Here is a 113965-nt window from a genome sequence, read left to right on the forward strand (position 1 = left end):
GTCTCCGCCGCGTCCGCACCGGGCGGCGGCCCGGCGGACGGGGATGGGGAGATCGTGACATCGGCGGCCGGCGCACCGGCGGCCGTGGATACGGCGCTCATCGGGCACCCGCTCGGACGCCGGCACGGGCAGCGCCGAAGCGGCGGAAGCGCCGTCGGCGTCGTTGGACGAGGGTCACCGTCGGCACGTCCAGCAGCGGCAGCAGGTTCGCCAGCAGCGCCTGGCGGACGGTTCGGGCCGTCGCCTCGGGGTCGTCGGCGGCCGAACCGTCCGGCTCGGGTACGACCTCGTCGACGACCCCGAGCCGGCACAGATCCGGCGCGGTCAACCGCAGCGCCCGGGCCGCCTGCGGGGCGGCGGTCCGACCGGGCCAGAGGATCGCGGCGCAGCCTTCCGGACTGATCACCGAGTAGACCGCGTGCTGGAGCATCAACACCCGGTCGGCCACCGCCAGGGCGAGGGCACCACCGCTGCCGCCCTCCCCGATCACCACGGTCACCACCGGTGTGGGCAGCACGCTCAAGGTCAGGATGTTCTCCGCGATGGCCGCCGCCTGGCCGTGTTCCTCCGCCTCGACGCCCGGATCGGCGCCCGGGGTGTCGACCAGGGTCACCACGGGCAGCCCGAGTCGAGCCGCCAGTCGCATCAGCCGCAACGCCTTGCGGTGGCCCGCCGGGGTGGCCATGCCGAAGTTGCGGGCGGCCAGTTCGGCAGTGGTGTGTCCCTTCTGGTGGCCGATCACCATCAGGTGCCGGCCGTCGAGCCGCGCCAGCCCACCGACCACCGCCGGGCAGTCGCCGCCGAGCCGGTCGCCGTGCAGCTCGGTGAAGCCGTCGAAGGTGGTCTCCAGGTAGTCCAGGGTGGTGGGGCGGCCGGGGTGCCGAGCCAGGCGTACCGTCTCCCAGGCGTCGCGGACCGGCGTCCGGGACGTGGGCATCGGGCGGGACGCCTCGGGCGGCGGGGCGGTTGCGCCGGGTCGGTTCGTGGCCCGGCGGCGGGTGGCGGCGAGCAGGGTGGCCAGTCGGGCGCGCAGCGCGTGCCGGGGTACCACCATGTCGACCTGGCCGTGTCGCAGCAGGAACTCGGCGGTCTGGAACCCCTCCGGGAGGTTGCGTCCGGTCACCTGGCGGATCACCCGGGGACCGGCGAAGCCCATCCGGGTTCCACTCTCGGCGAGTACCAGGTCGGCGCTGGTGGCGAAGGAGGCTGCCACCCCGCCGTAGGTGGGATCGGTCAGCACGCTGACGGTGAGCAGCCCGACCTCGCGCAGCGCGGCCATCGCCTGGCTGACCGTGGCCATCTGCATCAGCGAGAGCGCACCCTCCTGCATCCGGGCGCCGCCGGAGGCGGTGACCAGGACCAGTGCGATGTCGAGTTCCAACGCCTGCTCGGCGGTACGGGTGATCAGCTCGCCGACGGCGCAGCCGAGACTGCCGCCGAGGAACCGGAAGTCCATCACCGCGAGCGCACAGCGCGACCCGCCGATCGTGGCGGTGCCGCAGAGCACCGCCTCCGCCAGGCCGGTGTCGGCGCGGGCGGCGGCGAGCCGGTGCGAATACGGCAGGACGTCGACGAAGCCGATCGGGTCCACCTCGACGGCATGCTCCGGCAACGGCCGGAACGATCCGGGATCGGCCAGTTGGCTCACCCGCTCGGGTGCGGCGAGTCGGGCGTGCAGGCCGCACTCCGGGCAGACGTCGAGATTACGGCGCAGCCGCTTGCGGTAGAGCAGGGCGGCGCAGCCGCCGCACCGGGACCACAGCGACTCGCCCGAGGGCGCGGTGGCGGTCACGGCCGGCGCCCGTCGAAACGGTAGAAGCAGCGCGCCATGGCGTCCCGGGGCGCGCGCCAGTCCGGCCGGTACGGCGAGATGTAGGCACTCAGCCGGCTGCTGACCCGGACGAACTCCGGGTGCTCCCGAACGGCCTCGACGGCGCCGTCGCCGGCCGACTCGGTCTCGATGAGATGCACGTACAGGTCGTGCAGGCGGTACAGCGAGCGATGCCGGACCCCCACCAGGCGGGGCAGTTCGGTCGTGTCGGACTCGGCGAAGATCTCGGCGACCGCCGATTCGGCGGTCGGGACCACCTTCGCGACGATCAGCGTTCGGTCCATGCTGGTCCTCCCCCCAGGGGGTCGGTCGGACGCCACCGGGTGTGCCCGGACGGCTGCCGCCACGATGCGCAGCACCGCGTCACCCGGGCGTCACAGACGCCCCCGGAAAGAACGGGAGCCGGTGACGCTGTGTTGACGCAAGCTGTGGTTCAGCTGAGCGGCCATGGTTGCCATGATCGGCGCGATTGACCAGTTCAGAGGCAGTCTCACAGAAGCTGACGAGTTACATTACCGACAACATCGTTGACTCAGAGTAATTGCGATTGATAATCTTCGCGACGGTCGGACCCGGCACCGCACCCCACGTGCGACGGCCCGACGAGTCGACAGTGGCGTCCCGGCGGCCACGCCGGGCCCGGCCGAGACCCGCAACCGACGCGTTTCGCAGGGGGTGCCGCCGTGGCCGCTGTTTCGCCCACGCCCACCACCGGCCAGCCCCACGACGCCGACATCCGGCTGCATCTGCTCGGCGGCTTCCGCCTGACCCACGGCGACACCCCGGTGGTGGTGCCCCGCGGCCTGCAACGGATCATCGCGTTGATCGGGCTGCGACCCGGGGCCACCCGTACCCACCTCGCCGGTCTGCTCTGGCCGGAGGCAACCGAGGAACGGGCGCTGTCGTCACTGCGGACCGCGCTGTGGCGACTGCGTCAGGATCCGTACTGCCCGCTGAGCACCGCCGCCGACACCGTCCGCCTCGACCCGCTGGTCCGAGTCGACGTCGACCTGCTCATCGACACCGCCGGTCGGGTTCGCGACGGCCACGCGCCGGGCGATGCCCCGAAGGCCCTGGCCGCCGGCCGGCACGACCTGCTGCCCGGCTGGTACGAGGACTGGGTGCTGGCCGACCGGGAACGGTTGCGCCAGCTCCGACTGCACATGCTGGAGCAGGTCGCCGGCCAGCACCTGGCCACCGGGCGGCACGGCGAGGCGTTGGAGGCGGCGCTGGAGGCGATGGCCGCCGAGCCGTTGCGCGAGACGCCACACCGGCTGGTCGTGCGCATCCACCTCGCCGAGGGAAACGCCTTCGAGGCGGTGCACGCCTATTACGTCTACCGGGATCTGCTGCTGCGGGAACTGCGCCTGGAGCCGTCGCCGGCGATGAGCGCGCTGCTCGCGGAGACCCTCGATCCCATCCGGCGCGCCAGCCGGCCGGCCAGCGGACCCCGCCGGCACGTGGTCACCCGCAACGCCGCTCCAGGCCCGTTGACGATGCGTCACCGCACCGATCCCGGACATTGACGGGCAGGTGACTGTGCGGGCGACAGGGTGGGGTCACAGCGGCCCGACACCCGGTGTCCGTCCGGGCCGAACCACCGGTGAGAGGGGATCCGATGAGCCGTCTAGTGATCGTCAACAGAATCATCCCGGGCGCGGAGGGTCGCGTGGCGCAGATCTTCGCCGAGTCCGACGAGACCGAACTGCCCAGCCTGACCGGGGTTCGCCACCGGTCCCTGTACTGCCTGCACGATCTGTGCGTACACCTCATGGAGACCGACGACGTCGGCGCGGACGCCCTCGCGGCGGCCCGCAACCATCCGTTGTTCCAGCAGGTCAACGAGCGGTTGTCCGCGCACACCTCGCCGTACCTGCCCACCTGGCGCTCGCCGCGTGACGCGATCGCCAACTGCTTCTACCGCTGGGATGCGGCGGACGTTCCGGCACCGCGTGTGGCCGGCTGACCGGGCGAGAACATGACGACCCGAGCACCGCACGTCCTGGTCATCGGCGCCGGCACCGGCGGCCTCTGCCTGGCCCACGGGCTGCGCCGGGCCGGGATCGGCGTCGAGGTCTACGAACGACACCGGGCCAGGGGCGAAGGACTGCTCGGCTACCGGGTGGGCATCGGCCCCACCGGCAGTCGGGCCCTGCGTGACTGCCTACCGCCCGAGCTGTTCGAGATCTACCTGGCCACCTGCGCCCGCTCGCCCCGCTATTTCAACGTGCTCAGCGAGAAGATGCGCCACACTGCGTCCTTTCCGTTGCGACCGGACACCCATCCGGTCGACACGGAACGGTCCGTGGCCCGGATGACGCTGCGCCAGGTGCTGCTGACCGGACTGGAGGACGTGGTGCACTTCGACCGCACCTTCACCCGGTACGAGCAGCACGACGACGGCACGGTCACCGCCCACTTCGCCGACGGTGGCACCGCCACCGGTGACCTCCTCGTGGCGGCGGACGGCACGCACTCCGCGGTCCGCCGCCAGTACCTGCCGCACGCCGTCATCCGGGACGCCGGCACGGTCAACATCGCCACCCGGGTACCACTCACGGCGCACACCCGGTCCCTGCTGCCGGAGAGCGTGCAGCGGGGCATCTCACTGATCTTCGGCAGCGGCGGGGTGATGGGCGTACTGCACGTGATGGAGTTCAAGTGGGACCGCGACGGCCGGCTGAAACCGGAAACCAGCTCGGCGGACGCGAAACTGCTCGCCGACTGGCCGGGACTGCGGCACGACCCCACCCGCGACAACATCAACCTGGTGGTGTGGAGCACGGCCCGCCGGTTCCCGTCCGACGTGATGAGTCGCCGGGGCACGGAGTTGATCGGGGTGGCCCTGGAACTGACCGCCAACTGGCACCCTCACCTGCGGGAACTGCTCAGCCTGGCGGACCCGGAGAGCGCCCTGCCGATCCGGGTGTCCACCTCGGAGCCGGTGCCGCCCTGGAAGAGCAGCACCGTCACCCTGCTCGGTGACGCGATCCACACCATGACGCCGGGGCGCGGAGTGGGGGCCAACACCGCGCTGCGCGACGCGAACCTGCTGCGGCGGCAGCTGATCCTCGCCACCGCCGGTGAGAAGAGCCTGGTGCAGGCGGTGGCCGACTACGAGGCGGCGATGGTTCCGTACGGCTTCGCCCGGGTCGCCGACTCGCTGGGGCGCAGCGGCACCAACGGTGACGATCGCATGTACCAGCCGGTGTTCGGACGGCTCGCGCTGCTCGGTGCCCGGGGCTACTTCCGGGTCACCAGCCGGGTTCCCCGGTTGCGGCGCAAGTTCATCGACGACTTCTACACCTACCGAGGTGAGCAGGACTGATTCCCATCGCGGCCCCGGCACCCGACCCGGTGCCGGGGCCGCCTTGTGTCCACACCCGCACGGTGACACCACACCGTCCGTCCCGTACCGGACACCTGCCGTAGCCTCCGCGCGTCCGGTACGGACTGTTACCTGGCCTGCCTGTCGTCCCGGCCGCGCGTGTGCAAAGCTGCGGCGAGTTTTTCTCGCGACGATCCGGACGTGAACCTCAGGGAGGGTTACCGTGGGCGAGTCCTTCGGGAGCTGGCTGATACTGCTCGTGGCGCTGCTGGCGGGGCTGGCGGTGGGCTGGGTACTGCTGCGTGGTCGGCGGTCGGAACCGCCCGCGCCGACGGCCGGTACGGCGAGCGACGCGACCACCGAGGCGAGCGAGCCGGCCCCGGTCGCCGCCGGGACCGCGCAGTCGACCGCCGCGACCGAACCAACGACCGAGCCCGCTTCCGTCGCGCCGACGGGCACCGAAACCGCTACTGCGACGCGGGCCGAGCCAACCGAGGCCGAGCCGGCCCCGACCGCCGCCGCGGAGCCGGCCGGCAGCACCACCGAGGAGCCGGTGACCGGTACGCCCGCCGATGCGACGCGGGCCAGCGAACCGCTCGCGGGCGACGTCGACCCGACGTCCATCCACGAGGGACCGACGGCGGACACCACGGCGGAACCGCGACCGGCGGTCGCCACTCCGCCGGTCCGACCCAAGGACACCACCGAACCCGCGACGGCAGCCAGCGCAGTCGACCCGCTCGCGACCGAGCCGGCCGTCGCCGCCCATCCGGTGGTGACCGAGCCGGCCACGGCAGCCGATCCGGTCGCGGCGGAACCGGTGGCCGCTCAGGCCGACGACTTCCGGCGCATCCAGGGGGTCGGCCCGAAGATGGCGGCGGCGCTGCACGGCGCGGGCATCCGGACCTACCGGCAGCTGGCCGAGCTGGACGAGACCGCGCTGCGGGAGACCGTCAAGAACGCCGGGCTGCGCGCCACCGCCAGCCTGGCCACCTGGCCTCAGCAGGCGAAGGTGCTGGCCGCCCAGGCCGACAGCGAGTCCTGACGACCCCGGGCCGCCGGTCACGGAGACGCCCTCGTGGGGCCCCGTGACCGGCGGCTCGGTGTACGCCATTCCGGTGACCGACCTCGACCAGGGCACGCTCCGGCCGGAACGCCGTTACGGTCGGTACGCCGGCCAAGCCGGCACGCCGCACTGTCGCCGGCTGCCGGGGGTCATCCGTGCCGTTCGCCCAGCAACAGCCCGACAACCCACGGCGACCTCCCACCCGCAGCTCCACCACGACCCGCCGGGTCACCCTCCTGGAACTGTTCTTCGACCTGGTCTACGTCGTCGCGTTGGCGCTCATCTCGCGCGGGCTGGCCGAGGAGATCAACTGGCACCAGGCCGGCCAGGCGTTGATCCTGCTGGCCGCGGTGTGGTGGACCTGGACGATCACCAGCCTGGTCACCGACCTGTACGACCCGGAGCGCACCGAGATCAAGGCCCTGGTGCTCGCGGTGATGTTCGGAGTGCTGCTGATGGCCAGCGCGATCCCCAAGGCGTTCGGCGATCGGGGGCTCACCTTCGCCGGTGCGTACGTCGCCATCCACCTCGGACGCGGGTTGTTCATCATTCCAGCGGTTCGCAACGACCCGCAGGTCCAACGACGGGCGGCCAGGATCTTCTGCTGGTTCACGCTGTCGGCGGTGCCGTGGATCGGCGGCGCGTTCGTCTCCGAGGATGCGCGAATGGTGCTGTGGCTGCTCGCCCTCGGCCTCGACTACCTCGGGCTCCGGCTGTCCTATCCGGTACCCGGGCTGGGCAGCGTCCCCGCTTCCCTGTTCAGGTTGACCGCCGAACATCTCGCCGAGCGGTATCAGCAGTTCTACACCATCGCGCTGGGCGACGCGATCCTCGTCACCGGCATCGCCTACACCACCAATCACTCGGAGCTCGAGGACGCCGGGGCACTGCTGCTGGCCTTCGCCACCACCCTGCTGCTCTGGCGGATCTACGTGCACAAGGCCGGGGAACTGCTACCCGTCGCCATCAAGGTCATGAAGAAGCCGACCCATTTCCTGGGCACCTCCCCCTACACCCACCTGGTGATGGTCGCCGGGGTGGTCACCACGGCGGCCGGCTTCGAGGTGATGCTGCACACCCCCACCCTGCCCGCGCCTACCCCGCCGGAGTGGACGGCGATCATGCTCGGCGGCCCTGCGCTGTTCCTGGTCGGCCGGGCCCTCTTCGAACATGAGGTGTTCAACCGGGTGTCGTGGTCCCGGCCCGGCGGCGTGGTGGCACTGATGGCGGTGGCACCCGCGACACTGTTTCTTCCATCGCTGACCGCTGGGTTGGCCGCGCTGTTGGTGCTCGCCGGGGTGGCGCTGGCCGACCTCCGCCACACCCGCAACCGTCCGCCTGAGGCACCCATGCCGCCGTAGGTCACGCCGGCCTCCGTTAGCCACTCGGCGCGTCTGGGTACAAGGCCCACACCTTGCAACTCAACCCCCGAATCTGTGGAGGAAGCCATGCGTGGCACGTCGATATTCGGAGTCCTCGTGGTGATCTGGCTCGTCATCGGCGCCATCGCCGCCGGTCAGCGCGGCTACTACAGCGACGAGGAAGCAAACTGCGCCGAGGTCGGCACGATCCTGGTGACCATCGCCGCCGGGCCGTTGAACTACGTCGGCGCCAACCCGAAGGTCGACTGCGAACTGCCCCAGCCCTCTCAGTGAGCTCGGGGAACACGAACAAGGCCCGTGCCGGATTCGGACACGGGCCTTGTTCGTCGGCGGTATGCGGCTGCCGACCGTCACGGCTCAGCGGAAGCAGTGCGCCACCGGCACCTTGCTACCCGCACAGTTGGTCGGATTGTTCTCGATGACGACGCTGTCGTCATCGATCTTGACCTGGGCCCGCTCGGCCTGGATCCCGCCCGCCTTGACGGTGGACTGGTTGCCGATCACGTGGCTGCGGTAGAACGAGGTCGAGCCCGCGGTCACGAACAGCCCCGCCCCCTGCGACCGCTTGCCGACCGCGGCGTTGCCCTTGACGTCGCTGCCCCGCACGAGCAGGTTCGACCTCTCGGCGTAGATGCCGCCGCCGTTGCCGCGGGTGGTGTTGTCGCTGACCACGCTGTCGTCCACGGGCAGCAGGCCCTGGAAGGTGGAGATGCCGCCGCCCTTGACGGTGGCGACGTTGTCGCGGACCGTCAGCTGCCGCAGCACCAGCACCGCGTCGGAGTTGGCCAGGCCACCGCCGATCTCGGCGCTGTTCTGCGCCACCAGCGTGTCGAAGACCTTGGTACGGGCGGAGAAGCTGGCCACTCCGCCGCCCTGACCGGCGTTGTTCTGCACGAAGGTGGAGGAGTACACGTCCCCCGCAGCCCGGAAGTTGGCCAGGCCACCGCCGTAGCTGACCGCGCTGTTGTGCCGGAACTCGGTGCCGTGCATGATCATGACGCCGCCGTTGAGCAGGCCCCCGCCCTTGCCCTGGGCGCCGGCGGCCCGGTTGCCGATCAGTTTACTGTCGCTGATCCGGAGGTTGCCGTCGTTGAAGATGGCGCCGCCACCGCCCTCCGCCGACAGCGAGGTGCTGCCGACGACGGTGACCCCTTCGACGACCGCCGTGGCGCCGTGCACGATGTGGATGCTGCCGCCTTCCGCCGCCGAGCGGCCGTTGCGCAGGGTGACGTCACGGAGGGTCAGTTCGCCGCCGTCGCGGACGGTGAAGAAGCGGAAGTCAGGGGTGTTGACCCCCCGGGCGATGGTCGCGCCGGAGCCTTCAATGGTGATCCCGTGGTAGATCACCGGCAGGCCGGCCTTGTCATCGGCGGGGTTACGCGGTGGCGCCTCGGCGTCGCCGGGGTTCTCGGCAGCATCGGCGGCCTCCCGCGCGTCGCGGATGCCGCCGTCGTACTCGTCGGGCTGCTGGAACGCGTGGGTCAACGTGTAGGTGCACTTCTCCGCCAGCCGCAGCGTGGCACCGCCCTCGGCGTTCGCCCGCACCAGCGCCGCGATGAGCCGGGCGGAGTCGCAGGGCACCGGCACCACCGTGCCGTCCGGTGCGCGCCCGTGGTGACCGCTCGACCGGCCGGTCGCGCTCGCCTGGCCGTCCGGGCTCGCGCCGGAGTCGTGCCGCCACTCCGGCCGTTGCCGGTCCTGCGCCCGGCGGTGCGGTGTCTCGTCGACCCCGGGTACGTCGTCCTGAAACATCGCGGCGGGTTGGCCCGGGTTCGGTGCCGCCGGGTCACGGTCGGCGGCCGAGGCGGTGACGGCGGTCAGGCCCGCCGCCCCGACCACCAGGCTGCCCGCCACCAGGCCACCGGCCAGCAACCACCGGGACCGCCGACCGGGTCGGGTGGACCCACGGCTCCCTTGGTACGTGGACATCAGCGTTCCTGCCTCTCGTGCATGCGAAAACACGGCCGCACCGAATCGGGCGCGGGGTGGCTGACGTCGCCTCAGCCACCAGAGGCCACCGTACGGCGACACACGACGCAAATCAGGCATAAGTGAATGAGTAAGCCATTCGGCTTCACATCTACCCAGAGTCGGTACGGAGGGCATGGGTAGCCCCCCGCTCAACCCCCGACGTGGATGCCGGGGCGGCGGGCGGGATCCGGCTCGGACTTGCGCAGAATCTCCCGTACCACAGGTGGGGTGTCCCCCCGCCCGAGAATGAGATAGCGCAACAGGTGGGCGATCGGGTTCCCCTCCGACCACTCGAAGTGGGCGTGCGGGCGTACGCCGGTGGCGTCCCGCAGCGCCAGCAGGATCGCCGCGATGGCGTTCGGTACCGCGGGGCTGCTGGCCCGCAGCACCCGGTAGCCCCCCACCTCGACGCCGCACACCCGCAGCACGTGACGGAACCCGGAGGGATCCGCCACGTCGATCTCCAGGAACAGCACGTCGGTCGCCCCCGGAACCGGGTTCAGGCCCCGCTGCGCGCGCTCCTTGATGGTGTACTCCTTGACCGCCCCGCTGCGCCGCTTGTGGGCGATCACGTGCAGCCGCCCGTCATGGGCCACCGAGTCGGCGATGAACCGCCGCGCCGCCTCGTCGAATTCGACCCGCTCCGCCCGCAGCTCGGTGGTGCGGGTCACCCGGGACACCAGCGACACGGCGATGATGCCGAGGATGAACAGTCCGGAGATGGCGATTCCGTCCGGCTTCTCGATCACGTTCTCGACCAGCGCGTACAGCAGCACCAGGGTGAGCACCGTGAAGCCGGCGGCGACGCCGCGTTGCCGACGGCCGGCGGCGGCGATGGCCACCGCGACGGCCGCCGACACCATCATCGCCAGGATCCCGGTGGCGTACGCCCCCGCCTGCGCGTCGACGTCGGCGCGGAACACGATGGTCAGCACGATGCAGACCAGCGTGTAGACGATCACCACCGGGCGCACCGCGCGCGCCCACTCCGGGGCCATGCCGTAGGAGGGCAGGTAGCGCGGCACGATGTTGATCAGCCCGGCCATCGCCGAGGCACCGGCGAACCAGAGGATCAGCACGCTGCTCACGTCGTAGGCCGTACCGAACGCCTCACCCACCTGCTCGTGGGCGAGGTAGGCCAGCGCCCGCCCGTTGGCGGCCCCGCCCGGCGCGAACGCCTCGGGCGGGATGAGCACCGCGGTGACGAAAGTGGTCGAGAGCAGGTAGACCGACATGATCAACGCGGCGGCGGTGAGCAGCCGCCGGGTGTTGCGGATCCGGGCGGCCAGGCGGGTCGGCGCGTCAGGCCCCTTTCCCGCCACCAGCGGCATCATGCTGACCCCGGTCTCGAACCCGGACAGGCCCAGCACCAGCAGCGGGAACGCCAGCGCCGCGGTCAGCGCCACCTGGCCCGGACCGCCGCCCGTGGTGAGCGCCGCCGTCCAGTCCGTCAGCGGACGGGGATCACCTGCCAGCTCGACGAGCGACACCCCCAAGATCACCGCGTTCAACCCGAGGAAGGCGGCCACCAGTGGGACGGCCACCGCCACGGCTTCCCGAAAGCCGAGCAGGAACACCCCGCCGAGGATCAGCAGCAGACCCACGGTCACCCCGACGGCGACGCCGGTGCCGCCGAACCACTCCGGCAGGTACGGGTTCTGCAGCACGTGCACGGTGGCGTCGGCCGAGGAGAGCGTGATCGTGACGATCCACGAGGTGGCGACGAAACCGAGCAGCACCAGCACGAATATCTTTCCGCGCCAGAACGGCAACAGTCGTTCCAGCATCGCCACCGACCCCTGGCCGTGCGGGCTGTCCCCGGCCACCCGCCGGTACATCGGCAGCATTCCGAACAGGGTCAGTGCCACGATCAGCAGGGTCGCCACCGGCGACAGCGCGCCGGCGGCCAGGGCGGCGATGCCCGGCAGGTAGGACAGGGTGGAGAAGTAGTCCACGCCGGTCAGGCACATCACCCGCCACCAGGCGTGCGATCGGGTCTGTCCCTCGGCGGTCTCCGGTCCGACCGGCTGCACCCGGTGGACGAACAACCACCGACGCAGCCGACTCTCCGGTGTCACCGGGCCGGTCGGGACTGCCACCCGCTCGGGCACGGTGACCCTCCGACCCGCCCGTTCCCCCTTGCGCGTCGGATCCCGCGCGGCACGCAACCCCGGTTCTGGCGCACCGGTCGCCGGGCGGCGGCGTTCCCGGCCCCGTCGCGCTCTCGTCCCGTCCCCCATGTCCCCGCCTCACCGTTGTCGAACAGACCGTAGGTGGTGGTTCGGTCCGCTACCGGTCAGCCGCCGTCGGGTGCGGCCAGCGCCCGAGCCAGGTCGGCGGGGTCGGTCACGGTGACCGTCATCCCGGGATGGCGGGGCCACCGGCCGGGCAGCAGGGCGGGCACCGGTCGCACGAATCGGACACAGAGCCCGGCACCGGTGGTGGTGCCGAAGGTGACGCCGGTGTCGGCGCCGGACAGGTGCGGACCGATCACCCGCCACCAGCGGTAGGGGCCGCCGCTCTCCACACCCGCGATGTTCTCCCGTCCGGTACGTAGCTGCCAGGGGCCGAACCGGACCAGTAGCTGGGCGGAGTCGACCCGCACCCAGGCGGTGCCGGGCCGGACGCCGATCAGCGCCAGCAGCCAACGGAACCGCGAGTCGAAGCGGAACTGGAAAACCTGAACGGTCATCCCCGGGCTCCGCGGCCGGCGCGGTCTCCCGGCCGCGCTGGGCGGGGTGGGGCGGCGGGGCGCGGTCGCGGCCGGGCGGCAGGACGGCGCCGGGACACAGCGGTCATGGTCGCGGCGTACCCCGCAGGGGCCGGCCGACACCCCCCGGGCCGGCCGGCCCCTGTTTCCCCGTGGTCCCCCCGTGCTCCCCGTGGTCCCCCCGTGCTCCCCCCGTGGCCACCGCCGGGCGTTACCGCCCGGTCTCGGGTCGGATGCCCCCGCGCCCCTCAGGTGGACGGAGCGCGGGGACCCCCCGTCCCGGCTACTGCAGGAACGCCCCGAGGGGCGACAGCAGCAACCGACCGAGCGCGGCGGCCGTGTCGTCGAGCCGCCTGCGCTCGCGCTCGTGCTGGTGCGGGTCGTGCCGGCACCGCCAGATCCGCTGCGCGTTGCGCCAGGCGACATCACGCGTGTAATGGATCAGCTCGCCCTGATACCAGTCGTCGATCTCGCCGTTGAGCATGTCGATCAGTAGTTGCCACTGCTCAAGGTAGCCCCGGCGCAGGCCGGGGATCTTGTCGGCGAAGATCTTGTTGATCTCCAGATAGTCATGGTGCTGGTCGCTGCCGTCGACCGGCTCGGACTCCAGGTGGTCGAAGGTGGTGACCAGTGCGAACGGCAGGTCGAAGTTGATGTGCGCGTTGACGCCGGCCGCCGCCGAGGGCAACGGTCGGGCGTCCGGCCCGCGCATCCGTTCGAACAGGCACGCCCAGGCCCGGGGCGTGCTCGGGCTGGCGTCGCTCCACATCCGTAGCGCGTCGAAGTAGCGAGCCGCGAACTCGACGTCCAGCCGGGACAGGAAGACCGGGTCGACGAACCGGTCGGCGTACAGCCCGTCCAGCACGCTGGAGGTGATGGTGAGGTACAGCTTGTTGAAGTCCGCCAGCGGGCAGCTGTCCAGCAGTGGAGGCAGCCGAACCAGCATGTCCTGCAGCTTGGTCAGATGGTCGACGACGGCGGGCACGTCGGTCGGATGATCGGCCAGCAGGTCGACGATGTCCCGGTGCACCGGCCCCCACGCCGGCTCACCACACCCACCGCGCTCGCTCATGTCCCCTCCAGGCTGCTCGCCGGCGTCGTCGTGCCCGTTGCGACGCCGGGCCCCAGCCTTTCAGGCGTCCGCTGCGCGGACATCAGTAGAACGACGTATCCGACACCTACGCCCGACTACGCAGGAAGATGGCGCTCGCCTGGACCCGGGTACGTACCTGGAGTTTGTCGAAGATGTGTGACACGTGGACGCCGATGGTCCGCTCGCTGATGAACAACCGCTGACCGATCTCCTTGTTGGTCAGCCCTTCGGCCACCGCGGCCAGCACCTCACGCTCCCGCGCGGTCAGGGCGGCCAACTCCTCACCGACCGACCCGCCGGACGTCGCGGACTCGACCGCGCCGCGCTCCTCCAGCGCGACCCGGGCCCGCCCGGCCAGCGTACGGATCTCGTCGGTCAACGGCACCGCTCCCAGCGCCTGCGCCATCTGGTACGCCTGGCGCAGCAGCTTCCCGGCGGTGGCGGCCTTGCGGCGGCTGGCCAGCAGCGCCTCGGCCTGACGTAGGCGCGAGTAGGCCGCCGGGTACGGGTGGTTGCGGTGATCCCACTCGGCCGCCGCCCGCGCCCACAGCTCCGGATCGGCCCCGTCGAGCCGGCTCACCTCAGCGGCGCACAGCGCCAGGTAACCGTCGATCACATAGCGCACCGGCCGGGCCGCCCGCTCGCTGCGTGAGGCCACCCGGTCGGCGATGCCACGGAGCCGGCGCACCGCGTTGTCGTCCACGGCGACGGTGCGGCTGGCGTGTGCCTCCGCCTCGGCGCGCAGCCCGTGCCAGACCAGCACCGCGAGAATGACCAGGTCGTCGGAGCGGGTCTCGGTCAGACCTCGCTGCACCGCGTGCCGGGCCACGTCGTGCCGCCCCTGCCACATGGCCAGCCCAGCCCGCAGGGTGAGCAGCGGGATGACGTGCCGGGCGCCCCCGCCGGCCAGGATGGTCGCCACCGCGTCCAGGTCCCGGTCGGCCGCCTCGACGTCGCCGTAGCCGACCGACAACCGGCAGCGGGCCAGCAGCAGCTCGACGGCGTCCGCGCCGGAGGGACGGTGCCGCAGGGCCGAGGCGACCACCTTCTCCGCTTCGGCCCACTGTCCCACCCGGAACAGTCCATTGGTGGCGATGGCCAGCAACCGGGTCTCGTAGGACCGACCCAGCCCCAGCTCGGCGACCCGCTCGGCACCCCGGCGGGCGACCACCACGCCCTCCTCGAGGATGTTCAGCGGCCCGGTCAGCAGCTCGGCCAGGTGCAGATAGGCCAACGCGACGTCCTCCGGACGACCGGCCCGCTCGGCGGTGGCCAGTGCCCGTCGCAACACCGCCAGGCCCGCCTCCGGATCCTGCCGGTACGCCTCGGAGAAGCCCAGCGCGGCGCTGGCCAGCACCACCTCGGTGGTCGCCCCGTCCACCTGCTCGGCCAGGGCGAGCGCCTCCCGCGCCCGCTCGCCCGCCTCGGCGTACCGGCCGAGTTGCAGCAGCAGCTCCGCTCGTCGGGCGGCGGCGGTGGCCCGCTGCCCGGGGGTGCAGTCGGCGACGGCGAGCGCCTGCTCGTACTCCGCCTCGGCCAACGCGGAACGGCCGGCGGCGGCCAGGTAACGGGCCCGTCGGATGTGCAGCTCGCAGGCCGGGAGGTCGGTGGCGGCACCGGCCAGTTCCTCGAGCAGGGCCAACGCGCGGGCGTACTCACCACAGTGGTGGGCCGCCTCGGCCGCCCGCCCGAGCAGCGTGGCCCGGTCGACGCCGGGCACTCCCTCGGCCGACTGCACCGCCACCGACCAGTGTCGATGCGCCTCGGCGTAGCCGTACAGCCGCTCCGCCTCCTCGGCGGCGGCCACCGCCGCCGGCAGCGCCCGCTCCGGCTCACCGGCCAGCCGCCAGTGATGGGCCAGCCGGGCCTGGTGCAACTCGGCCGGTGCCGACGTCAGCGCCTCGGCGTAGCGGCGGTGCAGCAGCGCCCGCTCGGCGGGTAGCAGCTCATCCTCCAACACCTCGGCGACGAGCCGGTGGCGGAGCCGGTAGCCATCGGCCGAGCCGACCAGCAGCCGGTGGGACACCGCTGCCCGGACCGCGTCGAGCAATTCGTGCTCCGGCAGCCCGACCACCCGGGCGAGCAGCCAGTGCTCCACCGGTTCGACTCCGGCGGCGACGGCGTGCACGGCCTGGTGGGCCGGTCGGGGCAGCGCGTCCACCCGGGCCAGGAAGACCTCGCGGAGGGTGTCGGAAAGCCCGTCGCGACCGTCACGCAGTTCCCGGGAGAGTTCCTCGACGACGAAAGGGTTGCCGCCACTGCGCTGCCACAGTTGCTCGGCCGCCTCCGGCGTCAGTGGCCGCCGCATCACGGCGGTGGCCAGTTCCTCGGTGCCGGCCCGATCGAGCGGGGCCAGATCGAGTACCCGCACCGAACGCAGTCGGCGCAGCTCGGTGAGCACCCGACGCAACGGATGCGCCCCCTGCAACGACTCCGACCGCACCGCCGCCAGCACCGACAGTTGCAGGTCACCGAGGCCGGCGAGCAGGTAGAGCAGAAGTTGGCGGGTCGTCCGGTCGACCCATTGGAGGTCGTCGAGCACCAGCACCAACGGGCGGTCACCGGCGATCACATTCAGCCCGCGGGACACCCGTTCCAGCAACGCACCCGCGCCGTCCGGGCCGGCCCGGTCCTCGGCGAACACTCCGAGCAGCGCGCGGACGGACGCTGCGGCCGGCGGGGCGAGGTCGGCGTCGAGGCGGCGCAGCGCCTGGCGCAGCGGATGCAGCGGCGAGGCGTCGCCGATGTCCAGACAGGACCCGGTCAGCACCAGGGCGCCACCGTGGCCCAACTGGTCGCCGACTTCGCGCAGCAGGCGGGTCTTGCCCACGCCACTCTCACCGGTCAGGAACACCGCCGCCGTGTTTCCCGGCGTGACGTCGTCGAGCAGCGCGGATCGTACCGTCGCCATCAGGTCGTCGCGACCCACGAGCGGTGTGGTGTCCACGTCGCTGGCCATGGCTCGCAGCCTAGTCACAGGTTCCGTCCCCGTTCTACAGGTGCCTCGCGTCAGTCCTCCTCATCGCGTCGACATTGCGACCAATGGTTGCGTTCGGCCGACATACGTCGTTCTGCCGATCCGCCGTCAGACCAGCGGTGACAGGCTCCGGACATCGTCGGCGCGTACGGGGGGAGAGGCAGGTGCGATCTCCATGCCCAGTTCTGTTGTCGCTGGTCAGTCAGCCGTCGAGCGGGTGCGTTGGCCCGTGACGGAGGAGCGGCGGACCATCACGGTCCTCTTCGTGGACATCGTCGGGTCGACCCGGTTGGTCGACCGGCTCGACCCGGAGGACGTCCGTGCCCTGCAACGGGCCTACTTCGGCACCGTCGCCCGGGTGCTGCGGCGGTGGAACGGCGCGGTGGAGAAGTACGTCGGCGACGCCGTGATGGCACTGTTCGGCGCGCGCCGCGCCGACGGGTGGGACGCGTACCGGGCGGTGCGGGCCGGGCTGGAGATCCAGCGGGCGCTGGACGGTCGACCGTTGGCCTCGGCACCTGGCCTGCGGATCCGGGTCGGCGTCGCCACCGGTGAGGCCGTGGTCGACCTGGCCGCCGACCACGACGGCGGGCACGGCGTGGCCAGCGGTGCGGTCATCACCCTCGCCGCCCGGTTGCAGGAGCACGCCCCACCCGGCGGGGTGGCGCTCTGCCCGGCCACGCATCGGGCCGTCGTCGGGCTGATCGCGCAGCGCCCGGTCCCGGCGGTGACCGTCACCGGCAAGGCACTGCCGGTCGACGTCTGGCACGCCATCGGCACCGAGCGTCCCCGACCGCCACGGCACGACGTTCCGCTGCTCGGCCGGCGACGGGAGTTGGCCGTCGCCCGGGAACACCTCGCCGAGGCGGTGCGCGGGCGCGGTGACCGCCGGGTGCTGCTGCTCGGTGCTCCCGGCAGCGGGCGCAGCCGCCTCCTGCGCGAGTTGGTGCGGACCACCCGCACGCTGGGCGGCGTCCCGGTGCGTTGGTGCTCTACGACCTGCCCGCCCTACCCGGAGGGGCCGCTGGATCCCGTCGCGGACCTGGTCCGCGAGCTGGCCCAGGCCGGCATCGGCGACGACCCGGAGACGGTACGCCGCCGGCTCGCCGCCGCCCTGACGGATCTGGTGCCGGCCGACCTGCTGACGCCCGCCCTGAACACAGTGGACGATCTGCTCGGGATGACGGTCGCGCAGACCGGCACGGTGACGTGCTGGCGGGAGGTGCTGCTGAGCCTGGCGCGGCGGCAACCGGTCGTGGTCGCCGTCGACGATCTCGACCGTGCCGCACCGGCGCTGCGTCGCCAACTGGCCGTGCTCGTGGAACTGGCCGACCAGCGTGACCTCCCACTGGTGCTGGTGGCGACCGGCACTCAGGACCTGGAGCAGGGCGCTGTCGGTCCAGGGGTGGCCAGGGTGCGCCTGTCCCCGCTCGACACCATCACCACCGGCCGACTGCTGCGCCGACTGCTGCGACGTGCCGGCCAACCGGCCTGGTTGGCGGCCCGGCTGATCCCCGTGACCGGTGGTCTACCTGGGCGGGCGGTGGCCTACGTCCGTACGTTCATCGGAGGCGACAGTGAGCGCCTGCCCGTACCGGAGGGTGTCCGTCGGGTCGTCGAGGCCCGGCTGGATCGTCTCGACGCCGATGCGCGGGCGGTCCTGACGGCCGCCGCGCTCGCGCCGGGCCGCACCGGGACGGAGCTGGCCGAGGTTCTCGACTGGCCGCGGATCCGGGCGGCGGCGGGGCTGGCCACCCTGACCCGTGACGGCCTGCTGGTGCCCCTGCCGACCGGTGGTCACGACGTCGCCGATCCGGTCCTGCGGCAGGTCGCCGGCGCCCGGCTGCCCCGAGCGGTGCGCGCCGTGCTCGCCCGGCGGATCGGCCAGATCACCTCGGCAGCCGGGAGGCCACCGAACGGGGTGATCGCGGCCGGCCGGGTCACCTCGACGAGCGGGACGAGCGCGAGCCGGGTGGCGCGGCTGGCCTGCGCCGCAGTCCCCCGGTCGACGGCCCGGTCAGCGGTGCTCCAGGAAGGCCAGCACCCGATCCCAGGTCAGCCCGGCAGCGACCGGGTCGTGGTCGGCAACGGTCGGGTCGGTGAAGAGGTGTCCCGCCCCGGGATAACGGTGCACCGCGAGAGCCGCTCCGGCCGCGCTCATCTCCCGCTGCCACTGGTCGACCTCGTCGGGCGGGTCGTAGGCGTCCGGGTCGGCCAGGTGCAGGTGCACCCGGAGGCCGGGACGGACCGCCGCCGGGGATCCTCCGGTGCCGTGCAACAGCAGCAGGCCGGCGGTTTCGGGGCGTTCGCCGAGCAGCGCGCCGGCCACCCCGGCACCCATCGAGAACCCGGCGAGCACGGTGTCGGGTGGCAGCCCGTCGAGCGCCGCGCGGGCCCGGTCGAGAACTGTCTGCTGGCCGATCCGCTCCAGCAGGGCGAAGCCCGCCGCCACGGAGTCGACGGCGGGCACGCCGTACAGGTCGGGCGCGTGTACCTGATGGCCGGCGGCGCGCAGCCGGTCGGCGGCCGCCAGCACCGCCGGCCGCAGCCCGTACACGGAGTGGAAGAGCACGACGTGTCCCATCGGGACATCGTGCCGGACGCCCGGGAGCACCATGGAGCGGCGCGCACGGGATCCGTCCCGGGCGGATCGTGGACGCGGGTCGGCCGGAGCGGCGGTAACCGATCCCGGGTCAGGGTCCCTGGCCGGCTGTTGGTGCCTGGCCCCGCTCCCCCGGTTCCGGTCCGCCACCGTCTGGGGGAGCTGCCGCGCGCAGGGTCCGGCTCTGGCCACGGAACTCCGCGACCACCTCCCCGCCCTCCCGGCTCACGGTGACGTCGTAGATGCCGCTGCGGCCGTACCGGGTGCGCTCGCTGGCCCGAGCGACCAGCACGTCCCCCTGGCGGGCCGGGCGGATGAAGGTGATGTCGGCTCCGGCGGCGACGGTGGCCGGACCGTGGCTGTTGCAGGCCAGGGCGAACGCGGTGTCGGCCAGTAGGAACACGAAACCGCCGTGCGCGATGTGGTGTCCGTTGACCATGCCGTCGGTGATCCGCATTCGGGCCACCGCGCTGCCGTCGGCGGCGCTGACCAGCTCGATGCCGAGCCGGTTCGAGGCCACGTCGGCGTCGAACATCTCGTGCGCGGCGGTGCGCTGGGGGTCCACCTTGCTTCCAGTCCGTTCCGGCCGGGCACCTCGCCCTCGCCACGGGACATCATGGCACCGCCGGCCGGCGGGCGTTCGCGGAGGCCGGCCGCGGGCGAGCGGGCGAAGGTGCCTGCGGAGACGCGATCGGGCCGGCCCGGGATCCCGGTCCGACCCGATCCGATCATCGCCATGCCATCCTCTCCTAGTTGCAAAGGATTGGCAACAAGCCTGGACAGGCGAGCCGTCTAGTAACTAGCGTGCACGCTATGAGTCCTTACATCAGCAATGTCGCCGCCTGGCAGGAAAGTTGGGACCGCCAGCAAGAGGCGTACATGCCGGACCGCGAGCACCGGTTCACCGTCATGCTCGACGCGGTCGACGCCGTCCACGAGGCCACCCCGCCCCGGCTGCTCGACCTGGCCGGCGGCACCGGCACCATCTCCCTGCGGGCCCTGCGACGTTTCCCCGACGCCGAGATCACCCTGGTCGACCTCGATCCGGCGCTGCTCGCCCTCGCCACCGCCTCGCTCGGCGAACGGGCCACCATCGTCACGGCCGATCTGGGTCGGCCGGACTGGGCCACGACGCTGCCGCACCGGCGCTACGACGCCGTGCTCACCGCCACCGCGCTGCACTGGTTGCCCGCCGAACGGTTGCGCATCCTCTACACGGAGATCCGCGACCTGCTCCGGCCGGGCGGTCTTTTCGTCAACGCCGACCACATGCCCGACGGCGACCTACCCGAGTTGACCAAGCGGCTGCTCGCCCGGGGCGAGGAGCACCGGGCGGCCCGGTACGCCGCCGGTGCCGTGCTGTCGTGGTCGCAGTGGTGGCAGCAGGCCGAGCAGGACCCGACGCTGGCGCCGCTCGTGCGGCAACGCCACGCCATCTACCCGTCCGGACACAGCCCGGAATGGCTGCCTCCGGCCTCCTGGCACCTCACCGCCCTCAAAGACGCCGGATTCACCGAGGTCGGCACCCTCTGGCGCGGCGCCGCCGACGCCGCCGTCGTCGCCCTCCACTGACCCAGACCCCTCGCGATCATGCAGTTGTGGTCGTTACTTGCTCCGCATTCGCCCCAATCATCCAGTGCCACAACTGCATGATCGCCGGGGCCGGGCGGGGGCCGGGGCGGGGCGGGAGGCAGCGGGGAGGTGGGGGTTAGGGTGCGGTGGTGGTGGCGTTCGAGCATCTTGCGGGGCGGGTGTGGCTGTGTGCTGGTGATTCCGACCCGGAGTTCGTGCAGGCGGGCGTCGCGGTGATCGCCGACGAGCGGGGCAGCGTACTGGTCGACGCGGGACAGAGCCCGTCGCACGCCCGTGAGATCCAGGTCGCGTTGCGCGCCGCCGGTCTACCGGCACCCCGCTGGCTGGTCTACACCCACCACCACTGGGACCACGTCTGGGGCGCCTGCGCCTGGCCGGAGGTGGAGATCATCGGACATGTCAGCGGCGCGGAGCTGCTGCGCGCGGAGGCGACCCGGCCGTGGAGCGTCCGGTACCTGCGCGAGGAGGTGCTCCGCAACCGCCGGCTCGGGCCGAGCTACCGGGCTCGCGCGCTGGCCGTCGACTCCTGGGACGAGCTGCGGGTGCTACCGCCCAGCCGCGTCTTCACCGACGAGGTGGAGTTGCCCACCGGCGTGCTGGCGCGCCACGTCGGCGGCCGGCACGCACCGGACTCCACCGTCGTGGTGGTACCCGACTCGGGGGTCATGCTGCTCGGAGACAGCTGGTATCCACCGCCGGCGCACCTGCGGACACCGGCGGACGAACCGGACCTCGCGCTGGTCGGACGGCTGCTCGACGACGACATCGGCTGGTACGTCTCCAGCCACAGCCCGCCACTGACCCTCGACGGGGCCCGGGCGGCGATCAGCCAGTGAGCGGGGCGACCCGGTCGGCTCAGCGGGCGCGACGCTCTGGATGGGCCCGGTTCCAGGCGCGCATCCGATCCGGGTACCCGACCTTGGCGGCCTCGTAGAGCGGGATGGCGTGTCTGCGGGCCAGGGCGCCAGCGGCGCGTGGCGTGCCGGTGCGGCGGCGGATCCACTCGCCGTCGTGGGCGATGGCCATCACGGTGGTGTCGGTGGCGGTTGTCTCCGGCTCCAGGTAGAACTCCACCCCCTGCCGGCTGGTGGCGAACCGCTCCAGCGCGGCGAGGTCCTCGGGAGTGCCCTCGCGGTCGAGTTTCGTCGGGGTGCCCTGCGCGGCTCGTGACCGCCGGCTGAACCAGCCCATGCCCGGCTCCTCTCCTCGGCGTGGCTCCCAGTGCAGCACCGTCACCTGGCAGATCCCTGTGAGCCGGGTGAGAATCCCCCGTCGGTAGAGCCGGCCGACGGCGGCACGGCCATCGGCCCGCTACGCGTCCGACTGCGCCGAGCCCGCCCGCGCCGGCGCCCCCGTGCCGCCGGCGACGGGCGGGCGAGCCGCCGGGACCAGCAGGAGGGTCGGCAGCAGCAGCAGCGGTACGACGAGCAGCGCCCGCAACGTGCCGACCTGGTCACCGAGCAGGCCCAGCAGCGGCGGCCCGGCCAGGAACGCCGTGTAACCGATCACCGCGACCACGCTGACCCGTACGTGCGCGTGCTCCTCCTCGTCGGCGGCGGCGCTCATCCCCACCGGGAAACCGAGCGAGGCACCGATCCCCCACAGCGCGACGCCGACCACCGCGACCGGACCGGACCCGGCGAGCACCGCCAGCCCCGCGCCGACGATGGCGAGCAGGATCGTCGTGGTCAGCACCGGACCCCGTCCCCAGCGGTCCAGCGCCACCGTCCCGACGGTGCGGCCCAGCGTCATACCGACCACGAAGACACCGAAGACCGCCGCGCCGGCCGCCTCACTGAAGCCGTAGCCGTCGATGAAGGCGACCGCGAGCCAGTCGTTGGCGCTGCCCTCGGCGAACGCCGCCGCCAGCACCAGCAGGCCGATGAGCAGGGTGCGCGGCTCCCGCCAGGCGGCCAGCAGTCGACTGCGACGCCCGGCCGAGGTGCCGGCCGCCGCCGGCTCGGCCGGCAGGAACGCGCGCACCCCGAGCAGCGTGCCGCCGAACACCACCGCGGCCAGCACACCGAGATGCACGGCGACCGGGACGCCCAGTCGGGCGGCCCCCGCGCCGATGCCCGCGCCGGCCACCGAGCCGAGGCTCCAGGCGGCGTGGAAGCGCGGCATCACCGTCCAACCGAGCCGCCGTTCGACCGCCGCGCCCTCGATGTTCATCGCGACGTCGCAGGTGCCCGAGCCGTAGCCGAGCGCGAAGAGGCCGACGGCCACCCCGGGCAGCCACCCGGCGACACCGGCCGAGATTCCGGTGATGGTCAGCCCGAGCGCGACGAGCAGGGTGGACGCCGCCACCGCCCGGGCGGCACCGAGACGCTGGGTGACCAGGCCGGCGGTGGGCATGGCGAGGATCGCCCCGAGCGACAGGGCGAGCAGCAGCAGGCCGAGACGACCTGGGCTGAGGCCGAGTCCGTCGCGGACCGCCGGCACCCGGGCGAACCAGGTGGCGACGGCCAGTCCGTTGAGCGCGAACACGACCGCCACACCGTTCCGGGCGGCCAGGACGGCACGGGACGGGCCAGCTCCGGTCGGCGGGGTGGCAGGGGTGGTGACGGGGTCCATCCGGTCCTCTCCTCGGGGCGGTACGACGATCACACACCTGGGAGCGCTACCACCACAATCCACCTCCGGTCCTTACCAGCGAACGTCGGGCACGGCATGATGCTGATGGGCGCCCAGGTGGGCGGGAGCAACAACGGGGAGAAGTTCATGACGACGGCAGCGCGCCGCCCGGCCACCCTCGACGACGTGGCCCGGGCCGCCGGGGTGTCCCGTTCCACGGCGTCCCGGGTCCTCGCCGGCAACGGTTTCGCGTCACCGACCGCCCGCGAGCGGGTACGCACCGCCGTGAACCTGCTCGGCTACGTGCCGAATCCGGCGGCCCGGGCTCTGGTGCACGGTTCCGGCGTACGGCTGCTGATCGCGGTGGCGGGCACCGGCCCGGCTGTCCTCGACGACCCCTACGTCGACCAGGCGGTCGCCGCGGTGGCCCGGGCCTGCACGCCGCACGGTCTGGGCGTGGCGGTGCAGTGGGTGCCGTTGGGTGCGCCCGAGCGGCTGACCCAGTTGACCGAGGACCGGGGCGTCGCCGGCCTGGTCCTGCTCAACACGATCCCGGCGCTGCTGGATCTGGTGCCGCGCCGGCTGCGCGGCCGGGCCGTGTCGATCGGGATCGGTTCGGCCACGGTGCCGTCGGTGGACATCGACAACGGCGGGGGCACCGCGGCGATCGTCCGTCACCTGTACGACGCCGGACGGCGACGGATCGCCATGGTCACCGGTCCCCGCTGGCTGGCCTGCGCCAACCGCTCCGTGGGGGCGTACCGCAGGCTGCTGCACGACGCCGGCCTGCCGGCCCGGGAGGTGGTCGGCGACTTCAGTGCGGCCCGAGGCTACGCCGCCGCTCGGGAGGTGCTGCGGCGCTGGCCGGACACCGACGCGATCGTCGGGATCAGCGACGCGACCGCGCTCGGGGTGATCGGACGGCTGCGGGCCGACGGCATCCGGGTGCCCGAGGACGTCGCGGTGACCGGATTCGACGACATCCCGCTGGCCGCGACGGTGGCGCTGACCACGGCCAGTCACCCGGTACGGCAGATCATCACCGCGGCCGCCACCATGGTGTTGGAGCATCGCGAGGCGCCGGAGACGACGGTCTTCCCCTCGGCGTTGGTCGTCCGCGGCAGCGGCTGAGCCGTCAGCCGGTCTCCTTCCGGTCGACGAGGGCTCGCAGCAGGTCGCGTACCGCGTCGGCGAGATCGGCGCGGCTGGCCGGGGTGCCGGGCGGTGGCGCGCTGAGCGCGCCGGCACCGACGAGTCGGTCGAACAGCAGGCCGTCAACGAAGGCGACGAACCGGTGGCCCCGACGGCGGGGGTCCGGGGCACCGGCCCGGGCGAGCAGGTCCTCGGCTTGGGCGCGCAGCACGGCACCGTGTGCCAGGATTCCCCGTAGCTGCGGTCGATGCACCGCCTCCAGCAGGCAGGCGTACCGGGCCAGGGTGCGCTGCCGGGCGGCGGAGAGCCAGTGGTCGAGCACCCCGGCGATACCGGCGGCGAGCCGGTCGAGGTCCGCCGGCGACAGCGCCGGCCCCGCCGGCACCGACGGTGTCCCGCTGGGTAGTTCGTGGCCGGCGAGATCGGCGCGGTCCAGGTCCGCGAGACGCTGCACCACCGCCTCGATCAGCGCCTGTCGGGTGCGCAGGTACGCCGATGTGGTGCCGGCGGGCATCCCGGCGCGGGCGTCCACCGCCCGGTGGGTCAGGCCCCGCATGCCGCTCTCGGCGAGCAGCGCGATGGCGGCGTCGGCCAGTGCCGCCACCCGCTTCGCCCGCCCACTCAACCGACTCGCCACCCTTCTTTCTACGGATGTAGTATGCACTTCTACAGGCGTAGAAAGGGGTCACCGTGACGGAGCGGCATGCGGTCGTGGCCGGGGCGGGCATCGGCGGGCTGGCCGCCGCCCTCGCCCTGCACCGACGGGGCTGGCGGGTCACCGTGCTGGAGCAGGCCCCCGAGCCGCGTGAGGTCGGCGCGGGAATCACGCTGATGGCGAACGCGGTACGCGGGCTGGACGCCCTCGGCCTCGGCACCGAGGTACGCCGGCTGGGGCGTGACGGCGCCACCGGCGGGCTACGCACCTGGGACGGGCACTGGCTGTCCCGGGTGGACGCGGCCGAACTGGAGCGCGTGCTCGGCACCACCGCGCTCGGCGTACACCGGGGCGCGCTGCACCGGGCGCTGCGCGAGACGCTGCCGGCCGACGCGCTGTGGACCGGCTGCGCGGTGCGGGACGCCGACCCGGCCAGCGGCACCGTGCGCTACCAGCGCGACGGCGAGGCGGCCGAGATCTCCGCCGACCTGGTGGTCGGCGCCGACGGGCTGCGCAGCACGTTGCGTACCCGGCTCTGGCCGGACGGTCCGCCACCGGCGTACTCCGGCTCCACCGCCTGGCGGGCGGCGATCGCCTTCGACGAGCCGGTCCCCGCAGCGGTCAGCTGGGGACCGGGCAGCGAGTTCGGCACCGTCCCGCTCGGCGACGGGCAGGTCTACTGGTACGCCGCGATCGCCGCCGCGCCCGGCCGGCAGGCCGTTGACGAGCTGACCGAGGTACGCGAACGGTTCGGCCACTGGCACGACCCGGTACCGGCACTGCTCGCCGCCACCCGACCCGACGACGTGCTGCGCAACGACCTGTACCACCTGGCCACGCCGCTCCCCCGCTACGTGCGCGGCCGGGTGGCCCTGCTCGGTGACGCCGCGCACGCCATGCTCCCGCATCTGGGGCAGGGCGCCTGCCAGGCGATCGAGGACGCGGTCACGCTGGGCGCGCTCGCCGGTCCGGAGGTCGACGTTCCGGCGGCGCTGCGCGCGTACGACCGGCTGCGCCGACCCCGCAGCCAGGCCATCGCCCGCGCGGCCTCCCGCACCGCCCGGTTCGGCCAGGGACTGCGCCACCCGGCGGCCATCGCGGTACGCAACGCGATGCTGCGTCTCACGCCGAGCCGGACCGCGCTGCGGGGCATGGCCAAACACGCCGACTGGCATCCGCCGAGGCCGGACTGACGCCATGCGCCGAAGCCGGACTGACGCCAGACCCGACGCAATCCGATCAAGAAATTGCGGTCAACCTTTCAGAATATCGATTTTCCCGGTTCGCGACCTCGGCCGAATGTGACGGGGTGCCGGTAAGATCGGCGACTGGCATGTGACTGATCGCTGACTGATGACTCGGACGGCGAGAGCACACACTGAGCCCATGAATACGAGGCTCGGGCGCTTCAGCACACTCCGCGGCGCGGCGTGCCTCGTACTGGTGGCAGCCCTTTCCGGCTGCATGCAACTCAATGCCGGGCTGACCGTCAACCCGGACGACACGGTCAGCGGCCAACTCCTGCTCACGGCCGAGCGTAACGTCCTGACCTTGAACAACAGGCCGGTCGAGGCGGGCTTCGCCGAGTTGCGGCAGAACATCCCGGCGCTACCCACCGGGCCGGAGACCCGATACGAGGACGCCACCCACTTCGGATCTCTGATCAACTATCGAAACGTGCCGCTGGCCGAATTCGACAGCGAAAGTCTGAGCATCGTCCGTACCGACGACCGGTATGTGTTCACCCTTCCGCTGGACCCGAAGAAGTACGGCGGAAAAGTGGCCGAGCAGGACCCCAAAAATCAAGAGCGATTCATGTTGTTGATGTCGTTCGAGATCGCGGTGACCTTTCCCGGCCGCGTCCTGGACGCCAGCACCGGCGGTCAGGTCAACGACCGGACGGTCACCTGGCGGGTCAATCGCAACGAGCCGAAGCCCGTCGAACTGCGCGCCGTCGCCGAGGCGCCGCCGCGCCCGTCTCCGGCGGCCGACGCGGAATCCGGCGGCGGGTTTCCCTGGCTGCTGATCGTCGCCGGCACCGTGGTACTGCTGCTCGTCGCGGTGCTGGTCGCGTTCCTGCTCCGCCGCTCCCGCACCGGCGGAACACCGCCCGAGAACGCCACATCCCCGGCCGGCGGACCCACACCGGTGACGCCGGCCGCCACGAATCCCGGCCCGCCGGACGCCGGCTGACAGCCGGCCGACCGCCCGCCCACCGCGGGCGGCCGCTCACCCACACCCCACCCCGCAGTACGCAACACCGAAGGGGGATCGGCGATGAACGATCTCTTCACCTGGGCGGCCCTCGGCAGTCTCACCGGCGCCAGCGCCGCGACGCTGCTCGCCACGAACGTCATCGGCGGACTCATCGGCCCGAGCGCCGACAAGGCCCGCAAGTGGATCGCGCTGGGCATCGCCCTCGCGCTGTCGTACCTCACCGCGGCCTTCGCCACCGAGGCCGGCGCCGAGAAATGGATCATCGCCTTCTTCAACGGGCTGGTCATCTTCTCCGCCGCGCTGGGCGTCAACCAGCTGCCCCCCGGCAACCGGCAGGCGACACCGACCCAGCTGGCGCAGGGCAATGAGCCCCGGTTCATCCGCTCGTGGGCCTGAGCGGAGCCGGACATGATCTTCGGAATCTTCAGCGCCGCCGCTCACGTCGCCGCGGGCGCCGTGCTCGGCCAACTCGTCGGGGGCAGCATCGGGCTGCTCATCGGCGCGGGCATCGGCCTGCTCGTCGGCGCGGTCTTCGGCTGGGCGGTCGCCGCAGCCGAGGTCTACGCGGTCAGCCCGCGCGGTGTCCTCCTCTTCGTCGTCGATCACACCTGGAGCCTGCTGAACACCCTCGTCGGTGCGATCTACCTGGCCCTGCACCTGGTGTTCGGCCACGCGCTGGACCGGGCCACCTCCCGGCACAGCTGCCGGGTGAACGTGGTCGAGGGGGTCTCCCCCCGCTACGCCACCACGCTCGGCACGGTCTGCGCCGGCTCCGGCCCCGGCATCCAGCGACACGAGGACGTGCACATCTTCCAGGCCCGACTGCTCGGCCCGCTGTACATCCCGCTGGTCGTGGCCAACTACGTGCTGTTCACCATCGCGCCGATCTGGCTGCTGTACCACGACCACACCGGCGCACCGATCAACCGCTTCACCCGGTACTTCGAGATCGGCGTCTACCCGCACGTGTGGAACGAGGCCATCGCGTACCGGATCCAGGGAACGCCGCCACGATGAACGACGGTCCGATCTGTGCGGCCACCACCGAGTTGGTGGCGTGGCTGGCCGGGGCGGTGGGAGACACCGTCCCGGTCGGCCCGCCCGGACCCGACGCCGATCCGAGCCGGTTGACCCTGTGGCCGCTTGACGTCCGGCCGGCCCGGCAGACCCGGGGCAGCGGCAGCGGCCCCGAGCCGTACCGGTTCACGGTGCGCTACCTGCTGGCCGCCGGTGGCCCGGAGGCGCTCACCGCGCTGGACCGGGCGCTCGTCGCGGCCACCGGAACAGACGGCCGCACGCTGGTGCTGGAGGCCGGCGACCCGGCCCTGTGGGCGGCCTTTGGTGCGCCGCCCCGGCCGGCGTTGCTCATCGACGTGCCGGTGCAGGTCACCCATCCGACCCGGCCGGCCGCACCGGTCCTGCGACCGCTGCGACTGCGACAGCTGGAGATGCTCTCCTTCGACGGGCGCGTCGTCGGCCCGGCCGAACAGCCCCTCGCGGCGATGCGGGTCGAGGTCGTCGGTCAGCCGTACGCGACTCAGACCGACCCGGCGGGCCGCTTCCGGGTCGTCGGCGTGCCCCACGACCCGGACCGGCCGGCACCGGTCCGGCTCCGGCTCACCGGCCGGGGGCAGGCGCTCACCGCCGAGGTCGATCCGACCGAACCCGACATCGTCATCGTCTGCCCGCCGCCGACCCCCTGATCCGCCGACCCGACCTGCACGGGAGGACCGATGCCCACCTACTTCTCGCCCGGCATCTACGTCGAGGAGGTGCCCAGCGGTGCCCGGCCGATCGGACCGGTCGGCACCAGCACGGCGGCCTTCGTCGGGGTCGCGCCGGACCGTACCGCCCATCTCGGTGAGGCCCTCGCGGTGAACAACTGGACCGACTTCCTCCGTCTGTACGCCGACGGTGACGAGTTGGAGAGCACGCCGCTGGCGCGGGCCGTCTTCGGTTTCCTGGACAACGGTGGCACCCGCTGCTGGGTGGTGAACGTCGGCGAAGGCGGTGCCGTCTCCGGCACCGGCCGCAAGCGCGCCGGTCTTGACCTGCTGGAGGCGGTCGACGAGATCTCCATCCTGGCCGCGCCCGGCTTCCACGACCCGGTCTCCCACGAGGCGCTGCTGAGCATGGCCGAGCGCACCCGCACCATGGTCGCCATCTGCGACCCGGCACCTGACATCGACGACATCTCCACCCTCACCCGGGTGGCCACGCCCGGTTCGGGCCGGCCGGCGAAGCCGAGCGACACCAGCGAGTCGGACACCCCCGCCGGATCCGGCGGCTCCGGCAGCGGGAGCAGCGGGGGTGGTCCGGTGGCACACCGCCCCCGGCAGTCCGACTTCGGCGCCCTCTACTACCCGTGGCTGCGGGTCCGCGACCCGCTCAGCGGCGAGTTGGTGCTCACCCCGCCGAGCGGGCACGTCGCCGGCATCTGGGCCCGCACCGACGCCCTGCGCGGGGTGCACAAGGCACCGGCGAACGAGCCGGTACGCGGCGCGGTCGACCTGGGCCACCTGGTCACCCGGGCCGAACACGACGTGCTCAACCCCCGGGGCGTCAACGTCATCCGGTACTTCCCCGGCGAGGGCATCCGGGTCTGGGGCGCCCGCACCCTCGCCGCCGAGGCCAGCGAGTGGCGGTATCTCAACGTCCGGCGGCTCTCCATCGCCATCGAGCAGGCCATCGCCAACGGCACCCGGTGGATGGTGTTCGAGCCGAACGACTACACGCTGTGGCGGTCCATCCGGCGGGACATCGGCGCCTTCCTCACCCGGGTGTGGCGTGACGGGGCGCTGCTGGGACGCACCCCCGAGGAGGCGTTCTTCGTCAAGTGCGACGAGGAGACCAACCCGGCCGACGTCCGCGACGCCGGCATGGTGGTCGCCCACATCGGCATCGCCGTGGTCAAGCCCGCCGAGTTCGTGGTGTTCAAGCTGAGCCAGTGGGCCGGTGGCACCGAGACCGAGACGATTGGAGGCTGACATGCCGACCACGGCCACGCCGCAGCCGGGCACCCCGGTCGACCCGTACCGGGCCTACAACTTCAAGCTGCTGGTCAACGGGGTGAACAACGGCCACTTCACCGAGGTCAGCGGGCTGGAGGTGAACATCCCGGCGGTGCCGTACCGGGAGCAGGGCAACGACCGGATCCGGATGGTCCCGGGTCAGGTCGAGTACGGGCCGGTCACCCTGCACTTCGGCCTCACCGCGTCGCGGGAGCTGTGGGACTGGGTGCACGCCGTCGCCCGGGGCACGGTCAGCCGCCGCAACGTCTCGGTGGTGCTGCTCGACGCCGCCGGGACAGCGGAGGTGCTGCGCTGGAACCTGATCAACGCATGGCCGACCAACTGGCGCGGCGCCCACCTGAACACGCTCGGTCAGGAGATCGCCATCGCGGCGCTGACGCTGCGCTACGAGAGCCTGGAACTGGAGGCCGGTGGTGCCGCGCCGACGACCGCGTAGCTGGCTGGCCGATCGGCTCCGGTCCGCGGCGGCTGCCGTGGACCGGCTCGCCGGTGCCGTCGACTGCCCCGCCCCGGGGCCGCCGGCCGGCCCACCCGCGAGGTCGGGCGGGGAACCGGACACCATCGATCGTGCCGTCGCAGCCACCCTTGCCGAGCCCCACGGTCGACCCCGGCGACCGGGGCAGCCACCCGAGCACTGGCTGCGGGTGGTCACCGCCCACGCCCCCGGCCTGCTCCGGGATCTGGCCCTCGACCCGCCGCCGGCCGGCGCGTACCACCATGGGCCGGGTTTCCGAGGAGCGGACGGCGACGGCCGGTCGGAGGCATGTTTCGCCGACCCGGCGGGCGAGCATGGTGCGGACGGTCCGGGGCATCGACCCGCGACGACGGTCGAAGAAGCCGGTCGGCATGCCCAGCGACCCGGCGCGGCGACCCGCCCGGACCCGACCGCCGACGCGGCGCCGCGGCCGACGGAGCACTCCCCGACCTCCGGGCCGGCACCGGCCACCCAGTCCCCCACGTCCTTTGCTCTGCTTCACCCCACGCACCACGTGACGTCCGGTATCCGGACATCAACCGGTGCGCCGATTGAAGCAGAGCAAAGGGGCCGCAGTGGAATGTCCCGGCCCGCTCCGGCGACGGCCGCGCAGCACGGGCCAGCCGGGCCCGGCGGGCCGGTCGGGTCGAGCGGGTCCGGTGGTGTCCACCGGCGATCGACCCGAGGGGCGGTCCGGGCAGCCGGGGCGGCGGCAGCCACGACGGATGCCCACGACGGGGCTCCAGGGTCGACGCCAGGTTCCCGCCCGGCCGAGCCGGTCCGGACGGAACCGGGCACGGCTCAGGCCCGGTTTCGCACCGACGCGGAGCGGCCCGCGGCGGAGTCGCCGCTGACACCCGCCCCGGCCCCCCGGCACACCGATCCCACGAGCCCATGCACCGGCCCGGTGAGCCCGCCCACCGACGCAGCGGCCCGCCCGCCTGTCGACGCGGCGGGACGGCTCGCCGGCTCCCCAGGCCGGCTCCCCGACCTGGCCGGACCCCGGCCGGCAGGGCCGCCGGGTAACTCCGAGCCGCGCCCGGCAGGGGCCACCCCGGGACACCGGGCGGTGCTCCGGTTGGTGACCGGGCACCAGCGGACGGCCGACCCCCGCCAGCCGGACGGGGACGGCTGGGCGGGACGCCCGATCGGGCCGAGCGACGGACGCTGGGTACCCCACGGGCCACCCACCGGCGACGGGCGTTGGCCCGGCAGCGGGCTGCCGATCGGCGATGGACGCTGGTCCGTGGGCGCGGACGTCCGCTGGCCGGAGCTGGAGTCGTCGCGCGGTGGGCGTACCGGGCCCGACCCGTGGCCGGCTCTCCCCGACGACCGGGCCCTGTGGTCGGTGCCCGGACCGGCCGACGGCGACGGGCACCGGACGCGGCGGCTCGACGGTGAACAGGCGGGTGGCTGATGCAGCGGGTGGCCTTCCTCATCGACACCGGCGAGCGGATCGACTGTCTGCTCAATCCGGAGACCGTGCAGGTGACCCGCCTCGCCGGGGTGCGTCAGCGAGGTGGCGCAGACGGTCAGCTCACCGGCACCGGGCTGGCCGACGACCCGCTGCTCTTCACCGGCGGTGGTCGCACCGAACTCGTGCTGGATCTGCTCTTCGACATCGACTTCGCCGAGGGGCAGGTCCAGCCCACCGACGTCCGGACGCTCACCCGTCCGCTCTGGATGCTGGCCGAGAACTCGACGGTGGAACACGGCTGGCTACGTCCACCGCTGGTACGGATGGTCTGGGGCAAGACCTGGAACGTGCCCGGCGTGATCGTCGCGGTGGCGGAACGCTTCGACGCGTTCACCGCCACCGGCTCCCCGCGCCGCTCCTGGCTGCGGCTCAAACTGGTCCGGGTGGCGGAGGACGCACACCACGCCGAGGAGGGCTTCGCCGAGGAGCTGTCCGCCGCACAGACCCCCACCGTCGCCCCGGGCACGGCCGTCGTGGCCGCCGGTGACGGCACCGCCACCGCCGACACCTCGGGCGTACGCTTCGATCTGCTCGCCCACGACGCGCTGGGCTCGCCCCTGCGCTGGCGGCTGTTGGCCGAGCACAACCGGATCACCGACCCGCTGGCCGTGCCCGCCGGCACCGCGCTCGCCGTACCGCCGCTGCCCGGCACCGCACCGGCCGGGGCGACGTCCACCGACTCCTCCGGGGCCGGGTCGTGACCACCGCCGCGCCCCGGGCGCTGACCGTGCTGCTCGGCGGTAGATCGCTGCCCGAGGCGGTGACCGGCCGGGTCGCCTCGGTGCGGGTGGCCGCCCGCCTGAATCGGCCCACCCAGTGCGAGGTGACGCTGCGCACCGCCCCCGGCACCGCCGCGCTGACCGGACCGGTGCAGATCGGCGCGAGCCTGGACGTGCACCTCGACGGGCGTCCGGAGGCACTGTTCACCGGGGAGGTCACCGCCGTCGAGATCGAGTACGCCGCCGACGGTACGGCCATCCTGCGGGTGCGCGGGTACGACCTGCTGCACCGGTTGCGCAAGCGGCAACGGATCCGGGTCTTCGAGTCGGTCAGCGCCGCGGAGTTGGCCACCGAACTCTGCGCCGACCTCGGGTTGCGTGTCGAGGCGGAGGTCGACGGCCCGCACCTGGACCGGCTCCCGCACCACCGGCCCAGCGACCTGGACCTCCTGGTCGAGGTGGCCGCACGGGCCGGGCTGCACCTGACTGTCGACGGTGACGTGCTGCGACTGGTCACCCTGGACGGCTACGGCGAGGCGATCCCTCTGGAACTGGGCCGCGACGTGCACGGCCTGCGGTTGTCGGTGAACGCCGACAGCGCCGCCGGGGGGAGCGCCGTGCTGGGCTGGCATCCGCAGCGCGCCGAACCGATCGCCCAGCGCGCCGACAGCCCTCGCTGCGGGCGACGCACCCCGGCGGATCCCGATCCGGCCGATGTCGGCGCGGACGGCACCCGTACCGCCCTGGACCAGCCGGGGCGCAGCGACGACGAGATCGCCGCGTTGGCCCAGGCCCGGCTCGACACCCGGGCCGCCGCCCTGGTCACCGCCGACGGCACGGCCGAGGGTACGCCCGCGTTGCGGCCCGGCCGTCGGATCCGGCTGACCGGGGTGGCCGAGCCGGTGGCCGGGACGTACGTGTTGACGGAGGTGGTGCACACCGTCGACGCGAACGGTCACCTGAGCCGCTTCTCCACCCTGCCGCCACCGGCGCCGCGCACCGGATCGCCGGCACCGGCGGTGGTCACCCTCGGCACCGTCACCGACGTGACCGACCCGGACGGTCTGGGCCGGGTACGGGTGGAACTGCCCGCGTACGGCGGGGCGGACGCCGGCTGGCTGGCGGTGCTGTGTCCGGGAGCGGGGCGGGGCAAAGGGCTTGTCGCGCTGCCCGATCCGCAGGACAGCGTGCTGGTGGCGCTGCCCGGTGGTGAGCCGGCCTCCGGGGTGGTGCTCGGCTCGCTGTTCGGCACCGTCGAGCCGCACGACACCGGGATCGACGACGGGCGGGCCCGGCGCTGGTCGCTGCGTACCGCCGGTGGTCAGCAGGTGGTGGTCGACGACGTGGCGCGCAGCCTGCGCCTGAGCACCGACGCCGGCAGTTGGCTGGAACTGACCCCGCAGCTGGCCACCCTGCACGCCGCGACGGATCTGGTGCTGTCCGCGCCCGGTCGGGCGATGGTCCTCCGGGCCCGCAGCGTCGACTTCGTGCACGCCGAGACCGTCGAGGATCCGCAGACGGCGGCCGAGCAGGCCCGAACGCTCGCTCGCGCCCACCACGAAGGAGGCAGCTGATGCGCTGGATCCACCGCGACTCGGTGATCAGGTGCAGCCACGACGGCCGGGTCCGCAACCGGGCGTCCCAGGAATGGGTCACGGTGGCCGGCGTCCCGGTGCTGGTCGCCGACGACCCGAAGGGCCGGGAGATCGTCGCGTGCCCGAACTACGGTGCCACGGTCAAGCCGTGCACCGGCACCGAGGCGGTGCGGGTCGGCTACAGCGACTGGGTGCGCGTGGACGGCCGGCGGATCGTGCTGTCGCACCTGTCCGGTTTCACCAACGGCAGTCCACCCGGCCAGTTCACCTACCGGGTACGCGATCCCCGGCAGCGTTTCGTGGCGGCCGACCGATGAGGGCGATCAGGTTCGTCGGTGCCGGCTTCGACCCCGGTCAGGGCGGCGGGCTCGGGTTGACCGCGGCCGGCGGCCTGGCGATGACCGACGGCGACGAGACGGTACGCCAGGCGCTGTTCCTGCTGCTGTCCACCACGCCGGGCGAGCGGCTGATGCGACCCGGGTACGGCTCCCGCCTGCACCGGCTGGTCTTCGCGCCGAACGACGACACCACCGCCGGGTTGGCCATCCACTACGTCCGCGCGGCCATCGCGCGCTGGGAGCACCGGATCGACGTGCTCGACGTCGACGCCGGACCGGATCCCGACGACCCGTGGCGGCTGGTGATCCGGCTGGACTACCGGATCCGGGCCAGCCTCACCCCCGGCCAACTGGTCTTCTCGGTCGACCTGCTGCCCGCCGACGACGACCCGAGCGCCGATTCCGCCGCCGACATCGAGGAGGCACGATGACGCTGCCCGTGCCGCACCTGGACGATCGGACCTTCCTCGACCTGGTCACCGAGGCCCGGGAGCGGATCCGGCAGTCCTGTCCAGGGTGGACCGACCTGAGCGCGCACGACCCCGGTATCGCGCTGCTGGAGGCGTTCGCGCATCTCACCGAGGTGATGATCTACCGGCTGAACCAGCTGCCGGAGAAGGCGTACGTCTCCTTCCTCAACCTGCTCGGGGTGACCCGGCACCCACCGGCGGCGGCCTGGGCGGACGTCCGGTTCACCCGCACCGGCCCGGACGATGTCCCGCTGCGGATCCCCGCCGGTACCCGGGTGGCCGCCGCGCGCGGAGCCGACCCACGGCCGGTGGTCTTCGTCACCTGCGAACCGGCGCTGCTCGCCGCCGGGCAGCGTGAGGTGACCGTCCGGATGCACCACTGCGAGCCGGTGGAGGCGGAGTTGCTCGGTGTCGGCACCGGGCAGCCGGGGCAGGTGCTGCGCGCCGGGCGCGCGCCGCTGACCCGTACCGCCGAACCGCTGGACCTGCTGCTCGGTGTCGAGGTGCCGACCGGCTCGGTCGAACTGGGCGCCGCCGCGCGGGAACACGACGGGCGCACCTTCGAGATCTGGCGGGCGGTGGACAGCTTCGCCGGGCTCGGCCCGCAGGACAAGGCGTACCTGGTGGACCGGTGCTCCGGCACCGTGACCTTCGCCCCGGCGCTGGACCTGCGAGCCACCGACGGCGGGACGCTGACCTTCGGCGACGGCGCGGTCGCGGCGGTGCCACCGGCCGGGCGGCAGGTTCGGCTGTGGTACCGCGCCGGCGGTGGACCGGCCGGCAACGTGGCCGCCGGCACCCTGACCAGCCTGCGTGACCCGCTGCCGGGGGTGAAGGTGGTCAACCCGCTGCCGGCGGCCGGTGGGCGGGAGCTGGAGGCCATGGAGTCCGTGCTGCTGCGCGGACCGTACGCCTTCTTCGCCCAGCAGCGCGCGGTGACCGCCCGGGACTTCGAGGTGCTGGCCACCGCCGCCGGCGGGGTGAGCCGCGCCCGTGCCTTCACCCGGGCCGCCGTCTACAGCTTCGCCCGCCCCGGTGAGGTGGAGGTGGTCCTGGTGCCGTACGTGCCGGACGGGGCGCGGCCCGGTGGCCAACTGCCGGTGGCGGTGCTGCGCGACCACGAGGTGGAGGAGGTCCGGTTGCGGGTCGAGGCGGACCTGGAGCGCCGCCGTTCGCTGGGGACCACCTGCCGGGCCTCCTGGGCGCGGTACAAGGCGGTGTCGATCCGGGCCCGGGTGGTGGTTCGCCGGGAGGAGGACGTCGACGCGGTACGCCGACGCATCCACGACCGCCTGCACCAGACGTTGAGTCCGCTGCCGACCGCGCTCAGCCCGACCGGTTGGGCGTTCGGCGAGCCGCTGCGGGCGTCAAACGTGTACCGCCTGCTGGAGCACGCCGAGCCGGGGGTGCGCTACGTCGAGTCGGTGCGGTTCGAGGTCGACGAGGCCCCGGACAACCAGGTACGCACCCTGGCGGCCGACCAGTACCAGCCCCGCACCTGGTACGCCGGCAGCGGGGCGGTGCTGTTCCGCTCCACCAACGCGGGGGCCGGTTGGGAGCCGGCGGGACGTTTCGACGGTGAGACCGTGCAGCGGGTGGTGCCGGCCCCCGCGCCGGTGCGACCCGGCATCGTGCCCCGGGCCGGTTCGGTCGCGGTGGCGACGGTACGCGCCGGCGGCGGGTCTCGGGTACACCTGAGCACCGACCTGGGTGAAACCTGGTCGCTGCTGGCCGACCTGGACTCGCGGGTCGGCGACCTGGCCTGGATAGACCGGGACGGCGCGGGGGCGCTGCTGGTCGCCACCGACACCGGCCTGTACGAGGTGTCCCTGCTGCCGGGCGCGGTGCCGTTGCAGATCCTGGTCGATCCGGCCGACGCGGACCGGGGCTTCTACGCGGTGCGGTCGTTCGTCTCCGAGCGCGGCGCGGCCGGGGTGGCGGTCGCCGCCCAGGCCGGTTTCGGGGTGTACCTGTCCCAGAACGCCGGACGCCCCGGCAGCTTCGGCCACGTGGGTCTGGCCAACGTGGACAACCGGGTTCTCGCCGTGCAGTACGACGGACCGGCCACCCTGCTGTGGAGTGGCGCCGGCGAACCCGATCCGAAGAAGCCCGGCCAGGGGTGCTTCCGCACCCGGCTGTTCGAGTCCGACGTGAAGTGGCAGGCGCTGTCGGCGGGCTGGCTCGGCGGCACCTGCCGGGATCTCGCCTTCAGCGGTCCGCTCGCGCTGGCCGCGACGCAGAGCGGCGGGGTGCTCCGGCTGGACACGCTCGCCGCGCAGCCGCAGTGGACGTCGGTGTCGGTCAACTGCGGGCTGCCGCTGCGTGACCGGACCCGGTTCATGCCGGTGGACGCGGTCGCCGCGACCGGCGCGGCGGAACGCCTGGTGCTGGCCGGCGGGGAACGCGGCGTGCACCGCAGCGAGGACGCGGTGGAGTGGTCGGCCAGCGCCAACCAGTCGACCGCCGACGTGGTGACCGTCCCGGACACCTGGCTGCTCTGCTCCGGCGAGCACGACATCGAGGTGGTGCGGCAGGATGCGACGAGCGGCCATTGAGCGGCTGCTGCCCGCGGCCTACCAGCGGGCGGCCGGGCCGGGCAGCGTGCTGTGGGCGTTGCTGGACGTGATGGAGGCGTTGCACGCCCCGGACGAGGCGGTGCTGGCCGAGGTCGACGCGCTCTTCGCGCCGTACCGGGCACCGGCCCCGATGGTGGCGTACCTGGCCCGGTGGGTGGCGATGGACCACCTGGTCACCGCGCCCCGGCGGGACGTCCCCCTGCCGCTGCCCCTGAATCGGCTGCGCGACGTGGTGGCGCACGGCGCGGCGCTGGCCGCCTGGCGGGGCACCCCGGACGGTCTGCGGGCCGCTCTGGAGCTGGCCACCGGGGTCACCGGCTTCGTCCTCGACGAGCCGGCCGAGCGGCCGTTCCACCTGGTCGTCCGGGTACCCGCCGACGCCGCCGATCAGGTGGCGCTGGTCGACCGGATCGTGGCCGCGGAGAAGCCGGCCGCGGTCACCGCCGAGATCACGGTCGGCGACACCCCGTCCGAGCGGGCGGTAGGCCGGGCCAGCGTGCCGTCGCCGGCCGTCGACCCGTCAGCTCCCGTCTCCCCCGTTTCCGCCGCCGAGGAGCCGTCATGACCACCGAATGGGCCGTCGTCGCCGCCGCCGAGCAGTTCACCCTGGACGCCCGCAACGCCGGTGAACTGACCTTCACCGTCTCCAACCCGGGCGTCGCACCGGACACCGTGGTGTTCGACGTGGCACCCGGCGAGGGCACCCAACGATCGTGGTTCACCGTCACCGAACCCCAGCGGGTGGTACCGGGCCAGGGTTCGGTGTCGTTCCTGGTCCGACTGGCCGTGCCGGCGGGCACGCCGCCCCGGCGCTACGACATGACCGGGTTCGCGTACTCGGCGAACACGGCGCCGGAGGAGAGTTCCCGCTCCAGTGGCCGGGTCACCTACGAGGTACGCGCGGTCGCGCCGCCGAAGCGTACGCCCTGGCCCTGGATCGCCGCGGCGGCGGCGTTGGTGCTGGTGGTCTCGGCGGTGGTGGTCTTCCTGGTGGCCCGCGACGACGAGCCGCCACCGCAGGCGCAGGTGGTGACGGTCGAGGCGGAGACCCTGGTGACCGGGGCTCGGGTCGAGTCGCCCTCGGGTTCCGGTGCCACCGTTCAGGTGCAGCAGAACTGCTGCGAGGTGACCTGGTCGCAGGATGCTCAGCTGTTCTTCCTCGGCCGTGCGGTCAACGACCGGGTGACCGTGACAGTGGCGCTGCCCGCCGAGGCGACCTGGCAGTTCTCAGCCGTGCTGACCACCTCGTCCGACTACGCAAACACGGTCTTCCTGATCGATGGCCGGCAGGTCGGCGTCCCGTTCCTCGGGTTCACGCCGAAGGTGCAGGTCACCGACTGGGTCGAGGTGGGTCGGGTGCGGCTCGGCCCCGGAACGCACGAGATCACCCTGGTCGTGATCGGCAAGACGCAGAGCACGAACCGCTACTTCGCCGGTCTCGATCTGCTCCGGTTCACCGAGGTCGCGCCGGAGGACCAGCGTTGAGCGGGCAGCAGAAGGCGCTGCTGGCGGCGCTGGGCGTACTGCTGGTGGTGCTGTTCGCGGTGGCGGTGGGCGCGGGTAGCGACGAGCGGGGCGACCCGGCGGCCCGGCATCCACTGGTCGACCTGCTGGGGCGAGCCGGAGGTGGGCGGAGCGCCGTCGATCCGGCCGGCGTGGACGCGGACTGCGCCGACGCCACCGGGCGGTTGGTGGTCGACGGCCGCTGCGAGCTGCGCGTCGCCGATCCGGGCGGGCTGCGCACCCTGATCCTGCGCGGCCCGCAGGCGTTCAGCGTAAGGGCCACGGCCCCGGGCGACGCCGACCTCACGGTCACCGACGAGGTGGATCCCGCCGACGACGGCAGCGGCGCCGTGGCCCGCGTCGCCGTCGACCGGGCCACCACGGTGCTGGTGAGTTGTCCGCCCGGGTGTCTCGTCACCATCGCGCAGGACTGAGGCGGGAGGTCGGCATGGGTGCGCTGCGCAAGCCGTTCCTGCTGCTGGCGATGCTGGCGCTGGTGCTGGCGGTCGGCCTGGAGGTGGGTGCCGGGCTGCTGCTGGGCGGCGGCGACGCCGGCGCGGAGTTGGCCGGCAGCGCCGCCGACCTCGGGGTGGAGGTCGGCGACGTACGGGAGGTCAGCGAGCCGTCCGGCCGTGGTACGGGCTATCTGGCGCTTGTCGACGCGGCGGCGCTCTGGACGACCGGGCTGTTCTGCCTGGGTCTGGTGCTGCCGGACCGGTTGCACGGCCGGATCCAGGGCGTCGCCACCCTGATCTTCTCCATCGTTCTGATCCTCGTGGCCCTGCTGGCGCTGGTGCTCGCGTTCATCGAACTCATGATCATGGTGTCGTTGTTCCTGGCGCCGCCGTTCGGCACGCTGGCGTACCTCGCGTTGTGGGGCTTCTTCCCGGTCGGTGACGCCGCGGTGCTACTCGCGCTGGTGCTGCTGCTCAAGCTCGCCTGGGCCGGGTTGCTGATCCTGGCGCAACCGAAGTTCCTGCAGAACAAGGGGCTGGTTCTGCTGATCCTGACCAGCCTGCTCTGCACGGTGCTGCTGGAGTTCCTGCACCACCTGGTGCCGGTGATCCTGGTGAGCATCCTCGACTCCGTGGGCGCCGTCGTCTTCGCGATCATCGCGATCGTCTGGGCGCTGGTGCTGCTGATCGGAGCGATCCCGGCGATCGTCAAGGCGGTGCGGGCCACGGCCGCGCTGCGCGCCGAGCCGGACCCGCACGGCTGAGGGCCGGCCTGAAGGAATGAGCTGTGCCGTCAGTCGGGACCGCTGGTCCGCGTGAAGACGCCGGCGTGGGCGGCTGCCGCTGCCGCTTCGGCGGCCCGGTCCGCCATGGCCTCGTCGATGGGGTCTCCGCTGACGAGCAGGCGGTAGTAGAGCGGTGCCGAGACGGCACGGATGACCTCGGCCGCGTCCGTGCCCGGGGGTAACTCCCCCCGCCGCGCCGCCTGCTCCACGCAGGGGGCCCACTCGGCGATCCGGACGGCGTAGAAGCGATGCAGCGCCTCGGCGGCGCGTAGGTCGCAGGTCGCGGCGACGATGACCGCCCGGAACAGGGCACCCTGACGCGAGTCGACCAGGGTTCGCCGCACGAGCCGGGCATTGGCACGCAGGTCCCCGATCAGCGTTCCGGTGTCGGCTCGCGGCAGCGACTGCTCCGCCATGTCTGCCAGCAGGTCGGTGACCAGGCCGGCGGCGGTACCCCAGCGGCGGTAGACCGTTGTCTTGCCCACCTCGGCACGGCGCGCCACGTCCGCGAGGTCAAGACGGTCGAAACCGTGCTCGACGAGTGCGTCACCGGCAGCTTTCAGCACGGCGGCGCGGACCCGGGCGGTCCGTCCCCCTGGCCGGACAGCACCGACAGTCATAACGGGTCTCCAGTTCCCTTAACTGCGATTGGCTGCTAGCGTAGCCGACGCGCTAACGAAACCACAGTTCCCTTAGCGGAAGGATTCATCGTGGAGTACCGACGACTCGGGGCATCCGGCCTCACCGTGCCCGCCCTCAGCTTCGGCGCCGGCACCTTCGGCGGGTCCGGTCCGCTTTTCGGCGCCTGGGGCACCACGGACGCCCGAGAGGCGAGACGCCTCGTGGACATCTGCATCGAGGCCGGGATAACCATGTTCGACACTGCGGACGTGTACTCCGACGGCGCGTCCGAGCAGGTGCTGGGCCAGGCGATCAAAGGCCGCCGCGACACCGTCCTGATCTCCACCAAGAGCGGTCTGCCGACCGGTAACGGGCCGAACGACGCGGGAACTTCACGGGCCCGGCTCATCCGATCGGTCGACGTGGCGCTACGCCGACTCGGGACCGATTACATCGACCTGTTTCAGCTACATGCCTTCGACGCCGCGACGCCCGTCGAAGAGGTCATCGCGACACTTGACGACCTGGTGAGGGACGGCAAGATCCGTTATCTCGGCGTCTCCAACTTCGCCGGCTGGCAGCTCATGAAATCCCTCGCCGCGGCCGACCGGGAGCATCGCCGCCGCTACGTGGCACATCAGGTCTACTACTCGCTCGTCGGTCGGGACTACGAGTGGGAACTGCTGCCCCTGGGCCTCGACCAAGGCGTCGGAGCCGTGGTGTGGAGCCCGCTCGGCTGGGGACGACTCACCGGCAAGATCCGCCGCGGCACACCGCCACCGGCCACGAGTCGGCTCCACGCGACCGCCGCCTTCGGCCCACCGGTCGAGGACGAGCACCTGTTCCGCGTCATGGACGTCCTCGACGAACTGTCCCGCGAGACCGGTCGAGCAGTGCCGCAGATCGCGGTCAACTGGCTACTGCAACGGCCCACGGTAGCCACCGTCATCATCGGCGCCCGCAACGAGGCGCAACTGCGGCAGACCATCGACGCTGCCGGTTGGGCACTGACGCCGGAGCAGACGGCCCGGCTCGACACTGCCAGCAGCCGCACCGCACCCTATCCGTACTTCCCTTATCACCGACAGGAAGCCTTCGCCAGGCTCAACCCTTCGCCGGTCGCGACCACAGCCTGAACACGCCCCGCACTAGGGAGGCGGCAACAACCCTGTAGTTGCCGCCTTTCGCGGGCCGGACACCGCAACAACCCTGATGTTGCCGCGTCGACGGCGGGGCGGCGTCCAGGGGGCGGTGGTCGAGATGGTCGACAACCACCTTTTGCTTACGGCGGATATGGTTGCCCGGTGATCGGGCTCGGCCTGCTCTGGTACCTCGTCGGCGTGTTGGCCGACGTCGGTGCCACCAGCATGCTCTCCGGCACGGCGGCGGTGACCGGCGTGCTGCTGGCCGCCGTGCTCACCGCCGGGGTCCTGCTCACCGGGGCGGTGGTCGATCCCGGCCGGCGGGTCACCCGTCGGATGCTGCGGGAGCGCGCCGGCCGTACCGGGATACCCCGCCACCGCGATCCGGACGCTGCCGGCCGGGCCCGGCCCAGAGCCCCCACCGCCGCGGCCCTCGCGGTCGCCTGAGCGTCTCTTCACTCACCCACCTCTGCCGCTCGTCGGCGACCGCTGGTGACCGTTCCTGCTCACATCAGCCGTAGTCGCATGTCGAGGGGTGTTCCATGTCCATGATCTACCACGCCATCTCCGAGATCCTGTTGTTCTGGCACGCCGCCTGGCAACGGCTGCTCGGCGACGCGTCCGCGCTGGGCACCGACTGGTCCTGGGTGCTGGGCATCGTCTTCCTGGTGCTCACCGTCCGGATCATCCTGTTCCCCGTCTTCGTCAAGCAGATCCGGTCGCAGCGCGCGATGCAGGCGTTGCAGCCGAGGCTCGCCGAGCTCCAGGCCCGGCACCGCGACGACCGGGAGACCCTACAGAAGGAAATGGTCGAGCTGTACCGGGTGGAGAAGGCCAACCCGCTGATGGGTTGCCTGCCGATGCTGGTGCAGATCCCGGTCTTTCTCGGCCTGCTCCACGTGTTGCGGCATCTCAAGCCGACGATGCCGGAACACCTGAAGACGCTGTACGGCTGGTCGGTGACCCAGTTCGACAGCGCCTCGTCGGCCACGCTGTTCGGCGCCCCGATCGCGGGTACCTTCGGCTCCACCGGGCAGGAACTGGCCCTGCTCGGCGCGGACGGCGCGACGGTCAGGATCGTGGCCGCCGTGCTGATCGCGACGATGATCGCCACGACCTACCTGTCCAGCCGTCAACTGATCCTGCGCAGCGGCTGGGCCACCGACCCGCAGCAGCGGCTGGTGCAGCGGCTGATGCTCTACGGCATCCCCGCCTCACTGCTCGTCTCCGGACTGATCTTCCCGATCGGCGTGATCATTTACTGGGTGACCACGAATCTCTTCTCGCTCGGCCAGCAGACCTGGATGCTGCGCAGGTACCCGCCAGCCGCGACCGCGACGACCGGTCCGGATGCGCCGGCCAGCACGCCGACGGCTGCCCCGACCCACGACGGGGACGCACCTGGCCGTCCGGCCGCACCGAAGGTCGGGGCGAAGCCGGCCAACCGCCGCCGGAGGCGTGCCACCTGAGTCACGGGGCAACCGCGCGGCGGACGTGCACCAGGGCAGTTCCCGATCATCGGGAACTGCCCTGGATCAGGCGGTCGGCCACCATCGCGGCGGTGGCCGGTCACCTCGGAGTCAGCTGATCTCGGCGGTGGTCCAGCGGGCGGAGGCGTTGGTGACCGGCGCGACGTCGCCGACCAGGGTGGTCGACGCCGCCACGTCGCGGCGCGCGCTGGTGCCGACCCAGAGGTCGACCTCACCGGGCTCCACCACGCGGGTGAGCGACCGGTCGGAGAAGGCCAGCCGGGTGGTGGGCACCGTGAAGGTGACCGTGGCGGACTGGCCCGGCGCGAGGTGCACCCGTTGGTAGCCGAGCAGCTGTGCCACCGGTCGGGTCACCGACGCCACCAGGTCCCGGCCGTAGAGCTGCACCACGTCGTCGCCGGCCACCGCACCGGTGTTGGTGACGCGTACGCTCACCGTCAGCGCCCCGTCGGTCGGCGCCGTGGCCGGCACCGTCAGCTCCGTGTACCCGAACGTCGTGTAGGACAGGCCGTGACCGAACGGCGCCGCGGGCGTCGCCAGCAGGTTGGTCACCTCGTTGCCGTCGCCGAGCGTGGGATGCAGGTACGAGTACGGCTGCGCGCCCGCCGACCGGGGCAGACTGACCGGCAGCCGTCCCGACGGGTTTACCCGCCCGGAGAGCACGCCGGCGATCGCGCCCGCCCCCTCCTCGCCGGGGAAGAACGTCTGCACCACCGCCGCGCAGCGGCTCAGCGCCCAGTCGATCGCGTACGGCCGGCCGGTGAGCAGCACCAGCACGACGGGCCGGCCCGTCGCCAGCACCGCCTCGACCAGGTCCCGCTGCACACCGGGCAGCTCCAGGTCGTCCCGGTCGCAGCCCTCGCCGACCGTGCCGCGACCGAACAGTCCCGCGTGGTCGCCGACGACCAGTACGGCGACATCCGCCGCGGTGGCCGCGGCGACCGCGGCGTCGAAGCCGGAGCGGTCGTCGTCGTCCACCTCGCAGCCGCGGGCCGAGGTGACCAGTTCGGCACCGAACTCGGCGCGCAGCGCCTCGAGCACCGTCGGCACCTCGATACCGGCCTCCACGTCGGGATGCTGCACGAGCACGTGGTTGAGGAAGGAATAGCACCCGAAGAGGGCACCCTGCCGGTCGGCGTTCGGCCCGATCACCGCGATCCGCCGGCCCGCCGGCAGCGGCAACGCGTCCTGGTTGGCGACCAGAACTATCGACTTCTCCGCGAGGCTGCGGGCGATCGCCCGGTGCTCGGGCGAGTCGAGGTCGACCACCTGGGCGGGCTCGTCGGTGAAGGCGGCGTCCAGCAGCCCGAGGTCCAGCTTCTGCCGCAACACCCGCAGCACCGCCTGGTCGATCACCGACTCCTCGATCCGGCCGTCGCGCACCGAATCCGCCAGGGTCAGGTAGGCGTCGCCGGTCGGCAGCTCGATGTCGACACCGGCGGTCAGCGCCTGCACGGCCGCGTCCGCGTGGTCACCGGCGACCTGGTGCAGCAGGTTCAGGAACGCCACACCGTAGTAGTCGGCCACCACCGTGCCATCGAAGCCCCACCGGTCCCGGAGCACCCCGGTCAGCATCGTCGGATCGGCGGCTACGGGCACGCCGTCGATCTCGGCGTAGGAATGCATCACCGAACGGGCGTCGCCGTCGAGGATCGCCATCTCGAACGGTACGAGCAGCACGTCGGCGAGTTCCCGCGGACCGGCGTGCACCGGCGCGAAATTGCGCCCGGCGCGGGACGCGGAGTAACCGACGAAGTGCTTGAGCGTGGCATGCACGCCCTGCGACTGCAGGCCGCGCACGTACGAGGTGCCGAGGGTGCCGACCAGGTAGGGATCCTCGGCAATGCACTCGTCGACCCGCCCCCAGCGAGGATCACGGATCACGTCGAGCACCGGAGAGAGCCCCTGGTGGATGCCGAGCGCCCGCATCGACGCCCCGATCGCCGTAGCCATCTCGGTGACCAGGTCGGGGTCGAAGGCGGCCCCCCACGCCAGCGGGGTGGGGAAGGTTGCCGCCTTCCAGGCCGAAAGCCCGGTCAGGCACTCCTCGTGCACGATCGCCGGGATGCCGAGCCTGGTCCCCGTCACCAGGTCGGACTGAAACTTCCACAGCCATGACGCCCGCGATACGGCCTCGACCGGCCGGGTGCCGTAGGCGCGGGTGAGGTGACCGAGCCCGTGCCGGGAAAAGTCTTCGAGCCGGCCGATGTCACCGAACTCGCCCTGCAAGGGCGCGACCGCCTCGCCCTCCGCCTTTTCCCAGAAGCCGACGAGCTGCGCGATCTTCTCCTCGATCGTCATCCGACCGAGCAGTTCACGCACGCGCGTCTCGCCATCGGACCCGTACCGGTCGGGCCGGCCGTGGCCCGATCCTGTCTGGGCCGGCACTGTCGCCGGCCCGCCCACGACCTCGCGGACCTCAGTCATGCTGTGTTACCCCTTTTGTGTTCGTGCCGCTGCCGCTCAGCCCTTGACCGCGCCCTGGAGGCCACCGACGATCTGCTTCTCGGCGAACGTGAAGAAAATAAGTGCCGGCAGCATCGCCAGCGAGGTGAAGGCGAGGATGCCCGCCGTGTCGGAGGTGTACTGGCTGGAGAAGTTCTGCACGCCCAGCGGCAGGGTGTGCAGGCTCGCGTCGCCGAGCACGAGCAGCGGCAGCAGGAACGCGTTCCAGCTGGTGACAAAGGCGAGGATACCGACGGTGACCAGCGCGGGCCGCGACAGGGGCAGCAGGATGCGCCAGAGGAAGCCGAGCCGACCGGTGCCGTCGATGGCCGCCGCGTCCTCCAACTCCCGGGGGATGGCGGTGAGGAACGGTCGTAGGATCACGATCGTCAGCGGCAGCGCGAAGGCGACCTGCGGCAGGATCACCGCGTAGTACGAGTTGATCAGGTTCAGGTCACGCAGCATCAGGTAGAGGGGCAGAATCGCCGCGCCGGCCGGGAACAGCAGACCGAGGGTGAAGAAGGTGTAGAGCACCTCACGGCCCCGGAAGGTGTAACGGGCCAGCACGAACGCGGCGCAGACCCCCAGCACCACGACGCCGATCGTGGTGCCCAGGGACACCACGGCGCTGTTGAACACCTGCCGCCAGAAGTCGCTCTGGGTCAGCACCCGGGAGTAGTTGTCCCAGACCCACGGGTCGGGCAGCCCGGCCGGGTCCGCGACGATCTGCGGCGTGCTGCGGAAGCCGCCGACGATCACGTACACCACCGGAGTGATCGACACGGCGGCGACCGCGAGCGCCAGCGCGTAGGTGAGGGGATTCCCCCACGAGATCGGGCGACGCTTGGCGGTGGGAGACAGAACGGCGTTCGCGGCCACGATCAGTTTGCCCTTCTGGTGATGGCGCCCTCGATGTCGCGACGCAGGAGGAAGCGCTGGAACAGCACTGCCGCGACGAACGAGATGGCGAACAGGATGACCGCAACCGCGTTGCCGTAGCCCCACAGGCGAGCGAAGAACCCGTTGTCCACCATGTACGTCGCCATGGTGGCCGACGCGCCCAGCGACCGGACCGCAGGCACGGAGGTCACCCAGATCACGTCGAAGACCTGCAGCGAACCGATCATGGACAGGAACATCCAGATCCGGATCGTGGGCCCCAGCAGCGGCAGCGTCACGTGCCGCTGGATCTGCCACCAGCTCGCGCCGTCGATGGCGGCGGCCTCGTTCAACTCCTGCGGCACGTTCGACAGGCCGGCCAGCAGAAGGATGATGGCGAAACCGACGTACTTCCAGGTCAGGACGGCCAACATCGTCCAGATAACGATATCGAGATCGGCGAGCCACGCCTGTACCAGACTGCCCAGTCCCAGCGACTCCAGCATCGCGTTGACCGTGCCGGCGTCGGACAGCAGCAGCTTCCACATGATGCCGACGGTGACCTCGGCCAGCACGTACGGCACGAACGCCAGCAGGCGGAACAGCGTGCGACCACGGAAGTTGCGGTTGAGCAGCAGGGCGACGCCCAGCGCGATGGGTCCCTGGATCAACAGTGACCCGAACACGATGATCGCGTTGTTGCGCAGCGCGTCGATGAAGATCGGGTCCTGGAAGGCCAGGACGTAGTTGTCGAAGCCGACGTAGTCGGTGGGCGGTCCGACGCCACGCCAACGGAACAGGCTGTAGTAGAAGGCGAAGCCCATCGGGACCAGCACGAACATCACGTAGACGATCACGGCTGGTGTCGTGAGCCCGATGATCTCGTACCACTTGCGTCGGGTCTCGGCGGCCCGAGCGGACGAGCGCCGGGCAGGCCGAGGTCCCGCCGGCGGCGCGGATGCGCCGCCGGCGAGGTCCAGGGTCGGGTTGGTCGACGTCACTTGCGCGCGGCCGCCTTCATGGCCTCGACAACCTGCTCAGGGGTGCCGTTGCCGGCGAAGATGGCGACGATCGCGTCGTTCATCGCGTTACCGACGGTGCTACCGAACGCCGTGTCCAGCCAGAGCTGCACGTAGGTGGCGCTGGTGGTGGCCTCCAGGATGGACTTCAGGGCCGGGTCCTTGACGCCGTCCTCGGCGCCCTTGGCGACCGGCAGGCCGGTGCCGGTCTCGGCGTAGCCCTTCTGCACCTCGGGGCTGACGATGTACTTGAGGAACTCGACGCACTCGGCCGGCGCGTTCTTGGCGCAGGCGAACCCGTCGCCGCCGCCCAGGGCCGCCTTCGGGTCGCCGGCGGAACCGGTGATGGCCGGAACCGGGAACCAGCCGATGAACTTGTTAAGCGCCTCCTGGTCCTCGGTCACGGTGTCCAGGGTGCCCTTGTTCCAGTCACCCATCAGCTCCATCGCGGCCTTGCCGTTGGCCAGCAGGCCGTTGGCGCTGGTCGGGTCGTTCTGACCCGGCGTGGCGATGAAGTTGGGCTGGAACGGCTCGGTGTCGATGAAAGCCTTCAGGTCCTGACCGGCCTTGACGAAGCACTGGTCGTCGAAGACGTTCTCCAGGGAGGCCTTCCGCAGCGTGTCCACGGAGCAGGCACGCAGCGCGAAGTTGTACCACCAGTGCGCGGCGGGCCACTTGTCACCGGCGCCGACGGCGATCGGAATGACGTTGATCGCCTTGAGCTTGGTGACCGCGTCGTTCAGCTCTTCGAAGGTGGTCGGCGGAGCGGTGATGCCGGCCTGCTGGAACAGGTCCTTGTTGTACCAGATGCCCTCGATGCCCATCCGGTACGGCAGGCCGTACTGCTTACCGTCCACCTGCCAGATCTCGACCGCGCTGCCGATGTTGGCAACCTCGTCCTTGACCTGGTCGGTGATGTCCTTGAGGTAGTCGGCCTCCACCTGCTCGCGGATCTCGCCGCCGCCCCACGCCTGGAAGATGTCCGGCGGGTCGTTGCTCAGCAGCGCGGCGGGGAGCCGGGTGCGCTGGAGCTGGTTGGTCTCGATGCCCTCGATCTCGATCGTGACCGTGGGGTGCAGTGCGTTGAAGTCCTTGGCGACCTTTTCCCAGTAGGTCTTACCGGGACCGTCCTGGGAGGCGTTGTGCCACCAGGTCAGCGTCACCGGGTTCTTGTACAGCTCGCTCTCGGCAGGCGCCTCGTCCTCACCGCCGCCACCGCAGCCGGCGACGAGTAGTGCGGTTGTCATGGACAGCGCTAGAAAGGTGGTTGCACGGCGCTTTATAGCCATCGATGTCTCCTCGACCAGTCAGTCGGGTGCTCGGCCTGAGCGAGTTTTTCAGTCGGGTAACGCAGTGTCAATCGGTGTCGATAACGTTTTCGACTCGTCTCCTTAACCGGCCCGATGGCCCTCTATCATCATCGACGTGGCGTTTCCCCAGCGTGTCAAGATGTCGGACGTAGCCCGCACGGCCGGCGTCTCCGTGGCGACCGTTTCCAAGGTGGTGAACGGCCGTTACGGAGTGGCACAGGCGACCGTGGAACGGGTCCAGCAGGTCATCCGTCAACTCGGCTACGAGGCGAGCCTGGGGGCGCAGAGCCTCCGCAGCCATCGCACCAACGTGCTGGGCATCCTGGTCGCCGAGTTCGAGCCGTTCTCGACCGAACTGCTCAAGGGCGCCAGCGTGGAGGTCGCCGGCACCGGCTACCAACTACTGGCGTACTCCGGCGGCGACGGCGCCGGGACGGCCGTCGGTTGGGAACGCCGCTCGCTGGCCCGGTTGTCGGGCACGCTCATCGACGGGGCCGTGATCGTCACACCGACGGTGGTGGAGACCAAGCAGGGCTTCCACGTCGTGGCCGTCGACCCGCACACCGGCCCGTCGGGGCTGCCGACCGTCGATTCCGACAACTTCGCCGGTGCCGTCCTGGCGACCAACTATCTGCTGTCCCTCGGTCACCGCCGCATCGGGCACATCAGCGGACGCCCCGACCTCGAATCGTCCCGGTTGCGCGAGGCGGGCTTCCGGCAGGCCATGGCCGACGCGGGCGTGACGGTGGACGAGCGGCTGGTGCGGGTCGGCGGGTTCCGCATCGAGAGCGCCGCCGAGACCGCCGCCGAACTGCTCTCGTTGCCCGACGGCCCGACCGCCGTCTTCGCCGGTAACGACCTCTCCGCGATCTCCACGATCGACGTCGCCCGGAGCATGGGCCGGTCGGTCCCCGACGACCTGTCCGTGATCGGCTTCGACAACATCCCGGAATCAGCGCTGGTCAACCCGCCACTGACGACGATAATGCAGCCGTTGCAGCGGATGGGCGCCGAGGCGCTGCGGCTGCTGGTCGACCTGATCGCCGGCGTCGAGCGGAACACCCACATCCGGCTGCCCACCGAACTTGTCGTCCGCTCGTCCTGCCGTCCGCTGCGCGGTTGATCAGCCGCCCCTTTGCCGCTTCTCGCGCCATCTGACGGCGCGCTCCCCCACCGACGGTATTTCCCGGCCCCGACCCCGCTCTGTATTAGGCGTAACCAGGTCGACACCGGAGCGTAACGGACCGGGGTCGACCACGGCTCCGTCGATGGGAGACACCTGTCATGAGCAGTGTAGGGAGACGGCTCCGCCGGGCCGTGTGGGTCGGGTTCGTCGGGGCGGCGCTGACCGGCCTGTTGACGACCGGCGCAGCCGCCGCCGTGCCGGTCGGGCACGGGTCGGACCGCGCCACCCCGGTGGCCCGCACCGACGTCCACATCCGGGATGTCGCCGCCGACACCGGGGTCCAGCCGCACTCGCTCGACCCGCTCTGGGCCAGCCCCGACATCAAGGTCTGCCCGACAGCGGTGGAGTGCGCCGTGAGCCAGAACCCGGTCGTCGGCGCGACCAACTACATCTTCGTCAAGCTCCGTAACCCGAGCCCGGCCGGCTCGGGCTCGGTCGGCGGCGTGCTACAGGTCTACCGGACGACGCCGGGTGGCGGTGCGGTGTGGCCCATCCACTGGACCAGGATCGGGGCGGCCTCCGTGGCCGCCGCACCCGGCGTCACCACGGTCGCCATCCCGTGGAAGGGAGTTCCCGGACCGGGTCACTTCTGCCTGCTCGCCCGCTGGGTGTCGAACTCCGACCCGATGACCGTCGAGGGTCCGGACATCAGCACCAACACCCGGAGCAACAACAACATCGCGTGGCGCAACGTCGACTCGGTCCAGCTCACCCCGGGCGCCGGCCCGACCGTTCGGCCCTTCGCGATCGGCAACTCGCTCACCGTGCCGTCGCGCAACGAGGTGCTCTTCGTGGCGGCCGAACCGTTGCAGGCGATCGGTGGCCGGGTGGTCGTCGACCTCGGCCAGGATTTGTTCGAGCGCTGGCGTGCCGGCGGCGCGGTCGGCACCGGGGTACGGCCGATCGGCAGAACCCAGGTGGAGATCGTCGACACGACCTGGGCCAGCCTGGGCAACCTCCTGCTGCAACCCGGTGAGCGGGCGCAGTTCTCGCTGCTCTTCACGGCCCAGGCGGAAAGCGACGGGGAGATGTGCCTCGCCGTGGTCCAGTTGGGCCCGGACAGCAGCGGGACGATGTCCGACCTGGGCGGTGTGCAATATCTAATCACCTCCCTGAAGGAGTAGTCCTCCAACGCCGCGTACCGCGGGGGTCGGGAACCGTCCCGGTTTTCGATCCCCGCGGTGTCAGCGCAGGCAGACCCAGTCGGTCACCACGCTGAACCCGCCGGAGCGGGCGTGCAGTTGGACCGGGCCCGGCGGCGGGAGGCCGAGCGAGAAGAGCCCCACCGCGTCGACCGAGGTCTCCTCGTAGGTGCCGTTCGCCGTCCGGGCACTGACCCGGCCGCCGTCGACCGGACTGAGCTGCCCGACGATGCCCGTGCCGCCGATCTCGATCTCCACCAAGATCGGGCCGCCCCGGAAGGACAGGTTCCGCGTGGAGCCGGCCGACCGGGTGGCCACCGCGCCCGGCTCACAGGCCGAATCGAAGACCAGCTCGGCGACGGTGAGCTGGGCGTCCACCGTACGCCAGGCGAAGGCCGCCCGGGCCGCCCTGAGGTGCTCCTCGGGGACCCCGCCCGCGTCGCCGAGCGCCGCGCGCAGCTCCGCGCCGAGCGCGGCGTCACCGGCCGGCGGCCACTGCTCCATCACGCTCGCCCCCCTTCGTCCCGTCCCCCGGGTGAGAACCAACGTACGGCGCGAGCGCGGCACAGGCACGAAGCCGACGCAGGCACCGCGCCTGGGTCGGCCCGATGCTGCCGACCGGTACGCCCAACCGCTCGGCGGTCTCCCGATAGCTCAGCGGCGGATCGGCGGTGAGCATCGAGAGCACCTGCTGGCAGCGGGGTGGAAGCTGGGCGAAGCCCTCGCGCAGGGCCCGCCGCCGCTCGGCACGCAGCAGGTCCTCGTCCGCCGCCGGCGACGTGCCGTGGTACGCGTCGAGGGCGCCACCGGACGGGTCGACGGGTTGGGTACGCCGACCGAGGCGGGAGATCCGGTAGCACTCCCGCCGGGTGGTGGCGGCCAGCCAGCCGGCCAACGCCTCCGGTCTGCGCACCTGGTCCAGATGTTCCACGAGCCGCAGCCAGACGGTCTGGTTGACGTCCGCGGCTTCGGCCCCGGCCAGGTCATGGCCGCGGATCACCGCGTAGACGAGCGGGGTGTAGCGGCGAACCAGCTCGGTCCAGGCCGACTCGTCTCCGTCGGCTGCGGCGGCCACCAGCACCGCGGCACTGTGCTCGGTCACCACAACGTGTCCCGGGAACTCATTCGACGAACACCCCGTAGTCGGGGTGCCAGGACGGCGCCGCCAGCAACGCCAGCCGGGCCTCGTCGGCGCTCAGGTCACCGGCGGCCATCAGGGCGGCGAGCCGACCGGAGACGTGGGCAGCCGCGAACGAGGTGCCGGCCCACGTCGCGTAGCCCTGGAACACCCGGGTCGGGCGATCGGGCAGCGGCAGGCGACCCACGACGTAGGTGCTGTCCCGGCGGCCGACGGCGCAGGCGTCCACCCACGATCCGAATCCGCTGTCTTCCGCCGGCACCAGGCCGGCAGGATCCGGGGCGAGTGCGGCCACTCCCACGACGCGGTCCAGCGCGGCCGGCCAGATCGGTCGGTCGGTGCCGGCGTTACCGGCAGCCGCCACCACTGCGGTGCTCGGCGGCAACCCGGCCACGGCGTTGGCCAGTGGCATCGAGGGCTGGTCGTCCAGGGTGAAGCCGCCCAGCGAGAGGTTCACCACCGACACCTCAGGTGCCAGCCGTCCCATGGCGGCCACCACCATGGCCTCGTCGCCGATCCCGGTCGGTGCCAGTGCCGCCTCCGGGTCGACGTGTACGCCCGGCGCGGCCTGCCGCACCACCCCGGCGACGAACGTGCCGTGACCGCCCTGCACGGCGAGCACGTCGGCGTACAGGTAGAGCGGGTCCTCGTCGTCCGGCTCCGGTAGATACCCACCGCCCAGCCAGGACGGGTGGTAGTCGCCGGCCTTCCGCCAGATGCCGGTGTCGCAGATACCCACCGTCACCCCCGCTCCCTCGGCGAGCCGGCTCGGGTCGGGCGGTGCGAGTGCGGCGGCCTCCCGGGGCGGCGTACCCGGGTTGCCCATGATGTTGCCCAGGCCGACCAGCACATGGTGCGGTTGGACCCGGGGTGCCGGTTGCCCGGGCCACTGCCGTGGGTCACGCAGCCTCGTCACGATGGAGGGAACATCGGTCTCGGCGACGAACCGCAACCGGGTGACTCCCGCGAAGCTGTCCGCGATCGTCACCGCGTGGCCACCGGCCCTCAGCCAGGCCGCGACCCGCTGGGCGTCGTCGGTGGCGGCAAGCAACTGCCGGGGCCGGTAGAGGAAGTGCCGGCCGGCGGTGAGGTACCGCCGCACGTCGGGATCGGCGGTCAGCGCCTCTTCGAACGCGAGCTGGTACGCCTCGTCGTCAGCACGGTCGTGCCGGGCACGCGCGTAGCTCGGACGTGACCCTGCGCCGAACGGTAGCGCCGCCGCGACCAGGGCGGATGCCGCGAGCAGTCGTCGACGCGACGGTCGGCCGGTGGGGGTGGCGCGGTCAGGACGCACGGATCCTCCAACTGTGCGGGAGGCGGCCCGCTCACCGGTGGCCGGCGCGCGGCCATCCCCGCAACATCACCAATTCTTCCAATCAATCGTTGCAAGTCAATGAGGTGAACGCCGGTAACGGCCATCCGTAGCGCCATTCGTCGGCGTTGACGGACGAGTGTGGATGCTGAATTCTCTGACCATGCCTGACCGCACCGGTAGCGGTGCCGGAACCGCACAGGCGGCTCTCGACCTCGTCCAACGCTGCCCGCGCGAGGCGATCACGATCGCCACCGGGTTCCTCGCCGCGATTCCCGTCGATCGCGACGAGCGCGCCACCGCCGAGCGGGCCATCGGTCTGGCCCTGCGGGAACTCAACGATTTGTCCGGTGCGCTTCGCCACCTGCGCCGAGCGGTCCGCAGCGCCGGCTCCGCCCGCATCGAGGCGCTGGCCCGGATGAGCCTCGGCTACGTGCTGGCCAACGCCGGCCGTACCGCGGCGGCGCTGCGCGAGGTGACCGCCGCGCTGCCCGAGCTGACCGGCGCGGATGCCGGACGGGCCCGAATGCAGCGGGGCGTGGTGCTGCACTACCGGGGGTCGTACGACGACGCGGTCCGCGACTACGGCCAGGCCATCGACATCGCCCAGCGCGAGGGTGACCGCCTCCTGGAGGCACGGGCTCGCAACAACCGTGGACTGCTCAACGCCCACCGGGGCACCGTCGACGGCACCGACGACCTGGACCGGGCGGCGGCGGTGTTCCACGGCCTCGGCCTGGACCTGGCGGCGGCCGACGCCCGCTGGAACGGTGGGATCGCCGCCGGGCTGCGCGGAGACGTCGCCGCCGCACTGCGCTGTTTCGCCGCCGTCGGCGAGGAGTATCAGCGGCTGGCCGTACCCCGGCCGGCGCTGCTGCTCGACCGCTTCGAGCTGCTGCTGTCGGTGCCGCTTGTCGACGAGGCGGTGCAGGTCGCCGCCACCGCCATCCGGGAACTGCGGAGTCGGGGAATGGCCTCCGATCTCGCCGAGGCGCTGCTGGCCCAGGCACGGGCCGCGCTGCTCGCCGGTGACCTGGACACCGCCACCGGGTCCGCCGCGGCGGCACGCACCCGGTTCCGTCGCCAGGGCCGCCGTACCTGGGCAGCCTTCGCCCGGCACGTCGAGCTACGCGCCGAGTTCCGCCGGGGTACGCGGTCAGCCGCGCTGCTGCGGGCGATGGTGCGCACCGCCGACCAGCTCGACGCCACCGGCTGGCCGGATCCCGCCCTCACCACCCGCGTCGACGCCGGACTGCTGGCGACGGAGTTGGGCCGGACCGGACGGGCGACGGCGCTGTTCGCACAGGCCGCCCGCAGCCGCGGTCGCGGCACCGCCCCGCGACGTGCCCGAGGTTGGTACGCCCTGGCGTTGTCGCGTCGGCTCGGCGGTGACGAGGCCGGTGCGGCCCGCGCACTGCGGCGCGGCCTGGCCGTGCTCGACCGCCACCGCACCTCGCTGGGCGCCACCGAGCTACGCGCGCACAGCGGGGTGTACGGGCAGGAGCTGGCGGCCGAAGGACTGGACATCGCGGTCCGGGCCGGCGCACCGGGCCAGGTGCTGGCCTGGGCCGAGCGGTGGCGTGCCAACGGGCTACGGATGCGTCCGGCGCTACCGCCCGATGACCCCGACCTGGTCGCTGCCCTCGCCGAGCTCCGGCTGGTCAGCGGCCTGCTGGAGGAGGCGGTGCTGGCCGGGCGGACCGTGCACAGTCTGCGCGAGCGGCAGACCCGGCTCGAACAGCGCATCCGGGACCTGGCCCGGCGGGCGCCGGGCGGTGCTCAGGTGGTGGCACCACCGGGTGTCCGGCGCCTGGCCGACCGACTCGGCCCCCGCGTCCTGGTCGAACTCGTGGCCCACCGCGACCGGCTTCGGGCGGTGCTGCTCCGCGACGGCCGCGCCAGCCTGCACGACCTGGGTCCACTCGACCAGGCGGCCCAGTTGGCGCAATGGCACCGGTTCGGGCTACGCCGGCAGATCGTCGGCGGGGACTCGGCCGCCGCGCGGGCGGGCGCCGAACACGCCGCCGCGGCGCTCGACCGTCAACTCTTCGACCCGATACGGCGGCAGGTGGCCGACCGTCCGCTGGTGATCGTCCCGGTCGGCCCGCTGCACGGCGTCGCCTGGGCCGGGTTGGCCACCTGCGCCGGCCGGGCCGTCACCGTCGCCCCGTCGGCCACCGTCTGGCTCAGCGCCGAGCAGCGCGAATCGTGCACCAGGGCACCGGTGCTGGCCAGCGGTCCACGCCTACCGGCCGGGCGGGCCGAGGTCGTACGGCTCGCCCGGGTGTTGCCGGCAGCCCGGACGTTGACCGGGGCGGACGCCACCGTCGCCGCGCTGACCTCGGCGATGGATCGGGCCGCGCTGGTGCACATCGCGGCGCACGGCGCGTTCCGGGCGGACAACCCCCAGTTCTCCACCCTGGAACTCGCGGACGGGCCGCTGTTCGCGTACGAGTGGGAACGGCTCACCCGTCCGCCGTCCTGTGTGGTGCTCTCCGCCTGCGAGTCCGGGCTGCACGGAGTCCGCCCGGGCGACGAGATAATGGGCTTCGCCGCGGTGCTGCTGGCGCTGGGTACCCGGTGCCTGATCGCCACCGTGCTACCGGTGCCGGCGGAGCCCACCACCGCTCTCATGGTGGACCTGCACCGACGGATGCGAGCCGGTACCCGGCCGGCACAGGCGCTCGCCAGCGCCCAGCGGGTGTTCGCCGCGGGCGGCGACGACACCGCGCGGGCCACCGCGGCGGCGTTCGTCTGCCTCGGCGCCGACTGACCCGCTTCAACCACCCGGGGCGGCCAGCCCGGCAGCGGTTTCCGGGTCGAGCCTGCCGTCGACCACGATCACCTGGTGACGGCCGTGCCGGCTGGTGCCGGCCGGGACGGTCACCGTTTGCGCGAAGGCGTAGGCCACGCACACGCCCGGGTACATGGTGGTCCGGACGAACCACCGGTCCCCCGGTCCGAGGCCGCTGAAGATGAGGGTGTACGCCCCGCCCTCGGGAGCCTGTCCGCGCAGCGCCACCCACGGTCGGTCGCAGCCGTTGACCGCCTCCTCGCCGGTCAGCTCACCGGCGAACACCTCGGGCGGTTCGGTCGCCACCGCCCGCCAGAAGAACCCGCCGTAACCGGCGCCGCCGGGGCGCCCGTTGGTGGCCGGGCTGCCCAGCACGATGTCCCGCTCGGCGGGTGCGGTGAGGGTGCTGGCGAGGTCGAGTCGCCAGGCGCTCGGGTGGCCAGACACGGCCGAGGCGCTGATGGTGCGCCGTTCGGAGAGCAGCACGTCACCGGCCGGATCACACCAGTGCAGCCGGTGGTCGAGCCGGTCGGGCGTCCGTTCCTCCCATCCCACGTGGACGATGCGTCCGTGGTCGCCACGCCAGGTGTATCCGACGTCGCGGACGTAGGTGCGCCCGCCCCAGAGGTTGGTGCCGTCGACGTCCTGCACCGCCAACGACGCGCCGAGGTGCCAGACATGGTCGGCGGGCAGAGCGTCGGTGACCGGGGTGCCGGCCAGGGTACGAACCGGGTGCAGGTAAGGCCGGGGGCCGTGTTCGACGCCGAGGTCCGGGGCGAGCACGTAACGGGCCACCGGCGTACCGCCGACCAGCAGGTGCGGGTCCGCGCGGCCGTCGGAGGCGTGATCGGTGGCCCGGCCGAGGATCCCGTCCCGTCCGTTCATGGCAGCTCCACCTGGGTGACCGGCCGGCGACGGGCGACGGCGTGCACGGCGGCCAGCGCGTACCCGGCGAGGATCGGCACCGCGACCGGGGTGACCAGCACCCCGACCAGTACGGCTACCAGACTGGTCCCGGCCAGCGCGGCGCAGTTCGCGGGGTGGTCGAGGCAGGCGCGGGCCGCCCGGGTGACCGCCGACCGCCACCCGGTGCCACCGGTGCGCCCCACCTCGACCACGATCGCGGCGGCGTAGCCGAGCAGGACCGCTGCCACCACGCTGGTGACAGCCAGTCCCACCGCCCCACCCGGGACCCGACCGGTGGCCAGCGCCACCAGGTTGGTGACGAGCAGCCCGACGCCGCCCAGTCCCAGCAGGGTGACGGGCAGGCCGGGCAGCAGTCCCCGGCCGAACCGCGACATCGTTCGGCGGGCGGTCGGCCAACTGCCCGTGTCGAGCCAGTCGTGCAGCGCCGCGCTGGCGGCGCCGACGGCGGCGCCGGCGGTCAGCACCGGCGCCGAGGCGAGCACCGTCAGGATACCCAGCAACGCCAGGTCGGCGGCGTCGCGTACGGTGTCGCGCCAGTCGCGGCGCTGGTCGCCCCGCTCGTCAGCCCTTGAGTCCACTGGTGTTGATCCCCTCGACGAGCATCCGTTGGAAGGCGACGAAGAACAGGAAGACCGGCAGCAGGGACAGCACCGCCATGGCGAACATCGGCCCCACGGCGCTCTGGCTGGTGGAATCGATGAACAGGGTCAGCGCCACCGGGACGGTGTAGTCGCTCAACTCGGACAGGAACACCAGTTGCCGGAAGAAGTCGTTCCAGGTCCAGATGAACGAGAAGATCGCGGTGGTGACCAGGGCCGGACGGCTCAGCGGCAGGATCACGTGCCGGAAGATGCCGAACGCGTTCGCGCCGTCGATCCGCGCCGCCTCGTCCAGCTCGCGCGGGATGCCGCGCATGAACTGCACCATCAGGAAGACGAAGAACGCCTCCGTGGCCAGGAACTGCGGGATCAGCAGCGGCAGGTAGGGCCACTCCCCACCGACCAGGCCGAGGGTGCGGAAGAGGATGTACTGCGGCACGATCAGCACGTGCCCGGGCAGCAGCAGGGTGCCGATCATGACGGCGAACCACAGCCCGCGCAGCCGGAACCTCAGCCGGGCGAAGGCGTACGCGGCCAGCAGGCAGCTCACCGCGTTGCCGACCAGGGTGAGCAGGCTGACCATGGCACTGTTCAGAAAGAAGCGGGCGAAGCTGACGTCGAAGTTGGTCCACCCGTCGGTGTAGTTGCCCGGGGTGAAGTTCCGGGGCAGCAGACCGATGTTGTTGACGATCTCCTCCTGCGACTTGACGGAGGTGCCGATCATCCAGAACAGCGGGTAGAGCACGACCGCGACGATGGCCAGCAGCACGACCAACCGGAGCCAGGAACGGCTGCGTGGCCGTTGTGGACGGGTCGCCACGGTCGGGGCGACGGTATCGGCCACCATCAGCGATCCTCCCCGTCGGAGTAGTGCACCCAGAACCGGCCGGTGCTGAAGAAGATCACCGTGATGATCGCGATGGCGATCAGGAACACCCAGGCCATCGCGGAGGCGTAGCCCATCTCCAGGTTGGTGAAGCCGGTGATGTAGAGGTTGAGCGTGTACATCAGGGTCGAGTCGACCGGCCCGCCGGTGCCGTTGCTGAGCACGAACGCGGCGGTGAAGCCCTGGAACCCGTTGATGGTCTCCAGCACCAGGTTGAAGAAGATCACCGGGGAGAGCATCGGCAGGGTCACGTTGACGAACTGCCGGAACTTGCCGGCCCCGTCCACCGCGGCGGCCTCGTACAGCTCCGTGGGCACCTGCTTGAGCCCGGCCAGGAAGATCACCATCGGTGCGCCGAACTGCCAGATGGCCAGCACCATCAGCGTTTCAAGCGCCCAGTCCGGGTCGTTCACCCAGGGCTTGCCCTGAATACCGAAGAGGGCGAGGAACGAGTTGAACGCACCGTCCCGGTTGAACATGTTGACCCAGACGATGGCCAGGGCCACACTGCCGCCGAGCAGCGACGGCAGGTAGAACAGGCCGCGGAACAGCCCGACGCCGCGCCAGGCCCGGTTGAGCAGGAGAGCCACCCCGAGCGCCGCGGCCAGTTTCAGCGGTACGGCGATCAGGGCGAAGCTGAGCGTGACCCGTACCGAGTGCCACCACGAGGTATCGCTTGTGAACATCCGTTCGTAGTTGGCCAGCCCGACCCACTCCACCTCGGACCACGGGGTCAGGATGTCGTAGTTGGTGAAGCTGAGGTAGAGCGACAACAGCATGGGTATCGCCGTGATGCCCATCAGTCCGATGAGCCAGGGCGTCAGGAAGACATATCCGGCCAGACCTTCCCCGTGCCGGATCCGTCCGGTCCCGCGCCGGTTGGCGTCGGGCCGGACGGATCCGGTGCCGCGTCGGGTCGGGTCGGGCGCCGTGGTCAAGGCCACGAACTGCTCCTCTCCGGGTGGTGCGGCGGGTCAGGAGGCGATTGCCGCCTTGCACGCCTCGACGAACTGGGCGGCGGACTCGGCGGGGGTGGCTCGGCCGTACTGCGCGTTCTCGGCGGCCTTGATCAGCTCGGCGCGAACCTTGCTGTGTCCCTTGATCGGTACCTGGGGCGCCTCGCCGAACGTCTTGGCCAGCTCGGTCTCGACGGCGATGGACTGCTTCATCGCCTCGTCGGTGGTGTCGTCGCTGACCACCCGACGCAGGTCCAGGTTGGACGGCAGGCCCCGGTCGGTGCCGAGCAGCTTGACCGCGTCGGCGTCGTTCGCCAAGAAGTTGATCACATCGACCGCGATGTCCGCGTTCTTGCTGCCCCGGAAGACCGACCAGTACATCGAGGCACGGGCCCACTGACCGCTGGGGTCACCCGGGTAGGCGATGACGCCGAGTTCGTCGGAGGTGTTCTTCTTCAGCTCGGGCATCTGGTTGACCCACACCCACGAGGTGGCGGCCTTGCCGGTGACCACCAGCTGCTTGGTGATGTCGGTGGCGTTGCCCTCGTGGATGACGTCCGGGGTGGGGGTCGCGCCCCGCTCGCGGGCGTCCTTCCACAGCTCGAACCACCTGGTCACGTCCTCCACGGTGAAGCCGAGCTCGTTGCCGGAGTACAGATCCTTACCCTGCTGGCGCAGCCACACCCAGAACGCCTTGTCGATGGCGCTCGCGTCCATCGTGCCGGGGACACCGGTCTTCTTGCTGACCTGCTCGGCCCAGGCGATGTGCTCCTCCCAGCTCATGCCGGTGGTCGGCTCGGGCAGGCCGTTCTTGGTCACCAGCGTCTTGTTGTAGACCAGCCCCTGGGTGTTCTCCCCGGCGGCCAGGCCGGCGAGCTTACCGTCGACCACGCCGTACTGGAGCAGGCTGGGCGGGAACTTGGAGGTGTCGAGGTCACCGGATTCCTGGTACGGCTTGAGGTCCAGGGTCGCGTTGCGGGCGGCGTACTCGGTGAGGAAGTTGTCATCGATCTGGAAGATGTCCGGCGGGTTGCCGCCGGCGGTCAGGGTGGCCAGCTTGTCGAAGTAGCCCTGGTTGGCCTGCCACACCTTCTCGAAGACGACGTCCGGATTCTTCTGGGTGTAGAGGTCCAGCGCCTGCTCGGTGAGCTGGGCCCGGGCCTCGCCACCCCACCAGAAGATCGAGATGGTGGTCTTGCCGTCGGACGCGGCGTCGTCGCCGCAGGCCGCGGCCGCGCCGACCAGCGGCAGGGCGACGACCGCCGCGACCAGGCCACGCAGCAACCGGCGGCGCGACAGGGGGGTACGGTAGGTGCGCCCGTCGGGCGCGCTGGCGGTGAGGTGCGTTGCGGGGTGCATGTGCGCTCACTCCTTGGCGTTAGGAGGCGACCACGTCACCGGCGGCCACGACCGGGTTGCCCGGGTCCGCACGGCGATGCGGGCCCGGGCCAGCGGCAGCGGTTGCGGGACGTTCCCGGCCGGCGTAGGGGCCCGGCGCGGTGGAGTCGCGGATGACCAACTCGGTCTGGAGCATTACCTGTGCGGTGGTGCGACGGACGCCGACTGCCACGGTGGCACCGCTGCCCCGCGCGGTACGCGGGAAATCGGTGTCCTGTTGCAGCAACATGTCGACGGCCGTCCGGCCGGCGGCCGCGGTTGGCGTGGCCACCGTCGTCAGCTTGGGGCGGGTGAGTCGGCTCAGGGAGATGTCGTCGACACCGACGACACTCACCTCCTGTGGCACCCGCACCCCGAGTGCGTCGAGCCCTTCGAGCAGCCCGATCGCCATCAGGTCGTTGTAGGCGAGCACGGCGGTGACGCCGGCCCGGCGGACCTGCTCCGCCTGGGCGAGACCGCCGGTCTCGGTGGGCGGGTTGGGACCGAGCACGGTCAGCTCCGCTCCCGCGGCCCGGGCGGCGGCGCTGGCGGCGCGCCGGATCTCCCGGCTGGTCCACGAACCACGTGGACCGCCCAACAGTGCCATTTCCCGGTGCCCCAGCCCGGCGAGGTGCTCGATGGCCGAACGCGCGCCCTGCCCGACATCCATCAGCACGCACGGCAGCCCGGCCAGCTGTCGGTTCACCACCACCAGCGGCACCTCCCGACTGAGCTGCTCGATCAGGCTGTTGCTCATCCGGGGGCTGCACAGCAGCACCCCGTCGACCTGCTTGGCCAGGGCGTGGACCAGTTCCTCCTCGACGGCGGCGTCCTCGTTGGTGTCGGCAACGAAGACGTGGTAGTCGCGGTGGCGGGCCTGGCTCTCCGCCGCCTTGATCAGTGGCGGGAAGAAGGGGTTGGCGATGTCGGCGATGATCAGCCCGATGTTGTGGGTACGGCCGGTGATGAGTGCGCGGGCGGCGCGGTTGGGCCGATAGCCCAGATCCTCGGCGCACGCGAGCACCCGGACCCGGGTCTCCGGATTGACCAGGTGGGGTGCCGAAAAGGTGCGGGAGACGGTGGAGATGTGCACGCCGGAGGCCCGGGCGACATCCCTGATGGTGACTGGCATCCAGGCCCCCTTCGTCGATGTGTCGGCGGTCACGGGTGCCGCCAATTAATGCAAACGGTTGCGCCAGTGTCAACGGTGGATGGTTACAGCTGTGTTGCGGTGGGCCACACATCATGCCCTGTTAAGCCCACCAAACGGGGCAAAGGCCGCCGATTTTCGGGCCTTCGTTGACGTGAGCCGATCGACCGTGGTTACTTCAGTGCAAAGGTTTGCAGAGAGATCGAGGAGGGTCGGTCCGTGTCACCGCAATCCGGCAGGCGGGCCCGGTACGCCGTGGTCGGCACCGGCGCCCGCGCCGAGATGTTCGTCCGGGCACTGGTGCGCGACCACGCCGACACCGTCGAGCTGGTCGCCTTCGCCGACGTCAACCAGGCCCGGATGGACGCCCACAACCGGTGGCTCGGTGAGCTGGGCCACCGGCCCGTGCCGACCTACCACGCGGGCGACTTCGCCGCGATGCTGGCCAAGGAGCACGTCGACGTGGTGCTGGTGACCTCCGTGGACGTCACCCACGACGAGTACGTGGTGGCTGCGCTGGAGGCGGGCTGCGACGTGGTCACCGAGAAACCGATGACCACCGACGCGCCGCGCTGCCAGCGCATTCTCGACGCGGTACGCCGCACCGGCCGGCGGGTGACGGTGGCCTTCAACTACCGCTACAACCCGCTGCACGAGCAACTGCGCCGGCTGCTGGCCGACGGGGCGGTCGGCGAGATCGGCTCGGTGCACTTCGAATGGCTGCTCGACGTGCGCCACGGCGCCGACTACTTCCGCCGCTGGCACCGCGACAAGGCCAGCTCCGGCGGCCTAATGGTGCACAAGGCCAGCCACCACTTCGACCTGGTCAACTGGTGGCTGGACGCCACACCCGTGCAGGTGTACGCGGCCGGCCGGCTGTTCTTCTACGGTGACGCCGGCCGCCGGCACGGCTACGCCCGCGACTACGATCGGGCACACGCGTCACCGGCCGCCGACGACGACCCGTTCGCCCTGCGGCTGGCCGAGCACCCCCGACTGCGCGAGTTGTACCTCGACGCCGAGGCCGAGGACGGCTACCACCGGGACCAGAACGTCTTCGCCCCCGGAGTCAGCATCGAGGACGACATGGCGGTGCTGGCCACCTACTCCACCGGGGCGACCATGACCTACCACCTCACCGCGTACGCGCCCTGGGAGGGTTACCGGGTGATGGTCAACGGCAGCCGGGGGCGCCTCGAACTGGAGGTCACCGAGAGCGAGTTCGTCAGCCCGGCCGCCGCCGGTGCGCTCAAGGGCGCCGCGCTGCACGGCGACCAGGCCGCCGACGAGGGGGGCGCCGCCACGCTGACCTTGCGCCCCTTCTGGTCACCGCCGCAACGCATCGAGGTCGACGGCTACACCCGGCACGGGCACGGCGGGGCGGACGCTCGGATGACGCAGGTGCTGTTCGGTGGCGTACCCGATCCGCTGCACCGCGCGGCCAGCGCTCGCGACGGGGCGCTGGCCCTGCTCACCGGCCTGGCCGCCAACCGGTCCTTCGAAACCGGCGCGCCCGTGCGGGTCGCCGACCTGCTCACCCTCGACTGACACCGACCACAGGAGCCGCTCCCCGTGCCCACCTCGACCAGACCCGACCTGCTCCTCCCCGCCGAGCCGGGCCAACGCGCGCTGGCCCGGGAGCTGTACGCGCTGGTGGCGCAGTTGCCCATCATCTCCCCACACGGACACGTCGATCCGGCGCTGCTGGCCGAGGACCAGCCGTTCCCCGACCCGTCCCAGCTGCTCATCGTGCCCGACCACTACGTGACCCGGATGCTGCTCAGCCAGGGCGTCTCCCCCGGCGAGCTGGGGGTGCCCAGCCGCGACGGCAGCCCGGTGGAGACCGACGGGCGGCGCATCTGGCGTCGCTTCGCCGACGGGTGGCACCTGTTCCGGGGCACTCCGTCCCGGCTGTGGCTGGAGCAGACCTTCACCGAGGTGTTCGGCGTGCACACCCGACTCACCCCGGGCACCGCCGACGAGGTGTACGACGCCCTCGCCGCCCGGCTCGCCGAGCCCGACTTCCGGCCGCGGGCACTGTTCGAACGGTTCAACATCGAGGTGCTCGCCACCACCGAGTCGCCCCTGGACGACCTGGGCCGGCACGCCAAACTCGCCGCCGACGGCTGGGGCGGTCCCGGCGGGCGGGTGGTCACCACCTTCCGTCCCGACAACGTGGTCGACCTGGACTTCGAAGGCTGGTCGAGCAACGTCGACCAGCTCGGCGAGATCACCGGGGAGGACACCGGGACGTACGCCGGCTACCTGGCCGCCCTGCGTTCGCGTCGGGCCGCCTTCATCGCCGCCGGCGCCACCTCCTCCGACCACGGCCACCCCACCGCCCGTACCCTCGATCTCGGTGCGGACGCGGCGGCGCTGTTCGACCGGGCCCGGCGCGGCGCGGCGGAGCCGGGCGACGCGGAGGCGTTCCGGGCGCACATGCTGCTGGAGTTCGCCCGCATGTCGCTCGACGACGGCCTGGTCATGCAGTTGCACCCGGGTGCGGTGCGCAACCACAACCGGTGGCTGCACGCCCGGCACGGCCGCGACGTGGGTGGCGACGTCCCACAGGTCACCGAGTACGTGCACGCCCTCGCCCCGCTGCTGGACGCGTACGGCAACGACCCCCGGCTGCGGGTGGTGCTCTACACCCTCGACGAGGACACCTTCACCCGGGAGCTGGCACCCCTCGCGGGCGGGTACGCCGCGCTGCTGCTCGGTGCACCCTGGTGGTTCCTGGACTCCCCCGAGGTGCTGCGTCGCTTCCGCGAGTCGGTGACCGAGACCGCCGGCTTCTACAACACCGCCGGGTTCGTCGACGACACCCGGGCGTTCTGTTCCATCCCGGTCCGTCACGACGTGGCGCGCCGCGTCGACGCCGGCTTCCTGGCCCGGCTGGTCGCCGAGCACCGGCTGCCCATGGACGAGGCCGCCGAGACCATCGTCGACCTGGCGTACCGGCTGCCGAAGCGGGTCTTCAAGTTCGGAGAAGAGTCATGACCAGCATCACCGAGGTGACCGTGCACGACGTACGGTTCCCCACCGCCGCCAGTGGCGACGGCTCCGACGCGATCAACCGCGGCGACTACTCGGCAACCTATGTGGAGTTGAGCACCGACGACGGGCCGACCGGCGCCGGATTCACCTTCACCAACGGCCGTGGCAACGAAATCACCTGTGCCGCCGTCGACGCCCTGGCCCATCACGTACGGGGACGTAGCCTCATGGAGATCACTGCCGAGCCGGTGGCCTTCTGGCGCTCGCTCGTCGCCGACGTGCAGCTGCGCTGGCTCGGCCCGGAGAAGGGGGTCATCCACATGGCCACCGGCGCGCTGGTCAACGCGGTGTGGGACCTGCGGGCCAAGCTGGCCGGCAAGCCGATGTGGCGCTACCTGGCCGAGCTGCCCACCGACGAGCTGGTGGCCAACGTCGACTTCAGGCACATCACCGACGCGCTCACCGCCGACGAGGCCGCCGCCATCCTGGACAAGGGGCGCGACGGGCTCGCCGACCGGCTGGCGCTGCTGGAACGCGAGGGCTTCCCGTCGTACACCACCTCGGTGGGCTGGCTCGGCTACCCCGACGACAAGGTCCGTGCGCTGACCCGGGAGGCGTACGCGCAGGGGTGGCGGGCGATGAAGATGAAAGTCGGTGGTCCGCCCGCCGACGACCTGCGGCGGGCCCGGATCATCCGGTCGGAGATCGGCCCGGACGCGCTGCTGATGATGGACGCCAACCAGGTCTGGGACGTCGACGAGGCGATCACCAACATGACGGCGCTGGCCGAGGTCGCCCCGTACTGGATCGAGGAGCCGACGCACGCCGACGACATCCTCGGCCACGCCCGGATCGCCCGGGCGATGGACGAGCTGACCGGCGGGCGGTGCCGGGTCGCCACCGGCGAGGTGGCCGCCAACAAGGTCATCTTCAAGCAGTTGTTGCAGGCCGAGGCGATCGGCGTGATGCAGATCGACGCCTGCCGGGTCGGCGGGGTCAACGAGGTGCTCGCCGAGATCCTGATGGCGGCGAAGTTCGGGGTGCCGATCTGCCCGCACGCCGGTGGTGTCGGCCTCTGCGAGTACGTGCAGCACCTGGCGATCTTCGACTACCTGCGGGTGGGCGCCAGTCTGGAGGGACGGATGGTGGAGTACGTCGACCACCTGCACGAGCACTTCGTCGACCCGGTACGCACCCGCGACGGGCGCTACCTGCTGCCGACCGCTCCCGGCTACAGCGCCACCATGCGCCCCGAGTCGATCGCCACCTTCCGCTTCCCGGACGGTCCGGCATGGCGGTGACCGTGGGCGCGTCCCGACTCGGGCTGGGCGCGGTACGCCGGTTGCCCGCCGAGACCCGTCCCCTGATCCGTCCGGGCACCGTCCCGGCCGGTGTGGTGCACCTCGGGCTCGGCGCCTTCCACCGTGCCCACCAGGCCGTCTACACCGAGCAGGCGATCGGCCTGGCCGGTGGCGACTGGGGCATCATCGGCGTGGCCCCCCGCAACGCGGCGATGGTGGCGACCCTGGCCGCCCAGGACAACCTCTTCAGCGTCAGCACGCTCTCCGCCGCCGACCAGCACACCCGCGTGGTCGGAGCACTGGCCGGGGTGCGGCTGGCCGCCGCCGACCCGCAGGCGGTGGTGGCCCTGCTGGCCGATCCGGCGATCCGGGTGGTCACCCTGACCGTGACCGAGAAGGCGTACCAACTCGACCCGGCCGCCGGCACGCTGCGCCCCGACACCAACCTGGTCGCCGACCTGACCACCGACCGACCGCCGACCACCGTGCCGGGACTGCTGGTACGCGGCCTGCTGGCCCGCGCCACCGCCGACGCGGGGCCGATCGCCCTGGTCAGCTGCGACAACCTGCCCGCCAACGGCCGCCGGCTGCGGAGCCTGGTGACCCAGTCCCTGGCGTACGCCGGCACCTCGCGACAGGTGCTGGACTGGGTCGAGGGGCAGGTCGGTTTTCCGGGCACCATGGTGGACCGCATCGTCCCCGCCAGCACCCCGGAGACCCTCGCCGCGGCCCAGCGGGCACTCGGCGTCGAGGATCTCGCGGCGGTGGCCGCCGAGCCGTACACCCAGTGGGTGATCGAGGACGACTTCCCCGGCGGTCGACCGGCGTGGGAGCGCGCCGGGGCGGTGCTCTGCGCGGACGCGGGGCCGTGGGAGCGGCTGAAGTTGCGCGCCCTCAACGGCGTGCACTCGGCCACCGCGTACCTCGGCGCGCTGGCCGGCTGCGAGACGATCGCGGAGGCCCTCACGCTGCCGCACCTGGACACGGTGCTGCGCCGGCTGATCGCCGAGGACGTGGCCGCCAGCTTCGTTCCCCCTGGCGGGGTGGACGTGGTCGGCTACGGCGAACAGGTGCTGGAGCGCTTCGGCAATTCGGCGATCCGGCACCGCACCCTCCAGGTGGCGATGGACGGGTCGCAGAAACTGCCGCAGCGCATCCTGCACACGGTCGCCGACCTGCGCGCGGCCGGGCGGCCGGCCCGCTGGGCGGCGCTGGTCGTCGCCGCCTGGATCCGGTTCGTCCAGGGCAGCGCCGACGACGGTCGGGCCCTGCCGCTGGACGACCCACTGGCGGAGCGGATCCGCGCCGCACTGGCCGCCGCGCCGCAGAGCCCGGCCGGGGCGGTGGAGGCGGTGCTCGGCCTCGACGAGGTCGTCCCGCCTGAGGTGGCCGCCGACGCGCAGGTCCGCGCCGACGTGGTCGCCTGGCTCACCGACCTGCACCAGCACGGGGTACGCGCCACCCTGGCCGGTGCGATGTGACGAGTCCCCGGGTGGCGCTGGTGGGGGCGAACGGGCACGGGCGCTGGCATCGCCGCGTCATCGGGCCGCTGCACGAGGCCGGCCGGGTACGCCTGGTCGCCCTGGTCGACACCCGGCCGATCGAGTGCGAACCGGCGGCACCGGTGCCGGCCGGCATCCCGGTCTTCACCGACCACCGGGCGATGCTCGTCGACGTCACGCCGGACGTGGTGGTCATCTGCACCCCACCGCACACCCATCTGCGGATCGCCCGGGACGCGCTGACCGCCGGGGCGGACGTGCTGCTGGAGAAGCCGCCGGTGCTCTCCACAGCCGAGCACGAGGAACTGTCCGGGGTGGTGGCCACCACCGGTCGGATCGTGCAGGTCGGATTCCAGGCGCTCGGTTCGGCGGCACTCACCGCGCTGACGGACGCGGTGTCGGCCGGGCGGATGGGGGCGGTCAGCGGCATCGCCACGGTGGCCGCCTGGCAACGCCCGGACGCCTACTACGCCCGCGCGCCCTGGGCCGGGCATCGGCTGCTCGACGGGCGGCCGGTGCTCGACGGTGCGCTGGCCAATCCGCTCGCGCACGCGGTCATGCAGTGTCTGGCGGTCGCCGAGGTGGTCGGCGGCGGGCCGGTGGAGCCGGTCAGCATCGAGGTGGAGCGCTACCGGGTGCGGCCGATCGAGGTGGACGACACCGCAGCGCTGCGGGTGCGGCATCGGCACGGCCCGCCGGTCGTGGCCGCGGTGACCCTGGCCGGCGAGGACTTCATCGCCGGCGAGGTGATCGTCACCGGCGACGCCGGACGGGCGGTGCTGGAGTACCCGACCGATCGACTGCTGCTGCCTGGGGAACCCACCGCCCGTGCGGTGCCCGGCCGGTGCGGCCTGCTGGAGAACCTGCTGGACCACCGGGCCGATCCACGGGTACCGCTGATCGCGCCGCTGGCCCGGACCGCACCGTTCACCGCCGTCCTGACCGCCCTGCAGGCGGCACCCGAGCCGGCGCTGCTCGATGGTGCGCTGGTGGACGCCGTCGGTGCCGGCGCACAGCGGATCCTGCGGGTGCGCGGCGTCAACGAGGTGCTACGTCGGGTGGCCGACGAGGGCCGACTACCGTCGGAACTCGGGGTGCCATGGGCGATAGCGCCTTGGCGAACCGAATTGATCGAGCAAGAATAGGAGGCATCACCGCAACAAACTGCAAACCCATGGTTCAAACAGGACCAAGGACGCTGCGATGAGCAGGGGTTTCCCGACCAGAACACGTCGGGGCGATGCCACTCGACACAATTAGCTGCAACAAATCTGCACATCATTGATATTGACCCTCGTGAAAACACGAACGTAACCTTCGTCATTAATAAGAAATAACGACGAAGGAAACGGAACGAGCCGATGCGCAGACTTGCCGCCGCCGCGGCATCGACAATTATCGCCCTGACCGCCCTCCCCACCGCCGCTCTGGCGCAGCCGTCGAACGACGCGGGGGTCGGCAGCCACCACGAGCGGGACGCCCGCACACCACTCTCACCGTTGGCCCGACAGCTCGGCCGGCAGGCCCTCCCGGCCGGTGACGGCTGGGCCGCCGCCGGTCCCGGCACCACCGGAGGCTCCGCCGCCTCGGCCGATCAGATCCACGTGGTGAGCAGCCGCGCCGAGCTGGTCGCCGCGCTCGGCGGAGACAACGCCACCAACGCGACGAACGCCACCCCCAAGATCGTGTACGTCAAGGGTGGTATCGACGGCTTCGAGGACGCCGACGGTCGGCTGCTCGACTGCACCGACCTGGCTGATCCCGGGTACTCGCTGGAGGGGTTCCTGGCCGCGTACGACCCGGCGGTGTGGGGCCGGGTGACGCCGAGTGGGCCGCTGGAGGAGGCCCGGCGGCGCTCGGTGACCAACCAGACTCAGCAGACCCAGATCAACGTCGGCCCGAACACCACGATCATCGGGCTGCGGGGAGCACGCCTGACCGGGCTGACCCTGATGATCGACCGCGCGACGAACGTGATCGTCCGCAACATCACCTTCGACGACGCCCGGGACTGCTTCCCCGCCTGGTCCCCCACCGACGGCGAGGCCGGCAACTGGAACTCGCAGTACGACCTGGTCTCGGTGCGCCGCAGCGAGAACGTCTGGATCGACCACAACACCTTCACCGACGGCGACAACCCGGACAGCGCCCAACCCGTCTACTTCGGGCGGCCCTACCAGGTGCACGACGGCGCGCTGGACATCACCCACACCGCCAGCCTGGTCACCGCCGCCTGGAACCGGTTCGTGGGACGCGACAAGCTGATGCTGATCGGCTCGTCCAACACCGTCGGCCCGGATGTCGGCCGGCTCAACGTCACCCTGCACCACAACCTGTTCGACGGCGCGCTCCAGCGGTTGCCTCGGGTCCGCTTCGGCCAGGTGGACGTCTACAACAACGCCTACCGGCTCGGCGGTGACAGCTTCCAGTACGCCATCGGCGTCGGTGTCCAGTCCGCCGTGCACGCCGAAAGCAACCACTTCGCCCTCGATGCCGGCGTCACCGCCGCCGACCTGCTCTACGACTGGGGCGGCACCGCGATCACCACCCGGGGCAACTGGGTCAAACCCGCCGGAGCGCCGTCCCGCCCGGTGGACCTGGTCGCCGCGTACAACGCCGCACACGACCCCGACCTGAGTCCCGACGCCGGCTGGACGCCGACGCTGCGGCACGGGCCGGTACTGCCGGCGCCGCTGGTGCCGCTGGTGGTCGGCCCGCTCGCCGGCGCCGGACGCCTACCGCTGTAACCCCCACTCCACCACCACCAACCAGAAAGGTGAGACGAGGATGAGACGACCAGTCGCACTCCGACTCCTCGCAGGACTGGCCGCCACCGCCACGGGAGCCGCGGTCTGCGTGGCCCTGGCGACGCCGCAGGCGTCAGCCGCGGTCGGCAGCGCCACCGGCTTCGCGACCGGCAACGGTGGCACCACCGGCGGCGCGGGCGGACAGACCGTGCGCGCCACCAGCGGCACCCAGATCCACGCGGCCCTGTGCAACCGGGCCAGCAGCAGCACCCCGATCACCATCCAGGTCGAGGGGACCATCAACCACGGCAACACCACGAAGGTGTCCGGTTCGAGCTGCAACACGGCCGACGACGTGATCGAACTCAAGCAGATCAGCAACGTCACGATCCTCGGGGTCGGCAACGGCGCCGTCTTCGACCAGATCGGCATCCACATCCGCGAGGCCAGCAACATCATCATCCAGAACGTCACCGTCCGGAACGTCAAGAAGTCGGGCTCGCCCACCTCCAACGGCGGCGATGCCATCGGCATGGAGTCCGATGTCCGCAACGTCTGGGTCGACCACGTCACCCTGGAAGCCTCCGGCGGGGAGTCGGAGGGCTTCGACGGGCTGTTCGACATGAAGAACAACACCCAGTACGTGACGCTGTCCTACAGCATCCTGCGCAACTCCGGTCGGGGTGGCCTGATCGGATCGAGCGAGAGCGACAGGTCCAACGGCTACGTCACGTTCCACCACAACCTGTACGAGAACATCGACTCCCGTACGCCGCTGCTGCGCGGCGGCATCGCCCACATCTACAACAACCACTACGTACGCCTCAACGAGTCCGGCATCAACTCCCGCGCCGGGGCACGCGCCAAGGTGGACAACAACTACTTCCAGAACTCCAAGGACGTGCTCGGCACCTTCTACACCGACGAGGCCGGCTACTGGCAGGTCAGCGGCAACATCTTCGACAACGTGACCTGGTCCGCGCGTAGTGGCGACACCAACCCGGCCGGCCCCAACCCGACCTCCAACACCAGCGTCAGCATCCCGTACTCGTACCGGCTCGATGCGGCCAGTTGCGTGCCGAGCATCGTCAGCCAGACCGCCGGCGCGAACAAGGGCATCCGTACCTCCAACGGCAACTGCACGCCGCAGAGCCCGACCGCCGGGCCGACCAGCCCGACGCCGGGTCCGACCACCACCACCCCGCCCCCGACCAGCAACCCGACGCCGACGCCGAGCCAGCCCAGCGGTACCAACCTGAGCATCGGCGCCGGCTCCGACGGCTCCAGCAAGGCCAGCGGCACCAGCTACGGCGACGTGCGCGACGGCAACATGAACACCGCCTGGTCGCCGAACGGCACCACCGGCCAGATCTCGATCAAGTGGGGCTCCGCCACCACGGTGTCGAAGATCAACATTCGGGAGGCGTCCGGCTCCGCCGGCACCATCCGTAACTGGCGGGTCCTGAACCATGACACCGGCGCGGTGCTGGCCTCCGGCACCGGCGCGGGCGTCATCAGCTTCGGGTCGACGTCGCTACGCAAGATCACCTTTGACATCACCAGCTCGACCGGCACCCCACGGGTCGCCGAGTTCGAGACGTACGCCAGCTAGCACACCCGCACCGACACGGTGGGAGCCGTCGACACCCGACGGCTCCCACCACTGTTCTCCCCGCCCCCTTTGCTCTGCTTCAACCCACGCACCGGTTTCGGGGTGAATCCGTTGCGTCAGTTGAAGCAGAGCAAAGGGGGCACACCAATACCTCGGCCCCGCCGCGCGACCCGGCCAGAGGCCGGAGCGCGGCCCGGCCAGAGGGCACCGCGCGACGGCCCCGGTCCTCGGTGCGCGGCCGCGTCCACCGACCCGAGCACGATCGTGATCGCGTACGGCAGAATCTGCGGGCGATGCACGCGGCGACCATCCTCACCGCGCTCGCCGACCTGGCCCCGGCCGGTGCCGAGCGGATCCTCGACGTGACCGGAACCGGCCGACCGCTGGTCTGGCTGCCGGAACCGCACCGAGGCCCCCGCGGCGCGCGACTGGACCGGCTCGCCGCGCTGGACGCCCTGCACCGCGACGAACGGATCCTCCGCCTCGGGCTGGCCTTCCTCGTCGGCACAGCCGACCTGGACGGCGCGCGGCGACGGATCCGACTGCCGCTGCTGGCCCAGCCGGTACGCCTGCAACGCGGCCGGCGCGATTACCGGGTCGTGCCGGCCGGTGACCTCGAACTGACCCCGCTCATCGAGGACCGGGAACTCGCGGCCCGGCTGGAGGCCGCACCGGGGCTGGCCGGGCCCGGCTGGCTGACGGCCCCCGGCACCACCGCCTGGATCACGGCGGCGGCCGAGGCCGCAGGGGTGAAGGTGACCACGGTCCGGTCGCGACCGCCGCGCGGCAACGACGACGACGTCACCGGGGTCGCCGCGGCAGCGCTCTTCGTGACCCGTGACGTGTTCGCCGGTCGCCTCCGCGACACCCTGTTGAGCTGGGCGAGCCGTCCCGGGCTGGCGGATTCCGCCCTGAGCCGGCTCTATCTCGGCACCGACGGCGACGCGGATCCGGTCGCAGACGGCAGACCCAGCGACGAGGGCGAGGTGCTGTCGCCCCTGCCGCTGAACGAGGCGCAGCGGGACGTGATCCGGCGGACTCGGACGGCACCCGTGGTGGTGGTCTCCGGCGCGCCGGGCAACGGCAAGAGCCACGCTCTGGTCGCCGCCGCGTTGGACACCGTGGCTCGCGGTGGGTCGGTACTGGTGGCGACGCAGTCGACCCACGCCGCGGAGGTGCTGGGGGAACTGCTGCGCCGGCATCCGGGCCCGCCGCCGGTGCTCTTCGGCGACGCCGAGCGGCGCGGAACCATCGCCACCGAACTCGCCGGTGGCGTCGCCGTCGGCCTGGACGACGCACAGCTGCGCCACGACACCAGCGCCGTGTCGGCCGCCCGTGACCGGGCCGACGGGGTCCGGGCCGGCATCGCCGCCGCGCTGGAGCAGGAACGCCTGGCCGCCACCCTGCCCGACTGGCAACCACTGCTGCCCGCCCTGAGCCACGACGCCCCGGCGGTGTTCGAGCCGGACAGCGACCTCGACGCGATCCGCGCTGTCCTGCACGCCGCGAGCCGGAGCGGCGACGGCTGGTGGTCCCGGTGGCGCCGGTCCCGTGCCGCCCATCGACTCCACCGGCTCACCGGCGCCGGCCCCGCCGTACCCATGTCCCAGCTACGGGCGGCCGTGGATGCCGCGCAGGCCGTACGTGCCGCCGCCCAACTGTCCGCAAGTGGCGGCACGGACCTGACCGCCGCCTGGCGGGCGCTGGCCGATGCGGACGTCGCGCTCGCGCAGGCGGTCGGCACGGCGCTGCGGAACCAGACCGCCAGCGCGCGACGATGGACCGGGGACGCCCGGCGCGCCGCCAGCGGTCTGGGTACCGCCCTGCGGGCCGGACGCAACCGCCGCCGGGAGCTGCTCGCCACGCTGGACGCCGAAGCGTTGGTCCGGGCACTGCCCCTGTGGGTGGGCACGGTGGCCGACGTCGAGGATCTGCTGCCACCGGCGGCCGGCATGTTCGATGTGGTGGTGCTCGACGAGGCGGCGCACATCGATCAACTGCGAGCCGCTCCGGTGCTGGCCCGGGCCCGCCGGGCGCTGGTCGCCGGCGACCCACGGCAGCTACGGTTCGTCTCCTTCGTCGCGGACGCCGACGTGACCGCGACGCTGCACCGGCACGGCCTGGACCGCTACGCCGACCGGCTCGACGTACGCCGGGCCAGCGCCTTCGACGTGGCGGCCGGAGCCGCACCCGTGACCTGGCTCGGTGAACACCACCGCTGCGCGCCGCACCTGATCGGCTTCTCCGCCCGCCGGTTCTACGACGACCGGCTGGAACTGGTCACCCGGCACCCGGGCAACGAACGGGCCGACGCGATCGACGTGGTGCCGGTCGCCGGTGCCGCCGTCGTCGACGGCGTGAACCAGGCCGAGGTGGCGACCGTGCTCGACCTGGTCGCCACCCTCGCGGCCCGCCCCCCGCAGGGCGGCGTCGCGGTGATCAGCCCGTTCCGAGCGCAGGCCGACGCGGTGGAGGCGGCGCTGCTTTCGGCGTACGACGTCGACGAGATCGAACGGTTGGGCCTGCGTACCGGGACGGTGCACGCGTTCCAGGGCAGCGAGGCGGACGTGGTGATCGCCACGCTCGGGCTGGTCGACGACGACCCGCCGGCACGGCACCGGTTCGTCGCCGAACCGAACCTGTTCAATGTCCTGGTCACCCGGGCCAGGAAGCAGCTCACCGTGGTCACGTCGCTCCAAGCCCCCGAGGGCATCATCGGCGACTATCTCCGGTACGCCGAACAACCGCTGGACGCCACGTACGCCGGGCCGCCGGACACGACCTACACCGGGCCGCCGGGCACGACCGGGGCGGGAGCCGCCGAGCCGGCCCCTTGGATCCGGGCGCTCGCCGTCGAGCTGACCCGGATCGGACTGACCGTACGGCCCGACTACCCCGTCGGCCGCTGGCGGGTCGACCTGTGCGTCGGCGACGACGGGCCGGTCGGATTGTTGTGCGGCGTGCACCCGGACGGTGTGGCCGCGCACGTGGAACGGCAGCGCACCCTCACCCGGGCCGGCTGGCGACTGTACGACGCGTTCGCCAGCCACTGGTCCGACGACCCGATCCGCGCCGCCCTCGACCTCGCCACCCGCATCCGCGACGACGCTCACCGGTAGCCGAATCTGATGTGCGCGAACCATGCGGCCAGCATCGCAGTCGTCCTGCTGGACCACGTGAGCCGTGATCAGACAGCTTTAAAGACGGTGTCCAGGTGCCATTCGAGGTACTCGGCTTTGGGTCGGTCGGTCCGTCGCTCCGGAAGCGCAATGGACGTCCCGGCCCTCGCGTAGAACTGGTCGCCATTGCCGAATTCACTACGCAATCGAGGGCTGACCATCAATCGGAACTTGGGGTCCACGCCCAGATATCCCCGGTCGAAGAGGATATGCACGTCCGACTTGAGCAGCAGTCCATTGTCGATCCGGTGCTCCCCGCCCTGCGGGAGCGGCCGGATGTGAGCCGCCTGCAACACCGGCTGGACCTTGTTACCGGTGATGGCGCAACGCCGTCCGTAGGCACCCAGCACCACGGCTTTGAACGACTGCTGACCAAGGCGCTGCGGCACGAGGCGCGGGTCACCGTAAACCGGCCCGGGCCGATGCCAGGGCTCGCTGAAGTCCACGTCGATGGCCATCCCCAGGAGGCGGTGCAACAGGACGTCGAAGTACCCGGCCGCGGACGGGTCGGCGAGGTCGTACGTCTTGCCCTGTACCACGTTGGACGCGAACCCCGGTGGTGGGCCAACCGCCGAGTTATCGGGGAAAAAGACGCTGTCGCGGACGAAGATGCAGCCGATCACCGGATCCTCGTCGAGCCCTATCGGCTGCTTGCGGTACCGGCCGACGCTGCGACGCATTTCATCCAAGCTGGCGACACCGTTGGCTTCGCCGAACAACTCCCACGCCTCGGAAATCCTCAGCCGAGCGAAACCGCTGAAGAAGCCTCCGCCAACGACCTGGTTGAGGGGGTAGTGCGCCTTGAAAAAGAAGGGTTCGCCGGGCGTCAGGGCACGAAAACCGCCGCCGGAGGGTCGCCAGAAGTTGACCTCGTTGAGGCCAGGACGCTTAGCCAGGAACCGGTACCACTTCTCGTCCGTCACGCCGACGAAAGCCTTCACATCGGTCAGACTGCACCGGCCTTGATCTCCCCGCTACCCTCCCAACGGTCGGTTCCGACGGACGCCGACGTCAGGGCTCGCGCATCCAGGTCTTCGGATCGGTGACGAAGACACCCTTGCCCTGCTGCCGCCGGATCACCCGCAGGGCTTCGAGTCGGGCGTAGGCCATCTGCACGGTCCCGTGACTTACGTCGTAGGTCGCGCGCAGTTCGGCGATCGAGGGCAGCCTGTCCCCCGGCTTCAACCTCTTGGACTTGACGTCGGCGATCACATCATCGGCGATGCGCCAGCTCTGTCGTCGTACCGCCGAACTGGGCTGCGGCGGCCGAGCGGGCGGGCCGTGCGGACGCCGGCCACGCACGGCCCGCCCTTCCAGCGGCACCGCACCTTCGCGGGCCTGATACGGAGGATCCACGTGGCTCAGGTGTATCGAGGTGGCCGGCCACTCGGGACCGGCCACCCGACCAGGTTGACACCGCACGAGGTACGCACCCACACGTTCGACCCGCGCCGCCGTGGGGTCGACCCCGATCAGGTACGCGAGTTCCAGGCCACGGTCGCCGACGAGCTGGCCGACCTGCACCGGCAGTTCCGTACGGTCGCCCAGGAGAACGAGCGGCTCAAGCGGGCCCTGCGCGACTGGCAGTCGATGCACGCCCGGCTCTGCCGACCGCCGAACCAGGGCCGCCGGTGACCGCGCGCCCGACCCCTGGCGACCTGCTCCGGATCGACGGTCGCGCCTCGGTGCAGTTCGCCGGTGGTCGGGCGCTGACCCTGCGCGTCGTCTCGGTCAGCGACCGCCACGCGTACGACGGGTGGATCTGGTTGACCGGGTACGTCATCGACCGGCGCGGCAACGCCACCGCCAAACGTGAGGTCCACGCCCAACTCGCCGGCCTCCGCGCTGCCTCGGGAGCCGCTTCGCGCAGACGTGTTCGAGGTGCGATCCGCACTGTGGATAACTCCCACACTCCGCCGCCATCTGCTACGAGGGCGGGCCATCCCTTGATCGTGGCAGTGCGGCTGTTTAAATGTCGGCGTGTTGAGCAGCCGCACTGCCACGTCCAAGCAGAGCGATTGGTGAGGGCGGCGGAGGTGGGGGTGGTCCGATATAAGGGACGGATGGACTTGCCGCCGTATCTGGCCACGATGCCGATGCACGCGATCACCGAGATGCACGGCGAGGCCGGGCTGCGGGAGCGGTTCCGGCTGGAGATCGAGGAGTACGGCGACGAGGAGCGGCAGCGGCTCGACGAGGCGTTGGAGCTGGCCGCGTGGCTGCATCGCGATGATCGGCGGTCCCGGGAGCCGTACGTCAATCATCTGCTCCGGGTGGCGATCCGGATGCTGCACCACTACCAGGTACGCGACGTCGACGTGATCGTCGCCGGGCTGCTGCACGACGCGGTCGAGGACCATCCGGCCGAGCTGGTCGACGGCGGGGACCCCAGGAGTGGCGGGGAGCTGGGTGGCGGAGAGCCCAGGAGCGGCGGAGATTTCAGGAGCGGTGGGGAGCCGAGCAGCGGTGGGGACGACGTTGAGGATCCGACCGACGCGGCGTTGGGGGTGCTGGCCGAGCGGTTCGGGGCGCGGGTGGCGCGGCTGGTCGCGGCGGTCACCAACCCGCCGTGGGATCCCGGACGCGACCGGTACGAGCAGTACCGGGAGCATGTCGCGGCCAGTCTCGAACGGGAGCCGTGGGCGCGGGTCATCAAGGTCTCCGACTTCACGGACAACGGCGTCGGAGTGATCCATTCTGTCGGCCCGAAGGTCGAATCGTCGGCCCGCAAGTACCGCCCGTTGGTGCCGGTGTACCGGGACCTCGTCACCCGCGGCGACACTCCCCTGTCCGAGCCGGTGAAGCAACACATCCTGGATCAGCTCGACCTGGCCGAGCAGCGGTTCAGCGCGATCCTCGACCAGCCCGCCCACCCCGCCTGAGCAGCACCGCCCGAGCCCGCAGGCTGCGGCCGGCTGTCACCGTTCGGCCGGGGTTCCGGTGTGTGGTGCGGTCGGCACGTTGAGTCTGCTCACCAGCAGTTCGGCCTGGGCCACCGAGCCGCCGCCGACCCCGAGTCCGCCACGGGCGGCATGGTAGAACGCGTCGCGTGCCTCGTTGGCCCGGTGCAGCAACGTGGCCCGGTCGGCATCGGCCTGCCCGTCCCGGGCCAGCCGCTCGACCTCCCAGACGCGGTCCCGCCAGGCTCGCGCCGCCGTCACCGTCGGCGCGTCGCCGAGCAGCAGCACGTTTTCCCAGGCCAGGGTGTGCCGGAAGTCGGCCTCCGCGAGCGCGGCGAGCGCCGCGTCCCGGTCGACGTGGCCGCCGATCAGTCGGCTGGCGATGGTGTGGGTCTCCTTGAGCACGCGGGCGAATTCGGCGTACGCGTCGAGCCGGCGCTCGTCCCAGCGCACCGTCTGGTTGCGTCGCCACCGCGACCGGTCGGCCAGCGAGGTGGCGACGATCGTGCCGATGGTGCCGACCAGCACACCGAGTAGTGCCGGTAGCTGCGCAGCGAGACTGTCCATGGCCGCACAGCCTGGCAGCAGCCGGCAGCCATCGTCCACTCGTCGGCAGTGGATCCGCGATGGGTACGATGCGGTGATCTAGGACCACTCCGATAGGAGCCCGATGGCCAGCCCGGATCCCGTGGCCGCAAGCCCTGATCGACCGTGCCGATGGTGAATCCGCTGACCCAGCTCTCCCTGGGCGAACTGCGACGACGCACCAGCGTCAAGTGGCGCCAGTACGCCGATGACGTGCTGCCCCTGTGGGTGGCCGAGATGGATGTGCCGTTGGCCGCGCCGGTCGCCGAGGCGCTGCACGACGCGGTCGGGCGTGGTGACACCGGATATGCCTACGGCACGGGGTACGCCGAGGCGCTCGCCGACTTCGCGGCCCGCCGGTGGGGGTGGTCCGACCTGGCGGTCGACCGCACCGCCCTGGTCCCGGACGTGATGCTCGGCATCGTCGAGGTGCTCCGACTGCTGACCGCTCCCGGCGACGCGGTCGTGGTCTGCGCACCGGTCTACCCGCCGTTCTACGCCTTCGTCAGCCACGCCGACCGGCGGGTGATCGAGGCGCCGCTCGGTGCGGACCAGCGGATGGACCTGGCGGCGCTGGGCGAGGCCTTCCGCCGGGCCCGTGCGGACGGCCGCCGAGCGGTGTTCCTGATGTGCAACCCGCACAACCCGACAGGTGTGGTGCACCGCCGGGACGAACTCGAAGCGGTCGCCGACCTTGCCGGCCGCTACGGGGTACGGGTGGTCTCCGACGAGATCCACGCCCCGCTGGTGCTGTCCGGGGCGCGGTTCACGCCGTACCTCACGGTGTCCGGCGCCGAGGACGCGCTGGCTGTGCTGTCCGCCTCCAAGGCGTGGAACCTGGCCGGGCTGAAGTCGGCGCTGGTGGTGGCGGGCCGGCACGCGGTCGCCGACCTGCGGCGGATGCCGGAGGAGGTCGGCCACGGGCCGAGTCACCTGGGCGTCATCGCGCACACCGCCGCCTTCCGCGACGGCGGCGAATGGCTGGACCGCCTGCTGACCGGTCTCGACCGCAACCGCGAGCTGCTGGGGGTGTTGCTGGCCCGGCACGCCCCGGCCATCCGGTACCACCGCCCCGAGGGCACCTACCTGGCCTGGTTGGACTGCACCGCGCTGCGCATCGACACCGGCCCGGTCGGCGACGAGCCGGGCGTGGTGACCGACATCGCCGGGCCGGCGAGGCTGTTCCTCGACCGTGCACGGGTCGCCCTCAGCTCCGGGCACGTCTTCGGCACCGGCGGTGCCGGCTTCGTACGGCTCAACTTCGCCACCTCGCCGGACATCCTGACCGAGGCGGTGACCCGGATGGGACGCGCCGTCGCCGAGCACCACGCGACGGCCAGTTAGGGCTGCGTAGCGGCGGTGGCGTTCGCGGCGACGGCGAGCGGGGCGATAGGCGATCGATCGAGGAGTTGACCGAGGTCGGGGCTGGTGTTGTCGAGGAAGCCGTGCCGCACGCTGGTGGCGATCGAGGCGAGCATCGGCGGCTGGAACGGCAGGAGGCTGTCATCGGCGAGTAGCTGTGCGCGGTACTCGTCCAGCCCGATCGTGCGGTGTGTGACTCCGAGACGCCCGGCGATCCCGGCGGCGGTGATCGGGGTGCCGACCAGGTCGTAGATCCTGCCGGCGTGCGCGGTCGGGTGGCTCGCCACGACCGCCGCAGCGGCGGCCAGGTCCGCCCGCGCCACCGCGCAGAGCGCACCGTCGCCGAACGCCGATTCCAGTCCGTCGGGCACCCAGGTCAGCAGCGCACCGAAGAGTTCGGCGTAGAGCCCGTTGCGCAGGATGGTCCATCCGAGCCCGCTGGCTCTGATCATTCGCTCGGTGGCGCGATGGGCGAGCGCGAAGCAGAGGTGATCCCCGGCACCGGTCAGGCTGGTGTAGACCACGTGGCGGACGCCGTCGCGGACGGCGGCGTCGATAACAGCCCGGTGACGGACGATCACCCGGTCGTCCTCGGCGTACCCGGCCGAGACGAGGACCAGAATCGAGACCCCGGTGAGGTCGAGGCTCGCGGGTTCGTCGAAGTCGAGGCGACGTTGTGCGGCCGAGGGGGTGCGGCTGGCGCCCAAAGCTGGCACGTCTCGCCCGGCCAGTTCGCGCAGGGTGAGAGAGGCCAGTTGTCCGTTCGCGCCCGTCACCATGATCATTGCGGTTGAGTCTCCCACTGTGGTTCTTTTCAGTAACTACAGTGGAATCCTGAATCGGCCACGGTCGGCCCACAAGGAGGCAGTTTCGTGTCACCGACGCACACGGAGGTAACCCACGGCGCCGCCGCACTCGAACCCTGTGGGCAGGCGGATCATCCCGACTGCGGGATCCGCGACGTCCTCGACCGGATCGGCGACAAGTGGTCGGTTCTCGTGATCGTCGAACTCGCCAGCGGACCGCGGCGTTTCCGGCAACTCCAACGCGCCATCGACGGGATCTCCCAACGGATGCTGACCCTCACGGTGCGCCGGTTGGAGCGAGACGGGCTCGTGCGTCGTACCGTCTATCCCACCGTCCCCGCCTGGGTCGACTACCGCCTCACCGAGACCGGCGCGAGCCTCACCCACCTCGTCAAGGCACTCACCGACTGGTCACTCCAGCACCGCGACACCATCGCCCAGGCCCGACAGGACTACGACGGCGAACACCCCGGCCACGAAATCCGCTGACCGAGGCAGCGTCATCGACGCGCCGGCCCGGTGGGCGTGGCCGGCCGGCGCGGCACGGTCAGACGAAGAACCCTTCACGCAGGTTGATGCCGTGTTCCAGCCACGCCTTCAGGCAGCAGAGCATCTGGGTCCAGCCCTGGCAGTTGCCGTACGAGGCCGCCTGGCCTTCGGGGGTGGGCCGCCACCCCTGCTCGGCGATGGTGACCAGGGTCCGATCGTCACCGAGTGACTCGAACTCCAGGGTGACGGTGGTGAAGTAGGAGGCACCGGCGACCGGTGCGTCGTTCGTGGACTGGGCGCCATCGGCCGCCTCCCAGCGCAGCACGATCCGCCGGTCCTGTTCCACCTCGACCACCTCGACCGGGAAGGCGCCGGGGAAGTCGGCGAAATCCCAGCTGACGGTGGCGCCGGTGACCAGTCGGCCCTTCGCGCCACCGGTGGTGAAGTACCGGGAGAGCTGGTCGGGATCGACCACCGCCTCGAACACCTCGTGCACCGGACGGCTGATCCGCCCGGCGATCTTGAATCGCAGGTCCATGGCGGTCCCCTCTCGCGTCGTCGACATGTTATAGCTTTATAACATGTCGAGTCGTCGTGGCGATCGCGCCAGCCCGGAACAGGTCGACGAGGACCGGGTTTTCAAGGCGCTGGCGTCGTCGACCCGGCGGCAGCTCCTCGACGCGCTCAAGGACCAGGCCCGGACCACCGGTGAACTCTGCGAACGGTTCCCGCACCTGGACCGCTGCACGGTCATGCAGCACCTGCGGGTGCTGGAGGCGGCCGGGCTGGTCATCGTCCAGCGCAAGGGACGCGAGCGGTGGAACCATCTCGACCCGCTACCGATCAAGCACATCCACGACCGGTGGATCGGCGACTACGCCAGCGCCGCGGTGGGCATGCTGGCCACGCTCAAGAACGACCTGGAAAGCCGTACGCCGTAGTCGCGGCAGCGGTCGGCGACGCGGAGCCGACGGCCCCTCTGGGCAATTCGGCAGCGTGCGGCGAAGATGGGTACGGTGACTGTCGTACGTGGCCTTGACTTCGATGTGTCCCGGGCCCTCGGGGCCGTCGCGGCGCTCCTGACCGGACCGATACCGTCCGCCAGCAGCCCCACCTTGATCGAATCCGACCCGCACACCAGCGAATGGGCGGCCACCCGTGCCGCCGGCTTCGTGCTCCTGCCGCTCTGGGAGGGACCGGATCTCACCGGCCTGCGCGACCCTGAGTGGACCGAGCAGCTGGAGGCCGGCGACCGGCACCTGGCCACTCTGACCCGAGCCTTGGACGAGCAGTGGGGCCCGCACCGCGTGCGTACCGTCGATTACCTCCTGCGGAACCCGCAGGCGGACCGTCCGCCGGTCTACGAAGCGCTGCTGCGTCAGGACCTCTACGGCGATCTGCGCGTCTGGGCACCCGACGAGGCGCCGGCCCGGCAGCTCGCCCTCGTCCTCGGGCACAGCGACGGCGACCAACCCCTCAGCCTCGCCGGGCTGGTCACCGCCGGCGCGATCCCCGAACTGCCCGACTGAACGGCATCCGCAGCCTGCCGATCGGTGACCTGCCGACCAATTTGTCGATCTCGTCGGCGCCTGCCGGCGGCGGCGGGCGCCACCACCGCCCAGAACAGCGCCTGGGTGAGCGCGACGACCACGCGCGCCCAGAGCAGCACCTGGTGGTCGCGGGCGGCGGCCGAGACCAGCGTGGCGATGACCAGCACGCTCAGCAGGCGACGACGCGGCACCCGCGGGGTCACGTACGTCAGCGGAACGGAGACGATCGCGGCGATGCGGCTGTCACCGGCTCCGGTGGCCCTTCACGACCGTGTCCGGGGGCTGTTCCCGTTGTCGGAGACCGGCATCCCGCGCCGTGGCGTGACTGACGCGACTGCGGCCGCACCGAGGATCAGGGCCGGAATCACGAAATAGACGCCGTCACCGAGGCCGAGAAGCAGCCCCCAGGCCAGCATCACGATCGCCGCCAGCGTCGTCGCGACACCGACGACGCGGCCCGCCAGCTCTGCGCCGAGCGGCACCAGGGCCACGACCGTCGGCACGCCCAGCAGATAACCCGCGGCGGCGCCGCTGTCCGACACGGTGGCGGGCAGCATGGCGATGGCGATCCCCAGCGTCGCCCCGAGCGCGAGCAGTCGTAACGACCGGCCCAGGGCGTACGGTGTGGCGCGCCGACGGCCCAGGTGGACGAGCGCAGCCACCGCGATGAACAACGCCAGCCCTCCGCCGACGATGGCAGCGACGTTCATGACGATTCCTCCACTTCCCTCAGTTGCCCTCGGTCAGGACGGCGCCGCGCGGCTGATGGCGGCCTCGACCGCGGCGCCGATGCGACTCAGCGCTGCCAACTCGCGAGGTCCGAGCTGATCAATCAGGTATTCCCGGACCGCCGCGACGTGCCCCGGCGCTGCGGCGACGACCACCTCGTAGCCCGCCTCGGTCAGCACGGCGTTGGTACGCCGACCGGCGCCGGGGACCCGGGCTCGGGTTAGCAGCCCGCGCTTCTCCAGCCGCTCGACGACGTGCGACAGGCGGGACAGCGACGCCGCCGTGCGGGCGGCGAGACGGCTCATCTGCATCGTGCGCTCGGGCTCCTCGGAGAGCACCGAGAGCACCATGTACTCGAAGAAGGTCAGCTGGGACTCGCGTTGCATCCGCGCGTCCAGGGCAGCCGGCAGGCTGATCATGATTGCGGAGTTGGCCAGCCATGCCGCCCGCTCGTCATCATTCAGCCACCGTGTTCCGGCAACTGGTCCGGTGGGTCCTTCCGCCGCCTCATTCTTGGCCATGACGCCACGATACAAAGCAGCTTGTTGACGCTTCAAGTTCGAGGGTGTAGAACTTGAAGCGTCAAGTTCAGCCGGGTGTGGCTCCTCGGAGCACGGGCCGGCCGCCAACCTCAGGAAGGAAGGACCACGTGATGCGCACCACAACGCTGGGAGGCCTCCAGGTCTCCCGCATCGGGCTCGGGGCCATGGGCATGTCGGCCTTTTACACGGGTGCCGGCCGGGACGAAGCCGGGTCGATCCGCACCATCCACCGCGCGCTGGACCTCGGCGTCACGCACCTGGACACCGCCGAGGCGTACGGGCCGTACGTCAATGAGGAGTTGGTGGGTCGCGCGGTCAAGGGCCGCCGGGACGAGGTCGTCCTGGCCACCAAGTTCGGCCTCGTCTCCCACACCGGCAGACCAGGACCGGACAGCACCCCTGCCAGCATCCGCGCGGCGGTGGACGGGTCGCTGCGGCGGCTCGGGACCGATCACATCGATCTGTACTACCAGCACCGGGTCGACCGCGACACACCCATCGAAGAGACGGTGGGAGCGTTGCGCGAGCTTGTCGCCGCCGGCAAGGTGCGCCACATCGGGCTCTCGGAGGCGTCCGAGACGACGATCCGACGGGCTCACGCGGTTCATCCGTTGGCCGCGGTCCAGACGGAGTACTCGCTGTGGACCCGCGACCCCGAGGCCGACGTGCTGCCCGCATTGCGTGAGCTCGGGATCGGCTTCGTGCCCTACGCACCGCTCGGGCACGGCTTCCTCACCGGCGACATCCGCTCCCTCGACGGCCTGGACGCCAACGACTGGCGACGCACCAATCCCCGGTTCACCGGCGACAACCTCACCCGCAACCTCCGCATCGTGGACGAGGTCAACGACATCGCCAGCCAGGTGGGTGCCACGCCCGCGCAGATCGCTCTGGCCTGGCTCCTCGCGCAGGGCGAGGGGATCGCGCCGATTCCGGGCACCAGGCGGATCGACCGGCTCGAGGAGAACTGCGCCGCCGACAACATCCGACTCACCGCCGACCAGGTCGCCCGGCTGAACAACCTCTCCCCGGCGTCCGGCGATCGCCACGCCGAGTCCGACATGGCCGCCATCAACGGCTGAACGGGACAGACATACATCCAGCGGCCGCGCCACGGTCGCAGGTCAACGAAGGGATACCGCACATCATGCCGAGCAAGGCGATTCGGGTAGGCATCATCGGTGCGGACACGAAGGCCAGTTGGGCCGGGGCAGCACACATCCCCGCACTCGCGGCACAACCGCAGTTCGTCCTGGCTGCCGTGGCCACCCGTCACGAGCAGAGCGCCCGCGCGGCCGCCGACGTCTTCGGCGCCGAGCGTTGGTACGCCGATCCCCTGGAACTCATCCACGATCCGTCGATCGACCTCGTCACCGTGGCGGTGAAGGTCCCGGCCCACCGCGACCTCGTGCTCCCCGCCCTGGCCGCGAAGAAGGCCGTGTACGCCGAATCGCCGCTGGGAGCCGGCGTCGCGCAGACGGAGGAGATGGCTGACGCGGCCGGAGGGCTGCACACCGCGATCGGCCTCCAGGGGCGGCTCAACCCCTCGGTGCGCCGCGCCGCAGAGATCGTCAAGGCGGGGCGACTCGGGCGGCTGCTCTCGGCTCGGGTCGCCGCGACGACGTTCGGAAACGGACCCGAGTCGGTGAGCGCGTACGAGTACTTCGACAAGGCCGCGTCGGGCGCCGGATTCCTGCCGATCGCGGCGGGCCACGTGCTGGACGTGGTCGAGGCGGTCCTCGGCGCCATCACCGAGATCGACGCGCGTACGGAACTCCTCTGGCCGGAGGTGAAGCTGGTGGACACCGGCGCCATCTCCGTCCGCGAGGTGCCGGACCATCTCGATGCCATCGTCAAGACCGCTTCGGGCGCCACCACGGGAGTGCAGATCCTGGCTGGCGTGGCCCCGACGGACGCCGCCTTCAGCCTGGAGGTCCGCGGCTCGGACGGCTGGCTGAGACTGGCCGGCAACCACCCGGCGGGCGTCCAGGTCGGCGACCTCACGCTGTCGTCGAGCGTCGATTTCGCCACACCCGACCGTCCCGTCGCCACCGGCACCGGCCCGACCGCCGCAGAGATCTGGACCGGCGCGGCCATCAACGTGGGCGAGGTGTACGCCAGCCTGGCGCGCGACATCAGCAACGGAACCCACCACACCCCCGGCTTCGAACACGCCGCCCACAACAGCCGCCTCATCGCCAGAGTCGAGCGGGCCGCACGAACCGGCATCCGCCAGTAGGGCCGACGGTCGACGGGAGGCGACGGCGACCGTCCATCGGCCGGGCAGCAGCAGCGAGGCAGCGCGATCCAGGGGTTCGCCCCTGGATCGCGCCGTTCGTACGCGTTGAACCGTCGGTTACGGTCAGCGCTGGGCCGGTTCCCACCACATCAGATTCGCGGCAACCTGAGCGACCGGCTCGATGATCTCCCACCCTTCGGCGATCAGCCCGTCGTCGATCCGCCAGATGTCGACGACCGCGATCTCCGACCCGGTGTCCGGAAGCCAGCGTCGCGAGTACACCACGACGTGATTGCCGTCGGCCAGCACCTGATGAATCTCGACCCGCATGCCGGCGAGCGGCACCAGCGCGACGCGGACGGCGGCGAGCCACTCCCCCTTGGTCGATGTGATCGAACCCGGCCGGTGGTGCACGAAGTCGTCACTCAGCAGGTGGGCGAGGGCGTCGACGTCACCTGTCTCGATCAGCCCGGCCAGCGCCCGTTGGACGATGGTCTTGTTCTCCGTGGTCATGGCCGCAGTGTTTCCGCATCCGCGACGCCTGTCGATGACATCGGATGTCATGGCGCCCGGCCCATCGATGAGTACGCTCCATGATCGTGTACACCGTCGGGGAACTTCTACGACAGTGGCGACAACGCCGGGGACTCAGCCAACTCGATCTCGCCATCGCCGCGGACGTCTCGGCCCGTCACGTCAGCCTGGTCGAGACGGGCAGATCCAAACCGAGCGCCAACATGATCCTCCGGCTCGCCGCTCAGCTCCACGTGCCGCTACGCGATCGCAATCGGCTCCTGCTCGCCGGTGGCTTCGCACCCCGCTACACCGAGCGTCCACTCGACGACGATGCACTGACAGCCGCCCACCACGCGATCCGCCGGGTGATCCGCGCACACGAGCCCTATCCAGCGGTGGTCTTCGACCGCCGATGGAACATCGTGATGACCAACCGCGCCGTCGAACCGTTCTTCGCACAGGTGGCTCCCGACCTGCTGCGGCCACCGGTCAACCTGGTACGGCTGGGACTGCACCCACGCGGGCTCGGCCGCCTGGTCGTCAACCTGGCCGACGTGCGCGCGGTGTTCCGCACCCGGATCTCACGCCAACTCGCCACCGCTCCCGACCCTGACCTCACCGCGCTCTACGAGGAACTCCTGGCGCCCGGGCCCGACGAGGCGCCAGGTCAACGGTTCGACGCCGACGTCGTGATCCCGATGATCCTCAACGTTGACGGGCGGGAACTGCGACTGTTCTCGACCATCACCACATTCGGCACCCCGATGGACATCACCATCGACGAGATCGCGATCGAGTCCTACTACCCGGCAGACGCGGAGAGCGCCGCCTACTTCACCGGGTAACGTGCCTCCGGTCCGGCCACGGCCCGCAGCGGTCCGGTCAGGGAAGCCGCAGTTCCCTGAGCTGTCGGCGAGAGGAGATACCCAGCTTGCGGAAGATGTTGCGCAGGTGCGCCTCTATCGTTCGCGGGCTGAGGAACAGCCGCTCGGCCACCTCCCGGGAGGTCGCTCCGGTGGCCACCAGCCGGGCGATGTGCAGCTCCTGGGCGGTGAGCGCATCGGTCGGCTGCGCAGTTCGGCTGCGCGGGTGCTCGCCGGTGGCGCGCAGCTCGCGGGCGGCACGCGCGGCGAATGCCTCGGCGCCCATGTCTGTCAGCTGATCGTGCGCGGTGCGCAGTTGCTCCCGCGCGTCCTGACGGCGGCCTTCCCGGCGAAGCCACTCGCCGTAGACGAGGTGGGTACGGGCCAGGTGGGTGGCGATCCGGCACTGCCTGAGCCGCTCGATGGCCTCGTGGTAGTGCTCTTCGGCGGCTGGGCCGGTGGTGGTCAGCGCGCGTGAGCGCGCCGCCAGACCGAGGGCCCACGGCGTGCCGCTGGCCTTGGCCCGCGAACTCAGCTGCCGCAGCGCGGCAGTCGCGCGTTCCGGCTGGCCGGCACGGGTTGCCGCTTCGACGAGCTCGGGGAGGGCCAGATTGCTGTGCGTCAACTCGTGGGCTTCGCAGGCCAGCACCGCGGCGTCCTGGGCGGCTGGGTAGTCACCCAGCCCGTTGCACAACAACGACATCACGTATTGGGCGAAGGCGACCTCGGTACCGTCCCTCCGCCCGGCCGACTCCTCGACGCTGGCCGCATGCAGCTCGGCGGTTTCGGCCCGGTCGCCGCGCCAGGCGGCCAGAAGTAGCCGGCCGTATCCGAGTGGTGCGGCTCCGGTCGCTTGCGTGATCTCGTCCGCCTCGGCGGCGAGCTCCGTGGCGTGGGCGAACTCGCCGGTGAACGTCAGCGTGGTGGAGAGCAGGACGAGCGCGGCCGGGAGCGCGGCCAATGCGCCGGCTTCACGGGCGAGTCGGACGTTGCGAGCGGCCAGCAGGTAGCTCAGCTCGTCGTCGAAGAGCCCGGCTGCGGTACGACTGGCCAACCACAGCCAGCGGCGGCCGTCAGCGTCACCCGTCGGCCCCGTCTGCGGCTCGTCATCGCGCAATGCCTCCAGGGCACGGCGCAGGTCGGGCACGCCCGCTTCGTACCCCTTGCTGAAGGTCGTCGCGAGCCCGTCGAGCAACAGGTCGGCCGGCCCCGGCGGCCCGGGCGGCGGCGGAGCGTCTCGGGCAGCTTCGGCCACCTCAAGTACGCCGCGCTCGCGGCCGCCGGTGATGGTCGCCGCGTCGAGCGCGTGCAGGTAGGTCTCGCGGGACAGAGCGGGATCCAGCGGGCCGAGCTTCCTGGCAGCGTCCAACAGCATCTCTGGCACGTCGCTGTCGTGCGTCCGGTGAAAGGCGATCCGGGCATGCAGTAGCCGGAGGCGGGCACGCTGCCGGGTGTCCAGGGGGCCACCCGCCGCGATCGCAAGCAGCTCGGTGGCCGCCTCGAAGGCGCCGGCCTCGTACTTGGTGTGGGCGGCGGCCAGTGCCCGGCTCGCCCGGTCAGCCGGTTCCGGGCTCAGCTCGGCTGCCCGCTGCAGGAACGCGGCCGCGGCCGCCAGCCCGCCGCGAGCGCGTGCCCGGCCGGCCGATCGTTCCAGTTCCGCAGCCACCTCCTCGTCGGTCCCCAGCACGGCCTGCCCCCGGTGCCAGGCCCGCCGGTCGGGGTCGACCTGCGGGTCGGTGGCGGCGGCCAGCGCACCGTGTACGCGGCGGTGGTCTGGTGGTGTGGCGGCCCGGTAGACCGCCGAGCGGACAAGGGGGTGCCGGAACCGCACCCGGGTGTCGATCTCCACCAGCCCGGCAGCCTCCGCTGGCCCGGCCGCCTCGGGGCCGATCCCAAGCTGCCCGGCCGCGCGCCACAGCAACGCCGCGTCACCGGTCGGTTCGGTAGCAGCGATCAGCAGCAGCAGCTGCGTCTCGGCAACCAGGCTTCCCGAGCGGAGCCGGAAGGCATCTTCGATGCGCCGGGGAACGCTCACCACATCCGGCGGTTCGAAGCCGCCGGCGAGCTGCGCGGGCGGCGCGCCACGAGGCAGTTCCAGCAGCGCAAGAGGGTTGCCGCGGGCCTCGGCGACGATCCGGTCGCGCACCTCGTCGTCCAGCGGCGTGGGGAATCTCGCGGCCAGCAGCGTGCGGGCGTCGGTCTCGGTGAGCCCGTCCAGGCGCAGGTCGGGCAACCCGGCGAACGGTCGCAGGTCACTCTCGCTGGGGTCGCGGAGCCCGAACACCAACGCCACCCGTTCGGCCGCCACTCGTCGCGCCACGAACGCCAGGATCTGCGCGGACGCTTCATCCAGCCACTGCGCGTCGTCGACGAGGCACAGCAGCGGGCTCTCCTCGGCGGCCTCGGCCAGCACGTTGAGCACGGCCAGCCCGACCAGGAAGCGGTCCGGCGCAGGACCACCGCGCAGACCGAACGCCACACCGAGGGCCGTCTGCTGCGGGTCGGGCAGCGCGCTCGCCCGATCCAGCAAGGGCGCGCAGAGCTGATGCAAGCCTGCGAACGCGAAGTGCGTCTCCGCCTCGACCCCGGCCGAATGCCGCACCCTGAATCCGGACGAGGTCGCGCTGCTGCGGGCGTCATCCAACAGGGCGCTCTTGCCGATCCCTGCCTCACCACGTACCACGAGCGCTCCGCTGCGCCCGGCACGCGCCCCGGCGAGCAACTGTCCGACGGCCTTGCGCGCTGCGCGCCGGCCTAGGAGGTCCGCCAGCTCCGCTCCTCGTCCAAGTCCGGCCGTGCCTGTCGACGCCAGACTAACCGACCCACCGATACGGGGCCGGGACTGCCAAACCGGCACTCAGCGTACGGTCGGCGGGTTCGGACACCCCGGCCCAGGCGGCGCTTACGAACCCGGTGCGGCCGGGGGTCCTCGCGCCTGCGATGGTCGGTCCATCCACCGCGACACTGGCGGACACCTACGTGGCTGCTACCGACGCGAAGGTGCGGCGACCGGTGCGACGGTGGCGCCTCGGTGCGAGGTTGCACCGGATCATGACGACGCAGGCTTTCGCCAGCAGGGGAGATCACCGTGACAGACGACCCGGTCGAACGACTGCGCGATGCCATCAACTCCGGCGACCCGGACGAGGTCGCGGACTGCTTCACCGACGACTACACCGCGGTCTTCCCGCTGCGGCCTGCGGACGACTTCACCGGCTCCGAGCAGGTCCGACGAAACTGGGCAGCGATCTTCGCCGGGATGCCGGGCCTTCGTGCCCGCGTGCTGCGTCGTGCGATGTCAGGTGACGAGTTGTGGTCGGAGTGGGAGCTGGTCGGCCCCGGACCCACCGACCAGCCCGCTCTCGCGGGCCCCGTGGTGATGACCATCCGCGGCGGCAGAATCAGTTGGGCCCGGTTCTACCTCGGTGCCGTCATCCTGCCGTCCCCCTGAGCCGGCACGCGGTCTGGTGCTGCGGCAGGAGCACGGCTAGGCGGTCGCCGGGTCGGTCTTGCGGACCAGCAGGTAACCGTACGGTGGCTCGCCATCCTCGGGTGGGGTGCTGCCCTGGAAAACCAGGGCGAGCCCGGCGGCGGCGAAGCGGTCCGCCATCTCTCGGGCCGAAAGCCAGTAGCGATCGAAGTCGATGCCGAAGCTGGCGACGCGGCTGCCGGGACCATTACGGTGCCCGGTGCCGTCGCCGTGCTTGAAGGCCGCCACCAGGTAGCCGCCCGGCTGCACGACCCGGGCGAGTTCGGCGAACGCGCGAGCCCGGGCCTCGGGCGGAAGATAGATCAACGAGAACCAGCACACCACCCCGGCCAGCGACGCATCCTCGAACGGCAGCTCGCGCAGGTCGGCGACCTCGTACGCGAAGCCTGGGTTCTCCCGCCGTGCCACCTCGACCATTCCCGGCGCCAGGTCCACCCCACGCGGCACCAGACCCCGGTCGGCGAGGTACGGCAGAAGTCGCCCGGTGCCGCAACCCACGTCCGCGACCTCCGTTCCGACAGCCAGGGTCAGCTCGGCGAAGAGGTTGAGCACCGCCCGCTCGATCGGCATGCGCTCAAGCGCACCGGCCAGGTTCTTCGCGTACCACTCCGACAGCACGTCGTGCGCGTGTCGCAGTTCCTCGGTCCTGCCGTCCATTCCCGGTTGCCCTCCCGTCGACCGCCGTGGTGGCGGCGAATCCACCGCTGGCCCCAGGACAGGCACGATAGGCGGAGATCGCGGCCTAGGGCCTGTGTCGAAGTCGGTGCCAGTGCTTGAGGTGGCTTGAGGATCTTCGCGTGTCGGAGATCGAAAACGAGTGAGGTCTCCGGTAGATGGTTCAGCGACCAAGCAGAACCTGAAAACCGGAGACCTCGTGGACACCCTAGCGGTGACGAGGCGGTTCGACCTGACCGACGTGCAGTGGGCGGTGCTCGAGCCACTGCTGCCTGCACCGAAGCGGCCGGGTCGACCGTCGTCATGGAGTAGGCGGCAGTTGATCGATGGGATCCGGTGGCGGATCCGGGTGGGTGCCCCGTGGCGGGACGTGCCACCGCAGTACGGGTCCTGGTCGGCGGTGTATGCCCTGTTCCGCCGCTGGCAGCGCGACGGCACCTGGAAGCAGGTCCTGACGGCGTTGCAGGCTTTCGCCGACGCGGACGGCAGGATCACCTGGGACGTGTCCGTGGACTCGACCAGCGCCCGCGCCCACCAGCACGCAGCAGGGGCGAGGAAAAGGGGGATCTGCAGGCCGAACCACCCGGCGGAGTCAGCATCGAACCGGCCGACCACGCGCTGGGCCGTTCCCGCGGCGGCCTGACCACGAAGCTGCACCTGGGCTGCGAGCAAGGGCAGAAGCCCCTCGCCATGGTGCTGACTGCCGGGCAGCGCGGCGACAGCCCGCAGTTCATCCCCGTCCTGGCCGCCATCCGCGTTCCCCGCCTGGTGGCCGGCCGACCGAGGACCCGCCCGGACCGGGTCCTGGCCGACAAGGCCTACACCTCGAAAGCGAACCGGGCCTACCTGCGCCGGCGCGGGATCGCCGCTACCATCCCGAGCAAGGCCGACCAGGACGCGAACCGGCGGGCTAAGGGATCCAAGGGCGGCCGACCGCCAGCCTTCGACCCGCACATCTACCAGCAACGTCACGCCGTGGAGTGCGGCATCAACCGACTCAAACGCAACCGAGCCGTGGCCACCCGCTTCGACAAGCTGGCCGTCCGGTACGAGGCCACGATCCACCTCGCCGCCATCAACGAGTGGCTGTGACGGACTTCGACACAGGCCCTAGTGGAGGCGCAGTCCTTCGGTGAGGAGTCCGACCAGGCGACGCGCGTCGTAGCGGGGGTTGTCATCCGCGCCGATACAGAGATTGCCGACGCCGCGCAGTAGTTCGTAGGCATCCATGTCGGGGCGGATCTCGCCCGCTGCGGCAGCTGCGTCGAGCAGTTGGGCGCACACGGGGACGAGCCGGTCGATGAAATAGGCGTGCAGAGTCTCGAAGGCGGCATCGTCGGACTGCAGCGCCTCGGCAAGGCCGTGCTTGGTGACCAGGAAGTCGACGAAGAGGTCGATCCAACGCACCAGTGCGGCGTGCGGCGTACTGCTGCTCGCCAGCAGTGCCGGCCCAGCCTCAGCGCATGCCTCGACCTGGTGTTGGTAGACCGCGACGATGAGATCGGCTCGCGTCGGGAAGTGGCGGTAGATCGTGCCGATACCGACGCCGGCCCTGGCGGCGATGTCGCGCACGGGCACATCGACACCGGAAGTGACGAAAGCCGCGGCGGCGGCCTCCAGCAGTGTCTCCTCGTTACGTCGGGCGTCCGCACGCTTTCGCCTGGCTGACGATCCTGATCCGCTGTCGGTGCTGACCACTGCGTGTTACCTCCGCCACGTGACTTGCCATGCGGAACCATGTTCCGTATGTTGGCTAACGGAACATCGTTCCGCTCATTCAGCATACTGAACCGGCGAGCCAAGACCCAAGCCGCGCTTCGCAGACCACTTTCACGTCCCTGAAGGAGACAAGTCATGCAGTACCGCACTTTGGGCCGCACCGGTGTGCAGGTCAGCAGCCTCGTGCTCGGGGCGATGAACTTTGGGAAGATCGGCAACACCACGCAGGAGGAAGCAACCGCCATCGTCGATGCGGCCCTCGACGCGGGGATCAACCTCATCGACACCGCTGACGTGTACAGCGGCGGCCAGTCCGAGGAGATGATCGGCAAAGCCATCGCCGGTCGCCGCGACGACGTCGTGCTGGCCACCAAGGCGAGCTTGCCGATGGGCGATGAGCGCAACCATCGGGGCAGTTCGCGCCGGTGGTTGGTCACCGCGTTGGACAACAGCCTGCGCCGCCTCGGTGCCGACCACGTGGATCTTTATCAGATCCACCGGTGGGACCCGAACACCAGCGACGAGGAGACGCTGTCAGTGCTGACCGATCTCCAGCGGGCGGGAAAGATTCGGTACTTCGGCTCGTCGACCTTTCCCGCCTACCGCATCGTGCAGGCGCAGTGGGCCGCCCGGGAGAACCGTCTGGGCCGGTATGTCACCGAACAGCCCAACTATTCGATCCTGCAGCGTGGGGTTGAGACCCACGTGCTGCCGGTGACCGAGGAGTACGGCATGGGTGTGCTCGCCTGGAGCCCACTGGCGTCGGGATGGCTGTCTGGTGCGATCCGTGCTGGGCAGGAAATCAACACCAACCGCTCGGGCTTCATGCAGCAGCGCTACGACATCAGCATCCCCGCCAACCGCGCCAAGCTCGACGCTGTCGAGAAGCTCGCCACAGTTGCCGACGAGGCTGGCCTCAGCATGATCCAGCTCGCGCTCGGATTCGTCACCGCGCATCCCGCCGTGACCAGCGCGATCATCGGCCCTCGCACGATTGACCACCTGCATGCTCAGCTCGCCGCCGCGGACACCGTGCTCTCCGCCGACGTGCTCGACGCGATCGACGCGATCGTCGATCCCGGCGTCGATCTCGCCGCCCACGAGAAGAACGACGCACCGCCCGCTCTGCTCGACTCGGCGCGGCGACGTCGCTGATCGCTCGTCACGTCAGGCACGCACCAAGCAGCAGGCGTACCCCGCTCTGCTTGGTGCGTCGCAGGGTGGCCCTTCAGGAAGGACGACCGACCCATGCCGCAAACACCCCTGCCTAGATTCGGGATCATGACCGCCCCGTCGCAGGTCGACTACCACGACGTCCTGCGGGTCTGGCGCGAGGCAGACACCATCCCGGAAATCGAGCACGCGTGGCTGTTCGACCACCTCATGCCGATCGGCGGCGACCCGAACGGGCCGACCTACGAAGGCTGGACACTGCTCTCGGCCCTCGCCGCACAGACCCGACGACTGCGCCTCGGCCTGCTCGTGACCAGCAACCGCATCCGCCCGCCCGCGATGCTGGCCAAGATCGCCGCGACCGTCGACATCGTCTCCGACGGACGGCTCGACTTCGGTATCGGCGCGGGTTCACGGCCCAGCCACCCCTTGGCCCGGCGCGAGTACGAAGCACACGATCTGCCCTTCCACGACACGGCACACGCGGTGGGAAGCCTCGCCGAGGCGTGCACCGTCATTCGGCGTCTGTGGACCGAGACCGAACCGTTCGACTTCCACGGGACCTATCACCGTCTCACCGGAGCATTCGGCAACCCCAAACCCGTCCAGCGCCCCCACCCGCCGATCCTCGTCGGCGGACGCTCGACCGCCGTGCTGCGGGTGGCGGCCGAGCACGCCGACGTGTGGAACATCCCCGGCGGTGACATCGACGACGCCGCCCGCCGCAGCGCACTGCTGGACCGCTACTGCACCGAGATCGGGCGCGACCCCGCCTCGATCACCCGATCTGTCGTCCTGCCGATCTCCTACGACCAGCCCGGCATCAACCAGGACGCAATCGGCAGAGCGATCGACGCCGGCTTCCGGCACATCGTCCTCGGGTTGCCCGCGCCCTACCCCGCCAACGTCGCCCAGTGGGTTGCCGACGAACTCATCACCACGCCCACCCAGTGACCTCGCCGCCACGCCATTCGCCGACCGTCATGCCTTCCGCAGGTGACGGCTGTCAGCTCGGTGCGGACCGGAGCGTGTCCACGACCGAGCGCCGTGCGGCAACCATTGCGGGGATGGCGGTGAGCGCGGCGATGGCGAGTAGGACTCCGAGTGCCGTGGCGAGCAGCCACGCGGTGGGCGGGTACGGGGTATCGGCACGGCTGACGAACGTGAGGAGCCCGATGCCGGACGGGATCCCCGCTACGACGCCGGGTATGGCGGGAAGCAGCTGCGCTACCGCCAGGCCCAGGCCGGCCTGCGCGGGCGTGGCGCCGAGCGTCCGCGCGACGGCCAGTGGCTGCCGGGCGTCGAGGACCGCGGTCCAGGTGCTCACGACGGCGTTGATGAGCGCAAGGACGCATAGCACGACGATGACGACGAGCAGGGCCTGGTCCATTCGCTCGCTGCGGGGGTTGGCGAGCTCTGTGTAGCCGAGGTCGAAGTACTCCACCCGGGTGTTGATTACGAGTACGGCGACGAGCGCGGTCGTGGTGATCAGGGCGTTCACGGTGACCAGTCGGGCACGGCGCGGCCGGCGGGCATTGATCCGCACCCCGATCAGCAGGGCGGTGGGCAACTGTCGCGACAGCCAGATCCGCCATTGCCGGCGCCGCGGTGGCGTCGCGGCGTCGGCCAGTGCGTGGACGGTGCTGGTGGTGGCGGCGCGTACCACCGGTACCAGGGTCGCCGCCACGGCGATCGTGAGGGCGAGGACCGTGGCGGCGATCACCGTACGCAGCGCGGGCGGCTGGGCGTTGACCGAGCCGATGAGTCCGACGCTGGGGCGGATCAGCACGGGTGCGGCGGACCAGCCCACGGCCACGCCCGTCGCGGCGGCGGTGAGCCCGATGACGAGATACTCGGCGAGATGTACCGCAGCGATCACGGCCGGTCCGGCGCCGACGGCCTTGAGCAGCCCCACCCGGCGGCGCTGGCCGATGATCCGGCCCGCGACGATGCCGGCGACGCCGGTCAGCGCGAGGCCGCTGAGCAGCCAGCTACCGACAAGCAGCGCCATCTGCGCGTCCTGGTACAGCCGGCCGTTGAGCTGGCTGATCCTCTGCCAGGTGGTCACGTGGGGGCCTACGTCGTAGCTGGCGCTGTCCGCCGGGTCGGTGAGTTTGAGGTTCAGGGTGTACGACAGCGGCTTGCCGCCCGCGAGCGTGGCGATGTCGCCGCGCTCGACCCAGACCAGGCCGCCGCGCTCGACCAGGAGGCTGCCGGAGTAGTGCCACCCGGCGTATGGATACGTCGGTCTCGCGGCGGTGACCGCCGTTCCGGTCACGCGTAGCGGATGGCCGTCGATGTCGACGGTGTCGCCGACGCGGATGCCGAGGGCGTCGGCGAAGGCGCTCTCGACGACCACGCCGCCCGGGCGTACCCAGGTGCCGTCGGTCATCGCTGGCCGGTTGATCGAGTCCGGTGCGATGTCCCGGCCCTCGACAACGGCGTGGGCGGAACTGCCGGCGGCCGTCATGGTCAGGTAGGCGATCGGGAAGGGCCCGCTGTGACCGGTGACGCCGTCCGCGCTGGTCAGTGGTGCGAGTTCGTCCAACGCGGCCTGGCCGGTGGCAAGGGGTGTCATGATCACGTCCGGTCCGGCGGTGGCGGTCCGGGTCTGCTGGTACGGCCGGTCGGCGATCTCGTTGAGGTTTAGGCCGAGAGTCAGCGTGGCGGTGGCAGCGGTGATGGCGACCAGGAGCAGGAGGGTCTCGATCCGGCGGCGGCGCAGGTCCCGAATCAGCAGCCGGCAGACGAGCAGAAGGCGGCCGGACATGTCAGCGCCGGCCGCCGTAGACGTTACCCGTGGAAGTAACGGCGAACCGGTTGTCGTCGGCGAATGCCCCGTCACGCATTGAGATCACCCGGTCGGAGACGGCGGCGATGCGTGCGTCGTGGGTGACCACCACGAGGGTCTGCCCGGCGGTGTGCAACTCCTCGAACAGCCGCAGTACCTCCAGGGTGGCCGCACTGTCCAGGTTGCCGGTCGGTTCGTCGGCGAGTACGACCAGCGGCTCGTTAATCAGGGCGCGGGCGATGGCAACCCGCTGGCGCTGCCCGCCGGAGAGCGCCGAGGGCAGGTGGGCGGCACGGTCGGCCAACCCGACCCGGTCCAGCAGGTACGTCGCCCGCCTGCGGGCCCGCCCTGGTGAGCGGCCGGCCAGTAGCGCCGCCAGCTCCACGTTCTCGACCGCGGTGAGCTCGTCCATGAGCTGGAACGACTGGAAGACGAAGCCGACGCGGTCCCGCCGCAGCCTGGCCAGCGCCCGTTCAGTTAGCGTGTCGATCCGGTTCCCGGCCAGCCACACCTGTCCGCTGGTCGGGCGTTGCAGCCCGCCGAGCAGGTGCAGCAGCGTGGACTTGCCGCAGCCGCTCGGGCCCATCACCGCCAACGTCTGCCCGGCGGGCACATCCAGGTCGACCTCGTCGACCGCCCGTACAAGCGTGTTGTTCGCGCCGTACCGTTTGGTCAACCCACGTGCCCGCAGCGCCATCGAACCGGTCATGCCTCCGCCTTCCGCCCCGTCCGATCACGATCGGTCCAGATTCGCTCGCATGCCTCCAGCCACTCCAGGTCGGCCCGTAGCCGCAGCACCACACCCTCCAGCAGCACCCCGGCGACCGGATCCACCGACCTGTCCAATGCGGCGAGCTGCGTGTCGCGCAGCCGGCGCAATACCTCGCGCCGCTGTGCGTCGATCAGTGCCACGGGGTCGGCCAGCCGGCCTGCCGCGGCGGCCACCAGCTTCAAGTGGAACTCCGTAAGGTCCGGCTTCGGCCAGCTCACTTCGGCCAGCCAGCCGCCGACCCGTTGTTGTCCGGCCGGGGTCAGCGAGTAGACCCGGCGGTCAGGCCGGTCCGGCAGGCCGTCGGCCCGCTCTGAGGTCACCAGTCCGGCCCTGCCCAGCCGGGCCAGCGCCACGTAGATCTGCCCGGCGTTCATCGCGTCGCCCAGCGGGCCGAGTGCGTCACGCATCCGGCCGCGCAGTTCGTACCCGTGCGCTGGCTCCTTTGCCAGCATGGCCAGCACCACGTCCTGCACCCCGGGCACTCCTTCGTTTTGGACCGCTAATAGATAGCCGTTAGCTATAGTGATGTCAAATCCGGGCGGCGGGCGCACGGACCCAGCTGCTGCCAACCTGAGCGGGTGTTCCACCTCTGCGCTCGCACGTGTACAGCGACCTCCGCGCCGACCGGCAGAGCACATCAGGGACTTCTACCGACGCGACGAGCCAGGCGCCCGGGTGAGGCTGATCCCGATTCGACGGCACCGTGACGGCGGCGCGTCGACCCACCGCACCACGAGCAGGAGTGAGTACCGATCAATACGCAGCCCAACGCCACCCCTACCCGGGTTGCCATCGTCACCGGTGCCTCCGGCGGCATCGGACGCGCCGCCGCCCAGCGGCTGGCGGCCGACGGGATGGCGGTGGTCGCCCACTACGCCGGCAGCCGCTCCCGGGCTGAGCAGGTCGTGTCCGCCATCACCGCGATGGGTGGGCAGGCGACCGCCGTGCCCGCCGACGTGGCAGACGAGGCTCAGGTTTCAGCCCTGTTCGACACCGCCGAGCAGACCTACGGTGGCATCGACGTCGTGGTCAACACCGCCGGGCTCATGGTGCTGGCATCGCTGATCGAGCTCGACCTCGACGACTTCGACCGCATGCACCGCACCAACGTGCGCGGCACCTTCGTGGTGTCCCAGCAGGCCGCGCGCCGGTTGCGCACGGGCGGGGCCCTCATCAACTTCTCAACCTCCGTGACTCGCCTGGCGTTGCCGACGTACAGCGCGTACGCCGCCAGCAAGGGCGCGGTGGACGCGATGACCCTGGCGCTGGCCAAGGAAATGCGCGGGCGGGACGTCACGGTCAACGCCGTCGCCCCGGGACCGACCGCCACGCCGCTGTTCCTACAGGGCAAGGACGAGAAAACGGTGCAGCGCATGGCGCGCATGAACCCCAGTGAGCGCCTCGGCACACCCGAGGACGCCGCAGAGGTGGTGTCCTTCCTGGCCGGTCCTGGGCGCTGGGTCAACGGCCAGATCGTCTACGCCAACGGCGGGGCCGCCTGAGCCCCGACCGACACGACCACCAGAGACAGGAGACACCGTGACGAGCGCGCACCTGCGCGAGCCCGCTGACGACGTCGAAGAGGTCGCCGCCCTGCAACAGGAGTGGATCCTCGGTTGGGACAAACGCGAGAACGAAACTCTTCGCCCCTTCCGTGAGGTCTTCGACCGCTATTACGACTTCGACGCGCCAGTGATCCTCTACGACGACTTCGACCCGCAGCGCCGGGTGTTTCGCGCTGTGCGGGACTACGCCGCCGCGTTCTGGCCGGGCTTCGCACAGCTGCGCTCGGCCGCACACGCGATCGAGACGCCACCCGAGGTGATCGTCGAGGGCAACCTCGCTGCCACCCGGATGGTGTTCATCGCCGTCCTCGCTCAGCCGGACGGCACTGTCGTGGCCACCCGGGCGACCAACTCCCAGGTGTGGCGACGCATCGACGGCATGGGATGGCGGATCGTCCGCGACCACACCAGTGTCGACGCGATCACGGTCGACGAGGCAATGGCCGTGTTTCCGGCCCAGGGGTGACGGCCACGCCGCGCCGCACGCCAAACCGAATCATAGAGGGAGACCAGAGCCATGAAGATCCTCGTGACCGGAGCCACCGGAACTGTCGGCGGTAGCGTCGCCCGCGCCCTGGCGGCATCCGAGCACCAGACCGTCGCCCTCGTGCGGAATCCGGCGAAGTACGACGCTCCCGCCGGTGTCGAGGTCATCCAAGGGGACCTGACCGTCGCGGGCGACGTCCGACGCGCCCTGTCCGGAGTCGACCGTGCGTTCCTGAACATGGCCGACGACAACGGCGCGACTTTCGCGCAAGTCGCGGGCGAGGTCGGCCTCGGACACGTTGTCCTCCTGTCTTCCTTCGCCGCGGTCACCGAACTTCCGCTCGGCGACGGCAACATCATCACGGCCCGTCACCGCGCGGGCGAGCAGGCCCTGACCGACGCCGGCGTGCCCGCGACGTTTCTCCGCGCCAGCGGGTTCGACTACAACTTCCTGATGTGGGCGCGCGACAGCGCGAACGGCGTCATCCGCGCTCCGTGGCTCGACGTGAAGCTGCCCGTGGTCGACCCGGACGACATCGCAGCCTCGGCTGTCGCCGTCCTCACCGCCGCGACGCCGGTCGGCGGCAGCTACTCGATCACCGGCCCGGAGGCCCTGTCCGTCAGCGACCAGACGGACATCGTCGCGAAGGTCATCGGCCGCGATCTCCGGGCGGAGAAACTGGACCTGGACGTGGCGAAGTCCGCCGCGTTCCCCGAGAACACGCCCGATGTCGTGGTCGACTCCGTGTTCGGTGCCTTCGGACCTGAGGCCAGCGTCGTTCCGGTGTCCGGCGACGTGCAGGCGCTGACCGGCCGTCCGGCTCACACGTTCGCGGAGTGGGTCGGCCGGAATGAGGCGGCCATCGCGTGACGGTACGCAGATCATCGTTGGGGCCATCCGTCCGATCACGAGGACCGATCAGGGAGGCCGGCAACCTGCCGACGCGGGGGCAATGCGGCCGACTGGAGCAGGTGGCGGAGCGCTGACCGGCGGCGACGCAGCACCCGGGGACGCAGTTGGGCGGAGACTGGATCCGGTCATTGACGTCTAACTGGGTTAAGGAAGGCATATGTTGACATTGTGCGTACCGGCGTGAGGGTGAGCGAGGCGCGACCGTGAGTCGGGCCCGCGCGGTGGGGCGACGGTACCCCCGCCTTGAAGGCCACGAGAAGGTGACCGGAACAGCTCGGTACGCCGTGGAGTACCCGGCGCGGGCGACGACGTACGGGTGGGTGGTGCAGGCCACCGCCGCACGCGGGACGATCACCCGGGTGCACACCAGCGCCGCGCTGGCGGTCGAGGGCGTACTCGCCGTCTTGCACCACGGGAACGCGGCCCGGCTGAACCCGGCGGTGGACGCGGAGCTGTTCCGGCTCCAGGAGCCGACGGTCCACTACCGCGGCCAGATCGTGGCGGTCGTGGTGGCCGAGAGCATCGAGGCGGCACGGGAGGCGGCACGGTTGGTGCGGTTCGACTATGACGTCGTACCGCACCGGACCGAGTTGTCCGCGCAGGACCCGGACCTGTACCGGCCCGACCACGTCAATCCGGACTACCCGACGGACGTGGTGGCCGGTGACTTCGACGCCGGGTACGCCACGGCCGAGGTGCGGCTGGACGTGACCTACCGGACGCCGGCCTACCACAACAGCCCGTTGGAACCGCACGCGACGACGGCCCAGTGGCAGGACGGACGGCTGCTGGTGCACGACTCCGTCCAGGGTTCCTCACCCACCCGGGAGATCCTGGCCCGGGTGTTCGAACTCCCGGTCGAGGCGGTCCGGGTGGTGAACACACATGTCGGCGGTGGCTTCGGCGGCAAGATCTACTGCAAGATCCAGACACTGCTCGCGGCGCTCGCCGCCCGGCATGTCGAGCGGCCGGTCCGGTTGGCGCTCGCCCGCCAGCAGATGTTCGGTCCGGTGGGTTACCGCACGCCGACCATCCAGCGGATCAGGCTCGGCGCGGCGGCGGACGGACGGCTCGGGGCGATAGCCCACGACGCGATCAGCCAGACCTCGACGGTGACCGAGTTCGCCGAGCAGAGCGCCGTCTACACCCGCAACATGTACGCAGCCCCGAACCGGCGCACCACGCACCGGCTGGCCCGCCTCGACGTGCCGACGCCGTTCTGGATGCGGGCACCCGGTCACACCCCGGGCTCGTTCGCCCTGGAGTCCGCGCTGGACGAGCTGGCGTCAGCTTGCGCACTCGACCCGGTTGAGCTGCGACTGCGCAACGACACCATGATCGACCCCGAGAGCGGGCACCCGTTCACCAGCCGCAACCTGGCAGCCTGCCTACGCGACGGGGCTCGGCGGTTCGGCTGGGCGGATCGCGACCCGAGCCCCCGCGCGCGCCGCCACGGCCGGTGGCTGATCGGCACGGGTATGGCCGGCTCCAGCTATCCCGCCCGGGTTCGACCGGCCGCAGCGTCGGCCGCCGCCTACCCCGACGGCACCTTCGAGGTACGGATCAACGCGGCGGACATTGGCACCGGGGCACGTACCGCGTTGTGGCAGGTGGCCGCCGACGCGCTCGACGTGCCGCCCGAGCGGGTACGCATCCTGGTCGGGGACACGGCACTGCCGCCCGCGGGCGTGGCTGGCGGTTCGACCGGCCTGGCGTCGTGGAGTTGGGCGGTGGTGCGTGCCGCCGAGCAGTTGTGCGATCGGCTCGGCGAGCTGCGCGGCGTCGTGCCGGCGGAGGGGTTGACCGCCGAGGCGAACACCGATGACGAGGTGGCCGCGCAGGCCACGCTGCCGCGGTACGCGTACGGCGCACAGTTCGCCGAGGTACGGGTGGATGTGGACAGCGGCGAGGTACGGGTGCGCCGGCTACTCGGCGTCTTCGCCGTCGGCCAGGTGGTCAACCCGGTCACCCTGCGCAGTCAATTGATCGGCGGAATGACCATGGGCCTGTCGATGGCGCTGCACGAGGCGGGCCTGCTGGACCCACGCTATGGCGACTGGGTCAACCACGACCTGGCCACCTACCACGTCAGCTGCAACGCCGACGTGCCGGCGGTGCAAGCCCACTGGATCGCCGAGCAGGACGACCAGCTCAACCCGGCCGGCATCAAGGGGGCTGGCGAAATCGGCATCGTCGGTACCGCCGCCGCGATCGCCAACGCGGTCCACCACGCCACCGGCGTCCGGGTCCGTGAGCTTCCCATCACGCTGGACAAGCTGCTGACCGGCTGACCGGCAACCAGCCGCCCCGATCGTTCGTCGCGGTATGCCGCCTTGCCGGCGCTTCGGACTGCACAGGTCGACCTGGTGGAGGTTCGTGGCGGCGGCCTGGTCGGCCGGCATGCGGAATCCCTCGACGGGCCGGCCACGTCACCGGTCGGGCAGAAGTTTGTCCAGGGTGATGGGAAGCTCACGGACGCGAACGCCGGTGGCGTGGTGGACCGCGTTGGCGATCGCGGCGGCGGCACCGACGATACCGATCTCACCGATACCCTTGGTGCCCATCGGATTCACGTACGGGTCTTCCTCCTCGATCCAGTACGCCTCGATCGCGCCCACGTCGGCGTTGCTGCTGACGTGGTAGGTGGCCAGGTCATGGTTGATCACATGGCCGTAGCGTAGGTCCAGCAGGCTCGCCTCGTGCAGGGCCATCGACAGGCCCATGGTCATCCCGCCGATGAGTTGCGAGCGGGCGGTCTTCGGGTTGACCACCCGGCCGACCGCGAACACCCCGAGTTGGCGGGGCACCCGGATCTCGCCGGTCTCCCCGTGCACCCGTACCTCGGCGAACTGTGCGCCGAAGGCATGCATGGCGTACTGCTCCAGGTGGGGGTTCTCCGGCATGTCGACGGTGACCTCCAGGCCGTCCGCCGGAATCGTGCCGCCGTGCTCGGCGGCGATCCGGCGGCGCAGTTCGTCGGCGCCGACGCAGATCGTGGCGCCCCAACTGGTGATGCCGGCGGAGCCGCCCTCCTGCGCCGCCGGTGGGTACGCGGTGTCGCCCAGGCGCAGCTCGACCTGCGCGAGGTCGACTCGCAGCGCGTCGGCGGCGACCTGGGTCAGCGCAGTGCGGGTGCCGGTGCCGATGTCCACCGCCGCCATCAGCACGGTGTACCGGCCGTCGGGCGTGACCCGGATGGTGGCCTTCGAGCCGGGCAGCCGTAGCACCGGGTAGGTCGAGGCGGCGACCCCGGTGCCGACCAGCCAGCCGTCCTGGCGGCTGGGCGTGGTCGTGGCCTGGCGTGGTTGCCAACCGAACCGGCGTGCGCCCTCCCGCAGGCAGGCGGCCAGACCCCGGCTGGAGAACGGTCGACCGTCCAGCGGATGCGCCACCGGTTCGTTGCGTAGCCGCAGCTCGACCGGGTCCAGGCCGCACGCCACGGCGAGTTCGTCCATGGCCGATTCGAGGGCGAACATGCCGACCGACTCGCCCGGGGCCCGCATGATCGAGGGGGTGGGCAGATCCAACGCCGCCACCTGCTGGCGGATGCGCAGATGCGGTGTGGCGTACATGGTCGGGGTGGCCCGGGTGGCGTGCTCGGCGAACTCCCCGAGCCGGGAGGTCTGCTCGACGGACTCGTGGTCGACCGCGGTCAACCGCCCGTCGGCGTCGGCGCCGAGACGTACCCGTTGGATGGTCGGTGACCGGTAGCCGGTCTGGGTGAACATCTGATGCCGGGTGAGCGCGAAACGCACCGATCGACCCGGGACGAGTTGGGCGGCCATCACCGCGAGAATCAAATCCGAATGCACGGGAACCTTCGAGCCGAAGGCGCCGCCGACGTGCGGCGCGTACACCCGGACCTGCTGTGGATCGAGCCGGAACGCGGCGGCGACCGTGTTCTGCACCCCCGCCAGGTACTGAGTCGACACGTACAGGGTGAGCTGGTCGTCGTTCCAGCACGCGATGGTGGTGTGCGGTTCGATCGGGTTGTGGTTGTACCAGGGTGTGCGATAGGTGTGGTCCACGCGGACGGACGCCGCGGCGAGCGCCGTGTCCACGTCGCCCTTGTCGGCGGTGACCGGGAATGTCGGCATGATCTGCTGCGGAACCCGCAGGCGTCCCCGCTCACGGCTGGACTCCAGGTCGACGTCGTGTGGTCGCGGCCGGTAGTCGACCCGGACCAGGCCGGCGGCGTGCCGGGCGATCTCCGAGGTTTCGGCTATCACCGCCCCGACGAACTGCCCACGGAACGCGACCTCCTCGGACTGGAGGATGCGCAACTCGCCGTCGTCGGTGGCGAGCCGGGGGGCGTTCAGGTGGGTGAGCACCCCCAGCACGCCCGGCTGGGCGCTGGCCTGACTGCAGTCGATGCCCACGATCTGTCCGGTCGCGATGCTGCTACGCACGGCCGACAGGTACGCCGGGCGCGCCACCGGGTGCTCGAAGGCGTACGGTGCCAGGCCGCGCACCTTGTCGGCACCGTCGAACCGGTCGAGGGGCTGGCCCATCGCGCGGGCGGGGATGATGCTCATCGTCCAGTCTCCACCAGGTCCAGCACGGTCCGGACGATGGCGTTGCGGGCCAGCGGAATCTTGAAGGCGTTGTCCGACTGGGGTTGCGCCTCGGCAAGTTCGGCCTCGGCGGCTCGGCGCAGCCGATCCTCGGTGGCCGGTCCACCGCGCAGCAGGTCCTCGGCCCGCCGGGCCCGCCACGGCTTGTGCGCCACGCCGCCCAGCGCGATGCGTACGTCGCGCACCTGCCCGTCGGCCACATCGATCGCGGCGGCCACCGACACCAGGGCGAAGGCGTACGAGGCCCGGTCTCGGATCTTGCGGTAACGCGAGCGGGCGGCCAGCGCCAACGGCGGCAGGTCGACGGCCGTGATCAACTCGCCGTGCGCCAGGACGTTGTCGTGCTGCGGCTCCGACCCCGGCAGCCGGTGCAGCTCGGTCAGGGGGATGCCGCGGCTCCCGTCGGGGCCGACGGTCTGCACCGTCGCGTCCACTGCGGCCAGCGCGACGGCCAGGTCCGACGGCTGGGTGGCGATGCAGTCCGGGGAGGTGCCGAGGATCGCCAGATCCCGATTGTGACCATCGATGGCAGAGCAGCCACTGCCCGGCTGCCGCTTGTTGCAGGCGGTGGTGATGTCCTGGAAGTACAGGCACCGGGTGCGTTGCAGCAGGTTGCCGCCGACGGTGGCGACATTTCGCAGCTGGGTGGAAGCGCCGTTGAGCACCGCCTGGGCCACCACCGGGTAGCGTTCGCGGATCAGCGGCTCGGCGGCCAGGTCGCTGTTGGACACCCCGGCGCCGATGTGTACTCCCCCGTCCGGCAGTTCCTCGATCACGCCGGAGACGGCCCCGCGAATGTCGATCAGCAGGTCGGGCCGGGCGACATCGAGCTTCATCAGATCGACCAGATTGGTGCCGCCGCCGAGGAACGCCGCCTGCGGCGAGCGGGAGAGCAGGGCGACCGCACCGTCCGGGTCGGTGGCCCGTTCGTATCGGAACGGCCTCATGACCGGGCAACTTCCTGGATCGCGGGGACGATGTTCGCGTACGCGGCGCAGCGGCACAGGTTGCCGCTCATCCGTTCCCGGATCTCGTCGGGACTGGTGGCCAGGTCGATCGGGCCCGTGCCGACTCCGCCGTCGGCGCCGTCGGGCGGGTCGAAGGTGACCGCACTGGGCCAGCCGATCGCCGCCTCGTCGAGCATGGCGACGGCGGAGACGATCTGCCCAGGAGTGCAGTAGCCGCACTGGAAGGCGTCGTGGGCGATGAAGCTGCGCTGCATGGGGTGCAGCTCGCCGTCGGCAGCCAACCCGGCGGCGGTGACGATCTCGGCGCCGTCATGAGCGACGGCCAGCGCCAGGCAGCTGTTGGCGCGTCGGCCGTCGAGCAGCACCGTGCAGGCGCCGCACTGGCCGTGGTCGCAGCCCTTCTTGGGACTGGTGTTGCCCAGCCGTTCGCGCAGCGCGTCGAGCAGGGTGGTCCGGGTGTCGACGGTGAGCCGACGCTCGGTGCCGTCCACGCGCAGGCTGATCTCGGTATCCATGATTCCCGCCAGATGAGGTTCGTGGGCTAGCTGCCAAATTTATCCGCTTCCGGCGTTATATGTACTGATAATTCGTTGAGGACGACGAGACGCGAAGCTGAGTGTGGAGTTGAGGTAACGGCAGGTGTTGACCGAGGTGTGGCCCTTCGTCGAGCAGCGCCACGGGGCCGGGCAACGGGTCGTACTGATCCGGCTGGTCGGCCGGGTCGGGTCGGGCTCCCGGCCGCTCGGTGCGACCATGGCGGTGGCCTCGGACGGCGGCTGGACCGGGTCGGTCTCCGGTGGCTGTGTCGAGGGCGCACTGCTCGGTGAGGCCCGATCGGTGCTCGACGGTGCCCCACCACGGCTGACCGCGATCAGTCCGGGCGCGGATCTGATGCCGTGGGAACCCGCCCCGGCCTGCACCGGTGAACTCACCGTGCTGATCTGTCCAGCCCCGACCGGAAACGTGTACACCGCCATCGGCGCAGCGCTGGCCACCCGCTGTCCACTCGCCGTCGGCGTCGCACTTGAACCACCGTTCCGGTGGTCCACGGCCGCCGGTCGAGACGGACTGCCGGCCGGCGAGAAGCACTTCGTCGAGGAGCTGCACCCCGATCCCACACTGCTGGTGGTCGGCGCGACGGACCTGGCCGTCACGCTGGCCGCGTTGGCCGCCCCGATCGGATACCGGGTGGTGGTGGTCGATCCACGACCCACATACGCACAGTCGGAGCGGATACCGGCGGCGGAGGACGTGATATGCGCCTGGCCGGACGACTTTCTGGCCACCCGTACCCTGGGCGTCCGAGACGCGGTGCTGGTGTTGACCCACGACCCCCGGATCGACGATCGCGCGATCCGGGCCGCGCTCACCGGTTCTGCCGGGTACATCGGGGTGTTGGGCAGCCGGCATACGCACGCCCAGCGGCTCGCCCGGTTGGCCGGCACCCCAGGTCTGCACCGCTTGACCGGTCCAGCGGGCCTCGACCTGGGTGCCGGGTCGTTGGCGCAGACCGCGCTCTCGATGCTTGCTGAGGTGGTGGCCGTCGGCAACCAGCGGGCGGGCGGACGGCTCTGTTGTGGCGAGGGCCGCATCCGGGCGGTCGAGACGGCGCGGCTGAACCCGGTGGCATGACCCGCCGTCCGCCAACCGCCGGACTGCTCCTGGCAGCCGGAGCCGGGCGACGCTACGGCGAACCCAAGGCGCTGCGTTTTCTCGGCACGGCGATCGACACGCTGGCCGCCGGTGGCTGTGATCCCGTCATTGTGGTGCTCGGTGCGGCCGCCGTAGCGGCACGTCGGAGAATCGCGGGCCGGGTGGTGCCGAACGACGCCCGGCTGGCGGTGGTTGTCAACCACGACTGGTCGAGTGGGATGGCCTCGTCGCTGAAGGTCGGTCTACGGGTCGCCGCCGAGCTGTCAGCGTCGGTGGTCTGCGTGCACCTGGTCGACCTACCCGGGGTGACGCCGGCCGCCGTGCGGCGGGTTCTATCCACCGTGCCGAACACCTGTCCGACCTCCGCACTGGCTCGTGCCACCTACCAGGGCGAGTTGGGTCATCCGGTGCTGCTCGGCGCCGACCACTGGGCGGGGGTTGGCCGAAGCGCTTGTGCCGATCGAGGTGCGCACGAGTACCTGCGCCGGCACGACGCGATGCTCGGCCGGGTCGAGTGCGGCGACGTGGCCGACGGCGCGGACGTCGACACCCACCGATGAGGCCAGCAACGAGTGGACTGCTGCCGTGCCATCGGGACGGCAGATGCGATTACTCGCCGTGGTTCGCGGTCATCGGTGGGCTACTCCGGGCCGGGCGGGCAGGCCCCGAGCGGGCTGCGGCTGCGGTGGCGCACCAGGGTGCCAGGGTTGTCAGTGCTCGGGCACGGAAGCGGAGAGCCAGTCCTCGACCGGGGTGAGCGGGACGGGTGGGGGGCGTTTCACCGCCGTCGTCAGCTCGATCCGCCGGCCCTCGGCGGCCGACCGGAGCAGGGCGGTCATGATGTCGAGTACGTGCAGCCCGACCTCGCCGCTGGCCCGTGGCGGACGCGTATCGTCGGCCCGGACCAGGTCGATCAGGCCGACCCCCCGGGCGGCGGCGACGTACCCGGCCCGCGGTTCCAGGGTGCGCCACCCGACGCCGTCGAGCGCGAGGTGGCGGACCTCGCCGTCGAAGTTGTTCGGATCGGGTACGGCGAGGGTGCCCGCCTCCCCCTGCACCTCGATCGGCGCGGCCGTCGTCGCGACACCGTCGAAGGTGGTCGTGAGCGTGCTCAGGGCCCCGTCCTCGTGTTCCAGTACACCGCTCACGTGGGTCGGCACCTCGACCGGGATCCGCTGCCCCGAGCGGGGGCCCGAACCGATGACCCGGGCGTCCCGCAGCCGGCTGGCTGCTCCGATCACCGCGCGGACCGGCCCGAGCAGGTGGACCAGCGCGGAGATGTAGTACGGCCCCATGTCCATCAGTGGGCCGCCACCGGGGGCGTAGTAGAAGTCGGGGTTGGGGTGCCAGCGTTCGTGTCCCGGGGTGACCATGACGGCCGACGCGGAGAACGGGCGGCCGATCAGTCCATCGTCGATCGCCGCTCGGGCGGTCTGGGTACCGGTGCCCAGAACGGTGTCCGGCGCGCATCCGACGCGGACGCCGGCCGACGCCGCCCGGTTCATGAGCGACCGGCCCTCCGGGAGCATGACGGTGAGCGGCTTCTCGACGTAGACGTGCCTGCCGGCGTCGATCGCCGCGCCCGAGATCTCGGCGTGCGCCGCCGGGATGGTCAGGTTGAGCACCGTCTCCACGTCGGGGTGGTGGAGCAGTCGCTCGACACTTACCGCCTCGGCGCCGGGAATCGTGGCGGCGGCCGCGTCGGCCCGGGCCGGGTCCAGGTCGGCCACCGCGACGACGCGCACGGTCGGATGGTCGGCCAGCGTGTTCAGGTACGCGCGGGAGATGAACCCGAGACCTACGACGCCGACGCCGTGCGCGTCGCCCACACCATTCCCCTCTCGATGACGGTACGGACACTCGGGTGCTCCAGCACGTCGAGGCTGTGCCCCGGAGTCGTCACCACGATCCGCCCGGCGCCCCAGTGTCGGGTCCAGATCGCCGGTGAGGTGACCGGCCGGTGCCACGGGTGCCACTCCCGGGTCGGGTGGATGGTGGTGGCCAGGACGTCGATCAGGTCGTCGTGCAGCACCCAGTACTGCTCGGTGACCAGGTCGAAGTCCTCGATCCCGGCAGTGATCGGATGCTCCCGGCCGAGGTCGGTGATGGTGACCGAGTGAGGCAGGAAGTTGTCTGTCTCTCCGCCGCCACGGTCGCACGGCTGGACGCCCGGATGGGTGGCGAACTGGCCGCCCACCAGGTGCAGGTAATCCGACGAGGCGCGGAACGAGTCGACGATGCCGCCGTGCCAGCCGGTGAAACCCGTACCGGCGACGACCGCCGCGGCCAGGCCCGCCACCTGCTCCGCGGTGATCTGGGACATCGTCATGCACTGCACGATGAGGTCGGTGTCGGCCAGTTCGGCGGCGTCGGTGTAGACCTCCGTCGACCCCTCCACCCGTACCGCGTATCCGCTGCGTTCGAGGAACGGGATGAACAACTCTGTCGCTTCGACCGGCCGGTGGCCCTCCCACCCGCCTCGAACCACAAGGGCTTTCCGCCGCGTCACACCCGCTCCTCCCCCGGTCCGCCACACCGGGCCACCGCTGCCGCCCGGGGACTTCGACACAGGGCCTAACCGTACCCGGGCCGGCACCGTGCCTCGGCCCCTCACCCGGGGCACCGCGATCCGGGCCTGCCTGCCATGCACAGGAGTAATGGCCCGTGCTGGGGCCGCCGGTCGCCAGTCCCGGGCGCTGACAACGCACAGCGCACGGTCTCAGCGCAAACCGCGGATATAAGCTACGTGCATGATTGACTCGTGGACCTTGCGGGTGCTCCTGGAGGTCGCCAGCCGGGGTTCGTTCTCCGCCGCGGCCGAGGCACTGTCCATGACACAACCAGCCGTCTCCCGGCAGATCAGCGGATTGGAACGGCGCGTCGGCGTGCCGTTGTTCCGTCGGCTTCCGCGCGGCGTACGGCTCACTCAGGCCGGGCAGACCGCCGTCGAGCTCGCCCGCGACATCCTGGTGCGGACCGACGCCCTGGAAGCCCGGTTGCGCGCCTTCACCAGCCTGACCGGCGGGCAGCTCAACGTGTCGGCCTTCCCGAGCGCCAACGCCCGACTCACTCCGGAAGCCATTCGGTGCTTCGCCGAGTCCCATCCGGGCGTCGCGGTGAACCTCGTCCGACCGGACGAGGCGGGACCGCTGGCGGCCATCCGGGACGGCCGGATCGACGTGGCCCTGCTGACCTCGTGGCAGTTGTTCGCCGACCCGGCCAGCGCGAAGTACGCCCTGTCAGCGTCGCGAGTCACCGACGAGGCGCTGGACGGTCTCGACCTGGTGCCACTCTGCGACGAACGACTACACGTCGCCCTTCCGGCCGATCATCCGTTGGCGCAGCGCAATCGGGTGCCGCTGCGGAAGCTGAAGGACGAGCGGTGGATCGAGGGTGCCTATCCGGACTGCCTCGGTCCGATCCCGCCGATCGCCGAGGCGTTGGGTGGTCCCCCGCAGATCGCCTTTTTCTGCGACGACTGGAACGGCAAGCAGGCCCTGGTCGCCGCGCGGGCCGGTGTCATGCTCGTGCCGACGCTGACCCAGGCCGCGCTACGGCCGGACATCGTCCTGCGTCCCACCGTTCCGGTCCTGCCGACCCGCCGGTTGTATGCCGCAGCGGCCGCCCCGCCGTTCCGGTCGCCAGCGGCGACCGCGATGATCGAGATCCTCACGGCGATCTGCCGGCAGCCCGTCGAGGCGTGACGACCGTCCGCCGGGGCGCCCGGAGGATCGGGAGGCGCCTCGGCGGAAGCCCTGATCAACGTACGCCGCTGTCCACCGTCGGTCGCCGGCCGTTCCCGCTCGTCGGCGGTTTCCTGGGCCGAGCAGGTGCCACCGCCAGCAACACCGCGGTGACCAGGGTCAGTACCCCGGTGCCCTGGAACAACACGTCGTTCGAGATCCGCGCATCGCCGTCAACGGGATACAGATCATTGATGAGGGTCTGAGCGTCCAGCAGCCGCAGCACGACGAACAGGGCGTGATTGAACCCACCCTCGAAAAGGCCGACCGCCGCCACCCAGAAGGCGTAGACCAGGGACCAGAAGATCGCACGTGCCCAGCGCATCGTCGTTCCGAGCCGGTATGCCAGATACGTGACGGCGAAGACGGCGCTGAACACGACAGCCAGGATGGTCCGCTGCGGGCTGTCGAACCGGAGCCCCCCGTACAGGTGATGGATGAACGTCACCAGGAAGACCACTGTGGTCCAGGCGATGGCGGTTCCGCGCCGGTCCGCTGAAACTCGTTGCATCAACGCTCACATCCTTCGGACGTGGCCGGGATCCGGCCTGTCGCCAGCTCGATCGGCAACGGCG

At 71.4% G+C, this 113965-nt stretch carries 106 protein-coding genes and 2 pseudogenes (1 of these 108 cut by a window edge); 61 read left to right on the top strand and 47 right to left on the bottom strand.

The window, feature by feature from the left end; all coding sequences use genetic code 11:
- Window positions 1-97: 97 nt before the first annotated feature.
- Together KBX50_RS16380 and KBX50_RS16385 are read right to left on the bottom strand one after the other, a co-directional pair.
- Window positions 98-1792 (bottom strand): acetyl-CoA carboxylase carboxyltransferase subunit alpha, encoded by a 1695-nt coding sequence (locus KBX50_RS16380; RefSeq protein WP_210937885.1) that lies wholly within the window; start codon window positions 1790-1792, stop codon window positions 98-100.
- On the bottom strand, window positions 1789-2115 hold the full coding sequence (locus tag KBX50_RS16385; RefSeq protein WP_210937886.1) for a TcmI family type II polyketide cyclase: 327 nt from the start codon (window positions 2113-2115) through the stop codon (window positions 1789-1791). Before KBX50_RS16385 ends, KBX50_RS16380 begins: the two co-directional genes overlap by 4 nt.
- A gap of 399 nt (window positions 2116-2514) precedes the next feature.
- Here KBX50_RS16385 and KBX50_RS16390 point away from each other — a divergent pair, with 399 nt between their 5' ends.
- From KBX50_RS16390 to KBX50_RS16415, 6 genes are all read left to right on the top strand, one after another.
- Window positions 2515-3357 (top strand): BTAD domain-containing putative transcriptional regulator, encoded by an 843-nt coding sequence (locus tag KBX50_RS16390; protein ID WP_210937887.1) that lies wholly within the window; start codon window positions 2515-2517, stop codon window positions 3355-3357.
- Window positions 3358-3449: 92 nt separating this feature from the next.
- Complete coding sequence (locus KBX50_RS16395; RefSeq protein ID WP_093402655.1) at window positions 3450-3797, top strand: TcmI family type II polyketide cyclase; 348 nt, start codon at window positions 3450-3452, stop codon at window positions 3795-3797.
- A 12-nt stretch (window positions 3798-3809) separates the two neighbouring features.
- Window positions 3810-5159 carry an NAD(P)/FAD-dependent oxidoreductase gene (locus KBX50_RS16400; RefSeq protein WP_210937888.1) on the top strand — a complete coding sequence of 450 codons (1350 nt, stop codon included), beginning with the start codon at window positions 3810-3812 and terminating at the stop codon, window positions 5157-5159.
- Between the two features lie 223 nt (window positions 5160-5382).
- Window positions 5383-6204 (top strand): helix-hairpin-helix domain-containing protein, encoded by an 822-nt coding sequence (locus tag KBX50_RS16405; RefSeq protein WP_210937889.1) that lies wholly within the window; start codon window positions 5383-5385, stop codon window positions 6202-6204.
- A gap of 176 nt (window positions 6205-6380) precedes the next feature.
- Window positions 6381-7586, top strand: a complete 1206-nt coding sequence (locus KBX50_RS16410; protein ID WP_210937890.1) for a low temperature requirement protein A — start codon at window positions 6381-6383, stop codon at window positions 7584-7586.
- Window positions 7587-7673: 87 nt separating this feature from the next.
- Window positions 7674-7880, top strand: a complete 207-nt coding sequence (locus KBX50_RS16415; protein WP_093402652.1) for a hypothetical protein — start codon at window positions 7674-7676, stop codon at window positions 7878-7880.
- Window positions 7881-7964: 84 nt separating this feature from the next.
- Here the strand turns inward: KBX50_RS16415 and KBX50_RS16420 are convergent, their stop codons facing one another.
- From KBX50_RS16420 to KBX50_RS16440, 5 genes are all read right to left on the bottom strand, one after another.
- Entirely contained in the window at window positions 7965-9536 is a 1572-nt protein-coding gene (locus tag KBX50_RS16420; protein WP_210937891.1) for a hypothetical protein, read from the bottom strand.
- Window positions 9537-9727: 191 nt separating this feature from the next.
- Complete coding sequence (locus tag KBX50_RS16425) at window positions 9728-11818, bottom strand: amino acid transporter (protein ID WP_210937892.1); 2091 nt, start codon at window positions 11816-11818, stop codon at window positions 9728-9730.
- A gap of 56 nt (window positions 11819-11874) precedes the next feature.
- Window positions 11875-12270: a hypothetical protein gene (locus KBX50_RS16430; RefSeq protein ID WP_210937893.1), complete on the bottom strand. Its 396-nt coding sequence runs from the start codon at window positions 12268-12270 to the stop codon at window positions 11875-11877.
- A gap of 301 nt (window positions 12271-12571) precedes the next feature.
- Complete coding sequence (locus KBX50_RS16435) at window positions 12572-13360, bottom strand: DUF5995 family protein (protein WP_210937894.1); 789 nt, start codon at window positions 13358-13360, stop codon at window positions 12572-12574.
- Window positions 13361-13466: 106 nt separating this feature from the next.
- Complete coding sequence (locus KBX50_RS16440) at window positions 13467-16340, bottom strand: AAA family ATPase (protein ID WP_210937895.1); 2874 nt, start codon at window positions 16338-16340, stop codon at window positions 13467-13469.
- Between the two features lie 193 nt (window positions 16341-16533).
- Between KBX50_RS16440 and KBX50_RS32860 the strand changes: the two are divergent.
- A pseudogene (locus tag KBX50_RS32860) lies at window positions 16534-17658 on the top strand (adenylate/guanylate cyclase domain-containing protein); the annotation flags it as partial.
- Window positions 17659-18375: 717 nt separating this feature from the next.
- On the opposite strand, the gene KBX50_RS16450 reads toward KBX50_RS32860, so the two are convergent.
- On the bottom strand, window positions 18376-18975 hold the full coding sequence (locus KBX50_RS16450; RefSeq protein ID WP_307870986.1) for a dienelactone hydrolase family protein: 600 nt from the start codon (window positions 18973-18975) through the stop codon (window positions 18376-18378).
- Between the two features lie 148 nt (window positions 18976-19123).
- Window positions 19124-19495 (bottom strand): annotated as a pseudogene (gene paaI, locus KBX50_RS16455) (hydroxyphenylacetyl-CoA thioesterase PaaI); the annotation flags it as partial.
- Window positions 19496-19773: 278 nt separating this feature from the next.
- Between paaI and KBX50_RS16460 the strand changes: the two are divergent.
- Both KBX50_RS16460 and KBX50_RS16465 read left to right on the top strand, forming a co-directional pair.
- Entirely contained in the window at window positions 19774-20532 is a 759-nt protein-coding gene (locus KBX50_RS16460; RefSeq protein ID WP_210937896.1) for a trans-aconitate 2-methyltransferase, read from the top strand.
- A gap of 149 nt (window positions 20533-20681) precedes the next feature.
- Entirely contained in the window at window positions 20682-21389 is a 708-nt protein-coding gene (locus KBX50_RS16465) for an MBL fold metallo-hydrolase (RefSeq protein ID WP_307870976.1), read from the top strand.
- A gap of 19 nt (window positions 21390-21408) precedes the next feature.
- On the opposite strand, the gene KBX50_RS16470 is transcribed toward KBX50_RS16465, so the two are convergent.
- Window positions 21409-21744: a hypothetical protein gene (locus tag KBX50_RS16470; protein WP_210937988.1), complete on the bottom strand. Its 336-nt coding sequence runs from the start codon at window positions 21742-21744 to the stop codon at window positions 21409-21411.
- A 120-nt stretch (window positions 21745-21864) separates the two neighbouring features.
- Window positions 21865-23127 carry an MFS transporter gene (locus KBX50_RS16475; RefSeq protein WP_210937898.1) on the bottom strand — a complete coding sequence of 421 codons (1263 nt, stop codon included), beginning with the start codon at window positions 23125-23127 and terminating at the stop codon, window positions 21865-21867.
- Window positions 23128-23274: 147 nt separating this feature from the next.
- Here KBX50_RS16475 and KBX50_RS16480 point away from each other — a divergent pair, with 147 nt between their 5' ends.
- Window positions 23275-24258, top strand: coding sequence for a LacI family DNA-binding transcriptional regulator (locus KBX50_RS16480; RefSeq protein ID WP_210937899.1), 984 nt, complete (start codon window positions 23275-23277; stop codon window positions 24256-24258).
- Between the two features lie 4 nt (window positions 24259-24262).
- On the opposite strand, the gene KBX50_RS16485 is transcribed toward KBX50_RS16480, so the two are convergent.
- Complete coding sequence (locus tag KBX50_RS16485; RefSeq protein WP_210937900.1) at window positions 24263-24904, bottom strand: TetR/AcrR family transcriptional regulator; 642 nt, start codon at window positions 24902-24904, stop codon at window positions 24263-24265.
- A gap of 65 nt (window positions 24905-24969) precedes the next feature.
- Here KBX50_RS16485 and KBX50_RS16490 point away from each other — a divergent pair, with 65 nt between their 5' ends.
- From KBX50_RS16490 to KBX50_RS16570, 17 genes are all read left to right on the top strand, one after another.
- The gene (locus KBX50_RS16490; protein WP_210937901.1) at window positions 24970-26127 is read left to right on the top strand and encodes an FAD-dependent monooxygenase; all 1158 of its coding nucleotides are present in this window, start codon (window positions 24970-24972) and stop codon (window positions 26125-26127) included.
- 193 nt (window positions 26128-26320) lie between these two features.
- Window positions 26321-27127: a DUF3153 domain-containing protein gene (locus tag KBX50_RS16495; RefSeq protein ID WP_210937902.1), complete on the top strand. Its 807-nt coding sequence runs from the start codon at window positions 26321-26323 to the stop codon at window positions 27125-27127.
- A gap of 84 nt (window positions 27128-27211) precedes the next feature.
- On the top strand, window positions 27212-27547 hold the full coding sequence (locus tag KBX50_RS16500) for a hypothetical protein (RefSeq protein ID WP_210937903.1): 336 nt from the start codon (window positions 27212-27214) through the stop codon (window positions 27545-27547).
- Window positions 27548-27559: 12 nt separating this feature from the next.
- Window positions 27560-28168, top strand: a complete 609-nt coding sequence (locus KBX50_RS16505; RefSeq protein ID WP_210937904.1) for a glycine zipper family protein — start codon at window positions 27560-27562, stop codon at window positions 28166-28168.
- Window positions 28165-28854 (top strand): carboxypeptidase regulatory-like domain-containing protein, encoded by a 690-nt coding sequence (locus KBX50_RS16510; RefSeq protein ID WP_210937905.1) that lies wholly within the window; start codon window positions 28165-28167, stop codon window positions 28852-28854. Before KBX50_RS16505 ends, KBX50_RS16510 begins: the two co-directional genes overlap by 4 nt.
- Before the next feature lie 30 nt (window positions 28855-28884).
- On the top strand, window positions 28885-30138 hold the full coding sequence (locus tag KBX50_RS16515) for a phage tail sheath subtilisin-like domain-containing protein (protein ID WP_210937906.1): 1254 nt from the start codon (window positions 28885-28887) through the stop codon (window positions 30136-30138).
- Window position 30139: 1 nt separating this feature from the next.
- Window positions 30140-30619, top strand: coding sequence for a phage tail protein (locus tag KBX50_RS16520; protein WP_210937907.1), 480 nt, complete (start codon window positions 30140-30142; stop codon window positions 30617-30619).
- 1120 nt (window positions 30620-31739) lie between these two features.
- Window positions 31740-32075, top strand: a complete 336-nt coding sequence (locus KBX50_RS16525) for a hypothetical protein (protein ID WP_210937908.1) — start codon at window positions 31740-31742, stop codon at window positions 32073-32075.
- Window positions 32075-32836: a hypothetical protein gene (locus tag KBX50_RS16530; protein WP_210937909.1), complete on the top strand. Its 762-nt coding sequence runs from the start codon at window positions 32075-32077 to the stop codon at window positions 32834-32836. The genes KBX50_RS16525 and KBX50_RS16530 overlap by 1 nt, the downstream gene beginning before the upstream one ends.
- The gene (locus tag KBX50_RS16535; protein WP_210937910.1) at window positions 32833-34428 is read left to right on the top strand and encodes a phage baseplate assembly protein V; all 1596 of its coding nucleotides are present in this window, start codon (window positions 32833-32835) and stop codon (window positions 34426-34428) included. Before KBX50_RS16530 ends, KBX50_RS16535 begins: the two co-directional genes overlap by 4 nt.
- A complete protein-coding gene (locus KBX50_RS16540; protein WP_210937911.1) occupies window positions 34428-34766 on the top strand; it encodes a hypothetical protein in 339 nt (112 codons plus the stop codon). Before KBX50_RS16535 ends, KBX50_RS16540 begins: the two co-directional genes overlap by 1 nt.
- Complete coding sequence (locus KBX50_RS16545; RefSeq protein WP_210937912.1) at window positions 34763-35218, top strand: GPW/gp25 family protein; 456 nt, start codon at window positions 34763-34765, stop codon at window positions 35216-35218. Before KBX50_RS16540 ends, KBX50_RS16545 begins: the two co-directional genes overlap by 4 nt.
- Entirely contained in the window at window positions 35215-37812 is a 2598-nt protein-coding gene (locus tag KBX50_RS16550; RefSeq protein ID WP_210937913.1) for a putative baseplate assembly protein, read from the top strand. Before KBX50_RS16545 ends, KBX50_RS16550 begins: the two co-directional genes overlap by 4 nt.
- Window positions 37793-38398: a phage tail protein gene (locus tag KBX50_RS16555; protein WP_210937914.1), complete on the top strand. Its 606-nt coding sequence runs from the start codon at window positions 37793-37795 to the stop codon at window positions 38396-38398. The genes KBX50_RS16550 and KBX50_RS16555 overlap by 20 nt, the downstream gene beginning before the upstream one ends.
- On the top strand, window positions 38395-39318 hold the full coding sequence (locus KBX50_RS16560) for a hypothetical protein (RefSeq protein ID WP_210937915.1): 924 nt from the start codon (window positions 38395-38397) through the stop codon (window positions 39316-39318). The genes KBX50_RS16555 and KBX50_RS16560 overlap by 4 nt, the downstream gene beginning before the upstream one ends.
- Entirely contained in the window at window positions 39315-39770 is a 456-nt protein-coding gene (locus tag KBX50_RS16565) for a hypothetical protein (protein WP_210937916.1), read from the top strand. Before KBX50_RS16560 ends, KBX50_RS16565 begins: the two co-directional genes overlap by 4 nt.
- 14 nt (window positions 39771-39784) lie before the next feature.
- The gene (locus tag KBX50_RS16570) at window positions 39785-40555 is read left to right on the top strand and encodes a hypothetical protein (RefSeq protein WP_210937917.1); all 771 of its coding nucleotides are present in this window, start codon (window positions 39785-39787) and stop codon (window positions 40553-40555) included.
- A gap of 29 nt (window positions 40556-40584) precedes the next feature.
- Here the strand turns inward: KBX50_RS16570 and KBX50_RS16575 are convergent, their stop codons facing one another.
- Window positions 40585-41196: a TetR/AcrR family transcriptional regulator gene (locus KBX50_RS16575; protein WP_210937918.1), complete on the bottom strand. Its 612-nt coding sequence runs from the start codon at window positions 41194-41196 to the stop codon at window positions 40585-40587.
- Window positions 41197-41286: 90 nt separating this feature from the next.
- Between KBX50_RS16575 and KBX50_RS16580 the strand changes: the two genes are divergently transcribed.
- The 3 genes from KBX50_RS16580 (at window position 41287) to yidC (ending at window position 43808) form a co-directional block, all read left to right on the top strand.
- Window positions 41287-42333 (top strand): aldo/keto reductase, encoded by a 1047-nt coding sequence (locus tag KBX50_RS16580; RefSeq protein ID WP_210937919.1) that lies wholly within the window; start codon window positions 41287-41289, stop codon window positions 42331-42333.
- 168 nt (window positions 42334-42501) lie between these two features.
- Entirely contained in the window at window positions 42502-42786 is a 285-nt protein-coding gene (locus KBX50_RS16585) for a DUF6412 domain-containing protein (RefSeq protein ID WP_210937920.1), read from the top strand.
- 95 nt (window positions 42787-42881) lie between these two features.
- Window positions 42882-43808 (top strand): membrane protein insertase YidC, encoded by a 927-nt coding sequence (gene yidC, locus KBX50_RS16590; protein WP_210937921.1) that lies wholly within the window; start codon window positions 42882-42884, stop codon window positions 43806-43808.
- A 111-nt stretch (window positions 43809-43919) separates the two neighbouring features.
- On the opposite strand, the gene KBX50_RS16595 is transcribed toward yidC, so the two are convergent.
- The 4 genes from KBX50_RS16595 to KBX50_RS16610 are packed head-to-tail and all read right to left on the bottom strand — an operon-like array spanning window position 43920 to window position 49419.
- The gene (locus KBX50_RS16595) at window positions 43920-46256 is read right to left on the bottom strand and encodes a glycoside hydrolase family 3 N-terminal domain-containing protein (protein WP_210937922.1); all 2337 of its coding nucleotides are present in this window, start codon (window positions 46254-46256) and stop codon (window positions 43920-43922) included.
- A gap of 36 nt (window positions 46257-46292) precedes the next feature.
- Window positions 46293-47159, bottom strand: a complete 867-nt coding sequence (locus KBX50_RS16600) for a carbohydrate ABC transporter permease (protein WP_210937989.1) — start codon at window positions 47157-47159, stop codon at window positions 46293-46295.
- Complete coding sequence (locus KBX50_RS16605; protein WP_093402620.1) at window positions 47156-48154, bottom strand: carbohydrate ABC transporter permease; 999 nt, start codon at window positions 48152-48154, stop codon at window positions 47156-47158. Before KBX50_RS16605 ends, KBX50_RS16600 begins: the two co-directional genes overlap by 4 nt.
- Entirely contained in the window at window positions 48151-49419 is a 1269-nt protein-coding gene (locus KBX50_RS16610) for an ABC transporter substrate-binding protein (RefSeq protein WP_247673846.1), read from the bottom strand. The genes KBX50_RS16605 and KBX50_RS16610 overlap by 4 nt, the downstream gene beginning before the upstream one ends.
- Before the next feature lie 202 nt (window positions 49420-49621).
- Here KBX50_RS16610 and KBX50_RS16615 point away from each other — a divergent pair, with 202 nt between their 5' ends.
- Both KBX50_RS16615 and KBX50_RS16620 read left to right on the top strand, forming a co-directional pair.
- A complete protein-coding gene (locus KBX50_RS16615) occupies window positions 49622-50605 on the top strand; it encodes a LacI family DNA-binding transcriptional regulator (RefSeq protein WP_247673847.1) in 984 nt (327 codons plus the stop codon).
- A gap of 161 nt (window positions 50606-50766) precedes the next feature.
- Window positions 50767-51792 (top strand): hypothetical protein, encoded by a 1026-nt coding sequence (locus KBX50_RS16620; protein WP_210937925.1) that lies wholly within the window; start codon window positions 50767-50769, stop codon window positions 51790-51792.
- A 60-nt stretch (window positions 51793-51852) separates the two neighbouring features.
- Here KBX50_RS16620 and KBX50_RS16625 read toward each other — a convergent pair whose 3' ends face one another.
- The 3 genes from KBX50_RS16625 to KBX50_RS16635 are packed head-to-tail and all read right to left on the bottom strand — an operon-like array spanning window position 51853 to window position 54242.
- Complete coding sequence (locus KBX50_RS16625) at window positions 51853-52314, bottom strand: hypothetical protein (protein WP_210937990.1); 462 nt, start codon at window positions 52312-52314, stop codon at window positions 51853-51855.
- A complete protein-coding gene (locus KBX50_RS16630) occupies window positions 52289-52912 on the bottom strand; it encodes an RNA polymerase sigma factor (RefSeq protein ID WP_210937926.1) in 624 nt (207 codons plus the stop codon). The genes KBX50_RS16625 and KBX50_RS16630 overlap by 26 nt, the downstream gene beginning before the upstream one ends.
- A 19-nt stretch (window positions 52913-52931) precedes the next feature.
- Window positions 52932-54242, bottom strand: coding sequence for a S8/S53 family peptidase (locus KBX50_RS16635; protein WP_210937927.1), 1311 nt, complete (start codon window positions 54240-54242; stop codon window positions 52932-52934).
- 181 nt (window positions 54243-54423) lie between these two features.
- Between KBX50_RS16635 and KBX50_RS16640 the strand changes: the two genes are divergently transcribed.
- Window positions 54424-57033 carry a CHAT domain-containing protein gene (locus KBX50_RS16640; protein WP_210937928.1) on the top strand — a complete coding sequence of 870 codons (2610 nt, stop codon included), beginning with the start codon at window positions 54424-54426 and terminating at the stop codon, window positions 57031-57033.
- Window positions 57034-57039: 6 nt separating this feature from the next.
- Here KBX50_RS16640 and KBX50_RS16645 read toward each other — a convergent pair whose 3' ends face one another.
- Genes KBX50_RS16645 through KBX50_RS16670 form a run of 6 tightly spaced genes read right to left on the bottom strand, consistent with a single transcriptional unit; the run spans window position 57040 to window position 62931 of the window.
- Complete coding sequence (locus tag KBX50_RS16645) at window positions 57040-57939, bottom strand: PmoA family protein (protein ID WP_210937929.1); 900 nt, start codon at window positions 57937-57939, stop codon at window positions 57040-57042.
- Window positions 57936-58559 carry a hypothetical protein gene (locus tag KBX50_RS16650; RefSeq protein ID WP_210937930.1) on the bottom strand — a complete coding sequence of 208 codons (624 nt, stop codon included), beginning with the start codon at window positions 58557-58559 and terminating at the stop codon, window positions 57936-57938. The genes KBX50_RS16645 and KBX50_RS16650 overlap by 4 nt, the downstream gene beginning before the upstream one ends.
- Window positions 58543-59427, bottom strand: a complete 885-nt coding sequence (locus tag KBX50_RS16655) for a carbohydrate ABC transporter permease (RefSeq protein ID WP_093402612.1) — start codon at window positions 59425-59427, stop codon at window positions 58543-58545. Before KBX50_RS16655 ends, KBX50_RS16650 begins: the two co-directional genes overlap by 17 nt.
- Complete coding sequence (locus KBX50_RS16660; RefSeq protein ID WP_210937931.1) at window positions 59427-60410, bottom strand: carbohydrate ABC transporter permease; 984 nt, start codon at window positions 60408-60410, stop codon at window positions 59427-59429. Before KBX50_RS16660 ends, KBX50_RS16655 begins: the two co-directional genes overlap by 1 nt.
- 30 nt (window positions 60411-60440) lie before the next feature.
- Complete coding sequence (locus KBX50_RS16665) at window positions 60441-61781, bottom strand: ABC transporter substrate-binding protein (RefSeq protein WP_210937932.1); 1341 nt, start codon at window positions 61779-61781, stop codon at window positions 60441-60443.
- A 19-nt stretch (window positions 61782-61800) separates the two neighbouring features.
- Window positions 61801-62931, bottom strand: coding sequence for a LacI family DNA-binding transcriptional regulator (locus KBX50_RS16670; protein WP_210937933.1), 1131 nt, complete (start codon window positions 62929-62931; stop codon window positions 61801-61803).
- A gap of 237 nt (window positions 62932-63168) precedes the next feature.
- Between KBX50_RS16670 and KBX50_RS16675 the strand changes: the two genes are divergently transcribed.
- From KBX50_RS16675 to KBX50_RS16710, 8 genes are all read left to right on the top strand, one after another.
- The gene (locus KBX50_RS16675; protein WP_210937934.1) at window positions 63169-64497 is read left to right on the top strand and encodes a Gfo/Idh/MocA family protein; all 1329 of its coding nucleotides are present in this window, start codon (window positions 63169-63171) and stop codon (window positions 64495-64497) included.
- Between the two features lie 24 nt (window positions 64498-64521).
- Window positions 64522-65949: a glucuronate isomerase gene (uxaC, locus tag KBX50_RS16680; protein WP_210937935.1), complete on the top strand. Its 1428-nt coding sequence runs from the start codon at window positions 64522-64524 to the stop codon at window positions 65947-65949.
- A complete protein-coding gene (locus KBX50_RS16685) occupies window positions 65946-67247 on the top strand; it encodes an enolase C-terminal domain-like protein (RefSeq protein ID WP_210937936.1) in 1302 nt (433 codons plus the stop codon). Before uxaC ends, KBX50_RS16685 begins: the two co-directional genes overlap by 4 nt.
- Window positions 67238-68728 (top strand): mannitol dehydrogenase family protein, encoded by a 1491-nt coding sequence (locus KBX50_RS16690; protein ID WP_210937937.1) that lies wholly within the window; start codon window positions 67238-67240, stop codon window positions 68726-68728. Before KBX50_RS16685 ends, KBX50_RS16690 begins: the two co-directional genes overlap by 10 nt.
- 11 nt (window positions 68729-68739) lie before the next feature.
- Window positions 68740-69894, top strand: coding sequence for a Gfo/Idh/MocA family oxidoreductase (locus KBX50_RS16695; RefSeq protein ID WP_307870978.1), 1155 nt, complete (start codon window positions 68740-68742; stop codon window positions 69892-69894).
- A 216-nt stretch (window positions 69895-70110) separates the two neighbouring features.
- Window positions 70111-71496 (top strand): polysaccharide lyase family 1 protein, encoded by a 1386-nt coding sequence (locus KBX50_RS16700; protein WP_210937939.1) that lies wholly within the window; start codon window positions 70111-70113, stop codon window positions 71494-71496.
- Between the two features lie 40 nt (window positions 71497-71536).
- Window positions 71537-73108, top strand: a complete 1572-nt coding sequence (locus KBX50_RS16705) for a polysaccharide lyase family 1 protein (protein ID WP_210937940.1) — start codon at window positions 71537-71539, stop codon at window positions 73106-73108.
- Window positions 73109-73401: 293 nt separating this feature from the next.
- Window positions 73402-76227 (top strand): AAA domain-containing protein, encoded by a 2826-nt coding sequence (locus tag KBX50_RS16710; RefSeq protein WP_210937941.1) that lies wholly within the window; start codon window positions 73402-73404, stop codon window positions 76225-76227.
- Window positions 76228-76295: 68 nt separating this feature from the next.
- Here the strand turns inward: KBX50_RS16710 and KBX50_RS16715 are convergent, their stop codons facing one another.
- Together KBX50_RS16715 and KBX50_RS16720 are read right to left on the bottom strand one after the other, a co-directional pair.
- Window positions 76296-77228 (bottom strand): HNH endonuclease, encoded by a 933-nt coding sequence (locus tag KBX50_RS16715; RefSeq protein ID WP_307870979.1) that lies wholly within the window; start codon window positions 77226-77228, stop codon window positions 76296-76298.
- 70 nt (window positions 77229-77298) lie between these two features.
- On the bottom strand, window positions 77299-77511 hold the full coding sequence (locus KBX50_RS16720; protein ID WP_210937992.1) for a winged helix-turn-helix domain-containing protein: 213 nt from the start codon (window positions 77509-77511) through the stop codon (window positions 77299-77301).
- Window positions 77512-77643: 132 nt separating this feature from the next.
- Between KBX50_RS16720 and KBX50_RS16725 the strand changes: the two genes are divergently transcribed.
- Together KBX50_RS16725 and KBX50_RS16730 are read left to right on the top strand one after the other, a co-directional pair.
- Window positions 77644-77922 carry a DivIVA domain-containing protein gene (locus KBX50_RS16725; protein ID WP_307870980.1) on the top strand — a complete coding sequence of 93 codons (279 nt, stop codon included), beginning with the start codon at window positions 77644-77646 and terminating at the stop codon, window positions 77920-77922.
- A 428-nt stretch (window positions 77923-78350) separates the two neighbouring features.
- Complete coding sequence (locus KBX50_RS16730) at window positions 78351-79169, top strand: HD domain-containing protein (RefSeq protein ID WP_210937942.1); 819 nt, start codon at window positions 78351-78353, stop codon at window positions 79167-79169.
- Between the two features lie 36 nt (window positions 79170-79205).
- Here KBX50_RS16730 and KBX50_RS16735 read toward each other — a convergent pair whose 3' ends face one another.
- Window positions 79206-79754 (bottom strand): hypothetical protein, encoded by a 549-nt coding sequence (locus tag KBX50_RS16735; protein ID WP_210937943.1) that lies wholly within the window; start codon window positions 79752-79754, stop codon window positions 79206-79208.
- A gap of 153 nt (window positions 79755-79907) precedes the next feature.
- Here KBX50_RS16735 and KBX50_RS16740 point away from each other — a divergent pair, with 153 nt between their 5' ends.
- Window positions 79908-81116: a MalY/PatB family protein gene (locus KBX50_RS16740; RefSeq protein ID WP_307870981.1), complete on the top strand. Its 1209-nt coding sequence runs from the start codon at window positions 79908-79910 to the stop codon at window positions 81114-81116.
- Here the strand turns inward: KBX50_RS16740 and KBX50_RS16745 are convergent.
- Window positions 81113-81919: an NAD(P)H-binding protein gene (locus tag KBX50_RS16745; RefSeq protein ID WP_210937945.1), complete on the bottom strand. Its 807-nt coding sequence runs from the start codon at window positions 81917-81919 to the stop codon at window positions 81113-81115. The genes KBX50_RS16740 and KBX50_RS16745 overlap by 4 nt on opposite strands.
- A gap of 87 nt (window positions 81920-82006) precedes the next feature.
- On the opposite strand from KBX50_RS16745, the gene KBX50_RS32865 reads away from it, so the two are divergent.
- Window positions 82007-82429, top strand: a complete 423-nt coding sequence (locus KBX50_RS32865; protein ID WP_210937946.1) for a helix-turn-helix domain-containing protein — start codon at window positions 82007-82009, stop codon at window positions 82427-82429.
- Window positions 82430-82487: 58 nt separating this feature from the next.
- On the opposite strand, the gene KBX50_RS16755 is transcribed toward KBX50_RS32865, so the two are convergent.
- Window positions 82488-82967 carry an SRPBCC family protein gene (locus KBX50_RS16755; protein ID WP_210937947.1) on the bottom strand — a complete coding sequence of 160 codons (480 nt, stop codon included), beginning with the start codon at window positions 82965-82967 and terminating at the stop codon, window positions 82488-82490.
- Between the two features lie 43 nt (window positions 82968-83010).
- Here KBX50_RS16755 and KBX50_RS16760 point away from each other — a divergent pair, with 43 nt between their 5' ends.
- On the top strand, window positions 83011-83370 hold the full coding sequence (locus KBX50_RS16760; protein WP_210937948.1) for a helix-turn-helix transcriptional regulator: 360 nt from the start codon (window positions 83011-83013) through the stop codon (window positions 83368-83370).
- A gap of 75 nt (window positions 83371-83445) precedes the next feature.
- Window positions 83446-83958: a hypothetical protein gene (locus tag KBX50_RS16765; protein ID WP_210937949.1), complete on the top strand. Its 513-nt coding sequence runs from the start codon at window positions 83446-83448 to the stop codon at window positions 83956-83958.
- 284 nt (window positions 83959-84242) lie between these two features.
- Here KBX50_RS16765 and KBX50_RS16770 read toward each other — a convergent pair whose 3' ends face one another.
- Both KBX50_RS16770 and KBX50_RS16775 read right to left on the bottom strand, forming a co-directional pair.
- Complete coding sequence (locus KBX50_RS16770; protein WP_210937950.1) at window positions 84243-84689, bottom strand: hypothetical protein; 447 nt, start codon at window positions 84687-84689, stop codon at window positions 84243-84245.
- 33 nt (window positions 84690-84722) lie between these two features.
- Complete coding sequence (locus KBX50_RS16775; RefSeq protein ID WP_210937951.1) at window positions 84723-85229, bottom strand: MarR family winged helix-turn-helix transcriptional regulator; 507 nt, start codon at window positions 85227-85229, stop codon at window positions 84723-84725.
- Window positions 85230-85360: 131 nt separating this feature from the next.
- Between KBX50_RS16775 and KBX50_RS16780 the strand changes: the two genes are divergently transcribed.
- The gene (locus KBX50_RS16780) at window positions 85361-86332 is read left to right on the top strand and encodes an aldo/keto reductase (protein ID WP_210937952.1); all 972 of its coding nucleotides are present in this window, start codon (window positions 85361-85363) and stop codon (window positions 86330-86332) included.
- Window positions 86333-86397: 65 nt separating this feature from the next.
- On the top strand, window positions 86398-87489 hold the full coding sequence (locus KBX50_RS16785) for a Gfo/Idh/MocA family protein (RefSeq protein ID WP_210937953.1): 1092 nt from the start codon (window positions 86398-86400) through the stop codon (window positions 87487-87489).
- Window positions 87490-87612: 123 nt separating this feature from the next.
- Here KBX50_RS16785 and KBX50_RS16790 read toward each other — a convergent pair whose 3' ends face one another.
- Window positions 87613-88002 carry a nuclear transport factor 2 family protein gene (locus KBX50_RS16790; RefSeq protein WP_247673848.1) on the bottom strand — a complete coding sequence of 130 codons (390 nt, stop codon included), beginning with the start codon at window positions 88000-88002 and terminating at the stop codon, window positions 87613-87615.
- A gap of 80 nt (window positions 88003-88082) precedes the next feature.
- On the opposite strand from KBX50_RS16790, the gene KBX50_RS16795 reads away from it, so the two are divergent.
- Entirely contained in the window at window positions 88083-88850 is a 768-nt protein-coding gene (locus KBX50_RS16795; protein ID WP_210937955.1) for a helix-turn-helix domain-containing protein, read from the top strand.
- A gap of 37 nt (window positions 88851-88887) precedes the next feature.
- On the opposite strand, the gene KBX50_RS16800 is transcribed toward KBX50_RS16795, so the two are convergent.
- Complete coding sequence (locus tag KBX50_RS16800; RefSeq protein ID WP_307870988.1) at window positions 88888-91698, bottom strand: AAA family ATPase; 2811 nt, start codon at window positions 91696-91698, stop codon at window positions 88888-88890.
- A gap of 258 nt (window positions 91699-91956) precedes the next feature.
- Here KBX50_RS16800 and KBX50_RS16805 point away from each other — a divergent pair, with 258 nt between their 5' ends.
- The gene (locus KBX50_RS16805; protein ID WP_210937956.1) at window positions 91957-92319 is read left to right on the top strand and encodes a nuclear transport factor 2 family protein; all 363 of its coding nucleotides are present in this window, start codon (window positions 91957-91959) and stop codon (window positions 92317-92319) included.
- Between the two features lie 36 nt (window positions 92320-92355).
- On the opposite strand, the gene KBX50_RS16810 is transcribed toward KBX50_RS16805, so the two are convergent.
- A complete protein-coding gene (locus KBX50_RS16810; RefSeq protein WP_210937957.1) occupies window positions 92356-93015 on the bottom strand; it encodes a class I SAM-dependent methyltransferase in 660 nt (219 codons plus the stop codon).
- 199 nt (window positions 93016-93214) lie between these two features.
- On the opposite strand from KBX50_RS16810, the gene KBX50_RS16815 reads away from it, so the two are divergent.
- A protein-coding gene (locus tag KBX50_RS16815; RefSeq protein WP_374224652.1) for an IS5 family transposase occupies window positions 93215-94125 on the top strand; the annotation gives its coding sequence in 2 pieces (ribosomal slippage) (window positions 93215-93644 and window positions 93644-94125; 912 coding nt in all).
- 18 nt (window positions 94126-94143) lie between these two features.
- Here KBX50_RS16815 and KBX50_RS16820 read toward each other — a convergent pair.
- A complete protein-coding gene (locus KBX50_RS16820) occupies window positions 94144-94731 on the bottom strand; it encodes a TetR/AcrR family transcriptional regulator (RefSeq protein ID WP_210937958.1) in 588 nt (195 codons plus the stop codon).
- Between the two features lie 156 nt (window positions 94732-94887).
- Between KBX50_RS16820 and KBX50_RS16825 the strand changes: the two genes are divergently transcribed.
- A complete protein-coding gene (locus KBX50_RS16825) occupies window positions 94888-95907 on the top strand; it encodes an aldo/keto reductase (RefSeq protein ID WP_210937959.1) in 1020 nt (339 codons plus the stop codon).
- Window positions 95908-96000: 93 nt separating this feature from the next.
- On the top strand, window positions 96001-96879 hold the full coding sequence (locus KBX50_RS16830; RefSeq protein WP_247673850.1) for an LLM class flavin-dependent oxidoreductase: 879 nt from the start codon (window positions 96001-96003) through the stop codon (window positions 96877-96879).
- 52 nt (window positions 96880-96931) lie between these two features.
- On the opposite strand, the gene KBX50_RS16835 is transcribed toward KBX50_RS16830, so the two are convergent.
- The 3 genes from KBX50_RS16835 to KBX50_RS16845 are packed head-to-tail and all read right to left on the bottom strand — an operon-like array spanning window position 96932 to window position 99961.
- Window positions 96932-98695 (bottom strand): FtsX-like permease family protein, encoded by a 1764-nt coding sequence (locus KBX50_RS16835; protein ID WP_210937960.1) that lies wholly within the window; start codon window positions 98693-98695, stop codon window positions 96932-96934.
- A 1-nt stretch (window position 98696) separates the two neighbouring features.
- On the bottom strand, window positions 98697-99425 hold the full coding sequence (locus tag KBX50_RS16840; RefSeq protein WP_210937961.1) for an ABC transporter ATP-binding protein: 729 nt from the start codon (window positions 99423-99425) through the stop codon (window positions 98697-98699).
- Window positions 99422-99961, bottom strand: coding sequence for a PadR family transcriptional regulator (locus tag KBX50_RS16845; RefSeq protein WP_307870982.1), 540 nt, complete (start codon window positions 99959-99961; stop codon window positions 99422-99424). Before KBX50_RS16845 ends, KBX50_RS16840 begins: the two co-directional genes overlap by 4 nt.
- A 279-nt stretch (window positions 99962-100240) precedes the next feature.
- Between KBX50_RS16845 and KBX50_RS16850 the strand changes: the two genes are divergently transcribed.
- The 4 genes from KBX50_RS16850 (at window position 100241) to KBX50_RS16865 (ending at window position 104743) form a co-directional block, all read left to right on the top strand.
- Window positions 100241-100990 (top strand): SDR family oxidoreductase, encoded by a 750-nt coding sequence (locus tag KBX50_RS16850; protein WP_210937997.1) that lies wholly within the window; start codon window positions 100241-100243, stop codon window positions 100988-100990.
- A 37-nt stretch (window positions 100991-101027) separates the two neighbouring features.
- Complete coding sequence (locus tag KBX50_RS16855; RefSeq protein WP_210937962.1) at window positions 101028-101519, top strand: DUF4440 domain-containing protein; 492 nt, start codon at window positions 101028-101030, stop codon at window positions 101517-101519.
- A gap of 51 nt (window positions 101520-101570) precedes the next feature.
- Entirely contained in the window at window positions 101571-102410 is an 840-nt protein-coding gene (locus tag KBX50_RS16860) for an SDR family oxidoreductase (RefSeq protein ID WP_210937963.1), read from the top strand.
- A 302-nt stretch (window positions 102411-102712) separates the two neighbouring features.
- Window positions 102713-104743, top strand: coding sequence for a xanthine dehydrogenase family protein molybdopterin-binding subunit (locus KBX50_RS16865; protein ID WP_307870983.1), 2031 nt, complete (start codon window positions 102713-102715; stop codon window positions 104741-104743).
- A gap of 138 nt (window positions 104744-104881) precedes the next feature.
- On the opposite strand, the gene KBX50_RS16870 is transcribed toward KBX50_RS16865, so the two are convergent.
- The 3 genes from KBX50_RS16870 to KBX50_RS16880 are packed head-to-tail and all read right to left on the bottom strand — an operon-like array spanning window position 104882 to window position 108509.
- Window positions 104882-106987, bottom strand: coding sequence for a xanthine dehydrogenase family protein molybdopterin-binding subunit (locus tag KBX50_RS16870; RefSeq protein WP_210937965.1), 2106 nt, complete (start codon window positions 106985-106987; stop codon window positions 104882-104884).
- Window positions 106984-107973 (bottom strand): xanthine dehydrogenase family protein subunit M, encoded by a 990-nt coding sequence (locus KBX50_RS16875; protein ID WP_210937966.1) that lies wholly within the window; start codon window positions 107971-107973, stop codon window positions 106984-106986. Before KBX50_RS16875 ends, KBX50_RS16870 begins: the two co-directional genes overlap by 4 nt.
- Complete coding sequence (locus tag KBX50_RS16880) at window positions 107970-108509, bottom strand: 2Fe-2S iron-sulfur cluster-binding protein (protein ID WP_210937967.1); 540 nt, start codon at window positions 108507-108509, stop codon at window positions 107970-107972. The genes KBX50_RS16875 and KBX50_RS16880 overlap by 4 nt, the downstream gene beginning before the upstream one ends.
- Before the next feature lie 124 nt (window positions 108510-108633).
- Here KBX50_RS16880 and KBX50_RS16885 point away from each other — a divergent pair, with 124 nt between their 5' ends.
- Window positions 108634-109626 (top strand): XdhC family protein, encoded by a 993-nt coding sequence (locus tag KBX50_RS16885; protein ID WP_210937968.1) that lies wholly within the window; start codon window positions 108634-108636, stop codon window positions 109624-109626.
- Entirely contained in the window at window positions 109623-110207 is a 585-nt protein-coding gene (locus tag KBX50_RS16890; RefSeq protein ID WP_210937969.1) for an NTP transferase domain-containing protein, read from the top strand. The genes KBX50_RS16885 and KBX50_RS16890 overlap by 4 nt, the downstream gene beginning before the upstream one ends.
- A gap of 150 nt (window positions 110208-110357) precedes the next feature.
- On the opposite strand, the gene KBX50_RS16895 is transcribed toward KBX50_RS16890, so the two are convergent.
- Window positions 110358-111476 carry a Gfo/Idh/MocA family protein gene (locus tag KBX50_RS16895; RefSeq protein ID WP_210937970.1) on the bottom strand — a complete coding sequence of 373 codons (1119 nt, stop codon included), beginning with the start codon at window positions 111474-111476 and terminating at the stop codon, window positions 110358-110360.
- Window positions 111446-112156, bottom strand: a complete 711-nt coding sequence (locus tag KBX50_RS16900) for a ThuA domain-containing protein (protein WP_210937971.1) — start codon at window positions 112154-112156, stop codon at window positions 111446-111448. The genes KBX50_RS16895 and KBX50_RS16900 overlap by 31 nt, the downstream gene beginning before the upstream one ends.
- Window positions 112157-112397: 241 nt before the next feature.
- On the opposite strand from KBX50_RS16900, the gene KBX50_RS16905 reads away from it, so the two are divergent.
- Window positions 112398-113351, top strand: coding sequence for a LysR family transcriptional regulator (locus KBX50_RS16905; protein ID WP_210937972.1), 954 nt, complete (start codon window positions 112398-112400; stop codon window positions 113349-113351).
- A gap of 55 nt (window positions 113352-113406) precedes the next feature.
- Here KBX50_RS16905 and KBX50_RS16910 read toward each other — a convergent pair whose 3' ends face one another.
- A complete protein-coding gene (locus KBX50_RS16910) occupies window positions 113407-113901 on the bottom strand; it encodes a hypothetical protein (RefSeq protein ID WP_210937973.1) in 495 nt (164 codons plus the stop codon).
- A gap of 6 nt (window positions 113902-113907) precedes the next feature.
- On the bottom strand, window positions 113908-113965 hold the end of the coding sequence (locus KBX50_RS16915) for a saccharopine dehydrogenase family protein (protein ID WP_210937974.1). It continues 1037 nt past the right edge of the window; only the last 58 of its 1095 coding nucleotides appear in the window; its start codon lies off the right edge, out of view; it ends in the stop codon at window positions 113908-113910.

It is taken from the genome of Micromonospora sp. C51 (assembly GCF_018070435.1).
Taxonomy (GTDB): domain Bacteria; phylum Actinomycetota; class Actinomycetes; order Mycobacteriales; family Micromonosporaceae; genus Micromonospora; species Micromonospora sediminimaris.

What these genes read in the sequence shown, in the direction of transcription:
- KBX50_RS16385 (WP_210937886.1), bottom strand. Translation starts at nt 2,115, where the DNA reads ATGGACCGAACGCTGATCGTCGCGAAGGTGGTCCCGACCGCCGAATCG.
- KBX50_RS16395 (WP_093402655.1), top strand. Translation starts at nt 3,450, where the DNA reads ATGAGCCGTCTAGTGATCGTCAACAGAATCATCCCGGGCGCGGAGGGT.
- KBX50_RS16400 (WP_210937888.1), top strand. Translation starts at nt 3,810, where the DNA reads ATGACGACCCGAGCACCGCACGTCCTGGTCATCGGCGCCGGCACCGGC.
- KBX50_RS16415 (WP_093402652.1), top strand. Translation starts at nt 7,674, where the DNA reads ATGCGTGGCACGTCGATATTCGGAGTCCTCGTGGTGATCTGGCTCGTC.
- KBX50_RS16420 (WP_210937891.1), bottom strand. Translation starts at nt 9,536, where the DNA reads ATGTCCACGTACCAAGGGAGCCGTGGGTCCACCCGACCCGGTCGGCGG.
- KBX50_RS16425 (WP_210937892.1), bottom strand. Translation starts at nt 11,818, where the DNA reads ATGGGGGACGGGACGAGAGCGCGACGGGGCCGGGAACGCCGCCGCCCG.
- KBX50_RS16430 (WP_210937893.1), bottom strand. Translation starts at nt 12,270, where the DNA reads ATGACCGTTCAGGTTTTCCAGTTCCGCTTCGACTCGCGGTTCCGTTGG.
- KBX50_RS16435 (WP_210937894.1), bottom strand. Translation starts at nt 13,360, where the DNA reads ATGAGCGAGCGCGGTGGGTGTGGTGAGCCGGCGTGGGGGCCGGTGCAC.
- KBX50_RS16440 (WP_210937895.1), bottom strand. Translation starts at nt 16,340, where the DNA reads ATGGCCAGCGACGTGGACACCACACCGCTCGTGGGTCGCGACGACCTG.
- KBX50_RS16450 (WP_307870986.1), bottom strand. Translation starts at nt 18,975, where the DNA reads ATGGTGCTCCCGGGCGTCCGGCACGATGTCCCGATGGGACACGTCGTG.
- KBX50_RS16460 (WP_210937896.1), top strand. Translation starts at nt 19,774, where the DNA reads ATGAGTCCTTACATCAGCAATGTCGCCGCCTGGCAGGAAAGTTGGGAC.
- KBX50_RS16470 (WP_210937988.1), bottom strand. Translation starts at nt 21,744, where the DNA reads ATGGGCTGGTTCAGCCGGCGGTCACGAGCCGCGCAGGGCACCCCGACG.
- KBX50_RS16475 (WP_210937898.1), bottom strand. Translation starts at nt 23,127, where the DNA reads ATGGACCCCGTCACCACCCCTGCCACCCCGCCGACCGGAGCTGGCCCG.
- KBX50_RS16480 (WP_210937899.1), top strand. Translation starts at nt 23,275, where the DNA reads ATGACGACGGCAGCGCGCCGCCCGGCCACCCTCGACGACGTGGCCCGG.
- KBX50_RS16495 (WP_210937902.1), top strand. Translation starts at nt 26,321, where the DNA reads ATGAATACGAGGCTCGGGCGCTTCAGCACACTCCGCGGCGCGGCGTGC.
- KBX50_RS16500 (WP_210937903.1), top strand. Translation starts at nt 27,212, where the DNA reads ATGAACGATCTCTTCACCTGGGCGGCCCTCGGCAGTCTCACCGGCGCC.
- KBX50_RS16505 (WP_210937904.1), top strand. Translation starts at nt 27,560, where the DNA reads ATGATCTTCGGAATCTTCAGCGCCGCCGCTCACGTCGCCGCGGGCGCC.
- KBX50_RS16510 (WP_210937905.1), top strand. Translation starts at nt 28,165, where the DNA reads ATGAACGACGGTCCGATCTGTGCGGCCACCACCGAGTTGGTGGCGTGG.
- KBX50_RS16515 (WP_210937906.1), top strand. Translation starts at nt 28,885, where the DNA reads ATGCCCACCTACTTCTCGCCCGGCATCTACGTCGAGGAGGTGCCCAGC.
- KBX50_RS16520 (WP_210937907.1), top strand. Translation starts at nt 30,140, where the DNA reads ATGCCGACCACGGCCACGCCGCAGCCGGGCACCCCGGTCGACCCGTAC.
- KBX50_RS16530 (WP_210937909.1), top strand. Translation starts at nt 32,075, where the DNA reads ATGCAGCGGGTGGCCTTCCTCATCGACACCGGCGAGCGGATCGACTGT.
- KBX50_RS16540 (WP_210937911.1), top strand. Translation starts at nt 34,428, where the DNA reads ATGCGCTGGATCCACCGCGACTCGGTGATCAGGTGCAGCCACGACGGC.
- KBX50_RS16545 (WP_210937912.1), top strand. Translation starts at nt 34,763, where the DNA reads ATGAGGGCGATCAGGTTCGTCGGTGCCGGCTTCGACCCCGGTCAGGGC.
- KBX50_RS16550 (WP_210937913.1), top strand. Translation starts at nt 35,215, where the DNA reads ATGACGCTGCCCGTGCCGCACCTGGACGATCGGACCTTCCTCGACCTG.
- KBX50_RS16555 (WP_210937914.1), top strand. Translation starts at nt 37,793, where the DNA reads ATGCGACGAGCGGCCATTGAGCGGCTGCTGCCCGCGGCCTACCAGCGG.
- KBX50_RS16560 (WP_210937915.1), top strand. Translation starts at nt 38,395, where the DNA reads ATGACCACCGAATGGGCCGTCGTCGCCGCCGCCGAGCAGTTCACCCTG.
- KBX50_RS16570 (WP_210937917.1), top strand. Translation starts at nt 39,785, where the DNA reads ATGGGTGCGCTGCGCAAGCCGTTCCTGCTGCTGGCGATGCTGGCGCTG.
- KBX50_RS16575 (WP_210937918.1), bottom strand. Translation starts at nt 41,196, where the DNA reads ATGACTGTCGGTGCTGTCCGGCCAGGGGGACGGACCGCCCGGGTCCGC.
- yidC (WP_210937921.1), top strand. Translation starts at nt 42,882, where the DNA reads ATGTCCATGATCTACCACGCCATCTCCGAGATCCTGTTGTTCTGGCAC.
- KBX50_RS16595 (WP_210937922.1), bottom strand. Translation starts at nt 46,256, where the DNA reads ATGACTGAGGTCCGCGAGGTCGTGGGCGGGCCGGCGACAGTGCCGGCC.
- KBX50_RS16610 (WP_247673846.1), bottom strand. Translation starts at nt 49,419, where the DNA reads ATGACAACCGCACTACTCGTCGCCGGCTGCGGTGGCGGCGGTGAGGAC.
- KBX50_RS16615 (WP_247673847.1), top strand. Translation starts at nt 49,622, where the DNA reads ATGTCGGACGTAGCCCGCACGGCCGGCGTCTCCGTGGCGACCGTTTCC.
- KBX50_RS16620 (WP_210937925.1), top strand. Translation starts at nt 50,767, where the DNA reads ATGAGCAGTGTAGGGAGACGGCTCCGCCGGGCCGTGTGGGTCGGGTTC.
- KBX50_RS16625 (WP_210937990.1), bottom strand. Translation starts at nt 52,314, where the DNA reads ATGGAGCAGTGGCCGCCGGCCGGTGACGCCGCGCTCGGCGCGGAGCTG.
- KBX50_RS16640 (WP_210937928.1), top strand. Translation starts at nt 54,424, where the DNA reads ATGCCTGACCGCACCGGTAGCGGTGCCGGAACCGCACAGGCGGCTCTC.
- KBX50_RS16645 (WP_210937929.1), bottom strand. Translation starts at nt 57,939, where the DNA reads ATGAACGGACGGGACGGGATCCTCGGCCGGGCCACCGATCACGCCTCC.
- KBX50_RS16655 (WP_093402612.1), bottom strand. Translation starts at nt 59,427, where the DNA reads ATGGTGGCCGATACCGTCGCCCCGACCGTGGCGACCCGTCCACAACGG.
- KBX50_RS16665 (WP_210937932.1), bottom strand. Translation starts at nt 61,781, where the DNA reads ATGCACCCCGCAACGCACCTCACCGCCAGCGCGCCCGACGGGCGCACC.
- KBX50_RS16670 (WP_210937933.1), bottom strand. Translation starts at nt 62,931, where the DNA reads ATGCCAGTCACCATCAGGGATGTCGCCCGGGCCTCCGGCGTGCACATC.
- KBX50_RS16685 (WP_210937936.1), top strand. Translation starts at nt 65,946, where the DNA reads ATGACCAGCATCACCGAGGTGACCGTGCACGACGTACGGTTCCCCACC.
- KBX50_RS16690 (WP_210937937.1), top strand. Translation starts at nt 67,238, where the DNA reads ATGGCGGTGACCGTGGGCGCGTCCCGACTCGGGCTGGGCGCGGTACGC.
- KBX50_RS16700 (WP_210937939.1), top strand. Translation starts at nt 70,111, where the DNA reads ATGCGCAGACTTGCCGCCGCCGCGGCATCGACAATTATCGCCCTGACC.
- KBX50_RS16705 (WP_210937940.1), top strand. Translation starts at nt 71,537, where the DNA reads ATGAGACGACCAGTCGCACTCCGACTCCTCGCAGGACTGGCCGCCACC.
- KBX50_RS16710 (WP_210937941.1), top strand. Translation starts at nt 73,402, where the DNA reads ATGCACGCGGCGACCATCCTCACCGCGCTCGCCGACCTGGCCCCGGCC.
- KBX50_RS16730 (WP_210937942.1), top strand. Translation starts at nt 78,351, where the DNA reads ATGGACTTGCCGCCGTATCTGGCCACGATGCCGATGCACGCGATCACC.
- KBX50_RS16735 (WP_210937943.1), bottom strand. Translation starts at nt 79,754, where the DNA reads ATGGACAGTCTCGCTGCGCAGCTACCGGCACTACTCGGTGTGCTGGTC.
- KBX50_RS16745 (WP_210937945.1), bottom strand. Translation starts at nt 81,919, where the DNA reads ATGATCATGGTGACGGGCGCGAACGGACAACTGGCCTCTCTCACCCTG.
- KBX50_RS16755 (WP_210937947.1), bottom strand. Translation starts at nt 82,967, where the DNA reads ATGGACCTGCGATTCAAGATCGCCGGGCGGATCAGCCGTCCGGTGCAC.
- KBX50_RS16760 (WP_210937948.1), top strand. Translation starts at nt 83,011, where the DNA reads ATGTCGAGTCGTCGTGGCGATCGCGCCAGCCCGGAACAGGTCGACGAG.
- KBX50_RS16770 (WP_210937950.1), bottom strand. Translation starts at nt 84,689, where the DNA reads ATGAACGTCGCTGCCATCGTCGGCGGAGGGCTGGCGTTGTTCATCGCG.
- KBX50_RS16775 (WP_210937951.1), bottom strand. Translation starts at nt 85,229, where the DNA reads ATGGCCAAGAATGAGGCGGCGGAAGGACCCACCGGACCAGTTGCCGGA.
- KBX50_RS16780 (WP_210937952.1), top strand. Translation starts at nt 85,361, where the DNA reads ATGCGCACCACAACGCTGGGAGGCCTCCAGGTCTCCCGCATCGGGCTC.
- KBX50_RS16785 (WP_210937953.1), top strand. Translation starts at nt 86,398, where the DNA reads ATGCCGAGCAAGGCGATTCGGGTAGGCATCATCGGTGCGGACACGAAG.
- KBX50_RS16790 (WP_247673848.1), bottom strand. Translation starts at nt 88,002, where the DNA reads ATGACCACGGAGAACAAGACCATCGTCCAACGGGCGCTGGCCGGGCTG.
- KBX50_RS16795 (WP_210937955.1), top strand. Translation starts at nt 88,083, where the DNA reads ATGATCGTGTACACCGTCGGGGAACTTCTACGACAGTGGCGACAACGC.
- KBX50_RS16810 (WP_210937957.1), bottom strand. Translation starts at nt 93,015, where the DNA reads ATGGACGGCAGGACCGAGGAACTGCGACACGCGCACGACGTGCTGTCG.
- KBX50_RS16825 (WP_210937959.1), top strand. Translation starts at nt 94,888, where the DNA reads ATGCAGTACCGCACTTTGGGCCGCACCGGTGTGCAGGTCAGCAGCCTC.
- KBX50_RS16830 (WP_247673850.1), top strand. Translation starts at nt 96,001, where the DNA reads ATGCCGCAAACACCCCTGCCTAGATTCGGGATCATGACCGCCCCGTCG.
- KBX50_RS16835 (WP_210937960.1), bottom strand. Translation starts at nt 98,695, where the DNA reads ATGTCCGGCCGCCTTCTGCTCGTCTGCCGGCTGCTGATTCGGGACCTG.
- KBX50_RS16840 (WP_210937961.1), bottom strand. Translation starts at nt 99,425, where the DNA reads ATGACCGGTTCGATGGCGCTGCGGGCACGTGGGTTGACCAAACGGTAC.
- KBX50_RS16860 (WP_210937963.1), top strand. Translation starts at nt 101,571, where the DNA reads ATGAAGATCCTCGTGACCGGAGCCACCGGAACTGTCGGCGGTAGCGTC.
- KBX50_RS16870 (WP_210937965.1), bottom strand. Translation starts at nt 106,987, where the DNA reads ATGAGCATCATCCCCGCCCGCGCGATGGGCCAGCCCCTCGACCGGTTC.
- KBX50_RS16875 (WP_210937966.1), bottom strand. Translation starts at nt 107,973, where the DNA reads ATGAGGCCGTTCCGATACGAACGGGCCACCGACCCGGACGGTGCGGTC.
- KBX50_RS16880 (WP_210937967.1), bottom strand. Translation starts at nt 108,509, where the DNA reads ATGGATACCGAGATCAGCCTGCGCGTGGACGGCACCGAGCGTCGGCTC.
- KBX50_RS16890 (WP_210937969.1), top strand. Translation starts at nt 109,623, where the DNA reads ATGACCCGCCGTCCGCCAACCGCCGGACTGCTCCTGGCAGCCGGAGCC.
- KBX50_RS16905 (WP_210937972.1), top strand. Translation starts at nt 112,398, where the DNA reads ATGATTGACTCGTGGACCTTGCGGGTGCTCCTGGAGGTCGCCAGCCGG.
- KBX50_RS16910 (WP_210937973.1), bottom strand. Translation starts at nt 113,901, where the DNA reads ATGCAACGAGTTTCAGCGGACCGGCGCGGAACCGCCATCGCCTGGACC.